We start from the raw sequence: 115343 nt of genomic DNA, 5'->3' as shown, positions 1-115343 counted from the left end.
TCAGCTTCTAGGATTGAGACTCTTTCTTCAATGGTTATCGACATTAGAGTTAGAACTTACTCATGTTGTAGAAATGATTATAACAATGGATTCATTTTGTTAACACAACCGCACCATCAATACCCAAAATTGCAACCGCTATTTCACCAAAATCAAATAGCGGTTGCCCCCTCAACACCTCAAAATATCACGGATCGCCCCAACATAAATCAAGTAGCACTCAATTAGTCATTATCTAAAAATATGAACTAATCAATATCTTTTGAATGTTCAAAACCTACATCCCTTCCATCAAATCCAGCTCGCTACTTAATCGATCATATTCTTGCTCTAATTTGTCAAAATCTGCTGAGAACTCTCCTAGAGAATTACGGACATCAATTAGATCGATTTCAGCTAATGAAATCTCATTGTTAGAATTGGAGAAAATTCTTGCAGGTGAGACACCCTCAATATTTTTAGCAGCTTGATTGATCACAAGTTTATTGATTGCAGAATCTAAAATGTTAAGTAGTCTTTGCATCTTTGTAATTGCTCTTTTACCTTCGTGAATGTTAGCTACATCTTCTTGCTTTTCCCATATGGCAATAATTTCTTTGCCAATTTTTTCTTTACCTCGGAGAGATTTAATATTTGTTCTATATTGATTAAAACTTAGATTTTCAAAAACTAGTAAGTTCTGAAGAGAGTTTTGCCAGCGAATCATTGCAATTTCCCATTTTTTTACAATATACTTCCTCTTTTCTATAGTGCGAGTTGCTATAGCTTTATCAATAAAAGATATCTGTTTACTAAGGTCTTTAATTGATATTTGTTGAGACATATCTATTCTTATCTCAGTCATTTCTGACAATGATGTATCTATCCGCTGAAGTCTATTTTCAATAGATTTTTCATTCTTAGATAAAGAATCACGTTTATCAGATTTTAATTCTACCTTATGAGCAATTTCAGAAAGGAGAAAAATGATAATTTTATGCAAGCAATAAGGTGAGTAAGCTGAAACAATTCCACCTACAACAGTGTATCCAAAAAATATAATTATACCTATAATTACCTGAAAGAAGGAGGGATTGTTGATACCTGTAAAAACCCCAAAAATGAATCCGCCTATTATCCAAATAAGTGAGGATAGAAATATCCAAATGGGTCCTAACCATGGATTATCTGTAACATCCTGTTTTGCAAAGCTTTTTATTGTATTTATATTCTTGTAATATAACTTTATTCCTCTCTCCCAAGGTTTAATGGTTCCACAGTTAGGACATTGCTTGTCATCCTTTGTGACGTAGAAATTACATCTATGGCAGGTAACGTAATTTTTCATATATAGAGCTAAAGTTTCAACAAAATTTTACACACTCTCAACAGGCTCAGGTTTCCAAGTTTCGCCGTACTTGGCTTTGAGCGCAGCCCATGCTTCGACCTGACCTTCAGCATATTCCCCTGGTTTACCCCATTGCAAGAAAGCACTCATTTGGGGCTTGTCATCAGCATCAAGGAAACGGATGGCGTAGGTGGTGAAATTGCCGCGTTTGGCTTCGGCGGTTTCAAAGCGGACATCGGAGATTTTGTCCATGTTTAGGTGAAACTCGATATGCTCGGAATGCATATTCGCATACTTGCCCTTGGGGAGTTCCGCGTAAAAAAGCTTCTCGATATTTACCCTTGCTTCCAGCACACCCGCATCACTGGTGACGATCAGACGCACTAAGCCGAGAGTGTGACATTCTTCTAAAAAATCTTTTAAAGTAGCAGCCATAGGAGTTTATTTAATATTAATTAATAAGTTTGTGATGATGTTGTGAAAAATTCTTGCGATCGCAATATCCCTATTAAAGCCGAAAAAGGTTAGTGTGTGTAGCTTTTGGGAGATAAAAGCAGCGATCGCTTCATTGCACCAAGAAATTCCAAAGACCTCAAAAATGCTCTAAAGTTGACTACAAGCTCATTTACCCGCAATCATTTAAGCTTTTATCTATGAAAATCGCCAATAACATTACTGAATTAGTCGGTCGTACACCCCTAGTCGAATTGCAGCGTATTCCCAAGGCTGAAGGCTGTGTAGCCCGAATTATCGTCAAACTAGAGGGCATGAATCCCGCCGCCTCAGTTAAGGATCGCATCGGCGTGAACATGATCCAAGAAGCCGAAGAACAGGGCTTAATTTCGCCTAATAAGACAATTTTGGTCGAGCCAACTTCAGGCAATACAGGGATTGCGCTTGCGATGGTAGCAGCCGCTAAGGGATATAAATTAATTCTGACCATGCCCGAAACTATGAGTATGGAACGGCGATCAATGTTACGCGCCTATGGAGCTACCCTCGAACTCACCCCTGGGACTGAGGGCATGGGCGGCGCAATCCGTCGTGCCAAGGAAATTAGTGAAAGTACTCCCGATGCCTACATGTTGCAACAGTTCCGTAATCCTTCTAATCCTGCGATCCATCGTAAGACTACTGCCGAAGAGATTTGGGAAGATACAGAAGGACAGATTGATTTTCTGATTTCTGGAGTTGGAACTGGTGGCACGATTACAGGGGTTGCGGAAGTGATTAAATCACGCAAGCCAGAATTTAAAGCGATCGCAGTTGAGCCAGCCAATAGCCAAGTCTTAGCAGGAAATCGCCCAGGTCCTCACAAAATTCAAGGTATTGGTGCAGGTTTTATTCCTGAAGTTTTGAAAACAGAACTGATTGATGAGATTATTCCTGTATCTGATGATCAAGCGATCGCCTATGGTCGTAGACTCGCTCGTGAAGAAGGACTTCTCTCAGGAATTTCCAGTGGAGCGGCGCTCTATGCCGCTGTGCAAATTGCGAAGCGTCCTGAGAATGCAGGCAAAATGGTAGTAATGATTCAGCCTAGCTTTGGCGAACGTTACTTAAGTACGCCTCTATTCCAAGATCCTGAATTGATGGCTCTAAGTTAGAACCCTCCCTAGCCCTCTCCTTGCAAAGAGACTAAGGTGTACACATAAGTTATCTATAGCGTGAGTTACTAATATCCCCCCCAGCCCCCCTTAAAAAGGGGGGAGAATTTTCTTCTTCCCCCTTTTTAAGGGGGATTGAGGGGGATCTAAACCATCAAACGTAGACAGAGAGACATTTTTGTGTACACATTAGTTGCAAAGGGCAGGGAATTAGATTTTCTTGTCTTCCCCCTTTGCAAGGGGGAATTAAAGGGGGTTAACTAGCAGACTTCGCAATTACGCTCTTAACTGTTCCATCTAGAACTGATAAAGCTGCAATATATTGAGGATCTTCCTTAGTACCTAGTTGTTTGCGAGTAATTGGCTCTGTCAGAGCGACTTCTACATCAGGAATAATGCCGCGCTTATGAATATTGTGATGTAATGGAGTCTCATATTTAGCGATCGTTACCGCTAAGCCTGCTCCATCTTCCAATTCATACAGCGATTGAATTAAACCTTTGCCATAGGTCTTTGTGCCAACGAGTTGAGCGCGATCGTTCTCTTGCAATGCACCAGCGAGGATTTCACTAGCGCTAGCACTGCCGCCATCGGTGAGAACTACTAAAGGGTCAGTGGTAATCGCTTCACCTTTCGCTTCAAAACTTTCTTGGATGCCATGACGGTCAACTGTATAAACAACAGTTCCTTCAGGAATCCACATCCTCGCAATCTGTAACCCCGCATCAAAGAGTCCCCCAGGGTTACCGCGTAAATCGAGAACATAGCGATCGGCTCCTTCGGCTTTAAACTTTTTGATCGTCTTTTCCATGTCTGCGGAAGCATTACCGTTGAACTGATTTAAACGGATATAGCCGACTTTGTGATTCTCTTCTTGATTGAGTTTGGCAATGATTGGTGTAACTGCAATGCGATCGCGTTTTATCACCACATCAAGCTTCTCAAAACCTTTGCTATCAGCCAGTGGACGCTCTAGGCTCAGCTTAACTTCAGAACCGATCGCACCACGCATTCTCGTCGCACATTCATCAAGGCTCAAGCCTTTAGTGGGAATATTATCAATGCCCACAATGCGATCGCGCGATCGCACACCCGCCACATCCGCAGGCGAACCCTCAATCGGGGCAATCACGGTGACATTATTATCAGGCTCATCAACGGCAATTTGCAGCCCCACACCTGTTAATGCTCCCGATGTGCTGGTTTGCATACTTTTAAACTTGTCAGGTTCTAGCAAGCGCGTAAAAGGATCGTCTAGAGTGGCAAGCATTTCCCGAATCGCTTGATAGGTATCTTCACGGCTATTAAATTTGCGATTGACAAATTGGCGGCGTACTTTGTACCAGTTTTGATGATTAAAATCAGCGTCCACATAGGAACGGTTCACAATTTGCCAAACATTAGTGAGGAATTTTTGTTCTTGTAAATAGTCGGTCACCGCCGCACTTGCACCCCCAATCCAGAAAAACTGCAAGGCAATCGCGACTAAACTAATTACAAGCCAAGACCAAATACGACGCTGTTTTATCATGCTTTGTATAAATTTTTTTTATAAAAAAATATTCTCTCTATCCTAACTAATCTAGCTTTCATCACACCTAATTTCCAAATTTTCACTACCTAAGACACCAAAAACCCATAAATTTAGAAAGGGCGCGAAGCGCCCTTTCTAAATTTATGGGTTTTCTCAAATGCAGCATTGGCGAAAATTTCAAGCGGCGCTAATTTTTTATACTTGTTTACCTTTGCGTCCGCAGGGAACACTTGATTTTCGCGGAATTGCCCTCTATGCGCCACTAATCGGTATTTTCATTGGTGGGACGATCGCCTCTTTTGACCTTTGCTTAGGACTAATTAAACCTGCCCCAGAGTTTATCAACCTGCGATCGCTACTCACGATTTTATTAGGGCTATTGATTACAGGCGGATTACATCTTGATGGCGCGATGGATACTGCTGATGGGCTAGCCGTCACCGATCCTCATCGTCGCCTTGAGGTGATGGCAGACAGTAACACTGGTGCTTTTGGAGCGATCGCGGGAATCGCAATTTTGTTGTTAAAAGTTATTGCCCTTGCCACGATTAAAGATCAGCGCTTGTGGGTTTTATCTAGTGTTTGGGCATGGGCAAGGTGGGGGCAGCTTCGCGCCATTATGGCTTATCCCTATCTCAAAGCAATCGGTAAAGGCAAATTTCATCAAGAGGATTTGCATCACTGGCAAGTGTGGCTAGTGGCGATTTTATTAACGATTAGTAATTTAGCGATCGGTTGGTTTTCTCAATCAATTTATTTAGCGATCGGGTTAACAGTAATTGGCTTGAGTTTTACTTGGCTAATCGGTGCATGGCTAAATCGTCAACTGGGCGGACAGACTGGCGATACCTATGGGGCGATTGTCGAGTGGACTGAAGCACTAAGTTTATGTGCGATCGCTCTTTTATGAAATCTCATTATGAAACCGATTTTAGTATTTTCAGCGCCTTCGGCGCTGAAAATACTAAAATCGGTTTTTTGAAAGCCATCCAACGGATGGCTTTCAAAAAACCGATTTTTATAATGAGAATTGCTGGTGCTTTGCAACGATGTATAGCTATAGACACCTGTATCAGGTCAAATGTGAGGCGGCGCTTTGCGCCGCCTCACATTATTTAGGTTTTATGTCCTAACAAGCATGGCGACAGCTATAGATAGAAATTTATCTATTTAACAGCCTTCTGGTCCACAGAAACTACTTCCATATAGCACCTCTGCGTCACTGATATAAGCAATACCCGCAAAATCAAGAAAATAGGTCACGGCAACCTTATCAGCAATCTTCTGAGCTATAAGACGATCAGCTGTGAGCACCTCAAACTTTATATTTGTACTCATGTCATGATGACCAGGCTCTTGTGAAGAGCGCACGTTGCGGCTGCCTTTACCGCCAGTTTCGATCACTGTGTAACCAGTTGCTTCCGAATCTTCGATGATATGGGCAATCTTTTTCAGGAGAATCTTTTCTGTGATAATGACAAGCTTTTTGGCTGGCTTAGCCATGTTCTTTACCTCTTTTGTTTACTAGTCTAATGAGTATGTTAGGTCGGGGTATCAACGATAACATCCGACCCATCTGGAATTACTTGCCAGCGATCGATAGCGCCTGCGCCAACCCAATGAAGAACGGAATACACAAACCGATCGCAACTGGCGTACCGATGGCTGTGGAAGCGCCAATATAGGCGGAAGGATTAGCCGACGGGATACCAGCTCGCAATGTGGGAGGACCTGAAATATCTGAGCTGGAGGAGGCGATAACTGCCAAGACCACAACACCACCCCAGCTAAAACCAGTGGTATAGTGAGCGATCGCGCCTAAACCGAAGGCGATCAGCCCATGTATAAACGGGGCAATCACACTATAAAAGACATACCATTGAGCGACCTTACGCAGTTCGCCAATTCTTGACCAAGCCTCCATGCCCATTACCAGCATCAAGATTGATAGCAAGCCACGGAATGCTGGGTCGTAGAAGCTTTTATAGACGCTTTCTGGCTGGGTCAGTATGCCAAGAGCCAAGCCCAGCAACATTGCTGATAGAGCAGATCCTTGGAGGCTTTCCTTGATGATCGGCCAAATCTTGACCCGATTAACTGTATTGCTCTGTTGGTTGAGATACTCCTGACGAGTGTTGGGTAACTCTTTTTGATCGGGTTGCTCACTTAATGAAGTCTGATCAGTAGAAAGAGCTGCTGCTTTAAGTCTCTTATTATTGAGATAAATATTGGCTACAACGATTGCAGTTACGAGCGCGGGGATATCCATGAAGGGATAGAGTGCGCCAGCCCATGCCTCGTATGGGACTTTTTGTTCTTCAAGTAGTGTCAGGGCGGCTGCCATGGTAGAGCCACTCACTGCACCAAACAATCCACCTGTCGCGATCGCATCTACAGTTTTGACCTTCGGCAGCTTAGCTAATGTATAGCGAGCAATGAATACAACAAGAATGCCCACTATTACAGCAAACACCACGGGCAAAATCATCTCCGTCAAATTAGAATTGCGGATTGCAATACCACCAGTCAGACCGATTTTGATGAGCAACATGAAGACGATGATGGTAACAACCGACTCAGGAATTACCAACTCGCTACCAAGAGCGGCAATAATCATGCCACCAATCAAAAAACCGAGTGTTGGGGATTGCAACTGCTTAACGAAGTCCATTACAAATAAGGACCAAAAATCCACGAATGCCTCCTTGTGTTTCCTCTTACGAGGAATACTGAACTAAATGAACTTTAAAGAGTTAAAAAAATTAATAGTGAAAAGCTTGACACTTTGACCAAAGGCATTACATTAGAACCTTTAGAAATGACTTAAGGACATTCTTATTTCAAACTTTGAAATATAAACTACTTTTATTTTTTTACTTCTATTTTTTCTAACTGTACGCTACTGTGAGTGCCAGTACATATTGAATACTGAATAGAATACTTATTGTTTACATATGATTTTCTCTATGCTTTTTGGGCTACTTAAGCAACGTTTTTAGGTCGAGATCGCTGCAAATAAATTGGCAGTTTGCAGCGATCTCTTTCCCAATATCCAAAATTTATCTATCTAAACTTTAACTAACTGCTGATTATCCTTATATCGTTTATCAGTCTCGTTAAGTGCGGGTTTGTTTCCCTGCCGAAGGCAGGGAAACAAACCTTTGTACTTTGAATTTCTTGTAATCGACAATTTAGATATTAAATGGGCGATTTTCTGTTTCTATCCACTCAAAACAAATACGCTACTTATCATTATTTCGCAGAAATTCACCTTTGATCGGAATACAGCAAAACATCCAATTGATCGGTGATCGCCTAGAAATCAAGACTCATGATAACAGCGATCGCAGCATATATCATAGAAAATAAACTATGATATGCCCATAAATAATCGATATATGTCAATGCATTTCATCCTGTAGAGTTTATGGTAGAGATATAAAAAATTCTATTACTCTTTAAAAAACTCATTCATAATTCAGGTTAATCTACTTACCAATGGCGATAACTAGCAAAATCACGTTTGATAACCTCCGTAGCAATATGGTTTGCGGTTTAACAGCCGCGATCGGCTCTTTACCCCTAGCGCGTGCCTTCAGTGTTGCCTCAGGCACAGGAACGATCGCAGGGCTGTATGGCGCAAGTTCGCGATCAATATTCATTAATGCCTAATTAATGCGTTACGTTGCACTAACGCATCCAACAAATAAATTTTTACCTTCTTGAAAATGTAACTAGTCGTACTAGAGACAGATAACCGAAACCGTAATAATGTGAAGTCTAGGTTTCTTGGATCACCCCTATATAAAGGAAAATAGCCTATGTTCTCGATCGCAGCGATCGCCAATCATTTATCTGGATTGCACATACCGCAGCCTCTACTTGCCACCGCCGAGTCAGAAAATGCTCCAGTTATTTTGTCAGGTGTATTACTCACCCTCATTTTCATTTACATCGCCAGTAAAGTTGGTAGTGAAATTGCTAAGCGGTTAGATTTACCTCCTGTTTTGGGAGAATTAGTCGCTGGTGTAATTATTGGTGTATCTGCATTGCGCTTAGTCATCTTTCCTGAAGGGGGTTTTGTTGCTTCGGACTCTTTGATCATGTCGGGCTTGCAGTTGCTCAACAACCTATCCCCTGAAGCCGTTAACAACGTATTTACCCAGCAAAGTGAAGTAATTTCGGTAATAGCTGAATTGGGTGTAATTGTCCTTCTGTTTGAGATTGGTTTAGAGTCAGATTTGCGCCAACTTAAGGAAGTTGGTATCCAAGCTTTTGTAGTTGCCTTTATCGGAGTGACTGCTCCCTTTGCGGCTGGGACACTCGGACTAATGTACTTCTTCCATGTTGCCGCGATTCCCGCCATTTTTGCAGGAGCTGCCCTCACAGCAACCAGTATTGGGATTACTTCTAAGGTCTTGGCAGAAATTGGTCAGCTAAAATCCAAGGAAGGACAAATCATCGTTGGTGCAGCCGTCATTGATGACGTATTAGGAATCATCGTTCTTGCCGTAGTTGCCAGTTTGGCAAAAACAGGTGAAGTAGATATTACTAACGTTGCAATTCTATTAGTTAGCGCGATCGCCTTTCTGTTTGGTGCGATTCTCTTAGGTGGCTTTTTTAACAAAACCTTCGTGGCAATAGTTGATAAACTCCAAACTCGCGGCAATATCGTCATTCCTGCTTTTATCTTTGCCTACATCATGGCTTTTATCGGTAATGCGATTCATTTAGAAGCAATTTTGGGAGCCTTTGCCGCAGGATTGGTACTTGATGAAACCGATGCTCGAAAAGAATTAGATGAACTAGTTAAACCCATTGCAGATTTGCTCGTACCCGTTTTCTTTGTGACTGTAGGAGCAAGAGCCGATCTCAGTGTTCTCAATCCGATGATCCCTGAAAATCGCAGTGGCTTATTAATTGCGGTATTTATGCTCGCAGTTGCGATCATCGGCAAAGTCATCACAGGTTGGGTAGTTTTCGGAATACCCGATATCAATCGCCTAGCGATCGGTGTGGGTATGGTTCCCCGTGGTGAAGTTGGTCTTGTATTTGCAGGGATTGGTACGGCTAGCGGTGCGATCGACAAACCTCTAGAAGTTGCCATTATCATCATGGTGATCATGACTACTTTTCTCGCTCCTCCATTTTTGAGAATTGCCTTTGGCAAGACTGAAGAACCACCAGCTAATGCAGAATTAGCTTAAAAGAAAAGCGGCTCCTTGAGCCGCTTTTCTTTTTATCTGACCCTAGTTGTACTTCGTAATAACTGACGATCGCATATTTCTACACTCATCGCAGGTTCTAAACAAGCAAAACCCTGACAAACCATCGCGATCGCATCAGGATTTGGTAAATGTTTATCGACTCGTAACATGACTACAGGTAAATATTGACGATTGAGATAGGCATAATGATCAGGATTGGTGCGAACCAGCGTATGGTTGCGGAACCAGTCAAAGGCAACCAATAGACTAGGACAAGCGACAGGGCTGTTCGTAATTACATGCCCAAAGCGCTTGAGAGCTAGCTCGGCGCGATCTAGATATTCTAATTTCTCAGTTACACTTGCCAAACGCACTAAATTAGCGATCGCCACTCCATTGGCTGAAGGCGTAGCATTATCTTGATAGTTGCGCTCCCGCAATAGTAAATGTTGACTAGACTCGCTCGTAGTATTGAAATAGCCACCTGATAGAGCATCCCAAAAATCGCGATCAAATTCAGCTTGGATAGCGATCGCCTGTTGTAGATAAAAGTCTGCTTCTTCAGGAATCGCTTGATGTAGATCGAGAAGCGCCTTAATTAATAAAGCATAGTCTTCAGATTGTGCTGCTACCGCCGCTTGTCCTTCATAATTAATCCGTTGTAACCTGCCTTCAATCCATTGATTTTCTAGAATAAACTTAGCAGCATTAACCGCAAGTTGTTTATAAATCGGCTGCTGAAATGCACGATAGGCATTGGCTAAACCTGAAATCATCAGAGCATTCCAAGCCGTAATCGCCTTAGTGTCAGTCACAGGTGGTACGCGCCCTTCCCAATCAATTTCGCGAATATCATCTTGACTACGGGCTACAGGAAAAGCATCAGTGGGACGCGAATGTTCGCCATAGCGACGACGGAATAGCTTGGTTAAACAAGCTTCTATTTCTGGGGATAGTTCCCCCGTCTGTTTACGTTGCAAGACATTAGTTTCTTCAAAGTTGCCAGCTAGAGAAATCGTGAATTCTTGAGTTAATAAATCAAGCTCTGTGGGACTAAAAATCTTTTTCAGTTCTGCGTAGCTCCATACCCAAAACTTTCCTTCTCTTCCTTCACTATCCGCATCTTGCGAAGCATAGAAGCAACCTTCTTCGGCTAACATTTCGCGCTGGAGCCATGTGGCAGTTAGTTCACAACTACGGGCGATCGCAGGTTCATGCAAACCCGACAGCCAGAGATTAGCCAGATATTCCATGATTAAGCCATTGTCATAGAGCATCTTCTCAAAGTGTGGGACTGTCCAAGTATGATCAACAGTGTAGCGATGCCATCCCCCTGCAACATGATCAAAAATACCACCCAAAGCCAGAGCCAAACCACGCTCTTGAGCTTTATTTTTGAGTTCTGTACTGTTATCTTCAAAGCGACTAGCCCTCAGCAAAAAATTTGCATAGGGAATCATCGGGAAACAAGTTCCATAATCACGATTAGTAACGACTTCAGCGCATTTAGCGATTCCATTAGCTAACACTTCATCGCTAATAATCGGTACGGGGATCAGTTTATTAACTTGGTGCAGGTTCCGAATAATCTGATCTTTATAATCTTGAATATCTTGATTGCGATCGTGATAGATTTCCAGAATTGATTGGAGCACTCGCAAGAATCCTGGTCTGCCATAGCGTGGCTCGATGGGGAAATAGGTTCCCCCATAAAAAGGAACTAAATCATCGGGAGCAAGAAATAAATTTAAAGGCCAGCCGCCACTTTCGCCCATGATCTGCACGGCTTGCATATAGATGCTGTCTAAGTCTGGACGTTCTTCGCGATCCACTTTAATCGCCACGAAGCGATCGTTCATATAGTCCGCAATTACCGTATCCGAGAAAGCTTCATGCTCCATCACCGTACACCAATGGCAACTGGAGTAACCGATCGACAGAAAGATCGGCTTGTTTTCGTTTCTCGCTTTTTCTAAAGCTTCATTGCCCCAAGGATACCAATCAATCGGGTTATCAGCGTGTTTACGAAGATAGAGACTTTGCGATTGGGCGAGACGATTGGGCATAGGGCAAAATTTGGCTTAAATATTTAGATTTATTAGGATATTGCTGTCTTTAAAGTTTAACTGTTTCTTGGGAGTAGAACTAAGAGTTATTTGTAGCAGATTGCCTAAAAAGAGGCGGCGTTACTAGCCGCCTCTTTTTAGAGTGCAGCTAGTAATGCTTCTCCCATAGCTATGCATCCTAATTTTTCGCATCCATCCGCCATGATGTCACCAGTCCGCTTGCCCGAATCGAGAACTTTGTTTACTGCGGCTTCGATCGCCTCAGCAGCATCTCCTTCATTAAAGGCATAGCGCAACATCATCGCTGCACTCAACACTTGAGCGAGAGGATTAGCCAAATCCTTACCAGCAATATCAGGAGCCGAACCATGAACAGGCTCAAACACACCAGGTTTTCCTGCTTCTCCGAGGCTAGCCGATGGCAACATGCCAATGCTACCTGTTAACATTGCTGCTGCGTCGGAAAGAATGTCACCAAAGAGATTGCTAGTGAGAATCACATCAAACTGTTTCGGATTGCGAATAATTTGCATGGCGGCATTATCGACATACATATGAGACAGTTTCACATCAGGATATTCACTAGAAATAGTCGTCACGCGATCGCGCCATAGTTGTGACACTTCCAAGACATTGGACTTGTCAACGGAGCAAACCGATCCATGACGTTTTTGAGCAGCCTCAAACCCTACTCTGGCAATGCGATCGATTTCTGGCTCGGTATAGACCATCGTGTTAAAGCCACGCCGCACACCATTTTCGTCAGTAACAATGCCTTTGGGCTTACCAAAATAAATTCCGCCCGTGAGTTCTCGTACTACCAAAATATCCACGCCTTCCACAACTTCGCGCTTTAAGGTCGAAGCATCAATTAATTGGGGCAAAATCTGAGCAGGACGTAAATTTGCAAATAAGCCCATGCCACCACGTAAGCCAAGCAATGCCTGTTCAGGACGTAAATTTGAGGGCATCGTGTCCCACTTTTCACCGCCAACAGCCGCCAGTAATACAGCATCACTATTCTTGCAAAGCTGCAAAGTTTCTTCAGGCAAAGGATGCCCCGTCGCATCGATCGCTGCACCACCAACTAAAGCCGTTTCAAAAGCAAAGGTAATATCAAATTTTGGGGCGATCGCCTGTAGTACCGCCACCGCTACTTTCATAATTTCGGGACCAATCCCATCACCAGGGAGAAGGGTAATCTTATAGTTTTTAGACATTACAACAAGTATAAAGACAGATTTTCTAACATAACATTACCTGAGTTCGATAACTTCCTTTTAAGTTCAAGTTTATTAACATTTTTTATCTCTTTTGTTTTGCTTCAATTCGGAATGGTAGATTTTGGTGTCAATTTAAAGAGAAAGATATGCCTTGATAATCTCCATCTGCTTTTCTTCGATTAGTTTTTGATCGGGATATTTGGGAAGCTTAGTATTTTCCATTGCGATCGCCAGTTTGGCAGTTAGCTTATCAACTTCTGTAATCAAAATTTTGTGTGCCAATGAAATAAGGAAGTGTGGGAATGCAAATTCCCTTGTAATCATAATCACTATCTTCGTTATGAACTCGATAAAGTCTAGAGCCAGTCAAAGCCAATAGAATTGTTCTTGTCTCAACTTCAATTCTCTTCATAATTACCTCTTTCTATGAAAATATTTCTGGGCAAAGAAAGTCAAGTTTAACTCCATGTTCGGTAAGGGCTTGTTTGTGATTGTACCAATCAGAGTCAACAGCATTAGCGATTGCGGGTTTAGCATGATGAGTTAGCGCAACCGCCACAAATTTGCGATCGGATGGATCAAATTTGTCAAGAGATGGGGATTTTGGAAACTCAGCAAAATCGTTTTCGGCAATTTGCGTAATAGCAACTTTTTCGCAGCGTTTAGTAGCTTGATGTGTCAAAACCCATTTGAGAAATGCGTCACCAGCATGAGGTTGTCCAGTCTGAGAATTTTTGTTCATATAGTTCATATATTCTTTGATAATTAGCCATTGATTATCAATTACCAATATTCCTGCGTTCATAAGATTTTGAAGATATTTCTCACAGGCAAGTTCACAGGTTTCGGAGGCTTGAGGTGCTTTTTTACTGGCGACAAGTAGGACATTTGTATCGACAATTTGATACATTTTCACACTCCAACATTCATCTGGCGATTGATTGCTGCTTCGGTCATCGCAACAAGATCACCCATTTCGTCACCAAAAAATCCTTCGGGATAATTACAAATATTGCCATAGTCATCAATATCAAGAGTAACTAATTCTGAATCCCCTTGATCGTTCATTTTGCAAAAATAAAGGGCAGCATCATCATTAGTAAATCCATCTTTTTCTTCAGCCATGCGGCGTTGCAATCTTCTTAATAAATGTTCGCTATGACTTTCAATGATGATTTGGATATTGCGGGTTTTGATGACTTCGATAAATATATCGGCGAGTCCTGCTTGGACTGAGGGATGCAAATGGATTTCGGGTTGTTCAAATATGAGGGTTGCGCCTTTGGGTGCGTAGTAACATAACACTAAGATCGGTAAGACTTGCGAGACTCCAAATCCAACATCAGTAATTAATACTTCTGCTGAATTAGGAGACTTCTGCACTAATATTTCATAATCACCACGATTAGGTGTAATTCTATTCAATCTAAATCCATGAATTAAGCCCAAATCTTTCAATGCTTTTGCGACAGAAATCTCAACTTTTGTATCTTTTTTGTGGGAAGCAAGAAGTGCAGCAACTGTTAATTCTCCGTATTTTCCAACATCTTGAGGACTTTCCCCAGACCAAAGGTAAGTTCTTTTTGGGTATTCTCTTAACGGTGCGAGATAATAAGTATTTTGGAAGAGATCTTCATAGGCTTTTATCATCTCCATAAAATCTTCAATCCCTTTAAATGGAGTTATAAGTTGAAAATTATAGTTCTTAAAAAGTTCAACACCATAGAAAAGTGGCAAGATTGGAAATTGAAATCCATAGGATTTGGCTAGTTTATCAGACCAATTTTTCTGCCATGACTCAACAAGATTCCCTTCTGTAGATAATGTGTAAATCGCTTCTTGGTTATCGTATTTCATAATGCGAACGTGATTCCACTGTTGATTATCTGCCTCAAAAGAAAACTCAAAAAAATCGACATTTACCTGATCTCTATCAATATCAATTTCTGATTCAAATTTTAGCAATGAAGCATAGGAATTAGTTTCGTGAACAACTGTTCCCTCATTATATACAACTATTTTTGAAAGAATTTCTAAAACTTCCTGAGAAATTAGCTTTGGGTTCCACATTAGCGAGAATTTTATTTTTTCTGGCAGTTGATGTCTGTGGCTAATATCGTAATTAGTTCCTAAATCAACATAACTATATCGATCGCCACCTAAATGCAAAATACGATTGCGATCGCTTGATTCAACAGTTTGCTTCAGCATTAACAAAAATTGCAAAATCGCCGTTTTCCCAGAACTATTTGTCCCAAAAAATCCAGTCAAAGGAGCCATCCGAAACTCCCCTGTATCTGCCCAAGACTTAAAATTTTGAATGCGTAGTTGTGTAAACATAGCGATTTAACCTTATTTCAAGTTTACGACTTTTTAAGAAAGGCGATCGCCTCAACATGAGAGGTTTGTGGGAAGAAATCGATGGGTTGAATGCGGGTGAGTTGATAGCGATCGCCTTCACATAATAATTTTAAATCTCTGGCTTGGGTGGCGGGATTACAACTGACATAGACAAGGCGATCGGGAGGATTTTCTCGCAGAAAGTTAATTACTTCTGGTTCACAACCTTTGCGGGGAGGATCGAGGATGACGATATCGGGTTGGAGATTGAGCGTACTGATTAATTCTTCGACTTTGCCAGTATGGAAAACCACATTGTCAATACCATTGAGTTCAGCATTGAGTTTGCCCTGTGCAGTAGCTTGGGGTTGAATTTCGATTGCGATCGCCTGTTTGACTTGTTCGGCTAGAGGCAGAGCGATCGTGCCAATGCCTGCATAGGCATCTAAGAGAATTTCCGTTCCTTCGAGATTAAGTTCCTCTTCAATAATTTTCAGCATCCTTTCGGCTTGCTCAGTATAGACTTGAAAGAAAGTATCACCACGCAAACGGAAGGTTAAACCTGCAAACTTCTCTAATAGATAATCTTTGCCAGCTATGCAACGGCTTTCTTTGCCAAAAATAGCATTGGTTTTATCGGGATTGCAATTGAGAATTACACCAACTACTTTGTCATAGCGTTCTAGCCATGTTTGAGCAAATACTCCCAAGTTCGGAACATCCCAATCTCTTGTTACCAGAGTAATCAGAATCTCACCTGTAGATCTGCCAATGCGAAGTCCTAAATGGCGGAGTAGTCCTGTATGGGTTTTCTCATCATAGATTTCCCAACATTGGTTGTGAATATCCATTTTCAATTCGGCAAGCATCGGATCAAGCCTTTCATCTTGGGCAGGACATTGATTGAGATTGACAATTTTGTGGCTTCCCTTTTGATAGTAGCCTGCTTTCAGATTGCCATCTCGACCAGTGGCGAGGGGATAGGTCACTTTGTTGCGATAATGCAAACTATCGACTGCACCGACAATGGGCGAAAGCAATTCTTCAAGAACTTCGGGATTAAATCCACCGATTCTCTGTAATGCTTGCTGGACAATATTTTGTTTGGTTCTTAATTGTGCAGGATAACTAACTGCTTGCCATTGACAACCACCACATTTATCGGCAACGATGCAACTCGGACGGACGCGATCGCTTGAGGGCGTAAGAATTTTCTCAATACTCCCATGAGCAAAATTCTTTTTTACAAATTCTAGTTTTGCCGTAAGGCGATCGCCAGGAACACTATTGGGGACAAAAATCGCGATATTTTCAAAACGTCCCACTCCATCGCCACTGTCAGCGAGATCGTCGATAGTGAGCGTAATTTTTTGTCCCTGTAGTAGCATGGTTTCCTAAATTAATCTGTGGCTTGGAGATGTTTGATTATAGCTTGTCGCAAAGCCTGAAAATTAAAGGTTCCGCTACGCGGAACCTTTAATTTTCAGGCTTTGTTTTTGAAAAGCTGGAATTTGGTATTATTTAATTCTTTATGTTAGAACAAAAAATTAGCCAGAAGATAAGCTTTTATCTTGATGACCTTGCTACACCAATTGGCAAACTAATCAACATCGCGATCGCACTTCTTGTGTTTGCCTCTGCGATAAGTTTTGTTGCCCAAACCTACGAAATATCCGAGATTACCCGTCACCGACTCAATTTATTAGATGACATTATCCTTGGTATATTTGTTTTTGAATATTTTTTAAGGCTAATTTGTGCTGAACAGAAACTCAAACATCTATTTAGTCTCTATGCAATTATCGATCTAGTGGCGATTTTGCCATTCTTTTTTGGGGCGAGTGATGTAGCCTTTATTCGTTTATTACGCTGGTTTCGGATTTTGCGCTTGATTCGGTTAGTAGAATCAAAGTCTTTGTTTGAGAACAAGAATGAAGATATAGCGATCTTATTTAAGATACTTTTTACATTATTTGCGATCGTGTTTGTTTTCTCAGGGTTGGTCTACCAAATCGAACATCCCAGCAATCCCAAGTTTCATAATTTTCTTGATGCTTTTTACTTTTCTATTTTCACCATGACTACCGTTGGCTATAGCGATGTCATGCCCAAATCTGACGCAGGTAAACTAACTACTGTGTTAATGGTACTCACTGGTATTGCACTGATACCTGTGCAGTTGGGAGAATTATTTAAGCGCTTAGTCCAAACAGCCAATCAAGGCGATCGCATCAATGATAGGACTAGGGATTTTGTCTGCTCAGGTTGCGGATTATCTTTACATGATGCTGACGCACAATTTTGCAAGGTATGTGGCACTAAGCTGGAAAACCATTAATTATTTGAATAAAACATTAGTAATATGCCCTGCAAACAAATCTATGCCTAAAGCTGACTTAATAAGATAAAGAATTAAAATTGTGACCGCGCTAACAAGTAGACTCATCGCAATAATTAATAAAATTGCCGCAATTACATTAGCTACTTTGGCAATACCGCTAACTTGGCGCGATCTTTGTTGTCTACGCATATCTTTGCCAATCATTAGTACCACAAAGTAGCGAGTGAAAATAAGATCGATCGCAAATCTAAGATCAATTAACTTAGGAGATGGTCGAGGTATGGCTGTGTGAATAACTGATTTTAGATTCTCTCTTTCATCTGTATCTAATTTTTTTAAAATTTGCACAGGAATTTGATGCATGTAGTAATCTGCATCTCTCTCGGTGTAATTCTTACTAAATTGATTCATTTTTTTGTTCTAAGACTGTTAATTATTTGCCCATTGATATATCAGCCAACCAAGTGTCATAGCCCCCCAAGTAAGTATTGTTAATCCGTAAATAGATTTGTGTTTATTGAGTCCTAACTTATACATGCTTTCTTTAGCAAAAGCCAATAAAAAAATTATACCAGTTGCGAGTATCCAGCAAAACAGCAGTAAAAAAGCAATAGTTTGAGCATTGCTATCTCCCAATTTCAAAGGTTTTGCCCATACAAATACCGCCCCCCAGATCCACATAGAAAGCCATGCGATCGCTAAACTAATTGAGGAACTTCCTGTTTGAGCTAATCTCAAAGTAATTAGATAATTCCCGATTAAGATCAATGGATTGACATTGTAAGCAGCAAGTAGACCGCCTCCAACTAAGTAACCTAAAAACAAAGCTATGAGATAACTAATTGCACCATAAGGCATAGATTGCAGCTTCATGAATTGTAATAAATACAGACCTTAAGTTTACCGCTTTTATTGAGTCGAATATGTAGCTGTATAACCAAATTCAGTAAGGGTTTCTCAAACATAAAGTGGAGTAACCATTTTGGATTAGTCCAGAGAAACTTTTGGAAACGGCGCGGAGCGCCGTTTCCAAAAGTTTCTCTGGGATTTAATTAAGCGCAAAGCGCTGTACTTGCATTCAGACATTTTATGATAGCCATTGCTTTTCATAATCGATTCATTTTTTGCTTGCATGTGCTATATTCTAGAAAATGAAACGATTATGAAAGTAATCATGAAGCCTTATCAACTCATTAGACATAGAAGTTTTACCTTAAGGAAAAGCCATCACGCTATTCTGACTAGTCTTGTGTTTGCCCTAGGGCTGAGTGGATGCAACTTGCCGACGACAAATCCAGTTAGCCCCATCCCTAATTCCACCAATGCATTAGAAGAGAGTAAAGACAAAAAAGATCAGAAAGTGATTCTGACTACGTTTACGGTGCTTGCCGACATGGCGCAAAACGTGGCGGGAGATAAAGCGATCGTTGAGTCCATTACCAAAGCGGGGGCTGAAATTCATGGTTATGAGCCAACACCAAGTGACCTGCGGCGCGGACAATCAGCCGATTTAATTTTAGATAATGGCTTGAACTTAGAACGTTGGGCCGAGCGCTTTTACAACAGCTTTCCTAAAGTCGATCGCTTGACCTTAAGTGATGGTATTCAGCCAATCAATATCACTGAAGATTCGTATCAGGGTAAACCTAATCCTCACGCTTGGATGTCGCCCCAAAATGCATTGATCTATGTTGAAAATATTCGCAAAGCGTTAGGAAAAATCGATCCTGCAAATGCCGCCACCTATGATGCGAATGCTCAAGCCTATAGTCAGCAAATTCAAGCTCTTGATGCAAAACTCAAACAAGCGATCGCTGTAATCCCCCCTGACAAGCGCTACATCGTCAGTTGCGAAGGTGCATTTTCTTATATTGCTCGCGATTATGGATTGAAGGAGGTTTACATTTGGTCAGTGAATGCGGAACAGCAAGCTACTCCTAAACAAATCGAAAAAGTGATTGAAGTAGTGAAAGCTAATAAAATACCGACTGTATTTTGTGAGAGTACCGTTAGTGATAAAGCGATGCAACAGGTGGTGAAAGAAACTGGTGCAAAGTATGGTGGTGTTTTTTATGTTGATTCTCTCTCTCCTCCCGATGGACTAACTCCGACCTATCTCAAGCTACTGGAATATAACATCAATACTTTAATCAAAGGCTTACAGGGCTAATAGAACATCAAAGAATAGAATATCCAAAAATTTAAAATAAATAGAGAACAATTATGAATACACCTAGCATTGATATTGAGAATGTAACTGTTGCCTATCATGGCAAGGTTGCTCTACATAAAGCCTCTCTCCAACTCAAAGCAGGAACAATCTGTGGCTTAGTCGGGATGAATGGCGCAGGAAAGTCAACCCTATTTAAAGCCGTGATGGGCTTTGTGAAGCCTGTCAGTGGGAGAGTTTTGATTAATGGGTTACCAATCCGCCTTGTCCAGAAAAATAATCTCGTTGCCTATGTACCACAAACGGAAGAAGTAGATTGGAACTTTCCTGTGAGTGTGCATGATGTGGTGATGATGGGACGCTATGGCTATATGAATTTCCTGCGGATTCCCCGATCGCTAGATAAACAAGCAGTGCGTGATAGCTTAGAGCGTGTGGAAATGTGGGAAATGCGCGATCGCCAAATTGGAGAGCTATCAGGAGGTCAAAAGAAACGCACATTTTTTGCCCGTGCTTTAGCGCAACAGGCTAATGTTTTACTTCTAGATGAGCCATTTGCGGGAGTTGATATCAAGACTGAGAAGATGATGATTAATCTGTTAATGGAACTGCGTGATGCAGGTTATACGATTCTCATTTCTACCCATGATCTTGACTCAATTACGACATTTTGCGATCAAGTAGTACTAATCAATCGCACCATTCTTGCCTATGGTGAGACTTCAGAAGTATTTACCGAAGAGAATCTTTCGCGTACTTTTGGCGGTTCGGTCATCGATTTATCGCGTTCAAAAAGTCAGTTATAGATGTTTTCATATGAGCATATGCTCATATGAAAACATCTATAACTAATCAAAACAAGGGTTTTGCGTTTTTTATTTTGCCGTAGGCAAAATAAAAAACGCTATACACCAAGACTAAAAATGGCATAGCCATTTTTAGTCTTGAGAATTTTTAGGAATAAAATTAATGGAATTAGTAAATTGGTTTACAGCACCCTTGCAATACGGGTTTATGGTCAAGGCGATTTGGGTTAGTGCCTTGGTTGGTATTGTCTGCTCGGCACTATCTTGCTTCATGATCTTGAAGGGTTGGGCGCTAATGGGAGATGCAGTTTCCCACGCAGTATTACCAGGGGTAGTACTTGCCTATGTGATCAATATTCCCTTTGCGATCGGAGCCTTTGTGTTTGGTGTAGGTTCGGTCATGGCGATCGGATTTATTAAGTCCAATACGCGCATTAAAGAAGATACGGTCATTGGATTGGTATTTACAGGAGTATTTGCCTTCGGGATTGTGCTGGTTTCCAAAGTCAAAAGTACTGTCGATCTAGGGCATATTCTCTTTGGCAATGTCCTTGGAATCGCGGATGGCGATATTGTCCAGACTGTGATTATTAGTGTCATCACTTTGCTAACCCTAGCGCTATTACGCAAAGATTTAATTCTGTTTTGTTTTGATGCTACCCATGCGCGATCGATTGGATTAAATACAACTTTCCTCTACTACGTTTTACTGTCTTTGCTTTCTCTAACAGCGGTTGCGGGACTCCAGACCGTAGGGATTATTTTAGTGGTGGCGATGCTGATTACCCCAGGAGCTACTGCTTATTTATTAAGCGATCGCTTTGACCACATGATGCTGATTGCCATGGCTTCGGGGATGTTCTCTAGTGTGATGGGAACCTATATTAGCTATCACATTGATGGCTCCACGGGTGGCTGTATTGTAGTTTTGCAAACCTTGCTATTTCTAGCGGCGATGATTTTTGCGCCTAAGCATGGAATGTTAGTGCGATCGCGTCAACAAATTGCTGAGTCCTAAAATTGAATCTAGAGCAGTATGAATAAGCATCTTGCGATCGCCATAGGCAACACCAGAATTAAGGCGGTTGTTTTGAGTAGCGATCGCCAAATTCTTGAAGAATATGCCTATACCCATGACCAATTACCAATCTTAGAAGCGCAGCTTGCTGAACGAGATTTTGAGCATATTGAGATCGCTTCAGTAGTGCCTGATTTACTAACCATTTGGCATCATCTTCCACAAACCCAATTTATTAAAACTGTTGATGTGCCTTTGCGAGGTTTGTACGCAACTATGGGATGCGATCGCGCTTTGGCGGCGTATGGAGCAGGGGAGATTTATGGCTATCCAGTTTTAGTGATTGATGCGGGGACAGCGATTACTTTAACGGGAATTGATGCGGATAAAGCTTTAGTTGGTGGTTCAATTGTGGCGGGTTTGCGATCGCAGTTTTCTATTTTGCATCAAAATACGGCGGCGCTACCCGAACTCAATATTCCAGAGACCTTGCCAAGTCGGTGGGGCTTGGATACTCCTATCTCAATACAAGCGGGAATTGCTCACATATTTTTAGCGGGTTTGCAAGCTTATATCGATGATTGGCGATCACAATTTCTTGATAGCAAGGTGATAATTACTGGGGGAGATGGCGAACATTTAGTGAAATGGGGACTAAAAGTAGATATAATTGATAAGAATCTAATTTTTTGGGGATTATGGCACTGCTGTGAGTTTCAATCCAAAGCTTTGTCGCAATGAGAGCGAAGTCGAACTCCGAAGCAATCAGTTGATATTACGCCGCCACAATCTCTACAAACTACAACTGCTATTCCTAACCCAAAAGTAAGAATCATGAAAACGATCGCGATCTATCACAATAAAGGTGGTGTAGGTAAAACCACGACTACCATTAATCTCGCTGCTGCCATTAGTCGTAAGGGGTTAAAAGTTCTCATTATTGACCTCGACAGTCAGGCGAATACTACCTATGCCGCAGGGCTAATGAAGTTTGATACTGAAGAAGAAGATACGCTCAAAGATAGCAATATTTATAATGTTGTCTTCTATCCTAAATCTAACTATATTCCTGAAATTGCACTCAAGAGTACCTTTACTTATCCCCCAGTCGATGTCATTCCCGCGCATATTAATTTGATTTGGCAAGAGGCAAGATTAGTTGATAAGGATAGTTCTAAAACGCATCTAGTCAAGAAATTGGAACTGGTGAAGGATGACTATGATGTAGTTCTGATTGATACGCCGCCATCTCTAAATCTCTATGCCAAGATTGCGCTAATTGCCTGTGATTATTTAATCATTCCCTCTGACCTCAAACCTTTTGCCAATGAAGGTTTACGCAATGTCAAAAACTTTGTCGAGGAAATTGATGAGTTTCGGACTTTCATCAATAAACCTGCTATCGCGATTTTAGGTGTATTACCTTCCAAAATCTTGACCAATGCTAATTATATTAAAGCAACTTTGCCTAAACAAGAAAAGGTAGTTGAAGAGCGTTATGGATTTCCTGTATTGGAGACCAGAATTTTTCAGCGTGAAGACTTATCAAGGGCTATTGATAATTTTATATTTGAAGGCGATCGCCAAATTCCTGATCCTAAGTCGATTTTTGACTTTAAGCCCGACTCGATATCTGCTGCCGAGTTTGAAGAGTTAGCTAATGAAGTTCTTGAAAAAGTAGGATTAAGTGCATGAGTCTATTAACTTCTTCCATCGATCTCGATACAATCACGCCGCCCGCAGTATCCAGTTCTCAATTTCCAGACCATCAAGTTGAGAATCTTGCTAATTTATTTTTAAAGGCTGGTGATACCGTTAGTCCGATCCTTGTCCGCAAAGTTTCACCGATCGCCTTTGAAGTTTTGAAAGGTCATTTTGAATATTACGCAGCAATTAAAGCGCAGGAAATAGATGAGCAGTTTACAGCAATCCGCGCCTATGTCGTGCCACCTGATTTAGAGTCAACGATTCTTGAGCAATATAACTTTTTGAGATCGCATTCTGCGCCAACACCTATTTCCGATACTCCACCAGTGAATCATGAAACCTCTCCAGATTTAGCAAAAATCGAAGAAGCGATCGCGAAGCGATTAGAGCAAAAACTAACTGCGGCGATCGAGAAAACCATTGAAGAACGAATCAGTGCTAGTTTGCAAACAATTGTAAGTCAAGTAACCAAACAACTGGATGCTCATTTAACCGATTTTCGTCAGTCATTATCCCTTGTTCCTATTCATACAGTCCTTGGCACTAATAATCAACCTAGTAATCTAGCTCCAGAACCGTTACCAGAAAAGATTAGTAAATCAAAGCCCGCTTCAAAATCTAAGACTACTCCTAAAACTAATAAACCCAAGACCGAGACCTCTAAAAAAACAGCAAAAGCTAAAAATATTGACAATACCGATCCAAAAGTCTTGCAGGTACTTGATGACTTGAATAGACTTAATTTTGCTGAGTTGCAGAATAAGTTAGCAAAATCAGCGAAAACTAATATCAAGTTTGCTCGTCTTATTGATGAACTAAGATTACAGCAACCAAATCAGAAATTTCTATCAATTCAAGATGTAATTATTAATGTTCAGGGACTTGCTGAAAAGACTATGCAGAAAATTATTGATGCATGGTAACTAAATCACAAAGAGAGACTACTGTGCTTCGCACAGTAGTCTCTCTTTGTGATTTGAAAATATTGCGAAGCAATACTCTTGGTTTACTTGCAAATCGATCTTATGAAGTGGGGGTAAAGGGACTTGAACCCTTACGACCTTACGATCAACGGATTTTAAGTCCGTAGCGTCTACCATTCCGCCATACCCCCAAAGGGCTTTGATATTCTAACGCGAAATGGATCAATTTATGATCATAATTTTAAAATTATTGCGATCGCTCAAAAAACTTACAGCCAGCAACTAGTTGCTGGCTGTAGTTTTTTGAGCAATTACTATGAGCGCAAAGCGCCATAAGATTTACTCGGTTTCCTCGTCATCCCATTTTTCAGGGGTATAGCCAAGCTCTGTGGCGGCTGCTTGTTCTTCACTGGTCAGATCTTCCCAGAGCTTTTCGGCTGATTCAGGAATGTCATCTTCTCCTTCCCAGCTAGCCTGACTCCAACCGAGGATACCCCACAATTTTTTATCTTCGCTAGACAAGTCATCCCATTCAGGAAAATCCTCCTCCTCATCCCAGCTTTCCTCAGTCCAGCCTAATTGAGTCCAGACCGCTTGCTCGTCACTGGTGAGATCAGCCCAGCTTAGCTCACTCCAAAATTCATTTGGGTCACCTGTTACTTCACGAATATCAGCCATGGAAATTTTCTCGCAAATTAGAACTTATATAGATTTCATCATAGGTTTGTCTAGGTTTGAGAAGCAACAGCTAAAATTTAACCTTTCACAAGCCCAATAAAATCAGTGCATTGCACCGCTTTTATTTGATTAAGTCTATACCGCCTTTCAAATAAGCGAGGTACAAAGGTTTGTTCTTCGTCTTCGGCGGAGAAACAAACCTTTGTACCTCATTTCATATTTATTCTTAAGAGAATTTTTTGCCTATTATTGAGAATCCGCGTCTTATTTCTAGACGCAACAAAAGACAGCATGTCTCACTACTAGACTAGTTTTTCTGTCAGTACAGACAAAGAATCTTGTTTTTAAGCTTGATGAAATCCCACAGTGTTTAAGTTGAGTCAAAGCTTACGAATTTGCTCAAAATGCTTGCTGAGCCACTATGTTTGCGATAATGGTTATTTACACAAGCTATTTAATTTCGTAATCTTGTCTTGCAACAATGTAACGCTGTAACAAAATAAGCTCTAATTTTTCTAGCCAATAAAAAAGCACCAGTCCCAATTCGTGGGTTTGGTGCTGAAGCTAATTTAAGGAGATTTTGAAAAACTTTTAGATGTTTGGTTTAGAGTATGACATTTGTTCTGCTCCTTAATCATCTTTCTCCCGAATCTTGATACCCTTGTGCTGCTAGTCTTAAAGAATATACTGCTGTTTTTCTTTATATAGCGTTTTCAAACAAACCTTTGTACCTTGCTTGCTTGAAAGCGCTATATTACGAGCAGCTAGCGAGAATAGGAATTTTAAATATGGCTTTTGAGCAAATCGAAGCATTTTTAAAGAAAATGCAGTCTGAACCTGAACTTAAAAACGAGGTGGTCGCAGCATCAACCGCAGATGATGTTGCGCGAATAGCACTAAAGCTTGGTTTTGAATTTTCAGGTGATGAATTATTGAGAATGTCAGGTCAGAAGGTTGACAGGGTTACTGTTAGAAAAACTGATATTCCTGGAGAGTACAACTAAATGCTTTGCGAGAATCATAATGCATTAAATAAAGATTTGATACTGCGGAGCCTTAAATTTATAAACTCTAGAAAACAGGCGATCGCCTGTTTCTAACTACTCCGTAAAATTATCAGATTCAATTTTTCCTTTCCCGTGGCAAAACGAGCAATTTTCTTCTCGTTGAATTTCTCCAGAACAGTCTCGTAGTTCTATGTAGCCTTTACCTTCGCAGTGATGACAAGGTTTCGATTTTTGTGCAGCAGATGATAAGCGATCGCTTTCTAATTTCTGGAGATGATTGTGCATAGTTTTAACGTCATAGTTCCAAGAGTTGATAAATCAACGAAAATAATCATACTGTGCTGGCAATGGTCTTACAGAAATCTCATCACTCCATTTAACAGGATGTTTTCTATCTCTACAAGCAAACCAATACACATTATAAATTTCTAGCCAATCATCGCGATCGCGTACCCAAGCTTGTAATAATACATCATCAAGATAATCACCAGAGAAGTGCGATCGCATTTTTACATAGGCTTCATCATCAGCAATGGCTATAGATTGGTCATCCTGCCAATTATAAAGTCTTGCTTCCTTTTCATCTAGCCACAAAATTCCTGACACAAAAAACACCTCGTCAGTCTTCATGTTAGACTTTTTACGATTAGCAAAGTCTCCTACAGAGAGCGTTATCGTCATGGTAATTTACTTTCTGATGTAGCATCTTTTTAATTAGCGGAGTTTTGGGTTTCAGTTTTTGGCGAATAAGTAAATCTCTCTCCAATCAAAGTAATTAAGTACATCAAACCAATTACTCCTGCCCCAAAAATCAAACATTTTGAAATCAGTGAGTTAAAAGTATATAGGGGATGATTTTCGAGAGCTTTATGTAATCCTGCATGAATAATCAAAAACAAGCTAAAGATAATTCTTGCCCACTTCTTAACTTTCAGATTTTCGTTAAATCCCAACCCAAAAATAATCGTAAATAATGGAACGTGAAGAACTACAAAAGTGTCTGCTGCAATTGTTTCTGGGAGGTTGTTCAAAATATAGAGAAGATGCCACTCTGACTGAGTAACAGCATCTAATTCATGGGTAGAGAGTGTTGCTAAGCCTAGATTAAAAAGTGCATTTTGTATTCTAGTTGTCATCGATAAGAGATTACGAATAATCGGCGAAGTAGAACTTGACTATCATTAAAGTTTCGTTGTTTTGCTTTTAAGCATTGACTGGCTCACGAACGGACTGGAGAAACTTGATTAGTTCTTGTATAGTTGGAAAATCGCGCAGATTATTAATATTTTCATTGGCTAATAAATCAAGAATTTCATTAAGACTATGTACCTTCTCAGATTGAGTCAACAATTTTTCCAACACCTTACGTGGTTGTACAACAGCTAAATTAAGATCAGCTTGAGATGGACTATAACCTAATAATCTTGTAAGCAAATGAAGATCTTGGAACAAGATCACTTCTATCTCAGGAACAAAAAGCATTACCTTTACAGGAGTATTTACAGAAACGCTTTCAACTATCTCGGTAATTTCTCTAATCCTCATCTGCACTAATTCTGGCACTATTGAATCAGAATCAACAACTATCACAACAGGCGTTTGCCTACGAACAACCAGAGAACGTGCAATTGATTTGACAGAAGATATGCCACCACCAACAACAATTTCTACTTGATTTAGAGATGCTGCTGGTAGAACAGTCTTAAGTAGTTGTTTGTCAGCAGTTCCTTCACAGATAATATATGCAATCATGGAATATTCCTTGTTGTAACGTTGTAATCAGGTAGTCCATCTTCTATACATACACGGTATTTTAGGATTAGTAATTCACAGATCTTTTGATTGTCTAATGCATACTCTATCTCGTTGCCATCCCATAACAGGATAGCGTGTGGCGATAAAAAGCGGGAAAGGGTACGGGCTGGATCTGTAAAACCAGTTCTACTAAACACTAATCCAACTGTAGCTGTCGGACGACGTAAAAGCTGATTACGAAGTTTAGCTATAGGAGCAATATCAACTTTTTTGTCTGCAAAGTCTTTACTCTCAACTAGACAAGAAAATTCAGAGATGTGGATTGCTCCATCAATTTGCTCTATTTCTTCTTCAAATAGACGCACGTTGTAAGGGTATCTTACCTCCGCTCCATCAAGTTCAAATGCTCGTATTATTAAATATTCAAAAGCCTTACCCGATTCCCAATCAGGAGTATTACGTTTTTCAATATTGTCCCATAGAGAGCGTAATGCATCCCATTGCAGAGATTTAATTATACTTTCGTATTCTGCTGCCGTCGCCAATTTTAGCCCTCTTTTAATATTTATATTAGTGGTTAGATATATTTATTCCAAATCAACTAAACTCAATCTTGAGGTTTGTTCTTTTCTGCCTAGAGAGACTTCTAACTTTTTCAAAAGCTCAACTGTGACTTCAGCAAAAGCTTTTGCGCCGCCTGAATTAGGATTAGATAGAGAAGCAGGGATGAAATTATCTACAGCTTTAGCAATATTTACATCATTGGGAATTTTGGTTTTAAAAATCTTGGCGGTGCTAAAGTCCGCCGCTACTCGATCCATTACTTTTTGGTAATATCTGCTCAGCGTAAAGCCAGCCGACATACTGAATACAATACCTAAAAGTTGAATATTAACCGAATTGTCTTCTCGATAGACTTCACGTAGTCGCTCAATACGTCTTTCTAATAGCTGAATACCGACTACAGACAGAGGCTCAGGTCTTGCAGGCATTAGGTAAAAATCACTTGCGACAATACTGCTGCGCGTAATTAAGTTATAACCAGGAGCGCAATCGAGAATGATGAAGTCATAACTTTTCAGCGCAGGAGCAAGGATTCCTTTAATTAAAGTTTGCTCAAACTTACTCCAAGTCTGCTGAAAGGTTTGCTTTTCTTCATATAGGAGCGATCGGTTATAGAGCATTTCTGATACGAGAAACTCATCGTATAAATCGATATCGCCCACTAACAGATCTAAGCCTTGAACTTTGCAGACATGGGGAATTACGAGATCTTTGATTTGGTAGACTTTTTCTTCTGGATCATTAATCTGGACACCGTAACGCGCGATCGCCTGACTAACTAGATTTCTCAAGGTACGATTTTCTTTGCGGCATTTAGCAAACTCGGCTGGTGAAATCATGCTGAGCGTGGCGCTGATTTGGGTATCTAAATCGACGACTAAAACCTTTTTGCGGTGGATTTTCGCCAAGCAGGTGGCAATATTGACAGTTAAGGTGGTTTTACCGACCCCACCTTTCATATTTACTGTTGCTATTACTTTTCCCATTACTTTGAATATCCGCAAAAATATAGTTTTAAAGAGTTTTAAAGTGAGGCTGTCTGAGCCTAAAACCTGAGCTGAGACTATGTGAGCCTTTACTCTTCAATCATTTTAAGTGAATTAACAATACACCATTAGAACGCCAAGTCATCGGTAAAAAATCATCACTATATCTAGATTTATTCCCAGAGATACCTCTATTTGTTTTCTAGTAGTTCTAGTTTAAATTTGGGTTAACCACTTGTCCTCTGGTAGGGTCAGGAATAAATAAGCCCAACCGTAGCGATCGCAATACGACATCCCATACTTGGCTCATTTGTTCTTCGCCTTCCGTCCAATAGTCAAAGGTGAAGAGGACTTGGACATTTCCACCAATACCAATCAGGATGCGAGAGGTAGCTTCACGCTTCTCAGTGGCATCAATGTAGCGCAGATCTGTCCATACGAGCTTCATGCCATCTCGGTTAGCGCTAGTGATTTTACCTTTGGCTAGAATTTCGCGATCGTCATCATCAAGGATTTGTTGTAGAGCTTTTTTGAGGGGAAATGTATTCCAATCGTGAGGAGGTAAGCGATTAAAGGACATTTCTAATGCGCCAGTATCGTCGGTTGGCTCAAAGTCATGGAAGCTAACGGACTTTTCTTTAAACTTAACAATCCAATCTTTGGGAAAATCAAATCTTACCGCTCCACGATCAGCAACAAAGATTTTGTAGCCTTCTTCTGACTCCCAGTTATGATCGCTGCGTAAAGTTAAGTCTTTTTTTCTCATGTTTTTGCATAAAAGTAGAGGAGGTCGCTTTGCGACCTCCTCTACTTTATTTTATTTTTGGGAGAATGCGGGTAAAACAAAGGCGATCGCAATACCACCGATAACAAGTATTTCAAAAATTAATAGAATCGTGCTAGAAGGTTTGATTTGAAATCCTTTAAACCAAGAATTTGGCATGTCTTCAGCACGTACTTTCCAATTGTAGATAGATAGCAATAGTGGAAATCCGCCTACCTTAGCGCTCATCAATAGATGCATTGCTATACCAACAATCATTAATACCCATGAAATCAAATGTCCGATATACCAAGCATGGTTCAATTCTTCACTAGGTAGCCAGATCTCTTGCATCATTCGACCTGTAATCACTGCAAAGGTCGCAGATAGAAGAATAAGAGTATTGGTGAGACGCTGTAGAGATATCCACCAAACTGGTTTACCCACTTCTGCAAGCTGTTTAAGTGATTGCTCCTGAACTAAGCGTCGTGAGCCTAGATGGAAGCAATATATAGCAAAAATTGGTAAGAGAATTAAGAATGTTAAAGCGATCGTACCGTGAATCCCTTGGGTATTGGGAACTATCGGTAAGTTAAGAGTTCCAAACCGCTTGTCAAATCGGTCATAGACCATAAAACCTGTAATTAGAGAAGCAAAGACTAAGATGGCGATCGCACTATGCAATAACCGCAAAAGAATGGGCTGGTATGGGGCAGTACGCGACATAAACTTTTTGTTATGATTATGTGTGAATTACAGATAAAGTAGGAATGAATAAAAACCTAATTAGCAAAATTTTAGCCATTGGTTTTACTCATCTTGTATTCAATATTACGATGAGTTTTGCTAGAGGTGCTACTGGCAGTGGTTCATCCATTGCTCAATCTCTAAAATGGCTAAGTTTTGGTAGTGGTGAGCAATATGGGGTAATCACACTGATCTGTATTGCATTTGTAGCGGACACATTTTTAAAGAGAATTCTCTAGGAAAGAATAAATGACAAAGATCGTGATGTATTTTGTGATGTTTGTTGGGGCGATTGTAATTGCGGCATGGGTATCCCGTGAAGCTAGTTACTTTTTTAATAATTTGCTTTACTGGATTCGCTATAACTGGTTGCCCTTCGTTGGGTTAGTGATTTTAGGGGCGATCGCTTACAAAGTTTTTAGCAGTAAATCATGAAGCGTAATGACTAATGACCTTGCAGAGCGAATTCTCATGGCTTGCGATCGCCACACATTAGCAGGTCAACGCGATTATGCAATTTTGCAATTATTGATAGAGAATTCGCTAAAGCGGCAACAGGTAGCGGCAATTAGCATTGGCGATTTGGATTGTCGGGGGCGATCGCTTCAGGTGCAACGGCGCTATAAACGTCAGGGGCAACAAAATCAAGCAGAAATTATTAGTCTTAGTTTAGACACAGCCAACGCATTACAAGACTGGCTAAATTTGATTCATATTGAAGCTGAGAACGAGGAAGATTCTCAAGCACCACTATTTATATCTCTGGATCGTGCGAGTTATGGTCATAGACTGACGGGAACTGCCATCTATGGCATTGTCAAACGCGCCGCAGCTAATGCAGGGCTTAGCGACGCGATCGCCCCCGAACAATTGAGATTTAGCCAAGCAAAACATGCCTTAAATCAAGATTTTGAGACACTCAACAAGACTATAGTTGCGACACGTGAGACTCAGTTGAGACCAAGTGACGTATCAAATTTAGAGTGTGAGAATCAAAATAGGACTTATTTAGATACTAGTGAGACTCAAATAAGCAAGGTTCCTTATGCTCTAACAGAATTTAATCCAGACATTCTCACTTCTCTCCTAGCCGACAAACGGAGTCTTAACACTAGACGCGCCTATGAGAAGGATTTGCGCTACTTTTTTCTTGCAGCCTATGGACAAAAGCCTACGGAGCCAGTGATAGCTCAGTTTTTGCAGTTAAATCGATTTGAGGCGATCGCGATCGTGTTGCGATACAAATCCGACTTAATAGCTCAAAGCTTAAAGGAATCGACAATTAACCGTCGCTTGTCGGCTCTCAAATCCTTGGTAAACTTCGCCGCTAAGTTAGGGAAATGCAGTTGGAATCTCGATGATGTCCAAACCGAGACTGTCCAAACCTATCGCGATACAACGGGGATTAAACCCGATGGTATTCGCACAATGCTGTTACAAATAGATAGAACTACCCTCAAGGGTAAGCGTGATTTTGCGATTTTGAGACTACTTTGGGACAATGCCCTACGTCGTAATGAAGTTGTTAGTGCGAATATCGGTGATTTTGATTTTGAAGGGCGATCGCTCCAGATTTTAGGTAAGGGACGTGGCTCTCAAAAGAGTCTCATCAGTCTTAGCATGGGAACAACTAACGCAATTCAAGACTGGCTATCTCAACTTAAGACAAAAAATAGCGATCGCCCCTTATTTCAATCTCTCGATCCAGTTAATCAGGGGCATCGACTGACTGGCACAGCGATTTACCAAATTGTCGATCAACTAGCACGAGACTCAGGCATTACCAAAAAAATGTCTCCCCACCGTATCCGCCATTCTGCGATTACAGCCGCCCTTGATGCAACTAACGGCAATGTTCGCAAAGTCCAGAAACTATCACGACACAAAAAATTGGATACCCTCATGCTCTACGACGACAATCGAACCAATATGCAAGGCGAAGTATCCAGCTTATTAGGTGATTTGATCTAGACCAAGTTACTAGGCGCAATTAAATATAAAACCCAGAAACCTGTGGCGCACGCGCAGCGTGCGCCACAGGTTTTGAATCTGGTTTTTAATCCAGCTACTTAGAGTTTGTATTAAGGCTATCTGTATCAACTCCCAAAAACAAAGTAATATTACTTACGGTCTTCGTCTAGAGATGTATAAATATGATGCGAATACTGGCCTTGGTTCCTGGTGGAACTGGCGATCAGTTACTATTTTTCCCGACACTGGATACACTCAAGCAACAGTATCCCAATGCCGAGATTGATGTGGTAGTCGAGCCACGCGCAATGGCAGCTTATCGCGTTTGCCAATCTGTGAACCGAGTCCTCAAGTTTGATTTCAAAGATCGCAATTCTTTGGCTGATTTTGGTAACTTGCTTGGGACAATTCGCGATCGCGAATATGATGCAGCGATCATTAGTCAGCCTAGTTTGTCAGTTAACATCTTGTTATGGTTAAGCGGTATTCCTAAGCGAATATCGTTTGCTGGACAGGGTGACTTTTTGCTAACGGATATTATTACTACCGATCCTGAAGAATATGCCGCAGTCCAAAAGCATAACTTGCTAATGGCAATCAATATCCAGAAGCTCTGTCCACCCATTAAGGTCACTCTGCCAAAAATTGATTTGGATTGGGCAGCTAGCGAGCAAAAGCGTCTTGGCATTCAAAAAAGTGGTTTTATTTTGCTGAATTGTGGCGCTTATGCCAATTATCCTGCGGATAGTTGGGCAACGATCGCGCTGGATATGCAGACAAAACTACCTAACTTACCGATTGTGGCGATCGATAGCGTTAATAATGCCGATTTACTGAAGAATTTAACCGCTAAAGTTCCTAATCTCTTAATTACTAGTCCGACCGACATCGGCAAGCTAACCGCTTTTATTGCTTCGGCTAATCTATTTATTTGTGCCGAAGGTGATGCTATGCAACTGGGAGTTGCAGTTGGCACGGCACTAGTGGCAATTTTAGGAGCAAATGCGACTGCTGGCGCGTTACTGCCGATCGCTGAAAAGCGGATCAAATATGTGCAGGCGATCGCAGGACAGCCCCTCAATGAAATCTCACCACAAACAGTCATAGCCAAAATTTGGGAAGGATAATTCATCAAAAAGGCTCGCGTTGCGAGCCTTTTTGATGTTTGCCCAAAAGCTTTAAATTAAGCCTGAAAAAAGTTTGCTCTAGTCATGACAATTCACAGCATATAGTGGTATATCTCAACTATTGAAGACAAATTGGTGGGCAAAAAGGTGATCAAGATGTTCAAAATGGTCGCTCTAAAGACAATAGGTTTAACAACATGAAACCGTTAAGACTTCCTAGCAGATCTGCATGGGCGATCGCCGCCAATTATGTCGCTAGCACTATTTTTATAACTGGGCTGGGCTTGACCGATAGTCTCGGGCTCTCATCAACCGCGATCGCTCAGACAGTAAATCCTGCACTCACTTGCCCCCAGATCACAAATCGACGCTATGTCGTCATGTTGGATCGTCCTGCCAACTTACTACCCCAGTTACCAGAATTTCTCGCGATCGCCGCCGTACCTTGTAATTATCTCAATGCATCCATGACCTTTTTTGGAGGTTTTGACAATGCCCAAGCTTCGACATTTCGCGCCAATCAATTACGAGCGTTAGGGCTAGACGCAGTTGTGCATTCTTTCTCTGCAAAAGTGAATGACATTCCTGCAAACTTACAAGCATCGGTGATTTTGGTGGAACTGAACAAAGAACCAAATATGGCAATTCAACAGGTGCAATTCCTATCTGGAAAGAGTGCAGTTCTTGCCACGTTTAGTAATCGCTCCGTAATTTTGGCAGCCCCACTAGCAAGTCAACAAAGTGCTAATGCGATCGCCTCAAAGTTACGAGGTCAAGGGCTAGCAGCTCAAGTAATTGGTGCATCATTGATTGCTCCTCCCATTGCGTCATCAAATATTTCTCTTCCCACAAATTCTGGCAGAACTTCCAATAAGCCCAGTTCTACTACCACGATTTATCGGGTGCTAGTTCCCAATACAAATGCTAATACCTTAAGACAAGTCCGTGAACTAGCACCCGATGCTTTTGTGACTATTTTTAAGGGGAAATCCTATATTCAAGTGCGGACTTATAGCAATCGTAGCAATGCCCATCGTGAGCGCGATCGCTTGAATGCTCGCTTTGCAGGCACAATTTTAATTCAAGATTAAACCTATGGCATCTGGCTCCAAATCTTCAATTAACGGTGATTTGCCAGCTTACACTGTGCGGGTAAGCGATCGCGCTAAGTCTGTGCGCCTTTCACTTTCCGTAGAAGCGGGTTTAGAAGTGGTTATCCCTGTGGATTATGACCATCAAAAGGTTCCTGAACTGATTCAAAAAAAGCGTGATTGGATTATTCGCAATCAACTCAAACTTGATCAGCGTGAAGCTTTTTTTCAGTCACAAGCTCCCCATGAGTTGCCTGATCACATCAATTTGCGATCGCTGGACGAAGAATGGCAGATTGAGTATCAAGAGGTTTTGACAAAATCAAGGGCGATCGCTATCCAAGAAAAAAAATCTGAACTAAAGCTAGTCGTAAAAGGCAATATTACCGATATCGAAGCTTGCAAATTTTTTCTGAAGCAATGGCTAATGCAAAAGGCGGAAAAACATTTATTCAGTTGGTTACGCAAAGTCAGCATCAGAGCCAAGCTGCCCTATCGTACTACCACCGTGCGTAGTCAAAAGACTTTATGGGGTAGCTGCTCTGGCAATCGAAATATTAGTCTCAATTACAAGCTGCTTTTTCTCGAAGCTAATGTTGTTGAATATGTCCTAATTCATGAGCTATGCCATACAGTTCACATGAATCATTCGGATAAGTTTTGGAAATTAGTCAGTAAGTTTGAGCCAAATTACAAGGTATTAGACAAATCTCTTAATCAAGCATGGCAAGTTATTCCAGCATGGCTAGATTTTTAACCAGAAAAAACTCGCGAAGCGAGTTTTTTCTGGTTAAAGTTTGATTGCATACCCCCCGATAATTACTGAAGTTACGCCTGTCATGCTAATCCTTTAGGGAGATTTTTTAAGTGATGTGAGCGATCTCACAAGACCTAGGTGAATCGCGTCTATGGGTATTTCTAAGTTAAGCACTATACTGTCATATTGAAATTAACAAGTGTGAGGTATGCATTTATGACAGAAACAAAACCAAATTTACTACCAATTATTGGTGGCGCGGCTGTAGTAGTGGCTGGGGGCATAGGTGCTTATTTTTTCTTAAATAAGCCGTCAATTCTGCCCACGGCGAGCAGTACCGCAGGAACATTGTCGATTGTGCCGAAGCAGTCATTGATGGCGATGTCCATCTCCACCGACGAAGCAGCCTTGTCCAAAATAGAGCAGTTCCTGTCTCCAGAAACCAAAAAACTTTACGATCAAGCGATCGCCGAAGTCAGGAAAAATCTCTCCTCAGGTGACGTTGACTACGACAAAGATATTAAGCCTTGGGTTGGTAAAAGTATAACTTTCGCAATTTTACCTTCAGGGAAAACAGCCAGCCTTGTACCAAGCAAATCGCAAGCGGCTATTCAAAATCGCTATGTACCGATGAGCGATACAGGTTCGATTCAGTTTGTACAGGACAAAGCGGCTCCTGCAACCCCTGAAGCAAAAACTATTCCTAATATTTTGATTGTGGTTGAGGTTAAAGACAAAGCTGGTGCTGAGAAGTTTTTGACCGAGAAAATCAAAACTAAGGCAGGTGGTAAAGAAAAGCAGTCTGACTATAAAGGTGTGAAGATCACCCAATATGGCGAAGGTAGTCAGGGCAGTGTAACTGCAATGGTTGGAGATTACTTGATTGTTACTCCTCAAGAACAAACAACGCAGAAAGCGATCGATACTTTTAAAGGTGAAGCTTCGTTAGCAAGTGCAGCAAGTGCTGATGACCTCAAGATTCAAAACCCTGTTGCTCAAGTTTACATCCCTAACTTCGGCACATCAATTGTGGAGCTAGCAGCACTAAATCCTGAAGCTCAGACCATTCCCCCAGAGTCTTTGGAACAATTGAAGCAGATCAAATCTTTGAATATGGGATTTGGTATTGATGATGCAGGTATTCGCTTTAAAGCCCTTGGTAAGTTTGATCCTGCGGCAATTGCTGCCCTCAAAAACTCACCTAACAAGGTTATGAGTCAGATTCCTTCCCAAGCGTTTATGGTAACCACGGGCTTTAATATCAAGAGTTCATGGGAGCAATTTGTAAAGTCGGCAGATAAAAATCCTGAAATCAAGAAAGGGATTGATGAAGTCAGAGCGCAACTGAAGTCCTCACCATTGGCTCTTGATCTTGACAAAGATATCTTTGGATGGATGGATGGCGAATTTGCATTAGCTTCTGTAGCTGGTAAAACAGAAGGAATTTTGGCGCAAACTCAAGGACTTGCACCTTTACTAATGCTACAAACCACAAACCGTGCTGCTGCTGAATCTTTGTTCAAGAAACTAGATGATTTTGCGTCTAAGAATGGTGCAACGGTAGCTAAAAAAGATGTCGGTGGAGTCTCTGTTACTGAATGGTCGGCGGCTGGTGCTGGCGCGATCGTGGCTCATGGCTGGAGTCAACCAGATACACTCTTCATCACCGCATCTCCAATTGTGTCTCTGTTCGTACCAAAACCTGCAACTGCACTGGATGCTGATGCTACCTATAAGTCAGTAATTAGTACTTTACCTACTAACAATGTTGGCTATTTCTATATTGATGCCGATCGCACATGGAGTATCGTTCAAAGCTTCATGCCTGCTGCTGAGAAAGAAAAGACTCCTCCTGAGGCAAAAGCTTTGATTGAGTCTATCCGTGGTATCGCGGCAACTGCGGCTTATCCAAATCCAGAAACTGCTGAAGTCGAAGTAATCTTGGCTCTCAAGAAAGGCGGTAAGTAAATAAAGCCCTTTGTGCTTTCTAAGCAATAAAAAAGACGCACAAAGTGCGTCTTTTTTATTGTTGTTCTAAATATTTTTTGCCCCACAAATGCATTGCATCTAGTACAGGTTGCAAGGTTTTGCCTAAATCCGTGAGCGAATATTCAACCTTGGGCGGAACTTGCATATATACTTCGCGATGAATTAAACCATCATGCTCCATTTCTCGCAGTTGTTGAGTCAGCATTTTTTGAGTAATGCCACGCAAGCTGCGATGTAATTCACCAAAGCGACGTGTGCCATTAAATAATTCGTGCAAAATTAAAACCTTCCAGCGTCCACCGATCGCATCAAGGGTAGCCTCTACTGGGCAACTAGGGCGATCGCTCTGGTAAGTAGCGATACAATCCACTTCAGATAAGGAATTTAGGGTAAATGTATCAGAATAATTTTCCATAGTATCTTTTTGGTATGTACCTTACAAAAAAGTGCATACTTTACTTAAAGAGTGTGAGTCAATTATATTTGATTTGTCGGTAACCAACGCATTTGGACAGAATTCATGAGTGAACCTAAGATTGTTGATAAGAAGCCTGTTGTATTGGAACTAGAGCCTAAAACATATTACTGGTGTACCTGTGGCGAATCTACCAACCAACCCTACTGTAATGGCGCACATAAAGGAACAGAATTTACACCTCTTGCCTTTGAAGTGACCGAAACCAAGAAAGTTGCACTTTGTTTATGCAAGCACACAGGTAATGCTCCATTCTGTGACGGAGCGCATACAAAACTTTAATTCAATTCATAACTGATGTTATGTGGAACCCTCATCCCCCAACCCCTTCTCCCGCAGGAGAAGGGGAGCAAAACCCACATTATTGTCTTGTTCCCCTCTCCTACGGGAGAGGGGCTAGGGGTGAGGGCAAATTATCAAAAACAACTACCAGAGATAAAAATTATGTTGACTATTCGTAAATCAGAAGAAAGAGGACATGCCAACCACGGTTGGCTCGACAGTTATCACACCTTCTCCTTTGCTAACTATTACGATCCGCAGCATATGGCTTTTCGCTCATTGCGGGTGATTAATCAAGATCAGATCGCAGGTGGTAAAGGCTTTGGAACCCATCCCCATCGCGATATGGAAATTATTACCTATATGCTCGATGGAGCTTTAGAGCATAAGGACAGCATGGGCAATGGCTCAGTCATTCGTGTGGGTGATGTGCAGAGAATGAGCGCAGGTACTGGAATTACCCATAGTGAGTTTAATCCTTCAGCAACGGAATCTGCTCATCTATTGCAAATATGGATTTTACCAAATCAAGAAAGTGTCAAGCCCAGCTATGAACAAGTTTTTTTCTCAAGGGAAGAAAAGCTCAATCAGTTAAGGTTAATCGTCTCACCTGATGGACGCGATCGCTCAGTCAAAATCTATCAAGATGCCTATGTTTATGCTTCCATTCTCGAAGATGGTGCAGAAGTAAGCCATACAGTTAGCCCAAATCGCTATGCATGGATACAAGTAGCAAAGGGCAGTGTGTTAGTAGGCGATCGCTTGCTAAATGCTGGTGATGCCATTTCAAGCGATCGGGTTGGCGATTTGAAATTGATTGGTAAAGGTGATGCTGAAATTCTAGTTTTTGATTTGGCTTAATCCAACTCCATAAGACAAAAAACGGCGCATCGCGCCGCTTTTTGTCTTATGACTTTATGCAGGGCTGATAATGGCTAACAGCCTCATAATTACGTTGCCATGTAGATGATGGCTCTAATTCATTTTTGACATAGCGGGAAGTTTTAACAGTCCAACCTGATAGATACTGTGGATTTGGTGGATGTAATTGCTTAAGGATTTGAGACTCCACCTTGATCTGCCAAGGTTTTGGGGTAGAACCCCAAAGACTGGACGCAACTTTACCTTCATTCTCTAATACTTGACATCTCAGTTGTAAAGGGATTTGACTATGATTACGAACGATGAGATCCTTGTATCCATGTGCGACTGCGGCATCTTGACCTAATTCATAAAACCTTGATTCTCCGTAGGCATCAATACTATGGCAATGCCGTTCTAAAATCTCACAGCCTGCATACAGAAAAGTATTGAAAACATTAGTAGCAATCAAACACAATCCTCCCCCCACATCGGTTAGCACCTGACCACGTACAAATACAGGAGCTTCCCTAAACCCATTGGCTCTGGTCGGCGCACCAATGCGATCGCTAAAACTAAAAATCTTTTGAGGAGCAATATGGAGACAATGAATCCTTTGAGCCGCAAGTCGTAAGTTCCAAATTCGATTAGCCCGAATTTCTGATGTGCCGCGATCGGGAATAGGTGTAATAGACTCTATCCATTTATACAAGTATCGATCAGTATCATCAGGAGTTTGTCGATTGGCATAATGGAATGGATATCCTTTGACTAAAGCTTTGGCATATTTGAGACTATTGCGAATTGGCTTTTTAAAATTTTGCCAGACTTGGTTCATGTCCTAAACTCTTTAGATTTGAGTTTTATTTGTCCTAAACAATTTTTACATAAAATCTATAGGAGTTACGCAAAAATCACTTGAAACCCTGTAGGGACAATTCATGAATTTCCCCTACACCTCGTTCATTTGTTTAATTCCTAATCCATTCAACGTCCCGCGCAAAGCGCGGGACGTTTAGTAACAGCTTATTGGAAAATTGCCATGAAATCGCTACAATACTTGAAGCTAAAAATCCAATATTCTCAATAACTAGAGACAAATAATAACTGTGGGCGCAAATAATCAGACCAAAGATCAGTCGAACTTACCATCAGACCATCAACAATTAGCAAAGAAACCAAAAATTGTCTTGACAGGTGGCGGTACTGCTGGTCATGTTAGCCCTAATCTTGCATTGCTTTCGAGTTTGAAAGCTGATGGCTGGGAAGTTATATATATTGGTTCTAATCATGGGATTGAGAAACAACTTGTTGCCGAAGTTGGTATTCCCTACCATGGTATTTCTTCGGGTAAATTGCGCCGCTACTTTTCTTGGCAGAACTTCATCGATCCTTTTAAAGTAATTAAGGGCATATTTGATGCTTATTTTGCGATCGCCAAAATCAAGCCTCAAGTTGTATTTTCTAAAGGGGGCTTTGTCACTGTTCCTGTCATTTTTGCCAGTTGGCTACAGCGGGTTCCTGTAATTATCCATGAATCAGATTTTTCTTCTGGTTTAGCCAATCGCCTATCAATTCCCTTTGCAACTAAAGTCTGTGTCACTTTTCCTGAAACTGCTAAACATTTAGCAAAATATGCTCCCAAGGTTACACATACAGGCTTGCCAATTCGTCCTGATATTCTTCAAGGAAATGGAGAAAGAGGAAGAGCATTTTGTGGATTTAATGCTGATGATCCAGTTCTATTTGTGGTCGGTGGCAGTACGGGTTCAGCAAAAATCAATCAATCTATCCGTGCTGTTTTAGCTGAGCTTACGTCAAAATATCAAGTTGTTCATGCCTGTGGTAAAGGCAATCTTGATGTCAATCTCAATGTAAATCCACGCTATCAACAATTTGAGTATTTAGGAGCAGAACTTGCCGATATTTTAGCGATCGCTGATTTAGTCGTGTCGCGTTCAGGAGCAAATGCTGTGTTTGAGTTTCTGACTTTACGCAAGCCTAATTTACTAATTCCCCTATCAAAATTATCTAGTCGTGGCGATCAGATCCTCAATGCCAAGTCTTTTCAAGCCCGTGGTTATAGTGCTGTTCTCATGGAAGAAGATTTAACTAGTGAGAGTTTATTAAAAGCGATCGCTGATCTTGATCAGCGTCGTGATGAGTATATCCAGAATATGCATCAAAGCGAAGATGCGAATGCGATCGCTCAAATTGTAAAGATTATTAAAAGTGTGGCGAAGCCACACTTTTAATAATCTTTATTCGCGACGTGTTGGTAACTGACCTTTTTTGAGAATATCGATCACCGCAGTATGGCGCTTAAGATCATTGTGGACTTGTTCATAAATTTGGCGATCGCAACCTTTGAGACCGATCACACCATATAACCGTACATTCCCAACTCGACCCTTGAGTGCATGTTCTCCAAAATCAACAACATCGATTTCGTCCTTGACAATTTCGTAAAGCGCACCCGTAATGACGATATCTGTTTCCAATTCCTTGGTCATACCTTCAACACGACTTGCTACGTTGACCGTATCGCCAATAACGGCATATTCAAGACGGCGAGAGGAGCCAATATTACCGACAGTTACTTCCCCATAGTTAATACCAATACCGTTTGAGAATGGGATCATATTTTCAGTTTGCCAGACCTTACGCAGTTCCATTAGAGCAAATCGCATATTTAGAGCAGCATTAATCGCATTCATCGCATCGGCTTTCTCTCCTCGCGAAACAGGTGAGCCAAACTCCGCCATGATCGCATCACCAATGAACTTATCAATTGTGCCTTGATACTCCAAAATCGCATCTACCATTCCAGCTAAATAGGTATTCAGTTGTTTGATTAGTACTTTTGCAGGTAGGCGACTCGAAAGAGTCGTAAAACCTCGAATATCAGAAAAGAGAACCGCCGCTTTGAGTGTGTGACCTTCTAATAAATCACGAAACCCTTCAGGCTGATTGATAATTTCTTCAACAATTGGTGCAGCAACATAACGCTCTAGAGTACGGCGCAGCAAAATCTTATCAATTTGGGCAGCAATGGAACCCGTAGTTAAAAGGGCTATTCCATTTAAACCGATCGCGATCGTAGGAATCGCTACTGGCAAAATCGTACTGGTGTAAATGAAGCTAATATACCCAATTCCAAACCAAGCGATCGCAGTGCCAAAAGACGTTAATATCTGCGTAGGTGGATGCTTAAATCGGCAGAGAATACCCCCTGAGATTCCCACAAGTAGAAAGATGAAAATACCTTTTTGGATAGGATGAGCGAATAGATCAGCCATGCTTTTGTTTTGCATGAGTGTGGCGATCGCATTGGCATGAATCTCAATTCCCGGCATTCGCCCCATCGCTGAGTTTTGGATATCCTGTTTGGAAGCCGCCGTTGCTCCAATCAAAACAATTTTGTCTTTAAAGAATTTACCGCCCTGAAGTTGTTCACTATTCCAATTATACGGATCAACCACATAATAAAATGGAATCTGTTGTTGAGCATTTGTCCATGTATCTGAACCACCAAAGAAATAAATTCCATCGCCTTTAGGTTGGGGATAACTAATTTTGGCGACATTCAAAATCGCAGCCGCAAAAGTTGGCACAATCGGCAAACCACTATCTGCTGGTGGTTGCACGCCCAAACGGTGAATATTGCCTGTAATTTCAGGTTGAAAATTAATTAGTCCTAAGGTATTCGGTTTTATTTGGAAAATTCTATCGGGTGAGGCAAGTTGCATAATATTTGCATCACCAATCTGTGTAAATTCATAACTAGCTGCAAATACGGCGCGTTCTCCATACTTAGCGATCGCTGCTTGAAATTTATCATCATCCGCAGTTCCATGATCTCCAGGGGTCACGAATAAAATATCAAAGGCAACTACTTTTGCGCCAGCTTTAACCAGTTTCTCTAGGACTTGGGCATAGACTACTCGCTTCCATGTAGTTGTGCGAAATGGCTCTAAAAAAGGACGAGTTTTTGGGTCATAAAATTCACCTTGGCTCAAGGAAAGATCATCGATCGCCAGAATCACAATATCTTTGGGAGGAGCGATCGTGCCACGCCAGTTAAAAAAGGCTGATTGGGTTTGACGTTCAAGGTTCTGCACTTCGTTTAGTTCTAAACCCGTAGCGATCGCGCTTAATAATGCGATCGCCCCCACTAATGCATAGCCAATAAACTTGGGGCTTGATAATGCTTTGAACTTCTTTTTGATATTGGCTTTCATTACATTTTTTCGATTTACTCAATCAAAATCTTAATACTAATTTTCAAAAACACTAAAATATTTATCAAACCCCAACTACTGTAATTTAGCGATCATTCATAGCATGTATTTGCACAGCGCAAAAATCGCGATGATTAGGAGAAAGGAATGAAAATAACTTAACTTTCATATTTTTCGGGCTGACTGCAACAAATAAATAACTACACCGTTAGCCCGCTTGTTCGATACAAATTGGGAACTTTTCAGCAACACTCTGCCGTCTTTACTTCAGATCAAGATCAATAGCAGAGATTTGCTAGTTTAGGATCGCTATTTTTACAACTTATTCGATGATTATGCTGAAGAAAAATAAATTGCTCCCTGTCCTATTTGGTATGTTATGCCTATACTTACTCGGCTATGCTTACGCTAGAATCTTTGTCTTTCATGCTGTGGAACGTTATGCAGGTGCGGAAGGCAAAGGCGGTCCAAGGCAAGACTACATTGCTAAAAAGGATCAGCCTGCTGGAGAAGGATGGGAGTACCAGTTATTTTTGCCTGTCATTAAAGCTGAAGAGAGCATAGTCAATTACTTTAACAATCTATAAATCAAACAGGTAATGGGCGCTGCAAAGCAGCGCCCATTACCTGTTTAATTGTTTGGCACAAAGCGATAAGTGATTGGCAGCATTTAAGAATATCTAAGGGTTTCGATTAGATTTCTCTGTCATTAAGTCCTAATCGAATCGTGAATATACTGCCTTTGCCGAGTTGACTTTTGACTTGGATATTGCCCTGATGAGACTTAGCGATCGCCATAGCAATGGCAAGCCCTAAACCAGTTCCACCCGTTTGCCGAGAGCGATCGCTATGGGCGCGATAGAATCGATCAAAAATATGTAGTAAATCAGCTTCATCAATACCGATACCATTGTCCTCAATACGGATCGTTGCCATGTGATCGCTCGGTTCCAAAAACATTTGAACTTTGCCACCCTCTGGAGTGTAATGGATAGCATTGATCAAAATATTGAAAATTAAGCGATAGATTTGTTCTTCATTACCCGCAACATAGATCGGAATCTTGTTAACAAGTTGCAAATGTAGCGTAATTTGTGACTGCATCGCGATCGCGGCTACTTCTTCGATTAAGTCACTCACAATGTCATTGAGACAACAGGATTGGCTGGGTGATTGCTTGGAAACCTTTCCTTCCATTCGTGAGAGCATTAGCAAATCCTGCACTAATTGCGAGAGGCGAATCGTCTGGCGATCGATAGTCTGTAGAGTTTCTCGTGATTCTTGTTCTGAAACTTTCTCACTCATTAGCACCGATTCTACTGTCGCTCGAATTGAAGCTAGCGGTGTGCGGATTTCATGGGCAGCATCGGCGGTGAATTGCTGAATTTGTTGATAGGAGGCATAGACTGGACGCATCGCTTTTTCTGATAAGTACCAGCTTGCCATGCTGACCAACAAAAAGGCGATCGGTAATCCTGTCAATAAGGCAAATTTGGACTCGTTTAGATGTTGGTCATAGTCTTGTAGCGATCGCCCAATTTGCAGATAGCCCCAAGGCTGTCCAGTATTATTTTTTAAGAGTAATGCAACTTGATGGTAGCGATTTCCTTGAGAGTCTTCTAAAGTATGCCAACTTATTGCTTTTTTGCTAAATGGAACAGATTCTATTTGTTGTCCAACTGTAGCTAGAAGCTGCCCCGAAAGATCGAGCAGTCTGACATAATAACCCTCTTGCTTAGTAATTCCTAACACATGGCGATCGCGATCGGGTTCGCATGATTCGCCAATAATGCAGAGCTTAGGCAAGATTCGCTGCACATTGGCACTAATTTTTCCAGTTTGTTCCAAATTTGGCTCTAAAGCATCGTGAAGATTGCCAGAGACTGCAATTAGCTCTTGATCAACGCCTTGCCAGTGAGCATGAGCCATCACCTGATAAGCACCAAGTCCAGACAATCCCAAGATGACTCCCATCACTCCTGCATACCAGAGAGCTAAGGATACTTTTGCTTTGAAAAAGACACTATCGTGATTCATGGATGTTACAGCGCTTTGCGCTTAGTTAAAACCCAGTTGTGCATCGCGGCGGAGCCGCGATGCACAACTTTCCTTTCAGGATATGCGACAGCTTTAATTAACATTAAACCGATAACCCAGACCATAAACAGTTTCAATTAGTTTTTCCTGTCCATATTCCGATAGTCGTCGTCTTAACAGCCTGATTTGGGCAGCAACCACGTTACTTTCTGGTTCTGCTTGCATTTCCCATAGCCGACTGAGAATCTGATCGCGGGTCAAAATTTGATGAGGATGCTGCATAAAATATTCTAAGAGCTGAAACTCTTTAGCCGTCAATTGAATACTCTGATATTTTCCATTAATGTCAGGAGCAGCAATGGTGGAAGTATTGTAATCAAGAACGAGATTGGCAACTTTTAACTGTGTGGCTTGAATTTGTGGCGATCGCCTTTGCAAAGCCCTCAATCTTGCCAATAACTCTAACATCCCAAATGGTTTCACTAGATAGTCATCGGCTCCTGCATCCAGTCCTTGAACACGATCTTCAATCCGATCCTTTGCTGTGAGGAGGATGACAGGAAGAGGATTTTGATTTTTGCGTAATCGTTTACATAATTCTAATCCTGAAAGCTGCGGTAACATCCAGTCCAAAATTGCCACACTATATTCTGTAGGTTGGCGATCAAGGTAGTCCCATGCTTCTTTGCCATTTTGCACCCAATCAACCACATATTTTTCTTGTTTGAGACTACGTTGAATTGCAGTCCCTAAGTCAACTTCATCTTCAACGAGTAAAACTCTCATGTCTTTTTTTCGTTAGTTAAGTTGTCCTCAATCTTTAAACTTAGGTGCAATTTATAAATTACATTTACTGAATTATTGCTTTGATTTTGAGGTTCTAAATTGACACAAACTATCTTTATGAATTTTATAGTGTTTCAGACTATAAAAATAGATTTATTGTTTTAAGTTGTCAACCTATTAAGAACCTTTTATTTTTAGAACTAATTTAATTAGATATAGATGATAGTTGTATGTAAAAATAAATAGGCTGTATATCTTCTCAAAAAAATTTGACTAGTAGTACAATTATCTTAGATACTAATGTATAAATATTAAATATTAAACTGTTAAGAACAAATGGCAAAAATCAAACAACCAGTGCAACTTTCTGGCGATGCATTATTACAGAAAGTCAAAGAACTTGAACATCTGTCAAAAGAAGAAAAAGCTAAGGCTTGTGGATATGCTACTGTTACCAAAAACAATCAAGCTCGTGTTAACTTGATGAAGTTTTATAATGCCTTGATGGAGGCTGATGGGGTTGAACTAGAAGCAAAAGGTAGTGGCAAAGGTGGACGCAGTGCCAGCTATAGAGTTAGCGTACAGAAAAATGGCAACCTACTAATTGGCTCAGCTTATACACAATTGATGGGTCTACAGGCTGGTGATGAGTTGGAAATTCGCCTTGGACGTAAGCATATTCATTTGCGTCAAGTTGGTGCAGACGACGACGAATAAAAAACACAAAACAAGCTTGCTAAGCAAGCTTGTTTTGTGTTTTTTAAGATAAAATTTTGCCATTTTCTACTTGAAAAATTCGGGCAGAATTTAGCCATTGAGCATCAAATGAGCCAAGATGTGTAGTCGTAATAATTGTCTGGACACGATCGCCAATCGCATTCAGCAGATGATCTTGCCTTTGGAGATCAAGTTCAGCAAGGACATCATCTAATAATAATAATGGTGGTTCTCCAACTACCGATTCTAGCAATTCTAACTCAGCAAGTTTTAGTGCTAGTACTAAAGTTCGCTGTTGACCTTGAGAGCCATATTCTCGCGCAGGGGTCGTATTAATTGTCAGAGAAACTTCATCACGATGGGGACCAACTAAGCTTGAGCCTTGATGTTGCTCAATGGTGGCTTTATGCAAAATCGCCTCAAAAAAAGCTTGGTGAATATGCTCCACTGTATCCATTGGTGCAAAAGTAAATTTGGGAACATAAGTAATCTCTAAATACTCACTACCACCGCTAATTGCTTGATGCCAAGTCCTTGCGATCGGGGTTAATCTCTCTAATAGCCGCGATCGCCTCCGAATCAAACGTGTTCCCGCAGTTACTAATTGGGCATCCCACAACGCCATTTGTTGAGGTTCATAGGTGATTTGTCCCTGCTTGATTGACTTTAATAATGCATTTCGTTGTCGCAAAACTTGATTATATTGTTGCAAAAGATTGATATAAATCGGCTCTAGTTGAATCAAAACTGTATCCAACCAATTGCGCCGACTTTCAGGACTCCCTCGCACCAAGTCCAAATCTAAACTCGAAAACATGACCGCATTCAAATTTCCCAAAAAATCTAGAGATCTGGCTTGATTGACTCCATTCACATTGAGAGTCCGTTTGCCACTAGCTCGCAGCCGCATCAATAATTCTATGGGGTAGCCCTCAGGTATGCGCGATCGCTGACAAGTTGCGGTGATTTCCCCCATCACTTCGCCATTACGCACTAAGTCACGATCCTTGCTAACTCGATGCGATCGCAGAGTTGCCAATAGCAAAACTGCTTCGAGTAAGTTAGATTTCCCTTGAGCATTATTACCCACGATTACCGTTTTGGGTGCTGTAAAGTTAACTTCCTGATCGATGTAATTGCGAAACTGCTTGATATGTAGAGATTTAAGGTACATTACAGGGTATTTTTCTTAATTTTGCAAAATATAGCTATACTTCGCAGAATTGGGATTAGAAGCGATCGCAAAATTTGTAACAACTCTCTAAAGCTTGTTTAAAATCTGCAATAGGCAGTTCTAAGCTTAGTTCAGTTTCTGTGTACTCACTCCAAATATTTGCAGTTTTTGGGGTAAGTCTTAACCCATAGGCATTACCGATCCCTTCAGCATGAATGCGATCGCCGATCTCAATCTCTTGGATTATTGCTAAAATTTCCGCACATACAGCCGCAACACCTTGGATTTCTGATTGCAAGTATTGACCGAGTAATTGATATTCAGGTTCGGTATCAGCTTGAAAGTAGCCTTCTTCATCTCGATAGAATTTGATATTGATCATTATGCTCTAGTGAAAATGCTGTAAATAGGAATGTGATGGTTTGTACATTCCGCTTACCTACGGTAAATGGGATAAGCCGTGGTAATTGTATTTGTCACTTTATTATAATAACCTTCAATTCTTAACCCACTGGTTGAAGTACCTTGCCAAGGTTCTTTAGATTTGTTTGCTGAGTTAAAAGCACTTTTAATTTCTGACAAAACTTGAGCCTGAGACCAGCGATCAGGGAAAAAAGAAGAACTAGAAATTTTGCTAACCCATTGACCATTGGCAGGATTACGAATCTCAACACGACCGATGTAAACCCCTTGCTGATTTGGCAGTCCTGTAATTTTGACCATTTTTGCATTATTGGCATCTTTGCCATTAAGACGATGATGATAACCAACTGCTAAGCCTCGGCGATTAATTTCTCCAAGAAAAATGTGAGTTTTATTAATTGTCAACGCCTTAGCAATAGGAGCTTTAGCGATCGTGGTGGGGCTAAAGTTCTGGACTATTGGGACAGAAAGTTGAGTTTGAGGAGTAGTTGCCTGTGGACTAAGAAAAACAGTGCTAAATATCGCACCCAGTGAAGTTAAACCAACTACTAATTTAGAGATCATTGTACTTGTCATAGTTTTATTTAAAACTGCTCTAAAAAATTGGGGTGAAAAATTGAGATAATCTATGTCGCAATCTGGTTATGTTTTATGGTCACAAATTAATCGTAAAACATGATTATTATACAAAGAAGGAAAATTTTAAACTGTGGCGATCGCAAACCAATACGGCTATTACACCGAAGATTATCGGGAATTTGTGATTACAAATCCGCGCACCCCGCGCCCTTGGTTTAACTATATGTGGAATAGCCAGTATGCAGGGCTGATTTCCCATACAGGTGGTGGCTTTAGCTTCTTGGATTCGCCCCGCGATAACCGCATTAGTCGGATGCGTTATAACTGCCTTCCTTGGGATCGTCCTGGTCGCTATGTGATGATCAAAGATACTGCTACAGATAAGTATTGGTCACTGAGTTGGTCGCCGACAATTCATCTTAACTATGACTTCTATGAATGTCGGCATGGACAGGGCTATACCAAAATCACGACCGAAATTAATGGAATTCGAGGGGAAATTACTTACTTCGTTCCCACTGATACTAATGCTGAAGTTTGGCGCGTAAAATTAACGGAACTGTCAGGACAGACGCGAGATTTAGAAGTTTATTCCTTTTTGGAATTGCTGATGGGGAATGCTCTCAATGATCAAATTAATCAACCGAATGACAAGCATTTCACGGACATTCATTTTGATCAAGATTTGCAAGCCTTGGTAGCCACTCGCCGCTATTGGGTGTTGAATAAGGGCGTTTCCGTAAAGCAGCCAAATATTGACTGGAAGTATCAGATTTATTTTTCTCAGAGTTTACCGATTTCTGGTTTTGATAGTAGTCTCGATACTTTCATCGGCAGATGGCGATCGGAATCAAACCCTGTAGCTGTAGAAACAGGGGTAATGAAAAACACAGAAATCACGGCTGGTGATCCTGTGGTAGCTTTGCAATCAAAGATCTCATTGGCGGCGAATAGTTCTGTTGATTTCGCGGTTGTTTTGGAGATTGCGCCGAAAGAGATCCCCCCTACCCCCCTTGTAAAGGGGGGCAAGATTATGGAAGTTGTTGATCGCCAGTTTGAGCAGCTTAAACAGAAATGGGATGCTCATTTATCCTGTGTGCAGGTGCAAACGCCAGATGCAGCATTTAACGCCATGATTAATGTCTGGAATCAGTATCAGGCAGCAGTTACCTTTGATATGGCGCGAAATTCGGGCTACTATCACGGCGGATTACTGTTTGGTACGGGAATGCGCGATCGCTTCCAAGATATTCTCGGTGTAGTGATGGTTGATCCTGCAAAAGTGCGCGAAAGATTGATTAAAGCACTCAACTTCCAATTTAAGGATGGATCCACTCTACATAATTATTTTGTACTAACCAATACAGGCGAACGCACCAATCATTCCGACACACCGCTTTGGATTCCCTTTGGCATTGTCGAATATCTCAAGGAAACTGGTGATTTCTCGATTTTAGAAGAAGTAGTTCCTTACCATGATGATACTTCAGGGACAGTTTATGAGCATTTGGTAAGAGCGCTAGACTTTGCGATCGCCAACACAGGCGAACGAGGAATGCCCCGCATCTTTACAGGTGATTGGAATGATACGCTCGACCATGTTGGCTCTCAAGGCAAGGGCGAAACTACTTGGGGTGCTTTCTTCTTGGGCTATGTGTTGAATAAGTCACTGCCTGTCTGTGAACATCAAGGAGATAGTGATGCGATTAATAGATTCCAAAAATTCTATGAGCATCTGCGTCAAGTAACTAATGACATTTGTTGGGATGGAGAATGGTATTTACGTGCTTTTCGTGACAATGGCGAACCAATTGGCGTATCAAATGCAAGTCAAGGCAAAATATTTGTCAATGCCCAATCATGGGCAGTAATTTCGGAACTTGCCCCGAAGGATCGCGCCGATCGCTGTATGGCAAGCAGTCGTGAATATCTGGCGACACCATTCGGGATGCAGATTGTTGCTCCTTCATTTACGGAAATTGATGATACGGTTGGGTTAATTAGTCGTTGTGTGCCAGGGAAGAAAGAGAATGGCGCAGTGTTTAACCATGCCTCATCTTGGTTTGTCCTCGCTTCGCTTCTCAATGGTGACACCGAATTTGCATGGGAAATCTATCGTCGGATGATGCCGATTAATTCCTCACAGGCAACTGATGATAAATGCGATCGCTTTGAAACAGAACCCTATGTCTATCCTGAATATGTGACTAGTCCAGATCACGAAACCCAAGGACAGGCAAGTCATTCATGGCTGACAGGTACAGCAGTATGGATGCTACGCATTGGCATCGATTACATTTTAGGATTTCAACCTACTTTCACAGGCATGATTATCGATCCTAAAATTCCAAATGAATGGTCGGGCTTTACTGCACAACGCAAGTTTCGCGGTAAGACGCTCTCGCTGACAGTAGTTAATCATAGCGATGTCAAACAAATGCTAGTCAATGGTGAAGTTGTAGAAAGTAACTTCATCGATATGGCTCTCTATGAGGACGATGAAATAGCGATCGCCGTTCATCTTTAAGATCTAGCTAGAGATCGCAAAGCGACCTCTACCTGACTGGAATTATTCACCATCAAAAAATGAGATGCAGAGATAAACGCCGCATCTCATTTTTTGTCAGCATGACGGGATAATTTAACGAATAAAGCAATACCCGATTAAATTAGTCGGGTATATTTGACGACAATTAATGCCTGTGTTAATGTTCATTTCAATAAGTAAATCAAAACAAACACCTTTATTGATTCAAAGGGCAACCAAGAACATGACTGCAACGATTGTTTCTCCTTACACCAGCGATCGCGTTGATACATTTAGTAATCTCAAGTGCAAAGAGTGCGGTGCAGAATATGAAGCCAAAGCGATGCATGTTTGTGAACTATGCTTTGGTCCCCTAGAGGTTGCCTATAACTATGATGCGATCGCCGCTAGAGTCAGCCGTGAAACAATTCAAGCTGGTCCCCTCTCAATCTGGCGCTATCGCGATTTCCTCCCAGTCAAGACTGACGACTATATCGATGTATCCACTGGCATGACTCCTTTGATCAAAGCAAATCGCCTTGCAAAGCGTCTCGGCATCAAAAATCTCTACATCAAAAATGATGCTGTCAACATGCCCACCTTGAGCTTCAAGGATCGCGTAGTTTCTGTAGCGCTTAGCCGCGCCCGTGAATTAGGTTTCACCACCGTTGCTTGTGCTAGTACTGGCAACCTTGCTAACTCCACCGCCGCGATCGCAGCCCATGCAGGTCTAGAATGTTGCGTGTTCATTCCCTCTGACCTCGAAGCAGGTAAAGTTCTCGGTACAACCATTTACAATCCCAAGGTTTTCTCAGTACATGGTAACTACGACCAAGTAAATCGTCTTTGTTCAGAAGTAGCCAACACTCATGGTTGGGGATTTGTCAATATCAACCTGCGTCCTTATTACTCTGAAGGTTCCAAGACCCTTGCCTATGAGGTTGTCGAACAACTCGGCTGGAAGTTGCCCGATCACATCGTTGCACCTCTGGCTTCTGGCTCTCTATTCACAAAGATTTACAAAGGCTTCAATGAATTTGTGAAGGTTGGCTTAGTCGATGACAAAGCTGTTCGATTCAGTGGCGCACAGGCTGAAGGTTGTTCACCGATCGCTGCTGCTTACAAAGAAGGTCGCGACTTTATCACTCCTGTTAAGCCTAAGACAATTGCCAAGAGCTTGGCGATCGGCAACCCTGCTGATGGTATCTACGCGATCGACATTGCTCACAAGACCAATGGCAACATCGAATCTGTTAATGATGATGAAATCATCCAAGCCATGAAGTTGCTTGCGGAAACTGAAGGTATCTTCACCGAGACTGCTGGCGGTACGACGATCGCAGTTCTCAAAAAGCTAGTTGAAGCTGGCAAAATCGACCCTGAAGAAACCACTGTTGTCTATATCACAGGCAATGGTTTGAAGACTCAAGAAGCTATTCAAGGCTATGTTGGCGAACCATTCTTGATTGAGCCAAAACTCGATAGTTTCGAGCGTGCGCTAGAGCGTTCACACACTTTAGATAAACTCGAATGGCAAACTGTATCCGTCTAGTGTTATTCACGTCCTAAAAATAAGAGCAGTGCAATGTACTGCTCTTATTTTTAGGACGTAATACCAAAACACAAAATGGCTACGCCATTTTGTGTTTTTAAAACCCTTACTGGGTTTTATACCAATTCACAAAAGTGCTGCCACACTTTCGTGAATTGGTATAAAACCCAAAAAGCAAGTGGCGGCGCTTTGCGCCGCCACTTGCTTTTTGGGTTTTGGTATAACTCTTTTTTTGCTATATGATCGAAGTTATGGAACCTGAATTTAATCCCCTTACTACTGCTCATATCGATCTCCAATTAGCAGAAGAATTCCCAGAGATTCGGTTGGAAGCAGAGAAGTTTGAGTTATGGTTCCAACCAGTCTATGAGTTGGCTACAGGCAAGATATTACACAATGAAGTGCTAGTACGTTGGCGAGACGAACAAGGTAGTTTACGACAACCGCAAGAATTATTAATTGCTCTCCAAGATACTCAATTACTCAACCAGTTAGATCGGATTGTTGTAGAAAAATCCATTGCTGTATTATCTCAGCAAGCTAATATAAAAGTCTCGATTAATTTATCTGACGAAATTTTTGTAGATCAGGAATTTCTAGCTCAACTTTATGCATGGTTCAATCAATATAAAGTTGCTGCAAAAAGAATTAGTTTTGAAATAGAAGAAGAAATCCTTTTTCAAAAACAATCACTGGTGCTTCCATTTATTACAGAACTACAGATGATGGGCTGTGATATCGTGATTGACAATTTTACGGGTAGATTTTTTTCCTTACTAGAACTACAACAGTTACCCATAGCTATAATTAAACTAGATCGCAGGTTTGCTCGACAACCTCTATCTTTAGCCCAAAAACAGCTAGTAACCGCGATCGCCTATACGAGTAAAATTTACCAAAAGCAATGCGTTCTTAAGGGGATTGATGATAAATTTGCTTTAAACTTTGCCAACAATCTAGGAATAAAAGGAGTACAGGGATATTCCCTTTGTAGACCTCAAGAAAAGCCTAAAACCTTTGGGCTAATTGGTTTAATGCTGATCCGAATTATTGCTGTTGTAGTTTTATTATATATTATCAAAAGTTTCATGGGTATAGATATCTTCCCAAATATCCATGCGTGGGAAGTCATAAGTGATTTTATGCAATCTATCTTTGAAGGAAAATGATTACAAATAACAAATCGGTAGTGCTAAAGAAGTAAGTAGCTCACCATAATTAAAACCTAACCCAGATTATCGAGTCGCCCGCATAGCGGGCGACTCGGCAATCTGGTAAGTTTACTTATGCTTAACTACTTATGTTTCTGTCAACCAACAGAACTGATAACCATTAAGAACAATGCGTTCATCATGTTGAGATGGCTTTTTACCAGTATATAAATCGATAAATCGACTATAAGCACTAAAACCCTTATTACTTAACGCTGACAAGTCTAAATATTGCGGATTTACATCAAAATTGGCAAGTACCAACACTTTCTCGGATGGACGCTGATGATCGAACCGAATAAAACCGAGCAAATGTTCATTGTCTAATTGCAGCAATTCACGATTATTAAAATCGGCAAAGGCTGAGATCTCTTTGCGAATAGCAATCATTTTTTTCATGGCAGTGAAGATCGCATATTGTTCAGTGCCTTGTTTTTTGCGGAGTTCGGCTTTTTCCCAATCAATTTTCGGACGATGAACCCAACGATTATCACTGCTTTTGCTAGGATCGTCGGTAAAGCTGTAATCATTGAGCACACCGATCGCATCACCGTTATAAATTAAAGGAATTCCACCAAAGGATAGAATGATTCCATGCAATAAGAGAATTCTATTAATAGCAGTAGAAATCAAGTTTTTGTCTTCCGACTCCAGAGCTGATTCTAGCCCGACCAGAGAAGCTAATGACCCACAGATTCGTCCATCTCCTGTTGCTTCATTATGCATGAATTCTAGTCCCCTAGCAGAGCCGTCAAACTTACCGCTAAAGTAATCAATTAAAAAGCGTCTGTGAGAATAGGGTTCGTAACCCGCTAAGCGAATATCGTTATCGTCAAAACCAAACCCAATATCATCATGACAGCGGACATAATTTAGCCAAGTCGCCCGTTCCAGTTTATTGGGCAGGTTTTTAATCCCTTGACTGAGAAGTTTCGTGTTTTTAGTTGCCACGCTATCCCAGAGCAGAGCCATTAAAGTAGCGTTATAGGCAATTTCACATTCTTTAGCAACGATCGCATCTTCTCCAAAATATTTAATCACTTCCACAGGTGCAACGATCGCTTCAGCAATAAATAACACTCCTGGAGCAGTTACTTGGCAACAGTCCTTCATTAACTGCAAAATCAAATGCGCTTTGCGTTCATTTTGACAGGAAGTTCCGATCTTCTTCCATAAAAAAGCCACCGCATCAAGCCGCAAAATATCCACACCTTGATTTGCCCAAAACAGAATAATGTCCAGCATCTCAATAAATACATTAGGATTGCTGTAGTTCAAATCCCATTGATAATCATGGAAAACTGTCATTACCCATTTCTGCATTTCAGGATTCCAAGTAAAATTTCCGGGAGAAGTTTCAGGAAATATCTCTGGCATACTCTGCTCGAACATATCAGGAATTTCTCGACTTTCAAAAATATAGTAATAGTCCTGAAAGCGGCGATCGCCATTAATCGCTTTCTTAGCCCATTCATGTTCATCAGAAGTATGATTGAGAACAATATCGAGAACTAATAAAATATCGCGTTTGCGGAAGTCGGCGGCAATGTGGCGTATATCTTCTAGATCCCCAACACGTTCATCAATTTGCCGAAAATCACTGATGGCATAGCCTCCATCACTTTTACCTTCAGGACATTTCAAAATGGGCATAATATGCACTAAATTAATACCTAATTCTTGGAAATAGCTGGATTTGCTGGCCAGATCCTTGAGATTATCAGCAAATCCATTGGAATAAAGCGCCATTCCCACCCACTTTTGAGACAAAAACCAGTTGTGATCCTGTTCGCGTAGAATATCCAATCGCTCCAATTCCGCAGAGCGATCAATATATCCCTTCGCCATTGTTTCCACTAGGCGCAACATTTGCAACTTAAAATCATTACGATGTCCGTATAGCGTATAAAATAGCGAATGGATTGCATAAAAATTTGCTCCCAACCTCGTATAAAAATGTCGCAAGTCTTGACGGCGAATTTCAGGCTTTAAATCGTCAAGGATAGAATTTAAAAGGGAATGAGAGATTTGTTCGTACATGGATTTTCCTAAAGTATGTTTGCTTATAGAATGTGTGTCACGCTTTTAGCGACACATCATTCTATCCATCTTTGATTGTCTAGATAATAATGGACAATTCCCACCAAAATTCCTGCGCTATAGTTTCCATTCATGGCAAAAAATGCCACGAGCTAAATATAAACTGTGGATATTCCCTTGTTCCTTTGGTTGTTGTTGAGATTAAGTAACTATAGCAATGTAAGTTTTGCTTAGGACATTAAACCCAAAAGATGAGTGGCGGCGCGAAGCGCCGCCACTCATCTTTTGGGTTTTGATTTTTGTCCGAGCTATCTCTTACATTGCTGTATATCAACATAGACACGGGCGACCAAAATCGAAGGCATAGGACTAATACCAAAACACAAAAAGGCGTAGCTATTTTGTGTTTTTAAAACCCTTACGGGATTTGGCTTTTAATTCACGAAAGTGTAGTCACACTTTCGTGAATTGGTATTATAGCTGCCGTCGATTGTGTTAGGACAAAAGCAAAACCCAAGAAGAGAATGGCGGCGCTTCGCGCCTCCATTCTCTTCTTGGGTTTTATGTCCTCATACACTTGGCGACAGCTAAATCAGTAAATTTCCCAAACAAGGTTCTAAAATCAAGTTTTGTAACAAAATCAAACAACTTGGAGATCCCATATATCAAGTCAATCGTTGGGTTGGGAAGTTAGTTATAGAAACCTTGAGGAAAGAATCCATGACTACACTCACAACTATGCCTGATGAGATCAACAAGGCTCATGGTCACACTGTCGATAACGAAGGCTTGCTAAATAACTATGCGATCGAGCCAGAAATGTATGAAGAAGATGGCAACTCTTTATCTAAAATGACTGAAAGAGTGACTGTAGTTGATATCTTTGATTCTGAAGAAGAAGCTAAAAGTGCTGTGTTGGAAATGGAACAAAAAGGTTTGCGATCGACGAATATTTCGATTGTTGCTAAAAACTATCAAGGGTCTGGCAACATGATCACTTGGAAGACCCTTATGGCGGAAGGTGGATTGGCTGGGGCTTTAATCAAATTGGGAATTAGCGATTATGCAGTTTCAAAATTTGTAGAAGCCTGTGAGAATGGCAAATTTTTGGTGATCGAGATTGGCGATGATCGCGAAGCTAGTCAAGCACAGCATGTTTTAGAAAAAGCTGGGCATTCCCTTCAAGAGAACTGAAACTGTATAGTCGGGGCTTTGCGCTGCCCCATCCTGTAACTAAGTAGGTTATCAAAAGAAAACTATAAATACATAGATCCCCGACTTTTTTTGTGAATTTGCAAATTGCCTTACTTTAAGGCTTTATGCAAAAGAACGCAAAGTAAGAGCAATTCACGAATTGCTCTTACTTTGCAATATGGGTTTCAAGTCATTTTTACGCTGGAAAGTGAATATCTCAATCTTAATGTTTTTGGAGAGAACTGATAATGATGCGAACTGAGTACAAAATTGTTAATTCTGAGGATGCCAGCCATGTGGAATCTGATGCATCACGATTTGAACAGTCTGTCAATAATGGCAGATTTTTAGTAGCTGCAATTGTTGGCGATCGCTCCGCCAGTCAAGCTCAATATCTCCTGGAAAATATTGGACGCAAAGTGATTTCTGTTTATTAAGTATCTGGGCGGCGCAAAGCGCCGCTCAGATACCTTGGAGCACCTCATTTTGATGGAGTTAACATGCTTTCAGACGCACCTAAAACACAAGCAAAAGATAAAACGGGAATGAGTGTATTTTTATCAGAATCAGATCCGTTACTGAGTAATTGCCAAAACTCAATAATTCCAGCAAACTTGGTAGAAAGATCATTTCAACAAACGCTGCACAAAGATTGGATAAATACCTCATCCAGTTCTTTTCTGCTAGATGAGGTCATTGCTGAAGCTCTTTCGATGATTGCCAAAATTGCCGCTCCGAAGGGAGTACAGATCGTTTTTGAGCAAAATCTTGATGCGATCGTCTATGCTGATCAAGATATGGTTTATGCAATGGCTCACAATTTGGTGACGAATGCAATAAGTTTTTCCTACGAACATGAAATAGTCAGGATTGCCTCTAAGGTTACTCCCAACATGGTGGTAGTATCTATCTCTAGCTCAGGAGTTGGCATTAGTAAAGAGAAGCTACATCAACTTTTCAAAATTGACGCTAAACCAATCACATTATTTACAATAGACGAGATGATTGCGGGAGTTGAATTATTACTATGCCATCGATTTGCAGAAAAAAATCGCGGTGAATTATTGGTTACATCTGGAGATGATCAGGGCATCCTGTTTACTTTTACTTTGCCCAGAGTATCCTAATCAAAACCTATGGCACACGCTGCGCGTGTGCCACAGGTTTTGATGTTAGAAACTAAACTGAGTGCGTAGATTGCCTACAAATACAGTTGGGTTAGTTGAGAAACTATTGGGATTGAAAATTGCGTAGAACGCAGGAACGATCGCAATATTTTTGCTGATTGGATAGTAGTAAGAAAGCTCCAAATCGTATTGAGTAGCGCCATCACCACCACCAGAGAGCAAGAAATTACGTCCGCTGCTGTAGCTATGAGGCACAACAAAAGAAAGTACAGCCAGCGCACTTTCTTTAAATAGATCAGGGAAAGCTAGACCAAATTGAAATGCGTTAACATTAATGCTCCCACCTTGTACCCCAATAGTGGTTGGCGAAATATTGGTACTACCGTATGAGTAGCGACCAAAGATCCCAAAGCCTTTAGTAACCAACCAGTCAAAATTCAAGATGATTGTATCGGCTGTAGCATTGTTGATTGGACCACCCAGACCATCATCAGCAAAACCGTATGGCAGAGGTTCAGCAATTGCGCCACTGATGCGACCGCCATTAGCTTGAATATTGGATCGGGTATACAAGAACCGAATGTTAGCATCGCGACTTGGTGAATAGACTAACTCGGCACTTAGAGTATTGGTTCCACCAAATAGTCCTTTTTGCGGATCGCTGGAGGTATTGTTAGGAGCACTAAGAAACTCTGTGTTTTCACCAAGATAGCCTGCTGTAAATCTAAACTGCGGATTAATCGTCCAAGTTACAACAGCGCCTGATCCGCGATCAACGGCATTCGATAAAGTGCTTCCATTTGAGTTAAAACTGGTTGCACCTGTTAAGAAACTAGTAAAACGATTGCCGTCAAAATAGCGATAGAAATTCAAACGAGGACCGATCGCGACATTGACATTACTTGCCACAGGGAAACTGTAAAACAATTCACGGATATTGAAGGTGTTTGCTCCAGGAAGCCCAGGTGCTGTTGGCACACCTGTCTGATCAAGAAATGGAGTTCCCCAAGAGTTTGTAAAGCCAGCCGAAGCAAAGTTATTTGCAGGGGAGTTACCATTACCTGTTACCAATTGGGTAACTAAGGCATCTTTGCCTGTGAAAGAAGTCGTTAAATTAAGGAATAAATAATATCCAAAGGTTACGTTTGGATTACTTCTCAATGATATGCTTGGAACATCACCAGTGCGAGTTGGTGCAGCATTGATATTATTGGGAGCCGTTGAACTACGCTCAGCTCTGACAGGTGCAGATGCTGTAGCTCCAGTGAGGTTAAAGAATGCTAACCCACTGAGTTTAGTTGTTGTTGAGAACTGCTGTGCTTCGAGCTTTGCTGTTTTCGCATCAAGGGCATCCACACGACCACGGAGAGTCGCCAATTCCGCAGCAAATTCTTCTTGAAGTTTCTGTAAAGTGGCAAGATCTTCCTTAGAAACTTTATCGGCTAGCCCTGCGGAAATGATTTCATTGATCTTATCCAAACATGCATTTAGCCCAGCCGCAAACTCGTATCTTGCTAGAGATTTACCACCTCTAAAGGTGCTGTCTGGATAACCTGCAATACATCCATAACGCTCTACTAAGGATTGAAGAGCGGTAAAAGCCCAATCAGTTGGACGTACATCAGATAGCTGTGAAACAGATGTTACTTGAGAAACATCTGTAGTTTCTGCCAGTTTATCCACTTCTAAATTACTAGCTGATGAACCCGTGGACAAACTGGGTTGAAGACTGACAGCATTTTCTTGGCGATCAATTAAATTACTAATCGATGTGTTAGCCTCTGGGGAGGTACTTGCTGATAAATTTGCTGTCGATAAATTAGTTGATGAATCTTTAGGTAAATTATCTGAAGCTTGAGGCGCAGCTTTTGCAGGAGCCTCGTACAAACTAGATAGCGCGACAAACATCGCTAGACATGAAAGCGAACTATTGAAAGCCTTTGACATAACTCCTCAAACCAATTACATGAGCGACGAAACGGAAAATCGCAGTAATTTGGATACTGTATACAGTATCCAAATTACTGCGATTAAACTTTAGATTTGCGATCGCTTTCTGTATTGCAGATTACAAAGAATTCACCCATTAACAAAGCTCAAATTTTTCTGTGGTAGCTTCGCCACTCCACAAAAGAACTAACTACCACGATAAGTGCTATAAGCCCAAGGTGAGACTAGCAGAGGCACATGGTAGCGATCGCTTGCATCAGCAATACCAAATCGCACAGGAACAACTGTCAAAAAACTAGGCTGAGGTAGAGATAGAGCATAGCCTTTAAAGTAGTCGCTAACGTAAAAACAAATTTCGTATATACCAACTTTAATCTCATTTTCATTTAACAAAAGTTCATCTGTTCTACCATCATTGTTGGTATATAAAGTTTTGACTAATTGTTTTTGACCAATGCTAGCGATCGCCCATAGTTCAATCTCCATATTTCTGGCGGGACATCCATGCACTGTATCAAGGACGTGAGTTGAAAGTTTCCCAGACATAATTTCACAAATCACTATTTTAATAAGTGGCGCTTCGCGCCACTTATTAAAATATTCTACTTCACAAGCGTATACTGTATACACTAGACTTGTATAGCAAGCCCAAATGATTTGAGAGAGTTCGCCCCGACGGGGCGAACTCTCTCAAATCATTTGGGACTAAAATTAATCTACAAATTCATCAGCTCTATTTATGACAGTATCCAACGGGACAAGACGAGTATTTATTTGTGGTTCGGCTCTACGCGGACAGCCTGATCATGGGAATTTGCAAGGCGCAAAGTTTATCCGTCCAGCAAACACCCAAACTCGCTATCGACTTCATTCGGCTGGCGACGGCTGGCATCCTGCGATTTATGAAGTAGAAACAGGTGGAATTTCAATCCCTGGAGAAGTCTATGAGATGCAAGCTGATGAATTTGACTATCTCGCCAGTAATGAACCGCCAAATATGTACCCTGCGGATGTTTATTTAGAAGATGGAGAGGTTTTAACGGCTTTTCTCTATCCTCAAGAATTAATTGAGAAGTTTAATTGGAAAGATATCTCTCATCTTGGTGGATGGGCTGCTTATAAAAATGCATAGATTAAGAAAAGGGTTCGCGAAGCGAACCCTTTTCTTAATCTATGCGAGCGATCGCGGCAACTGGCCCCCCACCTGAAGGTCCTTGATGTTCAGCACCTCCTGAAACATAAACCATCGGATCTTGCACGATAGAAGCCACTACTGCGCCAACTACAGCCCTTGCCATGCGCGTATGGTTGATATCGGAGTCATCCATCATTGTGTGTCTTCTGCCCAAAAGCTCTCCCGATGGATCAGCTTCAGCTTTGGCGAATATATTTACGATCCGATCGCTTGTTTGCCCTGTGGAGGCGATCGCCTTGACAACTGCTTGAGCATCTAGAGCATGTTGCATCACACTATGACCAATCACAAAATTGCTAGTGGATGTTGGGGCATTCCCTAATACCAAAATCTCACAATTGCGTAACTCCACCCCTGCGGATGTGGAAGCAACTGTGGAATATAAAGCATAATTTTGGCAAATATCTGCTGCTGTGAGATCTTCTAGCTGAACTTCACCTAAAGCCACTGCTACGCCTAGCGCTGAGGCTCCACGAGAGTAACCCATTGACTGATAGCTAGTTATCGATTTACTGACTGATTTTGCATCGTGATCTTCATCGAGTAAGCGATCGCGACTGGTGACAAGGGGACATTTAATTTGGATAAAATGCACATCATCTTTGGCAATTCCTGCGGCAGCGATCGCTTGATTCACGGCTAGGGCAACTTCTTTGACCATTGTTAACGAGCCAATTTCCGCAGGGGTAAAATCACGGGTATGAATCACTCCCAAGGTTAAAGCCATACGGGTTGGGGTGTCTGGCGATGAAGGTTGACTTGTAAAAATTGTTAAATGAGGGCTTAAGGCTCCCTCAGTTCCCCCAGACATGACGTAAACAATTGCTGCCGATTTTTCCTGCCCTACAAAATTCGCAAGATAGTTCTTTAAAGTTTGCACTGCAAAACCGCGTGTAAAATCGTTAACACAGCCGTTTCCTTCGGTTTTCCCCATAATCGCCACAATTTGCTGGGGATTAATTTTACCTGAAGCGATCGCCGCTTCTAGAGCCGTGAGATCATCAGGACTATTTTGCGGAAGCTTATATACATCAACTTTCATTGTTTTTTATTTGAGATAGGGTTTCGTCAGCGGCGGCGCTTTGCGCCGCCGATTCTTAGGCTGGTTTATGGTGCTTGTGCCAATGATGAGCAATATCAATGCGCCGACAGAGCCAAACGCGATCATGACTCTGCACATAGTCCAAAAATTTCGCCAGTGCTGCTGCTCTCCCTGGTCGTCCGACTAATCGGCAATGCAAACCGATGCTCATCATTTTTGGTGATGCGTCGCCTTCAGCGTAGAGAACATCAAAGGCATCACGCAAATAGGCAAAGAACTGATCCCCTGAATTAAAGCCTTGGGGCGTAGCAAAGCGCATATCGTTATTGTCGAGGGTATAGGGAATAACTAGATGCGGTTTACCATATTCATAATTCCAATAGGGAAGATCATCGGCATAGCTATCGGAATCATAGAGAAATCCACCTTCTTCCACAACTAAACGACGTGTATGCTCACTAGTGCGCCCCGTATACCAACCGAGGGGGCGTTCTCCTGTTACTTGTGTATGAATAGCGATCGCCTTTTGTAAATGTTCGCGCTCTTGTTCAGGCGAAAAATATTTGTAATCAATCCAACGATAGCCATGACTAGCAATTTCCCAATCTGCCTCCAGCATGGCGGCGACGGCTTCAGGATTACGAGCGAGAGCCATCGCAATACCGTAAATAGTTACAGGAATATTGCGATCGCAAAACATCCGATACAATCGCCAAAATCCTGCACGACTACCATATTCATAGCAAGACTCCATATTCATATGGCGCAATCCATTAAAGGGAACTGCACCCACAATTTCTGACAGAAAAGTTTCAGATGCACTGTCTCCATGCAGGATACAAGTTTCGCCTCCTTCTTCATAATTAATCACAAACTGGACAGCAACACGAGCGTTATCTTTCCATTTCGCATCGGGAACAAATCGCCCGTAGCCAATCATGTCTCTTGGGTATGTCATAGGATTTGTAAAGGATTAATAGAGTTACTAAGCAGTTAAAAATTAGTAGGGGCAATTCATGAATTGCCCCTACTAATTTTTAACTGCCAAAACTAACCGCCATCTGGCAATTTCGATAATTTCCGCGATCGCTTGTTGTTTTTCTACTTCTAAATTGTTCTGAAGTCTTTGTTCAAAAGCTGCAAGAATACTATCTTTGGTATTGTTGCGAACAGCAATAATAAAAGGGAATGAGAACTTCTCTTTATAGGCTTGATTAAGATTTTGAAAGCGATCGTATTCTGCGGCGGAGAGTTGATCAAGTCCGACGGTGGACTGCTCCTGTACAGAAGCTTCTGCCATTTTGAACTTACTGCCCAGATCGGGGTGAGCGCAAATCAACTTTAATTTCTCAGCATCACTCATTTTCAAAACGATCGCTGCCATGATTTGATGCAAATTCTGGACATCATCAAAAGGACGCGATCGCCATGCTTCGGCGGCTATTTCTGGGGTATGTTCAAAGATCGAACCGATCGCTTCGGTAAATTCTGATTGGCTCATCTGATTGAGCATCGCGATCGTATAACTTGAATTACTCAATGTAAGGGTCCTCCACTAATAATTTTGGCGATCGCTTTGGTGACATCTAAAGGATTTTCTTGGGCGAGTTGGTCATACCACTTTTGGGTAACTTCAGGATCTTTACCGTGAATTGTTTCCGCCCGATTACGTGCTTTGTTCACAATTTCAGTGGTGCGAACCTTGCGTTCTATTTCATAGCGTCTTAGGGCATCGGGAACACTCAAATTTGTGGAGGACAAATAATTAGCTAACACCCAACCATCTTCGATCGCTTGGCATCCACCCTGACCAAGATCGGGACAAGTCGCATGAGCTGCATCACCCAGTAGTGCCACTCGACCTTTGACGATCTTGGAGATTGGTCCTACATCATGAATTTCTAAACGAGCCACGGATTCAGGTTCAAGACGATCAATTAGTAGCTGTACTGGTTTTGCCCAACCTTGGAAATGTTCTTTTAATTCATTTCTATAGTTAGCAATATTATTCACTGTTCCCTTGGGTAATGGCACATCAAAAAAGAAATAGAAGCGATTGCCAGCTAATGGCATCAGCGAAGCGCGTTTATTTTCTCCCACATAAATTGACCAAGTATCTGCTGCGGCAAGATCTGTACTAATGGGAACTAAGCCATTCCAATTGACATAGCCAGCGTATTTTGGTTCAACAGTTTCGCCGAGAATATACTGACGGAGGAGAGAGCGCACTCCGTCGGCTGCTACCAGTAGATCGCCTTTGGCAGTGCTGCCATCTTCAAATTTTGCTGTGACATCACGAAATCCATCGAGAATTCCGATACATTTAGTGCCAAGGGTTAACTTACCACCCGCAGACTCAAAGGCTTCTAACAAAACATTTTGCAAGTCTCGCCTTGCCACAGGATAGGGACGCTGCCCAACTTCTTCGACTAACGGTTGCAAGGAAATATGATTGAGGACATTTCCCGAAAGATTACGGTATTCCATGTAATGCATTTGTCCGCCAATTGCTGCTAGCTGTTGACTTAAGCCAAGACGATTGAGGACTTTGACTCCGTTAGACCAGAGCGAGATCCCTGCCCCAATTGGACGCAGATCCCTTACCCGATCGTAGATTTCTACTTCATACCCAGCTTGTCGCAAGGCGAGTCCTGTGGTGAGACCACCAATACCCGCACCGATGACAATTGCTTTTAAGCCATACATCGCAACAAACCCATATATTTTGTATACAGTATACATGCACATTTTTTGATGCACATCAAAATTTCAAAGGAAAATGAGAGACAGTGCTTTGCACTGTCTCTCATTTAATACACAAAGAGCCACCTCTACTTAGAGATATGGCAATGTAAGAGATAGCTCGGACAAAAATCAAAACCCAAAAGATGAGTGGCGGCGCTTCGCGCCGCCACTCATCTTTTGGGTTTAATGTCCTAAGCAAAACTTACATTGCTGTAGGTTATCAAACCGCAATATTGTTGTGTTCAATGCGATCGCGGATACAGATAAGATTGTGAAGTTCTCTAGCGATCGACGATGGTCAAATATTCTATGGACTTTAAAAGCATTATTCGCGATATACCTGATTTTCCACAGCAAGGTATCATTTTTCGAGATATTACGCCATTGTTAGCTCATCGTGATGGCTTAACCGCAATTATCCAAGACTTTAAAACAAAATTTGCAGAATTGAATATTGGGGAGATTGATTGCATTGTCGGGATTGAGTCGAGGGGATTCATCCTTGGCGCAGCGCTTGCAATGTCTTTGGGTTGTAGCTTTGTGCCAGTCCGTAAACCGAAAAAGTTACCATCAGCAGTATTTCGGGTTGAATATTCTTTGGAATATGGAACTGATACATTAGAGATGCATCAAGATGCGATCGCCGCAGGTGAGAGAGTAATCATTATTGATGACGTAATTGCTACAGGTGGGACTGCGGCGGCAACTGCAAAGTTGATTCAGCAAGCGGGTGCAGAATTGATCGGGTATGGATTTTTGATCGAGCTAGATTTTCTCAATGGTAGGAAAGCTTTACCAGAAGTTCCCATTGTTTCGCTAGTCAATTATTAGTGTCATAAATTAAGCGATCGCGCCAAGGCGCGATCGCTTAATTTATGACACTCAAGAAAATATCTAGCCTAAATCTTGGTGTGGCGGTAGCATGGTATATCTAAGCTAAATCTAAGATTTAGTCCATACGATATTGGGATTAAAAAATGTCTGAACCTTTGCAAGATTTTGTTAACTTCCATTCCACTTTAAAGGGTGATGAAAAATCAGAATCACAGATATTTTTAGACCGCTTTTTTCAAGCTTTTCACCATAAGGGCGCGATTGAGGCGGGGGCGGTGTATGAGCAAAGGGTTAAAAAGGGTAGTGCTAAGGGTAAGACGGGCTTTGCGGATTTAGTCTGGAAACGTCCTGAGAGTAATGGTAAGGGCGGCGTTTTGATTGAGATGAAAAAGCGGGGTGAGGATCTTAATAAGCATTATTCGCAAGCTTTTCAATATTGGACTTATCTTGTACCCGATCGCCCCAGATATGTAGTCCTTTGCAATTTTGATGAGTTTTGGATTTATGACTTTAATCTGCAAGTCGATACACCTGTAGATACTGTTGCGATCGCTGATCTACCAAATAGAGCCAGTGCATTTCGCTTCATGGAAATTGCAGTTAATACGACACCTGTATTTAGAAATAACCAAGTAGAGGTGACGATCAACACGGCTAAGCGGTTAGGTGAGCTTTATAGGTTACTTAAGGCTAGAGCCGCTAAGGATGGGTTTACAGAGCTAATTGCTCAAAAGTTTATTTTGCAATGCGTTTTAGCGATGTTTGCAGAGGATCGGGGACTATTGCCTGATGATCTGTTTGTTGCTTGTGTGCAAGATTGCCTTAATGGGGCAAGTACTTACGATCTGATTGGTGGTTTATTTCAGGAGATGAATCGTAAGGGAATTACACCCGCAGGACGTTATAGGGGTGTTGACTATTTTAATGGGGGCTTATTCACGGAGATTCATGCGATCGAGCTTGAGAGGAAGGAGTTAGAGATTTTAGATACGGCGGCTAGGGAAAATTGGGGCAAAATCCGACCTGCTATTTTTGGCAGTATTTTTGAAGCGACTTCAGACTCTAAGGAGCGTCATGCAAGGGGGATGCATTTCACGTCTGAGGTGGATATCATGAAGATTGTTGTACCGACAATCACAAGGTATTGGGAGGAGAAGATCGAGGCTGCGAATACGATCGCTGATCTCAATGCTTTGCAGTTGGAGTTACAGGCTTATCGAGTTTTAGATCCTGCCTGTGGGTCTGGAAATTTTCTATATCTTGCTTACCAAGAGCTAAAGCGGATCGAGGTGATGTTGCTTGCTAAGTTGGCTTCTAGACAAAAATCGCAGCAAGTGCAAATGGGTTTGGTTACGCCTAATCAGTTTTTTGGAATGGATATAAATCCGTTTGCGGTTGAGTTGGCTAGGGTGACTTTGATGATCGCTCGTAAAGTGGCGATCGATAAGCATGGTCTATCTGAACCTGCTTTACCTTTGGATACGTTAGATCAAAATATTGTTTGTCAGGATGCTTTATTTTCTGATTGGTTTGAGGCTGATGCGATTATTGGCAATCCCCCATTTTTGGGCGGTTATCGTATTCGCACCGAATTAAGTAATGAGTATGCAGAAAGAGTCTTTGCAAAATTTGGTGATATTCAGGCTCAGGTTGATTTTGCAAGCTATTGGTTTAGGTTAGCTCATGAGAATCTTAATAAAAATGGTAGAGCTGGATTAGTTGCAACTAATTCAATTAGTCAGGGAAAAAGTAGGTCTGTATCTCTAGACTATATTATTCATAATGATGGATATATCTATGATGCAATCTCTACTCAGAAATGGTCTGGAGAAGCAAAAGTTCATGTCAGTATTGTTAACTGGAATTATAAGAAGCCAGAAATTTGCTATCTAGACAATCAACAAACTCCCAGTATTAATTCATCACTTCAAGCCACAATAGATGTTTCACAAGCTGTGAAGCTTAAAGCGAATTTCAATCTCTCATTTATAGGATGTCAACTGAATGGAAATGGCTTCGTAATTTCCAAAGAAAAAGTTATTCAGTGGATTAATGATGATCCGTTAAATGAAAAAGTGCTTCGACCTTTTTCAGTGGCTAGAGATTTAACTCAGAACCCTCATGGTAAACCAGAACAATGGATTATTGATTTTAATGATTTGAGCTTTGAAGATGCTAGCGCTTATACTTCACCCTTTAAGCACGTTAAGACAACGGTTAAGCCAGAAAGAGATATTAATAGGCGTGAAACAAGAAAACTTAATTGGTGGAAATATGGAGAGAATTGTCAAAAAATGAGGCGTTTCATTGCGCCACTTTCTTTGTATTTCACTATTCCAAGACACTCCAAATGGTTTATCTTTACGCCTGCGGAAAGTTCTTGGTTACCTAATTGTTCAAATGTCGTTATAGCTTCTGAAGATTTTTATATTCTTGGAGTCCTAACATCAAATGTCCATAGAACTTGGGTTGCAGCTCAAAGCTCTACTCTAAAAGGAGATACCCGTTATACTCCAAACACTTGTTTCGAGACATTCCCATTTCCTGCCCTCACCCCCCAGCCCCCTCTCCCTAGGGGAGAGGGGGAGCAAGACTCAGAACCCCTCTCCCCTAGGGAGAGGGGCAGGGGTGAGGGCAATAAACTTGCAAGTGAAGGCTCCCAGATTTCTAGGGGTGAGGGCAACAAACTTGCAGGTAGAGAACGACAAATTCCTCAAGTTCTTTTGCAGAGAGCGCGGGAACTTCGCCAAAAGCAGACACCTGCGGAAAAAGTATTGTGGGAATGTTTACGCGATCGCCGTTTATTTGAAGCAAAATTTCGCCGCCAGCACAATATTGGGCAATACATCGCAGATTTCTACTGCCATGAAGCCAAACTAGTCATCGAACTCGATGGCGACATCCATCAAAATCAGCAAGAACGTGATAGCGATCGCGATCAATGGATGAAATCCCACGGATTTAACGTAATTCGTTTCTCCAATCAAGCTATTCTCGACCATCCAGAAGAAACCCTTACTCAAATATCCTCTTTGCTCCCCTCTCCCCTAGAGAAAGGGGCTGGGGGTGAGGGTCTTGTCCAACAAATCCGCGCCGCCATGCAAGAGCTACATCAATATCGCACTGAGCAAATGGAGAGCAAACAATGGGGCATCACCAAACTTTATAACGAATACTTTCACGAACCCGCTAGCCAACTTTATAAACTCCATGCCAAGCTCGACAAACTCGTAATGCAACTTTACGGCTTTAGCGACAGTGACGACCTACTAGAAAAACTACTACATCTTAATCAAGCGATCGCTGCACAAGAAAAAGATTCTAACCAATAGAAGCGGATTGGAGTACCGCTTCTATTACCGATATTTAAACTAGGTGATCGCGCCAAGGCGCGATCGCATTACCAGTCAAAAGCTGTGAGCAAAGACTTAGTAACCAAGACACCTAAAAAGCCGACAGGCACAAGCCATCGCAGATAGCTGACCAGTTCGGCAACAATGAACCGATCCATCCGCTTAGCTACATCTGGGTTCAACAGGGTTATCGACAGAATCACTGAGAGCATCTGATAGGCATGACCTGCGGTAAATATCTGTGACACAAGGCTGTTGCTACCGAGCCAAGGGTATCGCACCGAAAACGTGAAGGTAAGTGCCACCAAAGCTAAGATCGAGCCACTCCAAGCGACCAAACGGGGTGCTAAGTCTACATTTGCAAAGAACGTAAAGATCGTCGGCACAATCAAAGTTAACAGGAAAGGCGTGAAGATCGAGCCTAGAATCGCATTTGGTATGCGCTTCATCCCTACGCGAGCCTCAATCTGGCGGAGAAATGCACCATTCCAAGCGCGGAGCTGCGATGTTTTAAAGGTAATACCCTGCGGATTCCATCCATTAACCTTGAGTTCTGGATTAAGTCCTGATGCGTTGAGATCGTCCTGATCCTGAGACAGAGCAATCTGGTTGGAGTTGTACTTCGACGAAAGCATTGCTACTAGCAGTGACTGGTTGTCAAAGGGGAAGGCATCTAAATTTAATTTGCTCTCGAAGGTAGCCTTGACACGTTGAATCAGTTCTACTTTGCCATCGTAGTGGATAAATAATCCTGGTGAAATCTGAGCATCCTTCTCGATGATGTTGGTGATTTTGATCTGAGGATTCCAGATCGTTGCTAACTTTGCCACTGCCGCTTCTTGCCCAAACTCTAAACGATTCGTTCCCATTTCGCCAGTATCGAAGGCTAAGCGAGGATCGTTCCAAACATATCTAATATCAAACTGACTCTCGAAGGTATTAGTAGCTTCGTTGATTTTGTTGATGCTGTTCACGAATAAAGCGACACCAACCCGCATTGGTAAAGCTACATTGGATGGGAAAGGTACAAGATTATTCTCCAGAGGGTTTGCGTCTGTGGGAGTGCTTTTTTTGACGCTATCCTTTGCGATCGCCTTGCTGGCTGGGGGCTTGATTGCATCAGCAACAGTTTTATTGGCAATGCTGGACATCTTAGATGCAGAGGCTGAAGCACTTGGCGCATTAACTGCTGTCTCAGGCTCAGTTTGGGCAAAAGTGGCTGTCGCTGTTCTTGAACCCATACCCATAATGGAAATGAAAAAGCATAGTAGAAAGGCGATGAGGATGTGGGGTACTGCAATTTTCCAAGGTCTACGTCTACGCATTTTGGGACTCCTTGGCAGTAATCTTTGTGTCACCTTTAGCAGTACCCTTATTCGCCAATGTTTGTAGCGATCGCGCCATGTCGCCAATTTCATCTTTGCGGTTTGCTAAGTCGTCTAGGTCGGTGGCTGGGTTGCCATCGGCAAGCTGGTCACTAGCAAGGGCGATCGCCTCAAACGGTTTAAGCAACATAGCATTAACTACGATTAACAATGCGCCTGTCAGCAACACAATCTGTAGTCCCGCCATCGCAACTGTGCCTGTGAGCGCCCACCTCTGCTGAGTCTGAAATTCGCTAAAGTCTCGAACTGCCACCACTGCACCAATGCGTTCGCCCTTGTAGTCAAGTACAGGTACTAATACCAGTCCGTAGTCAATGCCATTGACCGTGAGTAGGTCAAGGGAAACATCACGAGCCTTAGCAAACATCGCAGGAGATAGCAACGGCTTAAGTGTCGCCCAATCAGTAACTTCAACGGCTTGATAGCCGCCCACGATGCGCTCGTTGTCGGGACGAGGAATCAATTTAGCGACATCAGTCATCAACTTATCATCGATGAATACACCCGAATCGAAGCCAGTATTTGTCTTGGTTTGCGCGAGTATTGAGGAGAAACTCATACCGATCTCAAAGGAGCCAATCAGTCCATCATCATCTTTGACTGGATAGACTGCGCGAATACTGAGTCCACGCCGACCGATTTCGATACCGCGTTGGGGTTCTCCAGTGCGATTGGCAATGAGAATCATTTGGCGAAATCCACTCAAATCTTCACCATGTCCGTCCTTAAGGGCATAGATGCGGAGAAAAGAGATCGCAGGAGGCAAAATAAACTGTCCTTCTCTCACGCCAAACTGGTCGCGTTGGACAATCATCGCAGGCAATAGACGTGTGGCGATCGCATCGCGATCTTTTGCCCGAAAAGCCTGTTTAATCGAGGGCAATGAGGACACCATTGAAGCACGGGCGGCAGCTTTGTTGATCTGCTCGTTGATATTGCTTTGGATCAATGTGGCTGTAACATTTAGTTCACGTTTCTTTGCACTTTCGATCATGGCATTGCTTGCCCCAAACCCCGAATACGCTGACACGATCGAAGTGGTGATAGCCACCATAAACAGCAATAATTGAGACTTCCATTTAATATTCATAGTTTGCTTACAGCTAACCTACAGAAAGCTGATTACATTTTTTAGTTGTAATTTTTGAACATTTCTAATAGCAATTCACGAAAGTGTGACAACACTTTTGAGAATTAAAAACCAAACCCAGTAAGGTTTTTCAAAAATGGCTACGCCATTTTGAGTTTTGCTATAAAACATCGTTGATAGATGCTAGATGCGGTGCAAAGCGCCGCATCTATTGTTTAAACTAAGCGATCGCTATAGGCGATCGCAAAAGTCGAAATAGTGATGATCAAAATCAATGGATAGACAATCCAAGAAGCGATATTTAAGTATTTAAACGCTTTTTTATGCCCATCTTTTTCCAGTTTTGTGCCGATTACTGTGACCAGAATCGGTAGTAAACATAAACAGAAATAGACATAAAACACATATTCCATCGCTACGGTGTAGCCAACTTCAGGAAGTTGATTGTTAAAGGAAAGCAACAACACAATTCCTGATAGTAATGCCGAGGCAGGAGCCATCGTGCGTGGCACAAACATCGAATAGGGGAAGAACAGGCAGCAATAGGTTAAAAGCGAAAGCAAAATCAACGGCAACACATTCTTAGATAGAAATACTAAGGTTTTGCGTTGAAAAGTCATGCGAATGCTTAACCCAGGGTATTCCACCTGAGCATTGGACTGGAACAAATCAGGATCGCCTTGAGTGGAAGTACTGCGTGATGAGTCTTGGAAATAGGTAATATTTTTAAAATTCCAAAGCTGAAGCCCTTGGAATGGTTTGCGTTCCTCGGCTTCAGGTCTTGGTAATCTTAATCCAACTTTATCGATCGCATAGATCAATCTCTCAGTCGATAGATTAGGATTATCAAAACGCAAGTTTAATCTTTGCGAATCAAAGGGATAATCGCGGAAATCAAAGGCATTCCGAAATTCACCACGTACCCGATAGAGCCGATAGTTTAAGCCATTGACAACTTGGGCTTTGATTGGGGCTTTACCATCAAATACAGGTGCAGTGGGATTAACACTATTACTGACCGCATCAGGAAACTGAATCTCTGTAGGTTCATCATTGCCGTTATAGCGGAACCACACATAAAAATCTGCGGTAAAAGTTGCCTTATCAATGCGATTCAGCTTATTGATATCCATTCCCGCATAAACTACACGCTGCCGCCAAAAATATTGTTCACCCGATTGAACAATGCTTCCAGCTTGGATTTCTTTTGGTAAATTCAAGCGCTCAGGATTAGCGATCGGTGTAAATTGTTGGGATGCAGAAATCAATTTTTGGTTTTGGAATTGAGCAAGGCGAACGGGCTGATCGCTATTGCGATCGCTGTTGAAATAAAGTAACCCCGTTAAGCCTCTGATGCCCACCTTACGATTATTTAGTTTCGCGAGCGCATCACGCACCTGTTCGCGATCGCCTTCTACATTTGTGCCTTTAGGATTAGCCTTACGAATTGCATCCACTGCGGCGATCGCTGCCTCATAAAACTTTGCTCCTAAATAGGAAGGAGTCTTGTTGTAGGCTTTTTGATACGCCGCTAGAAAGTCTTGGGCATCGGCTCCTGCACTATCAAACAGGATCGGCAATGGTACATACATGCCATCAGTGAAAAATCCCGCCGTTTTCTTCTCTTCATCATATTTCTCAAATCGCTTCGCAAAGGATTCCCTTCCCAATGCTTGCTCCCCTAAAACAGGATTTTTTAGCCCTTTCTGCTTGAGCGCCACCAAAAAGTCTTCGGCAACATCCTCCTTGGACATGGTTAAAAATAAAATTCCTGCTTCAGGCTCAGCAGCTAATTCATTGACGATTTGCTGCACTGAGGCTTTGCGATTAGCTGGATCAGAATCGATCGCCCAAGTCTTTTGAATTATGCCATTACCATTGGCTTCAAAGGCTGACTTAATTACTTCCGATTGAGTCTGTTCATTTTTACTAGCTTTGTCATAAATTACACTAGCCGTCTTGAACTGAAGTACCTGCTGTGCATAGATTGACAAGGTTTTAGCTAGATCGGGATTGGTATAAATAATCCGAAAATAGTACGGGCGATCGCTGGTAACTTTAGGATTATTCGCCGTACCCGTAATTGCTGGTAATTTTTTATCTTGGTAAATGTTACCAGCAGCGATCGAGGCATCGGAAGAGCGATGTCCTAACACCACTAGTGCATCACTTTTAGCAATGTCGTTAGCAACTTGAGCTGCCCCATCCGCATTGCCCTTATCATCAAAAACATTTAATTTAAGTTGACGACCATTGATCCCCCCGTCTCGATTGGTCGCATCAATATATAGCTTGATGCTATCGACGATTTCTTGACCGCCACTGGCTGCATCTCCGCTCAGAGATGCAGCTACTGCGATCGAGATCGTATTTCCTTCAGCCCTCAATCCTTGCGGATATAAGCCGCCGAGCGATACCACGATTAAGAGGGTGGTCAGTGCGATCGCACAGAACCTCACAACTGTCTTACCCATGAAATTGCAGCCGTCCTATTTGAAAATTGCTAAGGCGTAAATTAAACTGTCTCGCAATTTTATGGCTTTGAGCTACCGTCAAAACACCCAAAACGAAAAGAGGTCATTTTTTGACCTCTTTTCGTCTGTGATTTTGAATTTTGAGGGCGAATGATGGGAATTGAACCCACGAATGGTGGTACCACAAACCACTGCCTTAACCACTTGGCTACACTCGCCATTTAACCGTTATTGATAATACTACTGACTTGTACATTTACACAAGCCCTTTTTTGAAATTTCTAGAAATTTAGCAAGAATCGGCACTTTGTCTAGACTTAAGTCTCAAAAACGCCCTTTAATTCCCCCTTGCAAAGGGGAAAAACTAGAAATCTTGTTCCCTCCCCTTTGCAAGGGCTACGGTGTACACACAAGTCATAAAACCCAGTCAAGTCAACAATTAATCGCCCCCTAGCCCCCAATTCTGGGGGAACAAGAAAATAGAATTCTTTCAAAGTCCCCCAGAATTGGGGGATTTAGGGGGCTTAGATCCATCGAAACGAAGACAGTTAGACTTGTGTGTACACGGTAGTTTGCAAGGGAGGGGCTAGGGTGGGGTAAATTTTAAATGGGAAATCACCTTAATGAGCCTAGACATCAATGGATGTAGACCACATTCTCAGCAATCGTTATCGCATAAGTCAAACCATTGGCACTAAACAAGTTGGCGCGATCGCCTTGTCAGTTTATCTAGCAGAAAATTTAGAGATACCGATCGCACCTAAACCTTTTTGTGTAGTTTATTTCTGGCAAGTGTCAGGAGAAAGCACCCTAGATCATGAAGCGATCGCCACAAAGCTCTATGAAATTGGACAAAGCTACACACTAGCCCCTAAAGTCCAAGCTTTTTTTACGGAAGAGGATGATTGCTATTTGGTGCGTGAATATCTGGAAGGTTATGAATATCTGGAAGAATTTAGCCGAATAGTTAATGATTTTGCCGATCCTGAAGTAAATGATTCAGAAATTAAAAAAAACTCAGAAGTTTCTACGGTTAAAGCTTTAGCAATCGGGCAAGTCTGGGCGAAATCTCTTGTCAAAATACCGATTACGATTAATCGTCGTCAGCTAATGATTAGTGCTGGTTCGGCGATCACAGGTTTCAGCTTAGCAATGCTGCTCGAAAAGCTCAAACCACAACCAGCCCCAATCATTATTGCTGAACCGCGACCAGTGCATGAGCCGCCCAAAGATCCGATCAAGAGAGGAGACAAAGCCTTTCGTGATGATTTGGGTAATGGTATCTATATGGAAATGGTGCGAATTCCTTCAGGTCGATTTGCGCTGGGTTCGCCACCCAATGAAATTGGTAGACGCGAAAATGAATCCCCCATATCTGAGGTACAGGTTCCTGCTTTTTACATGGCAAAATTCGCAGTTACCCAAGAGCAATGGGTAGCGATGATGGGGATTAACCCCGCCATATTTCGCGAAAATCTCCAAGCGCCTGTGGAAAATATCTCTTGGCTCGAGGCTCAGGATTTCTGCCGTAAATTAGCAGAGCGATCGCAACATCTTTACCGCTTACCTAGTGAATCGGAATGGGAATATGCCTGTCGGGCTGGCACAAATATGGCATACCATTTTGGTGATAGTCCTGCCCAGCTCGCAGATTATGCATGGTTTGCCAACAATGCCAACAAGCGATCGCATCCTGTCGGGCAGAAAGTTCCAAATTCTTGGGGTCTATACGAGATGCATGGCGGTGTTTGGGAATGGTGCGAGGATGTGTGGCACGATAATTTTAATGGTGCACCTGCCGATGGATCGGCATGGGTACGCGACGGCTATAGTAGTCGGCGCGTGCGTAAAGGCGGCTCATGGAGTAACGAAGCGCGGTTATGTCGCGCTGCAAGTCGTGAATGGCATTGGCAAAGCGATCGCTACAACGATATCGGCTTTCGCGTGGTTATTTCCGCATAATTACGGTGCGTTACCATTAACAGTAATGTAGCGTATGTTAGCAGAGCATAACGCACAAACATTTGTTAGAGCAAAGGTTGTAAAGGGTTCATCTGATTGTTATTAAAAGGGTGCGTTACATTTGATGAATGCACCCTACTCGATTGGCGATCGCACTTTCAAAAGTGAAAAATGATATGATTTACTGAAATTATTGCTACTTCTTCCTATGAAAGGCATTGAATATATCATAGATGATCAAGGAGAGAAGACTGCCGTTGTCATTAATTTGGATCAATGGGGTAAGGAATGGGAAGCTTTTTACAATCTTCTATTGAAGTAATCATTTCCTTCTGAAAGTTGGTTACATGAAGATTCTTTCTCGAAAAAATTGGATAAAGCTCTACAGTGGAATCATGAACATCCCTCTCAGGTATCGAATCTAGACTTATTAGAATCTCAACTATTGAAAAATGAATAGAATTTTACTTGATTCATGATTCAGCCTATTGAACAATTAGCGATCGCACTACAAAATTGGCGATCGCACTAAATTTCATAACACTCTGCAAGATTGGCGTTCGCACTTTCAAATTAGTTTATAATCAGGTTATTGAGTACATTTTTACTTTGCAGAGGTATTTTATATGAGGCAATGGGAAAGTCTAGATGCCATCGAAAGGGAACCTCATAAAGTGAGTGGTGCTTGGGTATTTCGGAAGACACGAGTTCCAGTTTCGGCATTATTTGAAAATTTGCGCGATGGTGCTACGGTGGATGATTTTTTGGAATGGTTTCCGCCTGTACAGCGATCGCAGGTCGAGGCTGTATTAAACTATGAGCTTGATATGTTAGCTATTGCGGCTTAAATTATGAGGATTCTTTTCGATCAGGGAACGCCTGTACCTTTGCGACAATATTTGATAGAACATGTTGTGACAACAGCCTATGAAGAGGGGTGGTCTAATCTGTCGAATGGGGATCTGCTTAAATCTGCTGAGGATAAGGGATATCAAATATTGGTGACAACGGATCGAAATTTGCGCTATCAACAGAATTTAAGCGATCGCCAGATTGCAATTGTTGTTTTGCTTTCTACCTCATGGCCAAAAATTCGGATACAGACTGATAAAGTTTGTGGTGTCATCAATGTCATTAAACTTGGTGATTATGTTGAAATTTCTATCTAATTTGCATTGAGATAATTACAAGTTTTTTTAAATTGCATTAACGTATCTACCAAAAGCGGCGATCGCACTACAAAATTGGCGATCGCACTCATCCTAAATCTTTTAGCTACTCAGAATGGGATAGACATTATTTGATTAACCCATTCTTCAGCAGTAGAGGCTTCCCAAATGAGGATGATTGCATCAATTGCTTCACTAACTGACAATTTCTGGGAGAGAATCAAAACTCCCGAACTGTTTTTTGTAAGTATAAATTTTCCAAATTCAGCAGGCATCGTTTTCCGATCATGGGTTACAAGTACTCTCCCATCTTGTGCTGCTATTGCTAACACTTCTGGGTCTTTCTTGCCTTCCAGCCTTGCTGTATAAGCTGATTGAAAACTTAGATTTGGCTGTCTGCGTAACGCACCAGTAACAATTGCTTGATTAAGGTCAGCATCTGCTTGAAAGTGAACTGCCGTCATGATTTGATTAGCTTCTGGGTTTGAGCAGTTGTTAACTTCTGATATAGAAGTGGATTCTTTTGTCTACAGGAGTTTTGAAGTTTCTCAAATTCTTCTTCACCTTCCTTGAGATATGCGTCAATTAATTCGCGGCTTCCAAGATAAAAGGCGATCGCTCCATAAACCTGTTCTAGTGAGAGTAATGGAAAGTCTTGGGCAATGCTTTCAGGTGATTTACCATTCAAAAAGGCATAAACAACGGAATCAAGAGAAATACGGGTTCCTTCAATCCAGTATCCTCGATCGCGTTGTTCGATATATTGTTTTGCTAAGGTTGGTGCTGCGGTCATAAAGCTGCTGACTATGTTGAGCGTTTTGATAGAGACCCGATTTCTAACTTTTTATCTCTTTTTTTAGCAGAAGATAAACTTCTGTAGCCATCTCATATCGAGATTGAAGTAAATTGATAATGTTATCTATCAATGCGACTGTTAATGCTTGCTTAATTTTAGTGATATCGTTTGTTTTTAAGACATTTTGTCTTGTCTTGTCAAAAATGAACTCAGGAAACCAAGCAGCAATTTTGTATTCACCAGAGAAGTGAATAATATCTGCCATTTCTGATTTGTCTTCTTTATTCACTATCAGCGGTCTATCATCAATCAATAGATAATTTTTATTGCGATTGTCCTTAAATATCTTCCTGATTTTTGATAAGTCTTCTTTGCTCATTTCATTTACAAATTCAAGACCTTTTAATAAACTTGTTCTTGGTGCATTATCAATTAACCTTGCTCCGCCGTTGTTGAAAAAATGCTGTTCTGGGATTATAAAGTATCTAATGGTATTTGTTGAATACTGTCTCAGCAATTTCTCTAAATAATTTTTCTCACTCTTTGATGGCAAGGAATTTATGACAGAATACCCTAAATCATCACTACTTAAGACAACCGTCCGAGATTTTTCTTCAGTGTCTGTTAGATGTTTTGACATTAATTTTACTTTACCGCGCACTCCCTTTGTTAAGAAGTGATCTTTTCTAATATCGTTTGCAAGTTCTAATATAAATTCACTCGAAAAGTCAGATAGAGTTTTGTCTCGATAACTGTTGAATGATTCAAGATAGTCTTTGTGTAGTTGTTCAAAAGAATCCTGTAACGGTTGTATAAATTCTTCGAAGAATGATTTTTTTTTATCCTTTTTATATTTATAGATTTGCAACAACCTATCCAAAACTTTATCAATTAGTTCAATCATAATGTCTCCTAATTGGCTGTGCGAAAATGAATTAATTGCAGGAAAGCACCTAATATTATGTATTAGACGGAAAAGTTTAGTCTTCTAATACGACTATAAGGCATATAGGCTGAATGTCAAGATTCTGTCTAATCACCCTATACGGCGTGTTATACGGAAAGATTCTAGCTATTCACACTATCTGGGTGATTAGTATCCCTCTCGGTAGGGTGTGTTAGCGTAGCGTAACGCACAAACATTTGTTATGGCAAAGGTTGTAAAAGGTTCATCTAATTGATATTAAAAGGGTGCGTTACATTTCATGAACGCACCCTATGCGATCGGCTAATTTTTGGGAATACCTAGTTTCTGATAAAAAAGTTCATCATATTTTGCTTTATCCCAATTTAGAGCTGATTTAATTTGCTCAGGATTTAGACCCCGAGAGCCGCTAAACTCAGCCCCCTCAATGTTTGCCCCTGCTAAATTTGCTCCTTCTAAATTTGCTCCATCAAAACTTACTTTAAAAAGATCTGTTCTACTCAAATCTGCATCTCTTAGATCAGAGCCACTAAAATTAGCACCACTTAATTTAGCTCCTTCAAATTGAGATTCACTTAGATCAGATCCTGAGAAGAAAGCTTCTACAAGCGTTGCTGACTTGAAAATAGCTTTTGTTAAGTCAGTTCTACTAAAGTTAGCCTTATATAAATTACATGCATAAAAATCAGCTCTAGAAAGCTTGGACTTTGTTAAATCAGCTTCCCTAAGATTTGCTTCTTTAAAGATAGCTTCTCGAAAATCACACTTGGATAAATCAGAGAGATATAAATCAGCTTTAATTAACTTTGCACCTCTTAAATCTGAGCCGCTTAAGTTAGATTCACTAAGAACAGCTCTAATTAAATCCGCATTCCTCAAGTTGATACAACATAGATATGCTTTATTTGCAACTAAGCCAGCAAGACTAATTCCGTCCTGATTCAAATCTTGAATTGCTTGAATTCTTCCTGAACTGCCAGTTTGTCCTTGAGCAGAATTGATAACTTGCCATGCTTCATAGTGAGATCGCTTTCTTTGTTGAGGAATTTCTAGTATGAATACTATCAAACCTGCCAAAATACTCAGGGACTCAACTTTGTCAAAAAGTTTAGAGTCAAGTTTCTCAAGTATCTGCTGTTCAGTCTTGCTGTTGCGAAAAAGATCTATAACAACAACAGTCGAAGAAAGTAGAAAAAATACAATGAACCATCGAAAAAGCAGTTGGCTAACAATCTTAGCTTGGAAAAGGATCTTATTCATTGAAGGTAGTCTTTAGTATGTTCTGATCAAGCTAAGGCTCTGTGCTGCGGTCTCGATTCCATTCCATAGTAATTTCAAAATTTGCTGCATTAATCCCCTTTGTTACAACAGCCTCTACACGTCCAGAATCAATCCTTAACTGGATACCAAATTTAATAGTTGCTTTATCTGGTTGAACTCTCTGCAAGGGCACAAGCATTGCCTTTACAATATTCTCTAACTCTTTCGTTACTCCTGAAAAAGATTTAGGACCAAACGATACATCTTCTCGACCTGTTTGATTGACCTCAACATTAATGAGTTCACCATTAGGAAGTTCAATTGAAGTAACTTCTGTTCGTGGCTCTTGGAATATTCCCATAAGTAATGATGCTTAACCAATTTGCTATCTACATTAATTCTAAAGCAATTAAGTTACTGTGTGATCGCTACCATCCAAAACAAAAAGATACAAAAAGATATTTTTATTTACATATATAATAAATTTTTAAAGATGCCACCAGCAAAATCATCACACCCAACTTAAATACTTACCATGTCTCTAAGTACTCAAAATGAAAGCGCACCCCATCATGTTGTTATTATTGGCGGTGGCTTTGGGGGACTCTATGCCGCCCAAAAGCTAGGCAAATCAAAGGTTCCCGTTAAAGTTACCCTCATCGACAAACGTAACTTTCACCTCTTTCAGCCCCTACTTTACCAAGTCGCCACAGGCAGCCTCTCCCCCGCCGATATAGCCTCACCATTGCGGGCTGTCCTCGCCGAAAATAAAAATACCAGCGTCGTCATGGGCGAAGTGCTAGATATTGATCCCCAAGCGCAAGTAGTTAAATTAAAAAATCACTTAGACATAAGCTATGACTCGCTAATCGTTGCCACGGGAGTCAGTCACCATTACTTTGGTAACGACCAATGGTCAGAGCAAGCCCCTGGGTTAAAAACCATTGAAGATGCGATTAATATGCGTCGCCGCATCCTGAGCGCTTTTGAGGCAGCCGAAAAGACCCATGATCCTAAGTTTAAAGAAGCATTAATGAACTTCGTGGTCATCGGTGGAGGTCCAACTGGCGTGGAACTCGCAGGAACCTTAGCCGAACTAGCCCATCGCACCCTCAGTGATGAATTCACGAATATTGATACCAAGAAAGCGCGAATCATCTTGATTGAAGGAACCGATCGCGTATTGCCTCCATACCATGCCGATCTCTCTGCGGCGGCGAAACAATCCCTGCTGAAGTTAGGCGTGGAAGTCAAAACTAATGCGATGGTGACGAATATTGAAAATAATGTCGTTACCTTTAAATTGGGTGAGCAAGTTGAGCAAATCCAAGCCCAAACAATTCTCTGGGCGGCGGGTGTCAAGGCTTCACCGATGGGTAAAGTATTGGGCGATCGCCTGAATGCGGAACTAGATCGCGTTGGTCGTGTGGTTGTCCAGCCTGATATGTCGATCGCGAATTTTTCTAATGTCTATGTGATTGGCGACTTAGCAAACTATCCCCACCAAGGCGATCGCCCACTTCCGGGGGTTGCGCCTGTGGCGATGCAGCAGGGTGAATATGTCGCGCATCATATCGAAGCGAAGGTACAAGAAAAGGAACCCTCAAAATTCAAGTATTGGGATTTTGGAAGTCTCGCCGTAATTGGTCGTCATGAAGCGGTTGTGGACTTCAAGTTTATCCGTCTCAAAGGTTGGTTAGCGTGGTTTATTTGGACATTTGTGCATGTTTATTATCTGATTGAATTTGATAATAAGCTTCTTGTGATGGTTCAATGGGGATGGAACTATTTCACCCATCGTCGTGGCGCGAGAATTATTACTGGTAGATACTTGCAAGTTTTAGAGGAAATGGAAGGAATTCGATCAGGTGGGCTTTCATTAGAAACAAGGGAACCAGCCGAGGTTGCCTAACAAATATGCCCTCATCCCCCAACCCCTTCTCCCGCAGGAGAAGGGGAGAAAATTTCTCTTGTTCCCCTCTCCTGCGGGAGAGGGGCTAGGGGTGATGGCTTTACCAAACTCCAGCTACCTACATACAAAAAAAGGAGTCGCTAAGCGACTCCTTTTTTTAGACTTCACCCATTGCTACCATTTGGATCGCACGGGGCATAGCGGGGTCGAAACCTCCCATATCCCAAGAATTAGGATCTTTAGGATCGACTAGCGAGAGCTTGTAGGGAGCCAAGGTCACATAGATTGCCTTTGCATTAGCATTCACCTTGCGGCGATATTCAGCCAAGGCTTCGCTAGGATGACGACGACCTGCCCAAGATTCAGAATCAGTCCAGAAGCAGAACACATCCGCATAGAACTTATTCTTAATCGCCCAGTCGTAAGCCACCGATGCATCCGTACCACCGAAGTTTTGGCTCGATGCCTTTTGCATTGCCGATGTGAAGGAATCATTTTTCGTGATTCCCAAATCGCGGAAGTCGGTGGCAAATCCACGAATTGCATAGTTGGTTTCCGCCTTCACCGTCGCCAAAGCCATCGTTGCCGCGATTTCGCAGCAGGTCAAGCCGATGGAACTTACGGTGTAGGAAGTCATTGAACCTGACACATCGATCGCATGGAGGAAAGTCGCACCAGTGGGCGCGATCGCATCGAAGGACATTTCCAGAGCAGTTTCCAGAATATCGACAATGCGCGGAATTGGTTGCCAAGTCTTTTGGCTGCGTCCGAGCGCACCACCCGACTGATAGGTCTTGAGAGCTTTCAAAACATCAATGGGGTGAATGCGTCCCTTCTTGAGGCGATCGCGATTGTTCAACACATTGGCGACATGCTTCAAGTTATCCTTGTTCTTCGCTGTCAAGACACCAAGTTCGGTCAAGGAACCAAGGTTCCGCAATAGCGCACCGATGGGCATTTCGTTAAAGAGCAACTGCCATGCACGCACATCCATCTGTCCGATGGGAGCCGCCATTTCATGGGTGAGTTTACCATTAGCGATCGCTTCATGGGTCTTGTCAGGGTGGCGCTTTAGCCATTCATACCACCAGATTTGCGCTAGCGCATTCGATGGAATCTGCGAAGGAAGTTCATCCCAACCCTTGACCACCCATTGATAGAGCGCTTGTTGATCGTCAGTTTCAGGCTTAACGTGAAACAAACGCAACGCATCACGGTGCGAGAAGCCTTGCCGTTGTTGGTACTTCAGCAACTGATAGGCGAGCGCCTTGGTGTCGGGATTGGAGAGCCATGCCTTACCGCTTTCACGAATGACTTTACCGAAGCCACGCATGGATTTGGTGTAGTTCATCCATTCATAGAAGTGGCTACCTGTGCGGACAACTTGCGGAAAGATTTCCATGAAGTTCCGTTTCGCCGCTTGGCTGTCGCCCATCGATAGCAAGACTAATGCCAGAATCGGAGCGCTGTTATTCACCGCCCGACCATCGCTAGCATAGAGAATTTCGCTCTTCACGCGATCGGGATTTTCGGCAATACATTTCTGCACCGTATCAATGAAATCGGCGGACAGTTCGTGCTTGCCAGCGTAGTAGGTGCTTTGAGCCGTACCAATCAGCAAGCAACGACGCAACATGCGCCAGATACCCGCATCAAAGGCAAAGCCACCAGATCGCCCTTGAATCATTTCAGCTTCACGACCTGCGATCGCTTGAGTTTGAGGAGTACCTTTGGGTTTCTGGAATAAAAATTTATAAGACATGACATTCTCCGTCCCGTAAGGGAAAAGTTAAAGAGAACTTCCTTCGCCTCGACCAAAGAGAAGGATATTTTTAGAAAATTTTGATTGCACTTGCAGTGCAATCAAAATTTTCTAAAACCTAAAAGCCATTAGCTTTTAGAAGGGGGTGGAATGGGACTTGAACCCACATCTCGCGACATAAAGGGGGGGATCGTTAAAAGCGATAACCTTAAAGTCTGCGTCCCTTGCGGGCTAAAGTGCGTTCTACCAGTTGAACTATCCACCCCAAGATTGGAACTTTGATTTTTTGCTTTGTTAAGGAGAGATGGCAACCAGCAGGCAAAACCTCTAGTTTAGGAAGGGATTTTGGGAATTGAACCCAGTCACCTCATGGAGGTGATGCATCCTAAGCGATAACCCTCACCAATTCGTCCCTTTAATTACTACATGGCGCTTTGCACCATGTAGTAATCTAGGGCAAAGAGAAGTTTCGATTGCGATCGCATAACTATCTCTCCAAAACATTACTCAAAATCAAACTCCCAATTGACGGAGAGGGACTCGAACCCCCGACACTTGGCGTTTCAGGCGATAACCCTAAATCTGCGACCTTTGCAGGTAAGTGACGAAAAAGGATGTTTTCAATGCTCTACCACTGAGCTACCCGTCAATATTTAGCGAATTTAAATTTTGCCATAGGCAAAATTTAAATTGAGAGTTTTGGTTTGGTGATAGATGCCACTTGCGAACAAGCAGCACCTATCTGGTAGCAATAACCCTGAATGCTTCAGCCCAGATAGGCAAGTCATTGCATAAAGGAATTCAGCAGTTTGCGAGGCTGTATCTCCTTTCCCAATTGCTACACAACTACTTGAGTAGTACTTGTAGTATCAATCAGGTTAGGCGTTCTACGCGCTTGAACTACGCTGCACTACATTTATACTACACGTACTACAAGAATGCAATAGCGATCGCAAATTTATTTAGTTTTTTATACCAATTCACAAAATTTTTGTCACACTTTTGTGAATTGAAAACCAAACCCAATAAGGGTTTTAAAACACAAAATGGCTAAGCCATTTTGTGTTTCGGTATGTGTTTCGTTCACAAACCAAAGAAATTTTTGAAAGCGTTGCAAAGCAACGCTTTCAAAAATTTCTTTGTGGTTCGTTTACTCTGTAATTGCTACAAAAGTCTGTGGTAGCACTGTAGTATAGACAAGGACTATATGCGATCGCCTAAGCGAATGAATCGTAAATTTTGGATTATTGCTCTCATTTCTTTTATTAACTCTCTGAGTTTTACGATTCTGATCCCTGTTTTGTATCTCTATGGCAGACAGTTTAAATTAGATGATTTTCAGACCAGTTTGCTATTTGCGATTTATGCGATCGCCCAATTTTTTGCTACACCAATTATCGGTAAACTATCAGACCGATTTGGTCGTAAGCCTCTATTAATACTAAGTTTAGCAGGGACGGTGATTGCCAATCTGATGGCAGGGACAGCAGGAAGTGCCGCAGTCCTATTCTTGGCGAGATTTCTTGACGGAATCACAGGTGGAAATGCTTCAGTAGCCCAAGCTGTTATTTCCGATGTTACTAATCCTGAAGACCGCGCTAAAGCCTTTGGAATTAATGGAGCAGCCTTTGGATTAGGATTTATTCTTGGACCCGCAATCAGTTTACTTGCTCAAAAAGCTGCCCTAAATACACCTTTGGGCAAGTCCTTTGGTGCTTCTTTTTTAGTTGCGGGAACGATTGCTGCGATCGCCTTATTCCTCACAATTTTCCTTCTACCAGAAACTCTCAAAACTAAAGCTCAGAAGGCTCAAAACATCTTTGACATTGGTTTGGAGAAACTGATTACAGGATTGTTTATGCCGAAAATCGGTATTTTATTGATTATCAATTTCCTCACAGGAATGACATTCACTCTATTTACGTTTGCTTTCCAACCCTATTTTTTGCAGGTTCTCAAACAGAATAGCGATGCACTTACCCTAATGTTTGTTTTATTTGGAGTATTAGGTGTAGTGATGCAGACTCTAGGTATTGCTCAAATGACCAAACATCTGCAACTAGTCCAAATTCTCTTTTTAGGATTATTTATACGTAGTCTGTCTTTCGTTTTAATGCCTATTTGGGAGAATGCATATTATTTTGTTGCTGTTTGCGTTCTCTTTTCGCTACTGAACTCAGTTGTACAGCCAATGATTAGTGCGCTAATTTCTCTAAATACTAGTCCTGAGCAACAGGGTACAATTTTAGGGCTAAACTCCTCCTATCTCAGTGTATCCAACGCTTTTGGCCCCGTAATCGCAGGATTAGTTGTTAATCAAAATAATCCTAGTTCCTATGGTTATCCACTTTATTTAGCGGGAATATGTACATTTCTAGTGCTAATTTTTGCATTTATAAAACGTAAAAGCTATGCAGTGAAAGTAACCCAGTAATACCAAAGCACAAAATGGCTACGCCATTTTGTGCTTTGGTATTACTGGGTTTGATTTTTAAATCCTCTTTTATGCTAGTGACAACTCACCAACTGCTTCGAGACGGCTATATTTACCAACGGAAAGAAATGATTCTTCGAGACTTTGAGCAACTGACGGATTAATCCATCCTAATTGTTTTAACAAATGGATAGAAACCGCATTTTTTGCTCTTTTAGAGCCATCCATCACCTTAATGGCTAACCCCAATCCTTCGCCAATCCTTCCAATACATTGCACTCCTTCTGCACCAGACTTACTGATAACTTCACCATTACTGAGGCGCATTAGCTCTGTATCAAATTGTCCATTTCCAGACACCATGTCAGGATGTCTAGTCATCGCACGGGTAATACGTTCTAGATGCAATTGATCATGAGCTGATAGTAAAGCGTAGAGTCGCGCTAGTTGACCAATCTCTAATAAATAGGTCGGAACACCACAATCATCATGGGCGCAAATAAATTCGGCAGCAGGCATATGTAAGAGATCTGCCATTGTATTAAGCGCGAGTTGCTGTACAGGATGATGGCGATCCATATACGAAGAAATCTGCCACCCTTGTTGTTTGCAAATAGCAATCATGCCTGCGTGCTTGCCAGAACAATTATGCTGGAGCGGGCTTTTTTGACATTCGGGGACTGGGCATTGTAAAGCGCTTGGCTCTACATCACATCGCCACAGAATACTAAAAACTTGTCGAGCTTGGGCGATCGTCCCTTGGTGCGAGCCGCAAATAATGGCAAGGTCGGTTTCTGAAAGGTTAAACCGCTCCTGTGCACCAGTAATCGAGACGGGTAGAGCTTGAATTGGCTTAAGGCTAGAACGGGCAAAGGTAGTTGTCTGGGGATCACCTGCTGCTGAGAGGATTCGACCTCTAGTATCAACGACAGCTGCTTGGCAAGAGTGGATTGACTCGACAATGCCCTCACGTAGCAATTGGACGGTAATTTTGTTAGCGGAGAAACGATTACGCTTGCCAAGATTCATATATTAATGCTTTAGGATAGCCACCAACATCTTACGGTAATTCAAAACCGAAAAACTAGAAGCAGTGAAAAGCACTGCTTCTAGTTTTTCGGTTTTATCGCAATTTGCGTGCGCCGTGTAACCCGAAAGAGGAGAAGCAGTGCTCAGCACTACCTATCCTCTTTCGGGTTTTAGTAACAATTGCTGATTTAGAGTTTTTTTAGGAAAAGTTTCTGAAAAAATGTTAGTTTTTGGTAGAGCGATTTTTTCAATCAGAAATACATGTCGATGGAGCCAGTCCGATCTCTGATCAAAAATAGTAGCAATGTGGTCACACCCTTGCTAGAACTGCGTGATATTCATAAAAGTTTTGGATCTAATGCTGTACTAAATGGTGTCGATCTCACTGTGCATACAGGTGAAGCGATCGCTATCATTGGACCCTCTGGTACTGGCAAATCGACAATCTTACGCATTATTTGCGGACTACTTGCCCCTGACCAAGGTGAGTTATACATCAATGGCAACCTTGTTTCTTCGGAAGATGATATCCAAGAAGGAGGTTACGGCTTAAGTATTGGGATGGTATTCCAAAATGCCGCCCTCTTTGACTCACTCACGGTTGCCGAAAATGTGGGATTCTCGTTATTTGAGCATTCCCGCCTGTCACGCCGCGAGATTTATCGACTGGTCGAACATAAGCTTGCCATGGTGGGTTTAGATAACATTAGCGATCGCTATCCTAGCCAACTGTCAGGCGGGATGCGGAAACGGGTGAGTTTTGCCCGTGCGATTATGGATGACCCCACCGCCAAAACGCAAACCAAAAAAGTGCTGCTCTATGATGAACCCACCGCAGGACTTGACCCTGTGGCTTCGACCATTATCGAAGACTTGATGCGATCGCTCCGAGAACAACAGGTCTGTGATAGCTATATTGTCGTTACTCACCAAGACAGCACGATCCGCCGTACAGCCGATCGCTTGATCGTTCTTTATCGCGGATCGGTGCGCTATGCAGGAAACGTGAGTACAATTGATACTGCCGACAATCCGTATGTCAGACAATTTTTTAGTGGCAGTACTGAAGGTCCAATTCAACTTTTGACTAGGGAGGTATAAGGCTCGTGCAGCGAAAAACATTACGCGACGGTGCGCTTGGCTTATTTATCATTGGTGGAGTAGTGGCGCTTGGGGGCGCATTGCTATGGCTGCGCGGGTTACAACTGAGTAGTTCTAAGTTTACGTTTACGATCAAAATAGCTGATGCAAGTGGACTAAATACTGGCTCAGTGGTTCGGTTTCGTGGTGTAGAAGTGGGACGAGTAACTGCCATGACCGCCCAAACCGAAGGCGTTGATGTGCAAGTAAGTATTGAAAATCCTAAGCTGATTATTCCAAAACAATCGATTGCCGAAACTAATCAAAGCGGTTTTTTAGGCAATACCAACATTGATATTTTCCCGCCGCAAGATAAATTAGCCATTGATCCGCAAATGAATCCGATCGCTAAGGATTGCAATGCTGATTTGATTATTTGTCAGGGTGGGCAGATTGACGGTGTGCGTGGTGTGAGCTTCATTGCCTTACTCAAGGATTCGAGTGCTGCATTACGCAAAATCAACGATCAAAATTTAATCGATAACCTCAACGAAACCTTAGTTGCTGCCAAATCAACGGCTAAAAGTATCCAAAAGCTTACGGATTCAGCCAATCGAGTGGTTGGAACTTTTGAAAGTCAGCTTGCGAAATTTGGTGATACTGCTGATGCAATTAGTGGTGCAGCGACGAAAGTTGGCAATGTGGCAAATAGCGCCCAAGACTTGATTGAGGTCAATCGCGAAAAACTAGCCCAAACCCTTGATGGGATCGCGGCTACTTCCAGAGAAGCGCGATCGCTGCTAGCTAGCGCTAAACCTTTGTTAAATGATGGCAAGTTGATTGCTAACTTGCAGCAACTCGCGGAAAATGCTGCCGAAACCTCGGCAAACCTTCGCAAAGTATCTGGTGAACTCAATGATCCAGCTACCATCTCCGCATTACGCGAAACTCTGGACTCGGCTAGGGCAACTTTTGCCAATGCGAAGAAAATTACCGCCGATCTCGATGAACTGACAGGAGATCCAAAGCTGCGTAACAATATTCGCAATTTAATTAATGGTTTAGGTGGTTTGTTATCCAATGCGCCAGATTTGGACTCAATTGCACCAACTGCAACTAATTCACGCCCTAGCGAGCCGACAGCAGGCGATCGCCCTAAATTACCAGAAACTGTAGAAGTCGCTCGCAATAAGGTTATTAAATCAACCACTGAGGATGATCGCTCTAGACGGGAAAAAGCTCTGGATTCCCAAAAAATCAAAATCAATAGCCCCAAACCCAGTAGCACAATTGTCAAATCAGAAGTAGTCCCTGCGACAGAGGCTACAGGCAAGAATTAGTAGTGTGTGGTGAAGCTACGTATTACTAATTCCTGTGGTAGCAAGAAAGTAAAATAAAGAACAGTTTTTGTAGCGCAACTTCGTTGCGCTACAAAAACTGTGTTTTGGGATAATTCTGATAAATCAGGTGTGCAATGAATTTACTACCTAGTCAAGTCTGGCTACTGATCGGTATTGCCCTTTGCATTATTGAGTTGCTAGTGCCATTGCCAACCTTTTTGATTGCTGGAGCAATGGGCTTAGCTGCATTGCTAGTAGGTTTGATCGCGCTGATTTTGCCGATTCCTGCCTTACAAATCTTGGCTTGGATGGTGATCTCGGCGATGTTAGCAGTGGCTTCACGACGATTTATTCCCAAGGATTCACATCAACTAAAAGAATCGAGTGAAGGGGTTACGCTTACGGAAATCCCCGCAGGAGAGTCGGGAAGAGTCCACTATGAGGGTAGTTCATGGAAAGCAAAATGTGATAACCCTCAAATTGCGATCGCGGCTCAACAAAAAGTCATTATTCTGAGGCGGCAAGGCACAACATTAATCGTTGTTCCCGAAAATTGGCTGAGTCATTAACAGCAAAAAACGTAAATTAACGTAAAGTGTCGTTTTTTGTTGATTTAGAAATCACCATAAATATTAAGAAAAAAATAATTTTCAAATTAGATCTTCAAAAGTTTTCCACAGACTTTTCCACAGATATTGGGACTTTTTCCACAGATAACTGTTAGTTTTCCACAGGTGCTTTTGGAGGTAAAGATACTGCCGCCTTACTGGTTAAGGATTCGTTAATAGAATGAGCATTTCATTTGGGAAAACTTTTAAGCCCCTTTGATTATTAAGATACGTAAATCAAATCGCTCTAAAATACTGATTCTATCAAGTTGGTTTCATTTATTTATCATCAATACTTAACACTTCGTTACGTTGACAAGAACAGCTAGTTGCACGCACAATTAAAGCCCGACCTCTGAAAAATGGTTGCGTCATTTCTATCAAACTTGTTTAATAGTTGAGGTTTCAGCATGAGTACGACCGTCAGTATATTGGCAGAGATTCCTGAAGAATTGCACGAAACCCTCAAAAGTTACCTAGAGTCACATCCTGACTGGGATCAGGATCGTGTATTTGCCGCCGCCTTGTCTTTGTTTTTGTTGCAAAACGGTGGTAGCGATCGCCACGGCACATCCCACAACGCATCCCATAGCTATCGCAGTACAGCCAAAGTGTATTTGAACGCTTTATTTCAGCACTCAGTATAAACAAGCCGCCTATGGCGGCTGCACAAATCTAAATAAAGCTTGTACTGAGCTATAGGATCTTTGTTGTACTAGACTGAAAATTGCTCATTGCCTTTAAGTCCTTTTAGCTATGTCCCTAACACCCTCCTCTGCAACCAATCAACCCTTAGATGTTCTTGTCGTTGGCGCAGGGATATCAGGCTTAACGATCGCCCATGAACTAGCGATCGCCAAAAAATATCGCGTCTTGGTTGCGGAAGCACAGGATCGGTTAGGTGGTGCGATCACCAGCGCTAAAAATGACGAAGGTTATCAATGGGAAGAGGGACCAAATAGTTTTCAGCCTGCGCCTGAGTTATTGCGTTTAGCAGTTCAGGTGGGACTAAAGGACGAATTGGTATTAGCTGATGGCAAATTGCCCCGTTTTGTCTTTCTCAATGGCAAGTTAAACGCCTTACCCATGAGTCCACCGACAGCGATCGCCTCCAAAATTTTGACTTGGGGCGGCAAAATTCGTCTGGCTTTAGGGGCGATCGGCTTTGCGCGTCCCGCAATGGCTGGCGAAGAATCCGTTGATCAATTCTTTTCACGCCTACTAGGTAAACAAGCGGTTGAAAGATTAGTTGCACCGTTTATTTCAGGTGTATACGCAGGTGATCCGAAACGACTTAGTGCCAAGGCAGCCTTTTCTAAGATTTTTCGCTTAGAAGATAGCTATAACGGTTTGCTTGCAGGCGCAATCCTTTCGGCAAAAGAACGTAAAGCCCAAAAGCTGAATGATCCCAATCTTCCCAAAGTTAAAGCTGGTGAACTGGGTTCATTTCGGCAAGGGATTAAGATGTTGCCTGAGGCGATCGCTACGAAGTTACGAGAGCAGGGTACAGCCGTCAAGCAGCAATGGACTTTGATCTCGCTAGAAAAGCAAGGCGAAATCTATATTTCTAAGTTTGATACGCCCATAGGTGAAGAAACGGTGCGATCGCGATCGGTAGTACTCAGTACCCCCGCCTATGTCACCGCCAAACTGTTGCAAGACTATCTACCAGCAGCTAGCCAAGCCTTAAACGAGATTTTTTATCCGACTGTAGCTTGTGTGGTGATGGCATATCCTAAGAGCGAATTTGCCTATGACATGAAAGGATTTGGCAATTTGATACCGCGCACTCAAGGCGTGAGAACCCTAGGCACAATCTGGTCATCCAGTCTATTTGCTGGACGTGCCCCTGAAGGTTGGCAACTGTTATTAAACTTTATCGGTGGCACGCTCGATCCTGCTTTAGCTAAGCTTTCAGAGCCTGAAATCATTGCCGCCGTTCATCAAGATCTCAAGAAAACCATCCTGCGTCCTGACACAAAAGCCGAACCGAAGGCGATCGCTGTCCATGTTTGGGATAAGGCTATCCCTCAATATGAGATTGGACATTTAGATCGGCTTGCGACGGTAGAAAAAGAATTACAAAAATCTCAAGGCTTGTATGTGAGTGCCAACTTTATTGGTGGTGTCGCTTTAGGCGATTGCATCAAGCGGAGTTTGCAAGAAGCAACCAAAATTGAGGCATTCTTAAAGTAAAGGCTGCACCGTAAAATAAAGAGCAGTTTTTTTGTGGTTCGGCGAAGCTGAACCACAAAAAACTGCTCTTTATTTTAGTTTTTCAGCATGACCATTTTTGAAGTTTCCGTTCCCGCAACCACTGCTAATATTGGTCCTGGGTTTGACTGCCTTGGCGCAGCCCTATCGCTCTATAACCGTTTTGAATTTTCCCTCGCCGATCGCTTAACCATCACTGCATCGGGGGAAGGCGCAGACAAGGTGGAACGAGACGAAACCAACCTTGTATATCAAAGCATAGCTAAGTTTTATCAGCTTATTGATCGCCCCATTCCAGCGATCGCCTTTCATACAGACACAGCCATCCCACTATCGCGAGGTTTGGGCAGTTCTGCAACAGCAATTGTGGGCGGTATTTTTGGCGCAAATCTGTTAGCAGGATCGCCCCTCGATCGCATTGCTTTATTAGATCTTGCGATCGAGATGGAGGGACATCCTGATAATGTGGCTCCTGCAATGTTGGGCGGATGTCAACTGATGGCTTCCAATCAAGCGGGAGGATGGGAATTTTGTGATTTGCAATGGCATGAAGATATTGCGATCGCGTTAGCAATTCCCGCCTTTGAGTTATCGACCGCAGCAGCACGCAAGGTTTTACCAAAACAATTTTCCATGCATGACGCAGTTTTTAACGCTTCGCATTTGGCATTGTTAACGCACGGGATTCAGACAGGAAATGCTAGTTGGATTAAGGCGGGACTACAGGATCAATTACATCAACCCTATCGCCAAAGTTTGATAACAGGTATGGCTGATGTGCAGGGAGCCGCGATCGCGGCGGGAGCCTATGGCACGGTGATCAGTGGCGCGGGACCAACACTACTTTCTTTAGCCCCAATGGGTACAATAGAGTCAGTTGCCCAAGCTATGCAGCAAGCATGGCAATCAATCGGTGTTACAGCTATAACTAAATGTCTCGCGATCGCTAAAGATGGTACAACTTTTAAAACTCGTTAGAATTAGCAATTAGCTGTTAGCAATTAGCAGTTAGCTGTTAGCTGTTAGCTCAGAACCCATTTAAGAATCACACGATACTTTCTCGTTTAAAGCTCTAGGTGTCTAGCCCCCTAAATCCCCCAATTCTGGGGGACTTAAATATGGTTCCCCCCAGAATTGGGGGGGTAGGGGGGCAAAAACTACAATTCTTAAATGGTTTCTCAAGTACATTTAAAAGCTAAAAGCCAAAAGCTAAAAGCCAATCCCCAATAAACGCATAATTCAGGAAATATATGTCTAAATTTCAATTTTTACTGATCTCTGCACTGATTTCCGCAGTTGTGCTGCTATTTGTGGGTAGCCGCGATGGAAATCCCTTTGACTCAGTATTCCCGATCGCTGTCGTCATTGGTTTAGCGATCGTTGCTCAGAAATATTTATCTGAAAAAGTGTGGAGTCGCTTTGCCCGTTGGGTGAATGAGACGACAGGACGCAAAATCTTTTATGTGCGATCGCCAAGGCAAAAAGTTGCCCCAGAGCGCAAACTATTGCCACCGTCTAAATTGCATCGCCTCAAGTAAAAAAAGGCGGCGCAATACGCCGCTCTTTTTTATAAAGTGAAAAAATAAAAGCGGTGCATCGCGCCGCCTTTATTATGTATTTACATAATTAGAGAACTTCCAAATCATGACTAGTTACGCGATCTCTCATCAACCTTTGCGAGTTGGTATTGTTGGGTCTGGCTTTGTTGCCAAATTACGCGCTGAAATATTCAGTCAAGATCCACGTATTACGCTGGTGGCGATCGCAGGTAATCCCGAAAAAACACAGGCGATCGCCCAAGAATTTGCGATTCCCCATGTGCATCAATATTGGTCAGAACTAGTTGTGCGTCCTGATATTGACCTAGTAGTGATCTGTAATGTCAATCGCGATCATGGGGCTGTAGTGGGACAAGCCCTGCGATCGGGTAAGCATGTGATTGTCGAATATCCACTCTCTTTTAATCTGGCTGAAGCCGAGGAATTGGTCAAACTTGCCCAGCAACAGAACTTAATGCTCCATGTCGAACATATTGAACTATTAGGTGGTGTGCATCAACTAGTAATGGAGCATTTATCTAAGGTTGGCAATCCTTTTTATGCTCGATATTCCACTAAAAGTCCACAGCGTCCTGTCCAAGATAAATGGACATACAAACCAGATTTGTTTGGATTTCCCTTAACCGCAGCAGTTTCACGGCTGAATCGAATAATTGTTCTGTTTGGGAAAGTAAAGGCTGTATCTTGTCAGTTGCGCTATAGGGGTGATCATCTACCACGTCATTTTACTTCCTGTGTCTGCAATGCTCAACTTCAGTTTGAGAATGGAGTTCTCGCTGATGTTAGCTATAGTAAAGGTGAAGACTTTTGGCATCCAGAGCGAGTTATGGAGTTACAGGGTAGTCAAGGAGCGCTAATTTTTTCTGGTGATAAGGGGAAATTAGTTACAGCAGATGGAGAAATGGAACTTGATGCAGGAACAACGCGAGGTTTATTTAAGAAGGATACCGAAAATGTTCTCTCGCATCTGTTTACAGGTACGCCGCTCTACACTAACCATGAGAGTATTTTGCATTCTCTTGCGGTTGCTAATGCTGCCGAAAAGTCAGCAGCCACCAATCAAATAGTCACTCTCTAAACATCAATTTTTACTTTATACTGACATTACTTGGTAGTTTCTAAAGTAGGGGCAATCCCCCCGTGGTTGCCCTTCTCGGCTATCCCAATTTTTTCCTTGTTTCCTATCGCCTTTTATGGCGGAAATGGCAGAAGATTTTGCAAATAACAAATAAATCATAGATAATTACTTACAAGCCCAGATCCCCGACTTTTTTTGTAAATTTGCAAATCCCTTTTGCTTGAGTAGAAAAAGTCGGGGATCTCAACCTCCCAAACCCAACCCAGTTTTTGCCTTTTACCTTTTTACTTTTTCCTTGAAATCATGTTGCCATCAGAATTAGAAGAACTTATCGAACAGGCTGCGCGAGAGGAGTGGGAAGAACTCAACTTGGCTGGGCAAGGTATTGAGGTATTACCAGCAGCGATTGGTAACTGTAAAAGCCTAAAAAAATTGGTTTTAGGTAAAATTACGGAATATAGAATTTTAAAAAATCGTCTCCAAACTTTACCAATTGAGTTAGCAAAGCTGCCCAATTTACAATCTCTTGATCTAAGCTCTAATGATATCGACAAAATACCAGAAGTAATAGGACAGTTGTGCAATCTCCAATTCCTTGATCTAAGTAATAACCGCATTAGCCATTTCCCTGAAGCAATCATAAATCTTATTCATCTTCAATCTCTTGACTTAAGGAACAACTCTATCGATGAGATACCAGAATCAATTACTCAATTGAGTAATCTTCAATCTCTTTATTTAAGTTCCAATAAGCTAAGCGAATTCTCTATAATAACAAGGCTGTTTAATCTTCAATTGCTTGATTTAAGTGACAACTGTCTTAGTGATATTCCTAATACAATCATGAAACTGATTAACCTCCAATCTCTCGATCTAAGAAGCAACTATATCAGTCAGATTGCTAACGGAATCACAAAACTATCCAACCTTCAATTTCTTGACCTAAGTTCTAATAAGATAGAGTATTTCCCTAATTCAATCATAGGATTAAAAAGGCTTCAATCCCTTAACTTAAACAACAACAATATCAACAAATTCCCAGAGTCAATTACAAAATTATCAAATCTTAAATCTCTCGACCTAAGGAATAATGGTATCCTCGAATTTCCAGAATCAATCACAAAACTATCAAAACTCCAAGCTCTTGATCTAAGAAGTAATTATATCAGTGAGATCCCAGAATCGATCACACAATTAAATAGTCTTCAATCTCTCCACCTAAGTGACAACCGTCTAAACCGATTTCCTGAATCGATAGCAAGATTAAAGAATCTCCAATCTCTCTACTTAAGCGACAACAATCTCAGTCAAATTCCAGACGTGATTAGTGATCTAGCCAACCTTAAGATCCTTCATCTCAACTCCAATAATCTAAGCTATTTCCCTAGAGCGATCACAGGGTTGGTCAATCTCCAATTTCTTGATCTAGGTGGAGATCAGACTAGACACAACTCTATAAAAGAGATTCCAGAAGAGATATCGAGATTGACAAACCTCCAATTTCTCAATCTCGGCTTTAATAGAATCAGTAATATTCCAGAAGCACTTGCTCAGCTAATCAATCTACAATTCCTTGATCTAAAAAACAATAAAATTATCGAACATTTCCCAGAGGTAATAACAAAGTTACCTGCTCTTGAATCTCTTGAATTACAGGAGAATAAAATAGAGATATTGCCACCATCAATAGCCAAGTTGCTAAAGCTTTCGTATCTAGGTTTAAGTAAAAATCCAATTCAAATCCCACCTTTAGAATTGACAAAAAAAGGCATCACAGCTATTCGAGAGTACTTCCAACAGCTAGAAACTGAAGGCGTAGATTATCTCTATGAAGCAAAACTACTGATTGTGGGAGAAGGCGGTGCTGGCAAAACTTCTCTAGCCAATAAAATCATTAATCCTAATTACCAACTATGCAAAGAAGATACGACCAAAGGAATAGAAGTTTTAAGATGGTCATTCGTTAGAGAGGATGAAAATCGTTTCTTCGTAAATATTTGGGACTTTGGAGGGCAAGAAATTTATCATACGACCCATCAGTTTTTTCTCAGCAAACGTTCTTTATACATCCTTGTTGCCGATAATCGTAAGGAAGATACGGATTTTTACTATTGGCTCAGTATTATAGAATTACTTGGTGAGAATAGTCCAATTTTGATTGTCAAAAATGAAAAGGAAAATCGCAAAAGAGAACTCCCTAGTAATCTACGCAGTGACTTTCGGAGTCTAAAAGAGGACATTCCAACCAACCTTGCAGACAACTACAATTTAGAGAAAATTATTGATGCATGTAAATATCAAATGAACCAACTCCCCCATATTGGTGACCTTCTACCAAAAACATGGGTTAAAGTCCGCACTGCTTTAGAGCAAGATTCGCGAAATTACATTAGCTATATGGACTATATACAAATTTGCGAAGAGAATGGATATAAAGAGGGTACATATAAATTTAAACTAAGTGAATATTTCCATGATCTTGGTATTTGCCTTCATTTTCAAGACGATAAAACTTCACCTCTCTATAAAACTGTCATCCTCAAACCCAAATGGGCAACTGATGCGGCTTATGCTATTCTAGATAGTACAGAGGTAATTGCTAACTTTGGGCGCTTCACTTATAAAGATCTATCTCAAATCTGGAGCAACGAAGAATACAGGGAAATGTATGCTGAACTCTTGGAACTAATGCAAAAATTCCAATTATGCTACAAAATACCTCAAACATTAGACAGTTATATTGCTCCTCAACTCCTTACGAAAACTCAGCCGAACTATCTTTGGGACGAACGAAATAACCTAATTCTTCTCTATACTTATGACTTCATGCCCAAAGGGATTGTTTGCCAGTTCATCGTCTCCATGCACGAGTATATTGAGAAAGATACTGAAAACAAACAAATTGTCTGGCGTAGCGGCGTAATCATCCATAAGCGTGAATATGCTATCACCCGAGCCGAAGTTATTGAAAACTACGGCAAACGTGAAATCAAGATCCGAGTCTCTGGCAAAAACAAGCGCGACTTACTAACAGTCGTTACCCACGAACTCGACAAAATCCACAGTTCTTACACACGCCTCGCCGACAAATTCAAAAAGCTAATCCCCTGCAACTGCAACACCTGTGGAGGCAGTCAAAATCCCCATTTCTACGACTTCGCCAACCTCAAACGCCGCTACGAAAACCGCAAATACACGGTTGAATGTGACATTAGTTATGAATCTGTCAATGTAATAAGCTTAATTGATGATGCTGGCGCAAGGTCAATGCTTTACAAATCTTTTGAAGATGAAAATAAACGATTGGATAACCAACTATCAAATTCAGCATCTGTTAACATTTACGTTAATCAAAATCAAGAGGAAACCGTGAGCAATTCTGAAACCACTTTAAACTTCCACAACTCAGTCGGACAAGTTAACACTGGTAATATAACAGTTGCAGGAGACAACATCGGCACACAGAACAACTATTCTTCCAATCTTTCCCAAGCTGCCAAAGAAATCAAAGAGCTACTCGATCAACTTTCTGAAGAATATAATCCCAACACCGAAAAGGGACAAAATTCTATAAAAAATGAAGCTCTCAAAGTCATCAAAAATGATTCCACACTTCAACAAAAAATAGTTAACGCTCTTAAAGAAGGTAGCGTTACTGCACTAGAAGAAGCCATCAATCATCCAGTTGCAAAAACTGTAATTGCAGCAACCAAAGGCTTTCTAGAAGGTTAGAGATTAAGCTCCCCGACTTTTTTATGAATTTATAGTCCTTTACGATCGCCAAGAAAAAGTTGGAGATCTGGATATTTACTGGTTTGTTGAGCGATCGCCTCTCCGAGAAAAAATTTATCGAATTAATTAAACTTGTTATTGCCCAACTTCCATTAATCGCCAATAGGAGTAGCTAACTCAAGGATGGTTATAGCTAGGTATAGGCACAGAGGATTCAATATTTAATTTTTAAGAATCTCAACGTTTTGCAGCGATCGCCTTGTAATTAAGCTTTACTCAAGATATAGCAAATTTTTAAAGATCTAAGATTATGTTCCAACAAGTTTTATTGGCTGTCGATGGTTCGGGGCGATCGCGCGAAATGATGAACATGCTACTAGCCCTGCCTAGTATGCAAAATTTGCAAGTTAATGTACTGCATGTCATCCCCAATTCAACCAACTCCGAAGCGATTACAGAATATCGTCTTGCGGGTGAAAAGATTGTCGAAAGAGAAGTAAAAAATTTGCGCTTGGCTTCAGGTAATACCACCGTAGCAATGCTCAAAGAAGGTGAGCCTAAAGATGTAGTCTGCAAAATTGCTGAAGATCTAAAGCCAGACCTAATGATCATGGGATCTCGTGGCATGGGGCGCTTGCAAGCTATTTTGGCAAACTCGGTCAGTCAGTATGTTTTCCAATTATCTGACGCACCCATGCTGCTGATCAAGGATGACGTTTACATCAAGACGATTCGGAGTGTGATGGTTTCCGTAGATGGTTCAGCCTCCGCCAATAATTGCCTTGATCTCGCCATTAAACTTGTCAGTGGCGCAAAGGATGTAGAGATTTTCTTAGCAAGGGTAGTCAAGCGCAAAGAGGATGCCAATGCTAACACCGATCCAGTTTTAGTTGAAGCGAGCGCTAAACTGAAGCGGATGAATATTCCAACTCGCACCTTCATCAGTTCTGGTGATGTGGGCAAAGAAATCTGTAAACTCGCCGATGATTCCAATGCTAGTCTCTTGATGATTGGTTCACCCGATCGCCGCCCCTCGATCGCCCGTAGTTTGCCCGACCTCGATCGCTTGTTGGGTTCCTCAGTATCTGACTATGTGCGTGTTAATGCCACAGTTCCCGTACTGCTAACACGCACCATAGAAGCATAAAAAATATTGAAATATGCTGAGAAGAGCAACGCTAAGCGTTGCTCTTCTTTATTTAAGTGCATAATTAAATTTGAGAGCATAATCGGAAACCACGCCCTCAAATTTAGCGTCCTAGCTACCTATGAAATCGTCACAATCGCCACAGCCACCATCACAGCCTAAGTCCCCGAAACCACCTCAGTCCAAGTTGATGACCCAGATCCATCAGCTTACTCAGGTGGTTAATGGTGTTTTAAAAATTAATCCCAAAGAGCGTGTCCCCAAACTAGAAGTACGCCGATCGCAAAAAGATAAACCCGAAATTTATGACTTAGTGGGCGATCGCTACATATTAGGACGCAGTACTGGCAAATGCGATATCGTCGTGCAAACTCCGCTTGTGAGCCAAGTTCATGCACAATTAGTTCGCGATCGCACCCAAAAGAAAGCCCAATTTATTCTGCAAGACCAAGACTCGACTAATGGCATTTATCGTCAAAAGCAGCGCCTTAAGTCCGTGCCACTGCGTCACAAAATGACAATTACTTTAGGACCTCCTGAACTTGCCGAAGCCGCCACAATTCGCTATATTGACCCGCCGCCTTGGTATATTCGCACAGTGCAATATACGGGAATCGGCATTGGCGCGATCGCAGGGATGCTGGTTTTAGCGATCGGCTATGAGCTTAGCCGTGTTCCTGATCTCAAGCCTTTACCCGTGACTCAACAGGGTCCCGTAGAAGTTTTTGCTGGCGACAGTATCAAGCGCCTTGATCCCACGGATATTGCTAATCATACGGAATATGCCAGTCTGGGTGAGTTTGGGAAATTCATTCCGCAAGCGGTAATCGCCTCTGAAGATACCTCCTTCTATTGGAATATTGGTGTTGATCCTGTAGGTGTGGCGAGGGCGATCGTCACCAATGTCCGTAGTCGGGGTGAGCGCTTAGAAGGCGCTAGCACCATCACCCAGCAGTTAGCGAGAAACTTGTTGGGCAAAACCTATGTGGGGACAGATGACTCCGCAGGACGCAAATGGCGTGAGGCGGCGGCGGCGATTAAACTCACATTTACCTATAACAAAGAAGAAATCCTGCGGCTATATCTCAATCGAGCCTATACGGGTTATGGCGTTTATGGCTTTAAGGATGCCGCTAAACTTTATTTTGGCAAAGAAGCTTCAGAATTATCGCTCTCGGAAGCTGCAACCCTAGTCGGGCTGTTACCTTCTCCTGAAACGATTAATCCTTTTAAAAACAAAAACTTAGCGATCGAATATCGCGATCGCATTCTCAATCGCATGGCGGAATTGGGGATGATTACCGATAAAGATGCTGAGCGGGCAAGGCGATCGGTACTAATTCTCAATGAAGCGGCCAAAACTAAGCTGCAAGGCTCGGTTGCGCCTTATTACTACAGCTATGTGTTTGAAGAATTACAAGATATTCTCGGCGATAACTTTGCGCGGGAAGGAAATCTGATTGTAGAGACTAATCTCGATCTCGCCATGCAAAAGGCTTCCGATGATGCTTTACGTGATGCTGTTGCTCGTGATGGCGGCAGCTACGGATTTAGTCAAGGGGCGATCGTGACGGTGAATAGCAGTGACGGTTCGCTCCTAACGATGACAGGTGGTGTTGACTACAGAGCAAGCCAGTTTAACCGTGCTTCCCAAGCCCTACGCCAACCAGGTTCAACTTTTAAATTATTTAGTTATGCTGCGGCGATCGATCGCGGCATTTCCCCTAGCACTACATTTTCCTGTAGCGCCCTCTCAGGGCTTATCGGCTGTCACAATGGCGGTAGCGGTGCGATCGACATGTATCGAGGCTTTGCCCTATCAGAAAACGTCGTCGCAGTGAGGGTTGCCGATAGCGCAGGCTTGGATAATGTGGTGAAAATGGCAAAGAACCTAGGGATAACTGCCAAACTTGATGAATCAAGCAATATGGTTTTAGGGGGTAATGAAGTCAAAATCTTAGAAATGGCTGGAGCCTATGCCACCGTCGTCAATGAAGGTAAGTACATCAAACCCCACGCCATCAAACGTATTCTCGATAGTGCTGACTGTCAAAATCCAAAAGATCGTAGTACCTGTCGCGTTATTTTTGATGCAAATACCTTTATAAAGCCACGTCAGGCGATCGATACTGGTGTCGCTAGCACAATGGTAGATATGATGCGTGGTGTTGTCCAATTTGGTACGGGGCGATCGGCGGCGATTCCTCAAGGTACTGTGGTCGGAAAAACAGGAACCACCGACGAAGGAAGAGATCTTTGGTTTATTGGTGCTGTGCCAAGGCGAAACCTCGTTACAGCCGTTTGGCTTGGTAATGATGAGGGGGTGACCAATGGCTCAAGTGCAGTTGCTGCACAGGTTTGGGGTGAGTATATGCGACAAGCTGTACGCTAAACCAGTAGAGATTATGCTTCGCATAATCTCTACTGGTATAAAAACTTTTGCGAAACTTTTGTCAAAAGCGCTTGACGACTGCCATAGGTGCTGTAGTATTGATTCCGTCTTATGGATTGTACAGAGGCGTTTCGCACCACTGCAATCCTGATACCAATCCAGAAAAATTACGTCTTAATCTCAAGCGACATAGGAGCTATATCTGTGAATAAAGGTGAATTAGTAGATGCGATCGCCGAAAAGGTATCCGTATCCAAGAAAAATATTGAAGTGATCGTTACTGCGGCCCTCGAATCAATTGTTGATGCCGTGGCTGAAGGCGATCGCGTTACTTTAGTTGGCTTTGGTTCATTCGAGCCACGCGATCGCCAAGAGCGCGAAGGTCGCAACCCTCGCACTGGCGAAAAAATGGTGATTGCTGCTACCCGCGTTCCTGCTTTTTCGGCTGGTAAGCAATTCAAAGAAAAAGTTGTTGAGTAATGCGTTTTCACGCAATCATCTAAAAATGAGAGGCAGCGCGATGCGCTGCCTCTCATTTTTAGAATTCAAAATCTAGAAATGGCGCTTTGCGTCATCTTTAGATTTTGGATTGTTTGTATTTCCAAATGATGCCTGAAAGTGAATTTGTAAGGATATGAGCAATGATGGCTGATAACAGATTACCTGTATACATTGTGACTGCACCAAGCATCATACCAACTGCGATCGCCCAAACCGTATAGGACAAATGCTTAGTACTCGCCATATGTAAGGCTCCAAACACAACACTAGTAATAATCAAAGCAATTCCATTCATCCCAAGTGCTGGTAAAGCCACCCCCCGAAATAGCATTTCTTCGCTTAATCCAGGTAATAAGCCCAGCCAAATTAGATCGATTGGTTCTAAGGGTTTAAGTACCATTTCTAGATATTCTTGAGCCGCAATACGGTAACTTTCCCATATTTCATAAATTAAACTGCTAAGTAGAGCTACACCTATCCCTATTCCTGCACCGATCGCGGCATGTTCGGGCTGCCAATTTAACGGAATCATAGGAATACCCGTTAAGTAAACCCAACCCTTGGAGATTCCCAAAAAGATGATCGCCGTTACTGCCATCGCAATGAGTACCTGCGATCGCGAAAGAGTTTGATCTTTTTTGTCGGGAGTTGGTTGAGGTGCTTGTGAAAATAGAGACATGGTAGAGACTTGGTGGATTTAACTAAAGGTTGGGAAGTTGATAATTCTTGTTGTTTTAGAGAGAAGAATTTAGGGAAGAGAATTTTAATCAATAGCTGCAAAGACTGAAATCAAACGTTCTATATCAGCAATAGAAGTCAAGTAATGAACTGAAGCCCTTAAACAATCAGGATCGGGAAGCGCACGGATCAAGATTTGATGTTCTGATTCCAAATGTTTGGCAATTAATGCATGGGACTTTTGGGCGATCGCACTCTGAGATGTGCTTGGGATTAATTCCTGATTAACTTTAAAGGAAATGAGTCCCGACTCTGGAGGTAGTTGCCTTATACAATCAATATGGGGCAAAGCATTCAGTCGTTCCCATACAATTTTACTCAGTTGACAAATGCGCTGATAGCGTTGCAGTTGTGTTCCCCAACCATTTGCATGGACAATCGCAATTCGCATTGACTCATAGAGTGCATAGGTCGAGCTAGCCACCTCAAACTTTGCCCCATCTTGTCGCCACTGAGGAATAGGAAGCTTGCCTGTGAGTCCGCGCCAACCCACAAATACTGGTTCGATCACCTCAAAAACCTCTGGGCGAATATACAAAGCACCCAAACCTAGGGGCGCACACCACCATTTATGGGTAGTAAAAGCATAAAAATCCGCCGCAATATCCGCCAGATTTAAGGGCAATACACCCACTGACTGCGCGGCATCAACGGCAACCAACACATTTTGAGCATGGCAAGCCTTAGTGATCGCCTTTAATGGCAAAACTTGTCCTGTATTCCAGCAAATATGACTGAGCATCACCATCCGCGTTTGGGGTTGCAAATGCTGAACTAATAATTCCACGACTGTTTCACTATCTTTCCCTTCAGCGCTAGCATTGCGAGTATTAGTCAAGGGGAAATAGTCAATTTCGATACCAAAGCGTTTCTGAATTTGGATAGCCGCCGCAATAATTCCAGGGTGTTCGCAGTCTGAGAGCAATAAGTGATCGCCTTGCTGCCAATCCACCGCCCAAAGAGCAATATTGCAGCCAATAGTTGTATTTTCGGTGAGGGTAATCGTGGTGGGGCTGACTTGAAATTCTTGGGCGATCGCGTTTTTTGTAGCATTATATTCAGATACCATCCAATCCCCAGCCGCATTAGAAAAGCTACCCAGTGACTCGATATGACGAAAGTTTTTGTTGATCGCATCTAGGGCTGCCCCACACATAACCCCCTGTCCGCCATAGTTAAAGTAAGTACGATTTTCAACTCCTAAAGCAGGAAAATGCGATCGATGCGCTAATAGGTCTTCTTCGCGATCGCGCTCCAAAGTGTCAGAATCCAAACTATCAGAAAGTCCTGCTGAAGAAATCAAAACCAACTCCTACAAAATATTCAGCTATTTCCTATTCTATAGCTACTTGCAGCCAAGTAAAAATAAGGCAAGTTATGCAAAAAAAACAAAATGGCTATGCCATTTTGTTTTTAAAACCCTTACGGGGTTTGCTTTTTTAATTCATGTTCAGAGATGACGCTAGAATATCAATGTTGTCTTTCAGTTACAACTCCATGATTGCCACCATTCAGCGCCATTACAGTCTCGATGAATATCGCGCGATCGCCGATACCGCTGAAGAAAAATGTGAATACCACGATGGAGAAATTATTGCAATGACTGGTGGAACTGTTAAACATAGCCGTATTGGTGGAAATGTTTTTGCTCTCCTCAAATTTTTGCTGCGAGACACGAACTTTGAAGCAATTAACAATGATTTACGGCTGTGGATTCCTGATTATCGGCGTGGCGTATATCCTGATGCGATGGTTTTTGATGGGGCTTTACAATTTAATGGTGATCGCGAGGATGAAGTTTTAAATCCTGTTCTAATTGTAGAAGTGCTTTCGCCATCGACGGAGGAATACGATCGCACAGATAAGTTTCGGATGTATCGGTCTATTCCCAGTTTCTGTGAATATCTCTTAATTCGCCAAAACAAAATTTTTGTGGAACGCTATAGTAAGCAAGCACAAGTCTGGACATACAGCGATTTTGATAGTTTAGATCAGTCGATTTTGTTAGAGTCCCTAAATACTGAATTAGCGATCGCAGAAATCTATCGAAACATTGAGTTTTCAATGTAAATAGGGCATTATTTTAGAGATCGCTCTTACAGAGAAAAAGTTATGGCATCTGATTTTAAACATTTGAGCGTGAAACCCTTAGTCAAAAACTTGAGATTTCTACCCTTGGCTCTCGTCGGGCTAGCTGCGTTTGTCCTTAACACCAATCCCGATATGCATCCTTATCTGCAAATTTCCATAGTATTACTAGAGGCAAAATTGGGAATCCTCATAGTATATTTACTAGCTAAGAAGATTTCCAAGCCTGTAAGATAAGCCTGTAGTTATACATTAACCAAGTTTTAAGAGGGAGATAGTAATGAAGACCAGAACTAATGCAATTCTTTGGTGTTTCTTTCTAGGAGCATTTGGAGCGCACAAATTTTATCTAGGGCAATCTGGTTGGGGAATCGTTTACCTACTGTTTTGCTGGACAGGCATCCCTTCTCTTGCTGCTTTTATTGAGTTTATTATGCTGTTGTTAATGGCTGATGCTGAATTTAACCGTAGATTTAACGGTGGGGCAAATACAGCTACAGCATCCGTCAAAGATTCGACTTCAGCCCTTGGGGATCTGAAAAAACTTTATGATGACGGTATAATCACGGCTGAAGAGTACGAAGAAAAACGAAAAAAGCTACTTAAGAATATTTAGCTTTCAGAATTGGGGATTAGCGATTAGCTTTTGTTAGTCATAAGCTAATCGCTAATCGCTAAGAGCTAGTCAATACATAAACAGTAATCACTTTAATTGCTATGTCTCAACCTTCATGGTTTGATCAAACACCATCTTGGGTTTGGTGGTCTTTTGTACCAGCATTGGGTGGTGGCGCGATCGCCTACGCTGGCGTAAAGTCTGGCTCTAATATTTGGATTGGGATCGGTGCATGTTTCGTCACGGCTGGAATTATTTTCTACTCATCCCCATATCTTTCTGGCTTTGCGACAATTGTTTGGTTTGCTCAAATTGCGACAGCCTTTGCGCTCAAACGTGAATACTTAACCAAGACTTATCCAAAACATTTAGCATTACCTGAAGATGAAAAACTATTTAAGGCGATCGCTGCTACCCGTCCCAAAATTGAGTTTAATGGCTGCTCTAAGAATGACTTAGTTAACGTTTTAGGATTACCGATCGTTTACGCCAATGATATTGACTCATTAAGGGCAGAAGGGCATATCTTCACTAGTCTCGAAGAACTCCACGACATTCTCGAAATCCCTAACTCAACTCTGCAAAAAATCGCGCCAATGGTAACCTTTGGCTATGACTACCGCCAAGAGACAAGTTATTCATGGAAGCGAGTTAACTCCATGACTGCGGATGATTTGATAGCGATTGGGATAGAACCCAACGTAGCGATCGCGATCGCCCAAGAGCGACAACGACGAGGTGAATTCAAATCGATTATGGATGTCAAAAAGCGTACTGGCATTCCCTTTAGTGCATATCGCCAACTCACTTAAAACTTACTTAAATAGATTAGGAGCGGTGCTTTGCGCCGCTCCTAATTATTAGAGGCTTATCTATGTTAATTTTTAGAGCATCTTTGAAAGAGAATTTAGCCAAGCATCAACTATGGTTAGAGAGTCATGGCGAGAAAGGACAAAGATTTAGTGCGGCTGGAGCTAATTTAGAGAAAGCGGATCTCAGTGGAGCTAATCTGCGTAAAGCTAATCTCAGTGGCTCTAACCTCAGTGAAGTCAATCTCAGCAATGCTAATCTCACTGAAGCAACTTTATTTGGCACAAAGTTGAGCGGTGCAAATCTCAATGCAGCGAATCTGAGCGGTGCATCCTTGAGTGGTGCTGAACTTCAAAATGCAACGCTCCAGAATGCCGATTTGACTGATGTACTTCTTTGTGAGGCGGATCTGAGTAATGCCAATTTAAGCAATGCTAATTTACACAAAGCTAATCTCAGCCTCGGTATACCAGAATTTGTCAAAGCAAAAAATATTCAGGCGATCTTGTCAGGAAACGCCATTCCTTTTGTGAATGCCAACCAAACCAATCTCAAAGAAGCAAATCTCAGTGGTGCGAATCTCAGTGAAGCAAATCTGGATTTTGCAAATCTTTTTGAAGCAAATCTTAGTGGTGCGAATTTGCAGCAGGCAAAATTATTTGCCGTAAATCTCAGTAAGGCGAATCTCTCTAAGGCAAATCTTGAGGGTGCTGATCTCTTCCGATCGCTAGCTTTAGGAACTGACTTTAGTTCCGCAAATCTCACGGGGGCATGTATTGAGGAATGGATTATTGATGGCGATACCAAGTTGGATGATGTGATCTGTGATTCTATCTATTTAAAGCATCTCCTGAGAAGCTTGCCTGATTACATTCTCAGAAAATATAGCGATCGCCGTCCATTTAATCCTAAGGCGAAATTTGCTCAAGGTGATTTTGTTAAATTAGTGAGCAAAGTCAATCAAGGTTCAGAATTAGAGAAGCATGGTTCTGTGGTTTTACAAGAACATATTCTCTTTGAAGAATTACATCAAATTTTTGAACAGCTTTCTGAGCAATATTTACAACGCTATGTTGATGCATCGGAAAGCGATCGCCTAACCATCCTCAAATTAGAAATTCGCTATCAAGCTAAAAATAATCTTGCTTTTAGTGAACGTTTATTAGAGGCGATTAATTTACCAAGTCAATCATTAATGGATCTGTTACAAAATAATTCTTTTGTAACCGTGTCTCCTCAAGTCATCGCAACTTTCTTGTAGCATAACCAGAAAGTGCAGTGTTTTGCGCTTTCTTGAAACCCAGAGAAATCTTAAAAAAGCTTGCGAAGCAAGCTTTTTTAAGATTTCTCTGGAATACATAGAACCTAGAAAGTAAAGGCGGCGTATATCGCTGCCTTTACTTTCTAGGTTCTATGACCTAACTTTACTGACAGCTATATACAGATTTAATAAATAGAATGGCAACTTGGCAAGCAATAGTGTCGTTGATTACCTTTATCAGCGTGATCGTTCTACTGATTACTGAATGGCTACATTTTACGATCGCCGCTTTTTTGGGCGCTCTCATTCTGATAGTCATGAATGTGATGACCATGCCCGAAGCCCTTGGATATATTGGTAAAAGTCATGGGACTTTGGGGCTTTTCTTTGGAGTGATGGTGATGGTACGCGCCTTTCAACCCACTAAAGTTTTTGAGTATCTTGCCACGCAGATGGTGATCTTGGCTAAAGGAAGAGGCGATCGCTTGTTATTGGGCATAGTTGCCATTACTACTCCAATCTGTGCAGTTCTTCCTAATGCCACAACTGTAATGTTACTAGCACCACTCATTCCGCCAATGGCTGAAGAAATTGGGGTGGATTTTGTACCATTGTTAATTTTGATGGTGTTTGTGGCAAATAGCTCAGGCTTATTAACTATTGTGGGTGATCCCGCAACTTATATTGTCGGTGATGCGATCAATATGAGTTTTGTCGATTATTTACTCAAACTCAGTCTCGGTGGGGCGCTTGCTGTTGGCGTGATTGTTGCCATACTGCCATTTCTATTTCGCAAAATTTGGAACAAAAAGTTAGAAAACCTTGAGCGTCTTCCTCATCCTACAATCAATCACCCTCGTACTCTGATCGTTGGTGCAATCATCACTGCTTTTGTGCTGCTATTTTTTGTAATTGGTGAATCATTACCAATTCCTGTACCTCCAGCAACCATAGCCTTACTAGGCTCAGCCCTTGCATTGATGTTAGCGCACCATAGCAAAATTGACACTGTGCAGCATATTTTGAGGGATGTGGATTGGAGTACTTTAATTTTCTTTATGTGTATTTTTGTGCTGATTGGAGGACTAGAAAAAACAGGTGTAATCAGCAGTATGTCAGGGTTCTTGGGAGTGCTTTTAGGAAAAAATATTGCCCTTGGTTCGATTATTCTGATCTTTTTTGTAGGATTAATTTCCAGCGTTGTCCCGAATATTCCTCTCGTGGTGGCGATGGTTCCCTTACTCAAGCAATATGTGGTTAATGTCGGTTTAGCTGGTTCAGAGATTATCTCTCCAGATTTTGCAGGACAATTACCAGCGATCGTTTTACCTCTGTTTTACGCGATGATGTACGGTGCAACCCTTGGCGGAAATGGAACTTTAGTAGGAGCCTCGGCAAATATTGTTGCCGCAGGTGTTGCTGAGCAGCATGGGCGGAGAATATCATTTAAGACATTTTTGCGTTATGGCATCCCTGTAATGATTCTGCAACTTGTAGTTGCGGCGCTCTATGTCACCTTGCGATTTTTGATTTTTTGATGACCAATATAAATGAAGGCTGCGCGAAGCGCAGCCTTCATTTATATTGCTATAAAGGATAGATTTTAATTGGGAGTAATCGCATGAGAGCTTGTCCAAGGCGATAAGCCTGCGTATCGTACATTGGTAACTCGATCGCCGCAGGGAGACTTTGCATAAAGCGCCGCGCTATCTCCAGATCGCAACCTGAAATATTTTTAAGCTTATTGCCCGCATCCAGCAAGACACTGGAATTGAGGGGTGGTTTAGCGCGTAACTGCCAACGCTTTGGTAAATGGAGATTACCTAATTCAATACGTCTCAGCCCTGAAATTGAAGCTAATAACGTCAGGCGATCGCCTACTTTCATTACTTCATCATCGGATGGCATATAGAACTCACTATGTCCATCAGCTTTAGGGGCGCTAGTTTTGAGATAAACTGGCACAACGATATAGCCATAGGCAATTTGCGAAAGATTTTTGCCGATTAATGTGTCATTCTCGGAAATGATATATTCCGCAACTAAAACTGTGCGCTGATTGAGGCGAAATAGACTTAGCATGTTTTCGCCAAATGCTGCTCCCGCAAAAGCTTCAGCAGAGAGGGCATAGGCACAAAAAGATTGAGAACTGGGCAGAAGTTCTGCTAGGTTTTCACTGAAATAGCGATCGTAGGTACGAATAGCGAGATTCATTTGGCGATTAATTCTTTTGGCTGCATCACGGGCTAGCAAAGCAGTTTCGAGATTGAGCATCTGATCGTCGGTGACCGAGAGAATACTCTTGGCTGTAGCCAAATTTGTTTTTGATAACTCTTCGATAATATTGCCAGTGAACCAAGGTACTTTGTCCGCCAGATCACAGTCGTGGGGATTTTCACTAACGATCACAAAGGGAAGTTGTAACTTGAATAGAATATCCGCAATTCTCTGACCCAGCCGACCAAATCCAATCAGAATAATATGATCGCGTCTGGGAATAGGTAGCGATCGCTTAAAAAACTCAAATTTGGAACTGAGAATGCTATCGGCAATCAATCCGACTACACCTAAAACAAATAGTAGACTGATCAAGGTAATGGATAAGCAAAATATCACCACCCACAAAGGTACTTGGTCTTCGCTCAGTCCTCCAAATACATCCCCAAATCCTCCTAACAACAAGATCATGCTTGCCGAAACAGCCTTTTGCCATGAAATATTCGGCACATTAAAGAATAAAACTACTGAGCTAATTCCCCATAGGGTAATTGCAGTTATCACGCCCCATAGAATGAGACGACGCGATCGCACCGCTTGAAACCAAGAGCTAATCTGATGCCATTTCGATTTCCAAAATGCGGAACCTGTAATTTTGAGCAACAGTTGATCAATTCTTTGCAAAGCTGAAGAACTGGGCTGAATAGAAGGAAAATCAGTTAGTTGAGCAAGTCGGCTAGGCGTGGAGAAATCATTTTCCACAAATTCAATGAAGGCAACTCGATCGTCAACATGGATAATCGTATCAGGTTCCCATTGAAAGAAGAGGCGATCGGAGTTATGGTCAGTGACACTCAACAGGCGAGAATATTTTTTATGTAGGAGATAGGCAGGTGTTCTCAAAAAACGATAATCATTTGGTTCTACTAAACGTTCCACTACCCTTAATTTGCGATCGCCAAGTTGAAATAAGCCTAATGTGCCTCCGCCTAAACCTGCCACCGCAAAGGAAGCCGCAGGGAGATCTACAGGATCAAGGGCGACAAAGTTTCCTAATTGATCTTTTAGTAACTGATTGAGATTTTGACGGGAGGAGCGAACGACAATATGCACATTGGGATTAAGGCGACGGGCGGCGATCGCGGTTTCGATGTTCACATTCTCGTTACTGGTGACTAGCAAAATCGCTCGACAGTTATGGATTCCTGCTTTGGTCAAGATTTCAGAGCGCCGACAATCTCCTAAAATTATGGATTGATCAAGGAATTCTGAGAAGTTATCAAACTCCATAATTTCTGGCTGGACTTTATCGATCGCACAAATTTTTACTTCATATTCGCGATAGGCAAATTTCTTTAAGTTAAAGACTGAATGCTGTCCTAGACTTCCTAAGCCACAAACGATGAAGCGATCGCATACACTTTCACTCTCTGCGTTTAGATTAGTTCCTGAATTGGTAGTTGGCTTTGTATTTTCTTTTTCTTTGTTGTTTATGGCTAGATGATCTTGATCAAATTCTATAGTTTCGATCCATTGTGGTAAGGGCTGCCCAAACCAGAATGCATAAATTCGTGCAGTCTTGAAATTATGATGGTCAAAGCCATGACAACATGTGGCGATCGCTTCTACTAGCACTTGGCGATCGCCAAAATAAGTAGACTCTAATAGAATATGTAACTCTTGAGGCTTTTGTCTGACTGTGACATTTACTTTGATTTCTAGGTCAAGTAAGCAATTTTTAATTTGTACAGCAAGCGATCGCATTCTTTATTCACGTTCTCAAACTAGTAAATTTGCAAAACTTTAATCTTAAACCATGAACATTAATAGCAGGTTATCTTAGCTCTTTACGTTACTAGAGTTTCAAACGAGAATTTTGGATCTGATGATTCTTAGATGGGATTGTTTTGTTTTCTGCGGTGGCAACTTCTAGCCATGCGGTTTTAGCTAGAATTACTTCATGGAGTGCTTGATGTGGAGTTTGGGCGATCGCTGAGCAATATTTCAAGTCAGGAATATCGGCAATATAGGCTTCGTCTTCTTCGCTGTAGAAAATATCGATGTGATAATCTTTCATAGTTACAGTCCTAGCTCTTGAGCGTTTACCCATTCACTTCTAGAGCTGCTCATGACCTCTTTGAGTGAGTCGATATATCCATGGATGGAGTTTAGATAAATAGTCTCTTCGATCGCTGTCCAGTCTTCTTTTGAAATCACAACCACGTCATTTTCTGAGCCTTTAATCATGACGGGTTTATGGTTTGTGCTGACTTGATTAATCAAGTTATTAAAGTTTTCCGTAGCTTCTTGAAGTAGTAGGTAATCCATTGTATTCCTCAATTTAATTAATTTGATTGCGAATCATGCGATTGACAAAGCTGAGATAGTCATCGATCGCTGCAAAATCATCTAGTTCTTGTTCTTCCGTTTCAGTGAGTGGGGTTTCTTCTCGTTTGTCGAGTAGGTTCTCGATACGTTCTTGGATGTTTTGTGATGCGCGAAAGATCATTACTCCGTCCTGTAGTGTTATAGCGATCGCGCCATCAAGGGGGAGATTTTTGGGTAATGTGGTAAGTGGTGTAATTAACGATGTTGTCATTGTATTTTCCTTGTAGTTTATGACTGGTTATGACGCTTTTTCACGGCTTCATAGATGCTGCGTGACATTTCAATAGGGATTCCAGCAAGCGGAAATAGAGCTTTTACCCATTCAATGCCACCCGCAAGAATTACTTTAATCAAGTCAGGTGTGGATTCAATCCGTTCTAGAAATTTGTGAATGAAGTCCTGTTTTTGTATTTCAGTAGTAGTGGGATAGGTTTGGGCAAGCTGATTTAAAATGGCTTGAATCTTTTGAGCAGCTATGGCAAGGTCTTGTTCGGTTATATTTATATTTTGCTGAAATTTGATATTGCTATTTTCAGCAGCATAGTTAACTCCAATGGTTGCATTGTTTTGGTTGAAGTTGATGATTGGTTGTTTGTCAGTCATGATGGTTAGTCCTTGTTTTGGTTCACATTTTGTTGAAATTGAATGTTGCTATTTTCAGCAGCATAGTTGACACCGATGGTTGAGTGGCTTTGGTCAATATAGTTATTGACTACGGTTGTTCCTTGTCTGGATAAGCGAAGATTTTCAGCCTTTTGTATTTCTGAATCAGAATGACAGGCGATTTCATAGTTGTAAAACTGACAACGAAACTGAATGGAAGCGATTGCCCATGATGCTTGTTCACCTACTTCGGTTGGAAGCAGTTTAACTAAATCAGGAAGATAACAAACCATATCATTATGTTCAATTTTCGCAAGGACTATTGCTACCCTATTACGAAAACATTCATCTGTATGATCATAGTTATTGATATTCTGCAAAATTGAAATTAGTTCTGAAGCTATCGTCAAATTCCCTAAAGAAGCAAAAGAAATGAGATCATCCATAACCTTTGCTTGTAATGGTTCTTTTAGTAATTCAAGTAAAGATGGAACTGCATCTTGCTTTCCAAAACTCACTAATGGAATAGCTGCAAATTTGTTCCCTTTGCCTAATAATTTATACAATGATTTCACAACATATTCATTATTAAATTTGCTAAGAGCTTCTGCTATAGGTATTAGGTAAAGAATCAGGTAAGAAATTGACAAAAGAGTCAAAGTGGTTAAAGTAAAGGGATGAAAGAACCACCACAATATGAACGAGAAGCACTAGAAAACATGCC

General features: G+C 41.8%; 113 protein-coding genes and 4 tRNA genes (1 of these 117 running past the window's edge). 55 read left to right on the top strand and 62 right to left on the bottom strand.

Annotation, left to right across the window (positions count from 1 at the left end; translation table 11 throughout):
* The 3 genes from H6G05_RS00585 to H6G05_RS00575 form a co-directional block, all read right to left on the bottom strand.
* On the bottom strand, positions 1-44 hold the 5' portion of the coding sequence (locus H6G05_RS00585; RefSeq protein ID WP_190575353.1) for a hypothetical protein. Its footprint begins 172 nt before the window's first position; 44 of the gene's 216 nt are visible here — the first part of the coding sequence; its start codon is at positions 42-44; its stop codon lies beyond the left edge, outside the window.
* A 233-nt stretch (positions 45-277) separates the two neighbouring features.
* Complete coding sequence (locus H6G05_RS00580) at positions 278-1327, bottom strand: zinc ribbon domain-containing protein (RefSeq protein WP_190575351.1); 1050 nt, start codon at positions 1325-1327, stop codon at positions 278-280.
* A gap of 27 nt (positions 1328-1354) precedes the next feature.
* Entirely contained in the window at positions 1355-1762 is a 408-nt protein-coding gene (locus tag H6G05_RS00575) for a ChuX/HutX family heme-like substrate-binding protein (protein WP_190575349.1), read from the bottom strand.
* Between the two features lie 218 nt (positions 1763-1980).
* Between H6G05_RS00575 and cysK the strand changes: the two genes are divergently transcribed.
* Positions 1981-2934, top strand: a complete 954-nt coding sequence (gene cysK, locus H6G05_RS00570; RefSeq protein ID WP_190575347.1) for a cysteine synthase A — start codon at positions 1981-1983, stop codon at positions 2932-2934.
* A 256-nt stretch (positions 2935-3190) separates the two neighbouring features.
* On the opposite strand, the gene H6G05_RS00565 is transcribed toward cysK, so the two are convergent.
* On the bottom strand, positions 3191-4465 hold the full coding sequence (locus tag H6G05_RS00565) for a S41 family peptidase (RefSeq protein WP_190575345.1): 1275 nt from the start codon (positions 4463-4465) through the stop codon (positions 3191-3193).
* Between the two features lie 160 nt (positions 4466-4625).
* Between H6G05_RS00565 and cobS the strand changes: the two genes are divergently transcribed.
* Positions 4626-5378 carry an adenosylcobinamide-GDP ribazoletransferase gene (gene cobS / locus H6G05_RS00560; RefSeq protein WP_190575343.1) on the top strand — a complete coding sequence of 251 codons (753 nt, stop codon included), beginning with the start codon at positions 4626-4628 and terminating at the stop codon, positions 5376-5378.
* 260 nt (positions 5379-5638) lie between these two features.
* Here the strand turns inward: cobS and H6G05_RS00555 are convergent, their stop codons facing one another.
* From H6G05_RS00555 to H6G05_RS00545, 3 genes are all read right to left on the bottom strand, one after another.
* A complete protein-coding gene (locus tag H6G05_RS00555) occupies positions 5639-5971 on the bottom strand; it encodes a P-II family nitrogen regulator (protein ID WP_094536034.1) in 333 nt (110 codons plus the stop codon).
* A gap of 79 nt (positions 5972-6050) precedes the next feature.
* Positions 6051-7163: a sodium-dependent bicarbonate transport family permease gene (locus H6G05_RS00550; RefSeq protein ID WP_190575341.1), complete on the bottom strand. Its 1113-nt coding sequence runs from the start codon at positions 7161-7163 to the stop codon at positions 6051-6053.
* 793 nt (positions 7164-7956) lie between these two features.
* On the bottom strand, positions 7957-8130 hold the full coding sequence (locus H6G05_RS00545; RefSeq protein WP_190575338.1) for a hypothetical protein: 174 nt from the start codon (positions 8128-8130) through the stop codon (positions 7957-7959).
* 159 nt (positions 8131-8289) lie between these two features.
* On the opposite strand from H6G05_RS00545, the gene H6G05_RS00540 reads away from it, so the two are divergent.
* Positions 8290-9675 (top strand): cation:proton antiporter, encoded by a 1386-nt coding sequence (locus tag H6G05_RS00540; protein ID WP_190575337.1) that lies wholly within the window; start codon positions 8290-8292, stop codon positions 9673-9675.
* Between the two features lie 32 nt (positions 9676-9707).
* On the opposite strand, the gene H6G05_RS00535 is transcribed toward H6G05_RS00540, so the two are convergent.
* The 7 genes from H6G05_RS00535 to rlmD all read right to left on the bottom strand — a co-directional run bounded on the left by H6G05_RS00535 (position 9708) and on the right by rlmD (position 16692).
* On the bottom strand, positions 9708-11741 hold the full coding sequence (locus tag H6G05_RS00535) for a thioredoxin domain-containing protein (protein ID WP_190575335.1): 2034 nt from the start codon (positions 11739-11741) through the stop codon (positions 9708-9710).
* A 137-nt stretch (positions 11742-11878) separates the two neighbouring features.
* Positions 11879-12961, bottom strand: a complete 1083-nt coding sequence (gene leuB / locus H6G05_RS00530; protein WP_190575332.1) for a 3-isopropylmalate dehydrogenase — start codon at positions 12959-12961, stop codon at positions 11879-11881.
* A gap of 135 nt (positions 12962-13096) precedes the next feature.
* Entirely contained in the window at positions 13097-13288 is a 192-nt protein-coding gene (locus H6G05_RS00525) for a hypothetical protein (RefSeq protein ID WP_190575704.1), read from the bottom strand.
* Positions 13215-13376 carry a DNA polymerase beta superfamily protein gene (locus H6G05_RS25760; protein WP_190575330.1) on the bottom strand — a complete coding sequence of 54 codons (162 nt, stop codon included), beginning with the start codon at positions 13374-13376 and terminating at the stop codon, positions 13215-13217. Before H6G05_RS25760 ends, H6G05_RS00525 begins: the two co-directional genes overlap by 74 nt.
* Positions 13377-13388: 12 nt before the next feature.
* Complete coding sequence (locus H6G05_RS00515; RefSeq protein WP_190575328.1) at positions 13389-13874, bottom strand: hypothetical protein; 486 nt, start codon at positions 13872-13874, stop codon at positions 13389-13391.
* 2 nt (positions 13875-13876) lie between these two features.
* On the bottom strand, positions 13877-15304 hold the full coding sequence (locus H6G05_RS00510) for an AAA family ATPase (RefSeq protein ID WP_190575326.1): 1428 nt from the start codon (positions 15302-15304) through the stop codon (positions 13877-13879).
* A gap of 23 nt (positions 15305-15327) precedes the next feature.
* Positions 15328-16692 (bottom strand): 23S rRNA (uracil(1939)-C(5))-methyltransferase RlmD, encoded by a 1365-nt coding sequence (rlmD, locus tag H6G05_RS00505; protein WP_190575324.1) that lies wholly within the window; start codon positions 16690-16692, stop codon positions 15328-15330.
* Between the two features lie 143 nt (positions 16693-16835).
* On the opposite strand from rlmD, the gene H6G05_RS00500 reads away from it, so the two are divergent.
* On the top strand, positions 16836-17642 hold the full coding sequence (locus H6G05_RS00500; RefSeq protein WP_190575322.1) for an ion transporter: 807 nt from the start codon (positions 16836-16838) through the stop codon (positions 17640-17642).
* Here H6G05_RS00500 and H6G05_RS00495 read toward each other — a convergent pair whose 3' ends face one another.
* Positions 17643-18056 carry a hypothetical protein gene (locus H6G05_RS00495; RefSeq protein WP_190575320.1) on the bottom strand — a complete coding sequence of 138 codons (414 nt, stop codon included), beginning with the start codon at positions 18054-18056 and terminating at the stop codon, positions 17643-17645. It lies immediately after the preceding gene.
* Positions 18057-18074: 18 nt separating this feature from the next.
* Positions 18075-18503, bottom strand: coding sequence for a hypothetical protein (locus H6G05_RS00490; RefSeq protein WP_190575318.1), 429 nt, complete (start codon positions 18501-18503; stop codon positions 18075-18077).
* Positions 18504-18807: 304 nt separating this feature from the next.
* On the opposite strand from H6G05_RS00490, the gene H6G05_RS00485 reads away from it, so the two are divergent.
* The 6 genes from H6G05_RS00485 (at position 18808) to H6G05_RS00460 (ending at position 24269) form a co-directional block, all read left to right on the top strand.
* Entirely contained in the window at positions 18808-19815 is a 1008-nt protein-coding gene (locus H6G05_RS00485) for a metal ABC transporter substrate-binding protein (protein WP_242025168.1), read from the top strand.
* 53 nt (positions 19816-19868) lie between these two features.
* The gene (locus tag H6G05_RS00480; RefSeq protein WP_190575316.1) at positions 19869-20621 is read left to right on the top strand and encodes a metal ABC transporter ATP-binding protein; all 753 of its coding nucleotides are present in this window, start codon (positions 19869-19871) and stop codon (positions 20619-20621) included.
* A 163-nt stretch (positions 20622-20784) separates the two neighbouring features.
* The gene (locus H6G05_RS00475; protein WP_190575315.1) at positions 20785-21639 is read left to right on the top strand and encodes a metal ABC transporter permease; all 855 of its coding nucleotides are present in this window, start codon (positions 20785-20787) and stop codon (positions 21637-21639) included.
* Between the two features lie 18 nt (positions 21640-21657).
* Complete coding sequence (locus H6G05_RS00470) at positions 21658-22380, top strand: type III pantothenate kinase (protein WP_190575314.1); 723 nt, start codon at positions 21658-21660, stop codon at positions 22378-22380.
* 93 nt (positions 22381-22473) lie between these two features.
* Complete coding sequence (locus tag H6G05_RS00465; protein ID WP_242025167.1) at positions 22474-23334, top strand: ParA family protein; 861 nt, start codon at positions 22474-22476, stop codon at positions 23332-23334.
* Positions 23331-24269 (top strand): hypothetical protein, encoded by a 939-nt coding sequence (locus H6G05_RS00460; RefSeq protein ID WP_190575313.1) that lies wholly within the window; start codon positions 23331-23333, stop codon positions 24267-24269. The genes H6G05_RS00465 and H6G05_RS00460 overlap by 4 nt, the downstream gene beginning before the upstream one ends.
* 108 nt (positions 24270-24377) lie before the next feature.
* On the opposite strand, the gene H6G05_RS00455 is transcribed toward H6G05_RS00460, so the two are convergent.
* Positions 24378-24460: transfer RNA gene (locus tag H6G05_RS00455), tRNA-Leu, on the bottom strand.
* A gap of 148 nt (positions 24461-24608) precedes the next feature.
* Entirely contained in the window at positions 24609-24947 is a 339-nt protein-coding gene (locus H6G05_RS00450) for a hypothetical protein (protein WP_190575312.1), read from the bottom strand.
* A gap of 788 nt (positions 24948-25735) precedes the next feature.
* Here H6G05_RS00450 and H6G05_RS00445 point away from each other — a divergent pair.
* Positions 25736-25951, top strand: coding sequence for a Nif11-like leader peptide family natural product precursor (locus H6G05_RS00445; protein ID WP_009624972.1), 216 nt, complete (start codon positions 25736-25738; stop codon positions 25949-25951).
* Between the two features lie 96 nt (positions 25952-26047).
* Here H6G05_RS00445 and H6G05_RS00440 read toward each other — a convergent pair whose 3' ends face one another.
* From H6G05_RS00440 to H6G05_RS00405, 8 genes are all read right to left on the bottom strand, one after another.
* Complete coding sequence (locus H6G05_RS00440) at positions 26048-26239, bottom strand: hypothetical protein (RefSeq protein WP_190575311.1); 192 nt, start codon at positions 26237-26239, stop codon at positions 26048-26050.
* Positions 26240-26272: 33 nt separating this feature from the next.
* Positions 26273-26635 carry a hypothetical protein gene (locus tag H6G05_RS00435; protein ID WP_190575310.1) on the bottom strand — a complete coding sequence of 121 codons (363 nt, stop codon included), beginning with the start codon at positions 26633-26635 and terminating at the stop codon, positions 26273-26275.
* A 29-nt stretch (positions 26636-26664) separates the two neighbouring features.
* Complete coding sequence (locus H6G05_RS00430) at positions 26665-27090, bottom strand: DUF6713 family protein (RefSeq protein WP_199310226.1); 426 nt, start codon at positions 27088-27090, stop codon at positions 26665-26667.
* Positions 27091-27157: 67 nt separating this feature from the next.
* Positions 27158-27706: a hypothetical protein gene (locus tag H6G05_RS00425; RefSeq protein WP_190575309.1), complete on the bottom strand. Its 549-nt coding sequence runs from the start codon at positions 27704-27706 to the stop codon at positions 27158-27160.
* Positions 27703-28254: a restriction endonuclease gene (locus tag H6G05_RS00420; protein WP_190575307.1), complete on the bottom strand. Its 552-nt coding sequence runs from the start codon at positions 28252-28254 to the stop codon at positions 27703-27705. The genes H6G05_RS00425 and H6G05_RS00420 overlap by 4 nt, the downstream gene beginning before the upstream one ends.
* 42 nt (positions 28255-28296) lie before the next feature.
* The gene (locus H6G05_RS00415; protein WP_190575305.1) at positions 28297-29259 is read right to left on the bottom strand and encodes a ParA family protein; all 963 of its coding nucleotides are present in this window, start codon (positions 29257-29259) and stop codon (positions 28297-28299) included.
* Between the two features lie 211 nt (positions 29260-29470).
* Entirely contained in the window at positions 29471-30025 is a 555-nt protein-coding gene (locus tag H6G05_RS00410) for a hypothetical protein (protein ID WP_190575303.1), read from the bottom strand.
* Positions 30026-30076: 51 nt separating this feature from the next.
* Entirely contained in the window at positions 30077-30748 is a 672-nt protein-coding gene (locus H6G05_RS00405) for a cytochrome b/b6 domain-containing protein (RefSeq protein WP_190575301.1), read from the bottom strand.
* A gap of 44 nt (positions 30749-30792) precedes the next feature.
* Here H6G05_RS00405 and H6G05_RS00400 point away from each other — a divergent pair, with 44 nt between their 5' ends.
* The 7 genes from H6G05_RS00400 (at position 30793) to H6G05_RS00370 (ending at position 37683) form a co-directional block, all read left to right on the top strand.
* The gene (locus tag H6G05_RS00400; protein WP_190575299.1) at positions 30793-31008 is read left to right on the top strand and encodes a hypothetical protein; all 216 of its coding nucleotides are present in this window, start codon (positions 30793-30795) and stop codon (positions 31006-31008) included.
* A gap of 10 nt (positions 31009-31018) precedes the next feature.
* Positions 31019-31204 carry a hypothetical protein gene (locus tag H6G05_RS00395; RefSeq protein WP_190575297.1) on the top strand — a complete coding sequence of 62 codons (186 nt, stop codon included), beginning with the start codon at positions 31019-31021 and terminating at the stop codon, positions 31202-31204.
* Positions 31205-31210: 6 nt separating this feature from the next.
* A complete protein-coding gene (locus H6G05_RS00390) occupies positions 31211-32740 on the top strand; it encodes a tyrosine-type recombinase/integrase (RefSeq protein ID WP_190575295.1) in 1530 nt (509 codons plus the stop codon).
* Between the two features lie 182 nt (positions 32741-32922).
* Positions 32923-33867 carry a glycosyltransferase family 9 protein gene (locus tag H6G05_RS00385; protein ID WP_190575293.1) on the top strand — a complete coding sequence of 315 codons (945 nt, stop codon included), beginning with the start codon at positions 32923-32925 and terminating at the stop codon, positions 33865-33867.
* Positions 33868-34064: 197 nt separating this feature from the next.
* Positions 34065-34958 (top strand): hypothetical protein, encoded by an 894-nt coding sequence (locus H6G05_RS00380; RefSeq protein ID WP_190575292.1) that lies wholly within the window; start codon positions 34065-34067, stop codon positions 34956-34958.
* Positions 34959-34962: 4 nt separating this feature from the next.
* Complete coding sequence (locus H6G05_RS00375; protein WP_190575290.1) at positions 34963-35715, top strand: M48 family metallopeptidase; 753 nt, start codon at positions 34963-34965, stop codon at positions 35713-35715.
* A gap of 216 nt (positions 35716-35931) precedes the next feature.
* Entirely contained in the window at positions 35932-37683 is a 1752-nt protein-coding gene (locus H6G05_RS00370; RefSeq protein ID WP_190575289.1) for a DUF3352 domain-containing protein, read from the top strand.
* 55 nt (positions 37684-37738) lie between these two features.
* On the opposite strand, the gene H6G05_RS00365 is transcribed toward H6G05_RS00370, so the two are convergent.
* Positions 37739-38119, bottom strand: coding sequence for a winged helix-turn-helix transcriptional regulator (locus H6G05_RS00365; RefSeq protein WP_190575287.1), 381 nt, complete (start codon positions 38117-38119; stop codon positions 37739-37741).
* A 105-nt stretch (positions 38120-38224) separates the two neighbouring features.
* Here H6G05_RS00365 and H6G05_RS00360 point away from each other — a divergent pair, with 105 nt between their 5' ends.
* Both H6G05_RS00360 and H6G05_RS00355 read left to right on the top strand, forming a co-directional pair.
* Positions 38225-38461 carry a CDGSH iron-sulfur domain-containing protein gene (locus H6G05_RS00360; protein WP_103668946.1) on the top strand — a complete coding sequence of 79 codons (237 nt, stop codon included), beginning with the start codon at positions 38225-38227 and terminating at the stop codon, positions 38459-38461.
* Between the two features lie 162 nt (positions 38462-38623).
* On the top strand, positions 38624-39322 hold the full coding sequence (locus tag H6G05_RS00355) for a pirin family protein (protein WP_190575285.1): 699 nt from the start codon (positions 38624-38626) through the stop codon (positions 39320-39322).
* A 46-nt stretch (positions 39323-39368) separates the two neighbouring features.
* Here the strand turns inward: H6G05_RS00355 and H6G05_RS00350 are convergent, their stop codons facing one another.
* Positions 39369-40160 (bottom strand): VanW family protein, encoded by a 792-nt coding sequence (locus H6G05_RS00350; RefSeq protein WP_190575283.1) that lies wholly within the window; start codon positions 40158-40160, stop codon positions 39369-39371.
* A gap of 271 nt (positions 40161-40431) precedes the next feature.
* On the opposite strand from H6G05_RS00350, the gene H6G05_RS00345 reads away from it, so the two are divergent.
* Positions 40432-41577: an undecaprenyldiphospho-muramoylpentapeptide beta-N-acetylglucosaminyltransferase gene (locus H6G05_RS00345; RefSeq protein WP_190575281.1), complete on the top strand. Its 1146-nt coding sequence runs from the start codon at positions 40432-40434 to the stop codon at positions 41575-41577.
* A 6-nt stretch (positions 41578-41583) separates the two neighbouring features.
* Here H6G05_RS00345 and H6G05_RS00340 read toward each other — a convergent pair whose 3' ends face one another.
* Complete coding sequence (locus H6G05_RS00340) at positions 41584-43563, bottom strand: CHASE2 domain-containing protein (RefSeq protein WP_190575279.1); 1980 nt, start codon at positions 43561-43563, stop codon at positions 41584-41586.
* Positions 43564-43937: 374 nt separating this feature from the next.
* On the opposite strand from H6G05_RS00340, the gene H6G05_RS00335 reads away from it, so the two are divergent.
* Positions 43938-44150 (top strand): hypothetical protein, encoded by a 213-nt coding sequence (locus H6G05_RS00335; protein WP_242025166.1) that lies wholly within the window; start codon positions 43938-43940, stop codon positions 44148-44150.
* A gap of 106 nt (positions 44151-44256) precedes the next feature.
* On the opposite strand, the gene rppB is transcribed toward H6G05_RS00335, so the two are convergent.
* A complete protein-coding gene (rppB, locus tag H6G05_RS00330; protein ID WP_190575277.1) occupies positions 44257-45600 on the bottom strand; it encodes a two-component system sensor histidine kinase RppB in 1344 nt (447 codons plus the stop codon).
* 93 nt (positions 45601-45693) lie between these two features.
* Complete coding sequence (gene rppA / locus H6G05_RS00325; RefSeq protein ID WP_190575275.1) at positions 45694-46386, bottom strand: two-component system response regulator RppA; 693 nt, start codon at positions 46384-46386, stop codon at positions 45694-45696.
* A gap of 336 nt (positions 46387-46722) precedes the next feature.
* On the opposite strand from rppA, the gene H6G05_RS00320 reads away from it, so the two are divergent.
* A complete protein-coding gene (locus tag H6G05_RS00320; protein WP_094529391.1) occupies positions 46723-47103 on the top strand; it encodes an AbrB family transcriptional regulator in 381 nt (126 codons plus the stop codon).
* Positions 47104-47146: 43 nt separating this feature from the next.
* On the opposite strand, the gene recF is transcribed toward H6G05_RS00320, so the two are convergent.
* Genes recF through H6G05_RS00305 form a run of 3 tightly spaced genes read right to left on the bottom strand, consistent with a single transcriptional unit; the run spans position 47147 to position 49276 of the window.
* A complete protein-coding gene (gene recF / locus H6G05_RS00315; protein ID WP_190575273.1) occupies positions 47147-48277 on the bottom strand; it encodes a DNA replication/repair protein RecF in 1131 nt (376 codons plus the stop codon).
* 55 nt (positions 48278-48332) lie between these two features.
* Positions 48333-48659 (bottom strand): YacL family protein, encoded by a 327-nt coding sequence (locus H6G05_RS00310; RefSeq protein WP_190575271.1) that lies wholly within the window; start codon positions 48657-48659, stop codon positions 48333-48335.
* A 53-nt stretch (positions 48660-48712) separates the two neighbouring features.
* Entirely contained in the window at positions 48713-49276 is a 564-nt protein-coding gene (locus tag H6G05_RS00305) for an EndoU domain-containing protein (protein WP_190575269.1), read from the bottom strand.
* 133 nt (positions 49277-49409) lie between these two features.
* Between H6G05_RS00305 and H6G05_RS25755 the strand changes: the two genes are divergently transcribed.
* The 3 genes from H6G05_RS25755 to H6G05_RS00290 all read left to right on the top strand — a co-directional run bounded on the left by H6G05_RS25755 (position 49410) and on the right by H6G05_RS00290 (position 54527).
* Positions 49410-51806 carry a GH36-type glycosyl hydrolase domain-containing protein gene (locus tag H6G05_RS25755; RefSeq protein WP_190575267.1) on the top strand — a complete coding sequence of 799 codons (2397 nt, stop codon included), beginning with the start codon at positions 49410-49412 and terminating at the stop codon, positions 51804-51806.
* 244 nt (positions 51807-52050) lie between these two features.
* The gene (thrC, locus tag H6G05_RS00295; protein ID WP_094536083.1) at positions 52051-53358 is read left to right on the top strand and encodes a threonine synthase; all 1308 of its coding nucleotides are present in this window, start codon (positions 52051-52053) and stop codon (positions 53356-53358) included.
* 239 nt (positions 53359-53597) lie between these two features.
* Positions 53598-54527 carry an EAL domain-containing protein gene (locus tag H6G05_RS00290; RefSeq protein ID WP_190575265.1) on the top strand — a complete coding sequence of 310 codons (930 nt, stop codon included), beginning with the start codon at positions 53598-53600 and terminating at the stop codon, positions 54525-54527.
* 129 nt (positions 54528-54656) lie between these two features.
* On the opposite strand, the gene H6G05_RS00285 is transcribed toward H6G05_RS00290, so the two are convergent.
* Positions 54657-56609, bottom strand: coding sequence for an alpha-amylase family glycosyl hydrolase (locus H6G05_RS00285; RefSeq protein ID WP_190575263.1), 1953 nt, complete (start codon positions 56607-56609; stop codon positions 54657-54659).
* 720 nt (positions 56610-57329) lie between these two features.
* Here H6G05_RS00285 and H6G05_RS00280 point away from each other — a divergent pair.
* From H6G05_RS00280 to H6G05_RS00270, 3 genes are all read left to right on the top strand, one after another.
* A complete protein-coding gene (locus tag H6G05_RS00280; RefSeq protein ID WP_190575261.1) occupies positions 57330-57803 on the top strand; it encodes a hypothetical protein in 474 nt (157 codons plus the stop codon).
* Between the two features lie 248 nt (positions 57804-58051).
* A complete protein-coding gene (locus tag H6G05_RS00275) occupies positions 58052-58240 on the top strand; it encodes a hypothetical protein (protein ID WP_190575259.1) in 189 nt (62 codons plus the stop codon).
* Positions 58241-58303: 63 nt separating this feature from the next.
* On the top strand, positions 58304-58930 hold the full coding sequence (locus H6G05_RS00270) for an ATP-binding protein (RefSeq protein ID WP_190575257.1): 627 nt from the start codon (positions 58304-58306) through the stop codon (positions 58928-58930).
* Positions 58931-58975: 45 nt separating this feature from the next.
* Here the strand turns inward: H6G05_RS00270 and H6G05_RS00265 are convergent, their stop codons facing one another.
* Positions 58976-60877: an iron uptake porin gene (locus H6G05_RS00265; protein ID WP_242025165.1), complete on the bottom strand. Its 1902-nt coding sequence runs from the start codon at positions 60875-60877 to the stop codon at positions 58976-58978.
* Between the two features lie 189 nt (positions 60878-61066).
* Positions 61067-61426 carry a hydroxyisourate hydrolase gene (gene uraH, locus H6G05_RS00260; protein ID WP_094534406.1) on the bottom strand — a complete coding sequence of 120 codons (360 nt, stop codon included), beginning with the start codon at positions 61424-61426 and terminating at the stop codon, positions 61067-61069.
* 193 nt (positions 61427-61619) lie between these two features.
* Here uraH and H6G05_RS00255 point away from each other — a divergent pair, with 193 nt between their 5' ends.
* Entirely contained in the window at positions 61620-62012 is a 393-nt protein-coding gene (locus H6G05_RS00255; protein ID WP_190575255.1) for a gamma-glutamylcyclotransferase family protein, read from the top strand.
* Positions 62013-62046: 34 nt separating this feature from the next.
* On the opposite strand, the gene atzD is transcribed toward H6G05_RS00255, so the two are convergent.
* The 4 genes from atzD to hpxO all read right to left on the bottom strand — a co-directional run bounded on the left by atzD (position 62047) and on the right by hpxO (position 65859).
* The gene (atzD, locus tag H6G05_RS00250) at positions 62047-63117 is read right to left on the bottom strand and encodes a cyanuric acid amidohydrolase (RefSeq protein WP_190575253.1); all 1071 of its coding nucleotides are present in this window, start codon (positions 63115-63117) and stop codon (positions 62047-62049) included.
* A 55-nt stretch (positions 63118-63172) separates the two neighbouring features.
* Positions 63173-64075, bottom strand: coding sequence for an allantoinase PuuE (gene puuE / locus H6G05_RS00245; protein ID WP_190575251.1), 903 nt, complete (start codon positions 64073-64075; stop codon positions 63173-63175).
* A gap of 72 nt (positions 64076-64147) precedes the next feature.
* Entirely contained in the window at positions 64148-64657 is a 510-nt protein-coding gene (gene uraD, locus H6G05_RS00240; RefSeq protein WP_242025164.1) for a 2-oxo-4-hydroxy-4-carboxy-5-ureidoimidazoline decarboxylase, read from the bottom strand.
* Positions 64654-65859, bottom strand: coding sequence for an FAD-dependent urate hydroxylase HpxO (hpxO, locus tag H6G05_RS00235; protein ID WP_322096300.1), 1206 nt, complete (start codon positions 65857-65859; stop codon positions 64654-64656). The genes uraD and hpxO overlap by 4 nt, the downstream gene beginning before the upstream one ends.
* A gap of 312 nt (positions 65860-66171) precedes the next feature.
* Between hpxO and H6G05_RS00230 the strand changes: the two genes are divergently transcribed.
* Together H6G05_RS00230 and H6G05_RS00225 are read left to right on the top strand one after the other, a co-directional pair.
* A complete protein-coding gene (locus H6G05_RS00230; protein WP_190575249.1) occupies positions 66172-66693 on the top strand; it encodes an adenine phosphoribosyltransferase in 522 nt (173 codons plus the stop codon).
* 146 nt (positions 66694-66839) lie between these two features.
* Entirely contained in the window at positions 66840-70028 is a 3189-nt protein-coding gene (locus H6G05_RS00225; RefSeq protein WP_190575247.1) for a DNA methyltransferase, read from the top strand.
* Between the two features lie 68 nt (positions 70029-70096).
* On the opposite strand, the gene H6G05_RS00220 is transcribed toward H6G05_RS00225, so the two are convergent.
* The 4 genes from H6G05_RS00220 to H6G05_RS00205 all read right to left on the bottom strand — a co-directional run bounded on the left by H6G05_RS00220 (position 70097) and on the right by H6G05_RS00205 (position 75216).
* Positions 70097-71374 (bottom strand): ligand-gated ion channel, encoded by a 1278-nt coding sequence (locus tag H6G05_RS00220; RefSeq protein ID WP_190575245.1) that lies wholly within the window; start codon positions 71372-71374, stop codon positions 70097-70099.
* Positions 71367-72524 (bottom strand): HAMP domain-containing protein, encoded by a 1158-nt coding sequence (locus tag H6G05_RS00215; RefSeq protein ID WP_190575243.1) that lies wholly within the window; start codon positions 72522-72524, stop codon positions 71367-71369. Before H6G05_RS00215 ends, H6G05_RS00220 begins: the two co-directional genes overlap by 8 nt.
* A 215-nt stretch (positions 72525-72739) precedes the next feature.
* Entirely contained in the window at positions 72740-74998 is a 2259-nt protein-coding gene (locus tag H6G05_RS00210; protein WP_190575242.1) for an ABC transporter substrate-binding protein, read from the bottom strand.
* Between the two features lie 145 nt (positions 74999-75143).
* A tRNA-His gene (locus H6G05_RS00205) sits at positions 75144-75216 on the bottom strand.
* A 421-nt stretch (positions 75217-75637) separates the two neighbouring features.
* Between H6G05_RS00205 and H6G05_RS00200 the strand changes: the two genes are divergently transcribed.
* The 3 genes from H6G05_RS00200 to H6G05_RS00190 all read left to right on the top strand — a co-directional run bounded on the left by H6G05_RS00200 (position 75638) and on the right by H6G05_RS00190 (position 78129).
* Positions 75638-76960, top strand: a complete 1323-nt coding sequence (locus H6G05_RS00200) for a formylglycine-generating enzyme family protein (protein ID WP_190575241.1) — start codon at positions 75638-75640, stop codon at positions 76958-76960.
* Positions 76961-77586: 626 nt separating this feature from the next.
* Positions 77587-77808, top strand: a complete 222-nt coding sequence (locus H6G05_RS00195; RefSeq protein ID WP_190575240.1) for a DUF433 domain-containing protein — start codon at positions 77587-77589, stop codon at positions 77806-77808.
* A 3-nt stretch (positions 77809-77811) separates the two neighbouring features.
* Entirely contained in the window at positions 77812-78129 is a 318-nt protein-coding gene (locus H6G05_RS00190) for a hypothetical protein (protein ID WP_190575239.1), read from the top strand.
* A 110-nt stretch (positions 78130-78239) separates the two neighbouring features.
* Here H6G05_RS00190 and H6G05_RS00185 read toward each other — a convergent pair whose 3' ends face one another.
* From H6G05_RS00185 to H6G05_RS00165, 5 genes are all read right to left on the bottom strand, one after another.
* On the bottom strand, positions 78240-78593 hold the full coding sequence (locus H6G05_RS00185; protein WP_190575238.1) for a DUF5615 family PIN-like protein: 354 nt from the start codon (positions 78591-78593) through the stop codon (positions 78240-78242).
* A complete protein-coding gene (locus tag H6G05_RS00180; protein WP_190575237.1) occupies positions 78590-78922 on the bottom strand; it encodes a DUF433 domain-containing protein in 333 nt (110 codons plus the stop codon). The genes H6G05_RS00185 and H6G05_RS00180 overlap by 4 nt, the downstream gene beginning before the upstream one ends.
* A gap of 43 nt (positions 78923-78965) precedes the next feature.
* The gene (locus H6G05_RS00175; protein WP_190575236.1) at positions 78966-79829 is read right to left on the bottom strand and encodes a hypothetical protein; all 864 of its coding nucleotides are present in this window, start codon (positions 79827-79829) and stop codon (positions 78966-78968) included.
* Positions 79830-80153: 324 nt separating this feature from the next.
* Complete coding sequence (locus H6G05_RS00170; protein WP_190575235.1) at positions 80154-81110, bottom strand: pentapeptide repeat-containing protein; 957 nt, start codon at positions 81108-81110, stop codon at positions 80154-80156.
* 31 nt (positions 81111-81141) lie between these two features.
* A complete protein-coding gene (locus tag H6G05_RS00165) occupies positions 81142-81471 on the bottom strand; it encodes a CU044_2847 family protein (RefSeq protein ID WP_190575234.1) in 330 nt (109 codons plus the stop codon).
* Positions 81472-81645: 174 nt separating this feature from the next.
* Here H6G05_RS00165 and H6G05_RS00160 point away from each other — a divergent pair, with 174 nt between their 5' ends.
* On the top strand, positions 81646-83022 hold the full coding sequence (locus tag H6G05_RS00160) for an NAD(P)/FAD-dependent oxidoreductase (protein ID WP_190575232.1): 1377 nt from the start codon (positions 81646-81648) through the stop codon (positions 83020-83022).
* Positions 83023-83179: 157 nt separating this feature from the next.
* Here the strand turns inward: H6G05_RS00160 and H6G05_RS00155 are convergent, their stop codons facing one another.
* The 3 genes from H6G05_RS00155 to H6G05_RS00145 form a co-directional block, all read right to left on the bottom strand.
* Entirely contained in the window at positions 83180-84784 is a 1605-nt protein-coding gene (locus H6G05_RS00155) for a TROVE domain-containing protein (RefSeq protein WP_190575230.1), read from the bottom strand.
* A gap of 142 nt (positions 84785-84926) precedes the next feature.
* Positions 84927-85049 (bottom strand) — tRNA-OTHER (locus H6G05_RS00150).
* A 260-nt stretch (positions 85050-85309) separates the two neighbouring features.
* Positions 85310-85433 (bottom strand) — tRNA-OTHER (locus H6G05_RS00145).
* 576 nt (positions 85434-86009) lie between these two features.
* On the opposite strand from H6G05_RS00145, the gene H6G05_RS00140 reads away from it, so the two are divergent.
* The gene (locus H6G05_RS00140) at positions 86010-87218 is read left to right on the top strand and encodes an MFS transporter (protein ID WP_190575228.1); all 1209 of its coding nucleotides are present in this window, start codon (positions 86010-86012) and stop codon (positions 87216-87218) included.
* Positions 87219-87287: 69 nt separating this feature from the next.
* Here the strand turns inward: H6G05_RS00140 and H6G05_RS00135 are convergent, their stop codons facing one another.
* On the bottom strand, positions 87288-88247 hold the full coding sequence (locus H6G05_RS00135) for an asparaginase (protein WP_190575227.1): 960 nt from the start codon (positions 88245-88247) through the stop codon (positions 87288-87290).
* A gap of 306 nt (positions 88248-88553) precedes the next feature.
* Here H6G05_RS00135 and H6G05_RS00130 point away from each other — a divergent pair, with 306 nt between their 5' ends.
* From H6G05_RS00130 to H6G05_RS00075, 12 genes are all read left to right on the top strand, one after another.
* On the top strand, positions 88554-89348 hold the full coding sequence (locus H6G05_RS00130; RefSeq protein ID WP_094530734.1) for an ABC transporter ATP-binding protein: 795 nt from the start codon (positions 88554-88556) through the stop codon (positions 89346-89348).
* A gap of 5 nt (positions 89349-89353) precedes the next feature.
* Positions 89354-90667 (top strand): MlaD family protein, encoded by a 1314-nt coding sequence (locus H6G05_RS00125; RefSeq protein ID WP_190575226.1) that lies wholly within the window; start codon positions 89354-89356, stop codon positions 90665-90667.
* A gap of 134 nt (positions 90668-90801) precedes the next feature.
* Positions 90802-91236 carry an NfeD family protein gene (locus H6G05_RS00120; RefSeq protein WP_190575225.1) on the top strand — a complete coding sequence of 145 codons (435 nt, stop codon included), beginning with the start codon at positions 90802-90804 and terminating at the stop codon, positions 91234-91236.
* Between the two features lie 449 nt (positions 91237-91685).
* On the top strand, positions 91686-91922 hold the full coding sequence (locus tag H6G05_RS00115; protein ID WP_094530675.1) for a DUF2811 domain-containing protein: 237 nt from the start codon (positions 91686-91688) through the stop codon (positions 91920-91922).
* A 109-nt stretch (positions 91923-92031) separates the two neighbouring features.
* On the top strand, positions 92032-93471 hold the full coding sequence (gene hemG / locus H6G05_RS00110) for a protoporphyrinogen oxidase (protein WP_190575224.1): 1440 nt from the start codon (positions 92032-92034) through the stop codon (positions 93469-93471).
* Positions 93472-93558: 87 nt separating this feature from the next.
* Positions 93559-94467 carry a homoserine kinase gene (thrB, locus tag H6G05_RS00105; RefSeq protein WP_190575223.1) on the top strand — a complete coding sequence of 303 codons (909 nt, stop codon included), beginning with the start codon at positions 93559-93561 and terminating at the stop codon, positions 94465-94467.
* Positions 94468-94739: 272 nt separating this feature from the next.
* Positions 94740-95027: a hypothetical protein gene (locus H6G05_RS00100; RefSeq protein ID WP_190575222.1), complete on the top strand. Its 288-nt coding sequence runs from the start codon at positions 94740-94742 to the stop codon at positions 95025-95027.
* A gap of 106 nt (positions 95028-95133) precedes the next feature.
* Positions 95134-96126 carry a Gfo/Idh/MocA family protein gene (locus tag H6G05_RS00095; protein WP_190575221.1) on the top strand — a complete coding sequence of 331 codons (993 nt, stop codon included), beginning with the start codon at positions 95134-95136 and terminating at the stop codon, positions 96124-96126.
* A 303-nt stretch (positions 96127-96429) separates the two neighbouring features.
* Positions 96430-99858, top strand: coding sequence for a leucine-rich repeat domain-containing protein (locus H6G05_RS00090; protein WP_190575220.1), 3429 nt, complete (start codon positions 96430-96432; stop codon positions 99856-99858).
* Between the two features lie 310 nt (positions 99859-100168).
* The gene (locus H6G05_RS00085; RefSeq protein ID WP_190575218.1) at positions 100169-101005 is read left to right on the top strand and encodes a universal stress protein; all 837 of its coding nucleotides are present in this window, start codon (positions 100169-100171) and stop codon (positions 101003-101005) included.
* A 121-nt stretch (positions 101006-101126) separates the two neighbouring features.
* Positions 101127-103397, top strand: a complete 2271-nt coding sequence (locus H6G05_RS00080) for a transglycosylase domain-containing protein (RefSeq protein WP_190575216.1) — start codon at positions 101127-101129, stop codon at positions 103395-103397.
* A 204-nt stretch (positions 103398-103601) separates the two neighbouring features.
* Complete coding sequence (locus H6G05_RS00075) at positions 103602-103877, top strand: HU family DNA-binding protein (RefSeq protein WP_094531843.1); 276 nt, start codon at positions 103602-103604, stop codon at positions 103875-103877.
* Positions 103878-103974: 97 nt separating this feature from the next.
* On the opposite strand, the gene H6G05_RS00070 is transcribed toward H6G05_RS00075, so the two are convergent.
* Together H6G05_RS00070 and H6G05_RS00065 are read right to left on the bottom strand one after the other, a co-directional pair.
* A complete protein-coding gene (locus H6G05_RS00070; RefSeq protein ID WP_190575214.1) occupies positions 103975-104577 on the bottom strand; it encodes a CPBP family intramembrane glutamic endopeptidase in 603 nt (200 codons plus the stop codon).
* Positions 104578-104661: 84 nt separating this feature from the next.
* Positions 104662-105939, bottom strand: coding sequence for an aminotransferase class V-fold PLP-dependent enzyme (locus tag H6G05_RS00065; RefSeq protein ID WP_190575212.1), 1278 nt, complete (start codon positions 105937-105939; stop codon positions 104662-104664).
* Positions 105940-106133: 194 nt separating this feature from the next.
* Here H6G05_RS00065 and H6G05_RS00060 point away from each other — a divergent pair, with 194 nt between their 5' ends.
* The 6 genes from H6G05_RS00060 to H6G05_RS00035 all read left to right on the top strand — a co-directional run bounded on the left by H6G05_RS00060 (position 106134) and on the right by H6G05_RS00035 (position 110949).
* The gene (locus H6G05_RS00060; RefSeq protein ID WP_190575210.1) at positions 106134-106706 is read left to right on the top strand and encodes a Uma2 family endonuclease; all 573 of its coding nucleotides are present in this window, start codon (positions 106134-106136) and stop codon (positions 106704-106706) included.
* A gap of 42 nt (positions 106707-106748) precedes the next feature.
* Positions 106749-106961, top strand: a complete 213-nt coding sequence (locus H6G05_RS00055; RefSeq protein ID WP_190575208.1) for a hypothetical protein — start codon at positions 106749-106751, stop codon at positions 106959-106961.
* A 43-nt stretch (positions 106962-107004) separates the two neighbouring features.
* Positions 107005-107340, top strand: a complete 336-nt coding sequence (locus tag H6G05_RS00050) for an NINE protein (protein ID WP_190575206.1) — start codon at positions 107005-107007, stop codon at positions 107338-107340.
* Between the two features lie 101 nt (positions 107341-107441).
* Positions 107442-108152 (top strand): helix-hairpin-helix domain-containing protein, encoded by a 711-nt coding sequence (locus tag H6G05_RS00045; RefSeq protein ID WP_190575204.1) that lies wholly within the window; start codon positions 107442-107444, stop codon positions 108150-108152.
* Between the two features lie 62 nt (positions 108153-108214).
* A complete protein-coding gene (locus tag H6G05_RS00040) occupies positions 108215-109411 on the top strand; it encodes a pentapeptide repeat-containing protein (protein WP_190575202.1) in 1197 nt (398 codons plus the stop codon).
* Between the two features lie 197 nt (positions 109412-109608).
* Complete coding sequence (locus H6G05_RS00035) at positions 109609-110949, top strand: ArsB/NhaD family transporter (protein WP_190575201.1); 1341 nt, start codon at positions 109609-109611, stop codon at positions 110947-110949.
* Positions 110950-110998: 49 nt separating this feature from the next.
* On the opposite strand, the gene H6G05_RS00030 is transcribed toward H6G05_RS00035, so the two are convergent.
* From H6G05_RS00030 to H6G05_RS00005, 6 genes are all read right to left on the bottom strand, one after another.
* Positions 110999-113392, bottom strand: a complete 2394-nt coding sequence (locus H6G05_RS00030) for an NAD-binding protein (protein ID WP_190575200.1) — start codon at positions 113390-113392, stop codon at positions 110999-111001.
* A gap of 91 nt (positions 113393-113483) precedes the next feature.
* On the bottom strand, positions 113484-113705 hold the full coding sequence (locus H6G05_RS00025; RefSeq protein ID WP_190575198.1) for a type II toxin-antitoxin system HicB family antitoxin: 222 nt from the start codon (positions 113703-113705) through the stop codon (positions 113484-113486).
* A gap of 2 nt (positions 113706-113707) precedes the next feature.
* On the bottom strand, positions 113708-113956 hold the full coding sequence (locus H6G05_RS00020; protein WP_190575196.1) for a type II toxin-antitoxin system Phd/YefM family antitoxin: 249 nt from the start codon (positions 113954-113956) through the stop codon (positions 113708-113710).
* Positions 113957-113969: 13 nt separating this feature from the next.
* Positions 113970-114227 carry a hypothetical protein gene (locus H6G05_RS00015; RefSeq protein ID WP_190575194.1) on the bottom strand — a complete coding sequence of 86 codons (258 nt, stop codon included), beginning with the start codon at positions 114225-114227 and terminating at the stop codon, positions 113970-113972.
* A gap of 17 nt (positions 114228-114244) precedes the next feature.
* The gene (locus tag H6G05_RS00010; RefSeq protein WP_190575193.1) at positions 114245-114619 is read right to left on the bottom strand and encodes a hypothetical protein; all 375 of its coding nucleotides are present in this window, start codon (positions 114617-114619) and stop codon (positions 114245-114247) included.
* 5 nt (positions 114620-114624) lie between these two features.
* On the bottom strand, positions 114625-115269 hold the full coding sequence (locus tag H6G05_RS00005; protein WP_190575192.1) for a hypothetical protein: 645 nt from the start codon (positions 115267-115269) through the stop codon (positions 114625-114627).
* Positions 115270-115343: the final 74 nt, after the last annotated feature.

Source organism: Phormidium tenue FACHB-1050, from assembly GCF_014696925.1.
GTDB lineage: Bacteria > Cyanobacteriota > Cyanobacteriia > Pseudanabaenales > Pseudanabaenaceae > Pseudanabaena.
This window is presented reverse-complemented; position numbering and strand designations above follow the sequence as displayed.

Excerpts from the sequence above, each read along its gene's own strand:
- H6G05_RS00580 (WP_190575351.1), bottom strand. The coding sequence starts at position 1,327 with ATGAAAAATTACGTTACCTGCCATAGATGTAATTTCTACGTCACAAAG.
- H6G05_RS00575 (WP_190575349.1), bottom strand. The coding sequence starts at position 1,762 with ATGGCTGCTACTTTAAAAGATTTTTTAGAAGAATGTCACACTCTCGGC.
- cysK (WP_190575347.1), top strand. The coding sequence starts at position 1,981 with ATGAAAATCGCCAATAACATTACTGAATTAGTCGGTCGTACACCCCTA.
- H6G05_RS00565 (WP_190575345.1), bottom strand. The coding sequence starts at position 4,465 with ATGATAAAACAGCGTCGTATTTGGTCTTGGCTTGTAATTAGTTTAGTC.
- cobS (WP_190575343.1), top strand. The coding sequence starts at position 4,626 with ATGCAGCATTGGCGAAAATTTCAAGCGGCGCTAATTTTTTATACTTGT.
- H6G05_RS00555 (WP_094536034.1), bottom strand. The coding sequence starts at position 5,971 with ATGGCTAAGCCAGCCAAAAAGCTTGTCATTATCACAGAAAAGATTCTC.
- H6G05_RS00545 (WP_190575338.1), bottom strand. The coding sequence starts at position 8,130 with ATGAATATTGATCGCGAACTTGCGCCATACAGCCCTGCGATCGTTCCT.
- H6G05_RS00540 (WP_190575337.1), top strand. The coding sequence starts at position 8,290 with ATGTTCTCGATCGCAGCGATCGCCAATCATTTATCTGGATTGCACATA.
- H6G05_RS00535 (WP_190575335.1), bottom strand. The coding sequence starts at position 11,741 with ATGCCCAATCGTCTCGCCCAATCGCAAAGTCTCTATCTTCGTAAACAC.
- leuB (WP_190575332.1), bottom strand. The coding sequence starts at position 12,961 with ATGTCTAAAAACTATAAGATTACCCTTCTCCCTGGTGATGGGATTGGT.
- H6G05_RS00525 (WP_190575704.1), bottom strand. The coding sequence starts at position 13,288 with ATGATTACAAGGGAATTTGCATTCCCACACTTCCTTATTTCATTGGCA.
- H6G05_RS25760 (WP_190575330.1), bottom strand. The coding sequence starts at position 13,376 with ATGAAGAGAATTGAAGTTGAGACAAGAACAATTCTATTGGCTTTGACT.
- H6G05_RS00515 (WP_190575328.1), bottom strand. The coding sequence starts at position 13,874 with ATGTATCAAATTGTCGATACAAATGTCCTACTTGTCGCCAGTAAAAAA.
- H6G05_RS00510 (WP_190575326.1), bottom strand. The coding sequence starts at position 15,304 with ATGTTTACACAACTACGCATTCAAAATTTTAAGTCTTGGGCAGATACA.
- rlmD (WP_190575324.1), bottom strand. The coding sequence starts at position 16,692 with ATGCTACTACAGGGACAAAAAATTACGCTCACTATCGACGATCTCGCT.
- H6G05_RS00500 (WP_190575322.1), top strand. The coding sequence starts at position 16,836 with ATGTTAGAACAAAAAATTAGCCAGAAGATAAGCTTTTATCTTGATGAC.
- H6G05_RS00495 (WP_190575320.1), bottom strand. The coding sequence starts at position 18,056 with ATGAATCAATTTAGTAAGAATTACACCGAGAGAGATGCAGATTACTAC.
- H6G05_RS00490 (WP_190575318.1), bottom strand. The coding sequence starts at position 18,503 with ATGCCTTATGGTGCAATTAGTTATCTCATAGCTTTGTTTTTAGGTTAC.
- H6G05_RS00485 (WP_242025168.1), top strand. The coding sequence starts at position 18,808 with ATGAAAGTAATCATGAAGCCTTATCAACTCATTAGACATAGAAGTTTT.
- H6G05_RS00480 (WP_190575316.1), top strand. The coding sequence starts at position 19,869 with ATGAATACACCTAGCATTGATATTGAGAATGTAACTGTTGCCTATCAT.
- H6G05_RS00475 (WP_190575315.1), top strand. The coding sequence starts at position 20,785 with ATGGAATTAGTAAATTGGTTTACAGCACCCTTGCAATACGGGTTTATG.
- H6G05_RS00470 (WP_190575314.1), top strand. The coding sequence starts at position 21,658 with ATGAATAAGCATCTTGCGATCGCCATAGGCAACACCAGAATTAAGGCG.
- H6G05_RS00465 (WP_242025167.1), top strand. The coding sequence starts at position 22,474 with ATGAAAACGATCGCGATCTATCACAATAAAGGTGGTGTAGGTAAAACC.
- H6G05_RS00460 (WP_190575313.1), top strand. The coding sequence starts at position 23,331 with ATGAGTCTATTAACTTCTTCCATCGATCTCGATACAATCACGCCGCCC.
- H6G05_RS00450 (WP_190575312.1), bottom strand. The coding sequence starts at position 24,947 with ATGGCTGATATTCGTGAAGTAACAGGTGACCCAAATGAATTTTGGAGT.
- H6G05_RS00445 (WP_009624972.1), top strand. The coding sequence starts at position 25,736 with ATGGCTTTTGAGCAAATCGAAGCATTTTTAAAGAAAATGCAGTCTGAA.
- H6G05_RS00440 (WP_190575311.1), bottom strand. The coding sequence starts at position 26,239 with ATGCACAATCATCTCCAGAAATTAGAAAGCGATCGCTTATCATCTGCT.
- H6G05_RS00435 (WP_190575310.1), bottom strand. The coding sequence starts at position 26,635 with ATGACGATAACGCTCTCTGTAGGAGACTTTGCTAATCGTAAAAAGTCT.
- H6G05_RS00430 (WP_199310226.1), bottom strand. The coding sequence starts at position 27,090 with ATGACAACTAGAATACAAAATGCACTTTTTAATCTAGGCTTAGCAACA.
- H6G05_RS00425 (WP_190575309.1), bottom strand. The coding sequence starts at position 27,706 with ATGATTGCATATATTATCTGTGAAGGAACTGCTGACAAACAACTACTT.
- H6G05_RS00415 (WP_190575305.1), bottom strand. The coding sequence starts at position 29,259 with ATGGGAAAAGTAATAGCAACAGTAAATATGAAAGGTGGGGTCGGTAAA.
- H6G05_RS00410 (WP_190575303.1), bottom strand. The coding sequence starts at position 30,025 with ATGAGAAAAAAAGACTTAACTTTACGCAGCGATCATAACTGGGAGTCA.
- H6G05_RS00405 (WP_190575301.1), bottom strand. The coding sequence starts at position 30,748 with ATGTCGCGTACTGCCCCATACCAGCCCATTCTTTTGCGGTTATTGCAT.
- H6G05_RS00400 (WP_190575299.1), top strand. The coding sequence starts at position 30,793 with ATGAATAAAAACCTAATTAGCAAAATTTTAGCCATTGGTTTTACTCAT.
- H6G05_RS00395 (WP_190575297.1), top strand. The coding sequence starts at position 31,019 with ATGACAAAGATCGTGATGTATTTTGTGATGTTTGTTGGGGCGATTGTA.
- H6G05_RS00390 (WP_190575295.1), top strand. The coding sequence starts at position 31,211 with ATGACTAATGACCTTGCAGAGCGAATTCTCATGGCTTGCGATCGCCAC.
- H6G05_RS00385 (WP_190575293.1), top strand. The coding sequence starts at position 32,923 with ATGATGCGAATACTGGCCTTGGTTCCTGGTGGAACTGGCGATCAGTTA.
- H6G05_RS00380 (WP_190575292.1), top strand. The coding sequence starts at position 34,065 with ATGAAACCGTTAAGACTTCCTAGCAGATCTGCATGGGCGATCGCCGCC.
- H6G05_RS00375 (WP_190575290.1), top strand. The coding sequence starts at position 34,963 with ATGGCATCTGGCTCCAAATCTTCAATTAACGGTGATTTGCCAGCTTAC.
- H6G05_RS00370 (WP_190575289.1), top strand. The coding sequence starts at position 35,932 with ATGACAGAAACAAAACCAAATTTACTACCAATTATTGGTGGCGCGGCT.
- H6G05_RS00365 (WP_190575287.1), bottom strand. The coding sequence starts at position 38,119 with ATGGAAAATTATTCTGATACATTTACCCTAAATTCCTTATCTGAAGTG.
- H6G05_RS00360 (WP_103668946.1), top strand. The coding sequence starts at position 38,225 with ATGAGTGAACCTAAGATTGTTGATAAGAAGCCTGTTGTATTGGAACTA.
- H6G05_RS00355 (WP_190575285.1), top strand. The coding sequence starts at position 38,624 with ATGTTGACTATTCGTAAATCAGAAGAAAGAGGACATGCCAACCACGGT.
- H6G05_RS00350 (WP_190575283.1), bottom strand. The coding sequence starts at position 40,160 with ATGAACCAAGTCTGGCAAAATTTTAAAAAGCCAATTCGCAATAGTCTC.
- H6G05_RS00340 (WP_190575279.1), bottom strand. The coding sequence starts at position 43,563 with ATGAAAGCCAATATCAAAAAGAAGTTCAAAGCATTATCAAGCCCCAAG.
- H6G05_RS00335 (WP_242025166.1), top strand. The coding sequence starts at position 43,938 with ATGTTATGCCTATACTTACTCGGCTATGCTTACGCTAGAATCTTTGTC.
- rppB (WP_190575277.1), bottom strand. The coding sequence starts at position 45,600 with ATGAATCACGATAGTGTCTTTTTCAAAGCAAAAGTATCCTTAGCTCTC.
- rppA (WP_190575275.1), bottom strand. The coding sequence starts at position 46,386 with ATGAGAGTTTTACTCGTTGAAGATGAAGTTGACTTAGGGACTGCAATT.
- H6G05_RS00320 (WP_094529391.1), top strand. The coding sequence starts at position 46,723 with ATGGCAAAAATCAAACAACCAGTGCAACTTTCTGGCGATGCATTATTA.
- recF (WP_190575273.1), bottom strand. The coding sequence starts at position 48,277 with ATGTACCTTAAATCTCTACATATCAAGCAGTTTCGCAATTACATCGAT.
- H6G05_RS00310 (WP_190575271.1), bottom strand. The coding sequence starts at position 48,659 with ATGATCAATATCAAATTCTATCGAGATGAAGAAGGCTACTTTCAAGCT.
- H6G05_RS00305 (WP_190575269.1), bottom strand. The coding sequence starts at position 49,276 with ATGACAAGTACAATGATCTCTAAATTAGTAGTTGGTTTAACTTCACTG.
- thrC (WP_094536083.1), top strand. The coding sequence starts at position 52,051 with ATGACTGCAACGATTGTTTCTCCTTACACCAGCGATCGCGTTGATACA.
- H6G05_RS00290 (WP_190575265.1), top strand. The coding sequence starts at position 53,598 with ATGATCGAAGTTATGGAACCTGAATTTAATCCCCTTACTACTGCTCAT.
- H6G05_RS00285 (WP_190575263.1), bottom strand. The coding sequence starts at position 56,609 with ATGTACGAACAAATCTCTCATTCCCTTTTAAATTCTATCCTTGACGAT.
- H6G05_RS00280 (WP_190575261.1), top strand. The coding sequence starts at position 57,330 with ATGACTACACTCACAACTATGCCTGATGAGATCAACAAGGCTCATGGT.
- H6G05_RS00275 (WP_190575259.1), top strand. The coding sequence starts at position 58,052 with ATGATGCGAACTGAGTACAAAATTGTTAATTCTGAGGATGCCAGCCAT.
- H6G05_RS00270 (WP_190575257.1), top strand. The coding sequence starts at position 58,304 with ATGCTTTCAGACGCACCTAAAACACAAGCAAAAGATAAAACGGGAATG.
- H6G05_RS00265 (WP_242025165.1), bottom strand. The coding sequence starts at position 60,877 with ATGTCAAAGGCTTTCAATAGTTCGCTTTCATGTCTAGCGATGTTTGTC.
- uraH (WP_094534406.1), bottom strand. The coding sequence starts at position 61,426 with ATGTCTGGGAAACTTTCAACTCACGTCCTTGATACAGTGCATGGATGT.
- H6G05_RS00255 (WP_190575255.1), top strand. The coding sequence starts at position 61,620 with ATGACAGTATCCAACGGGACAAGACGAGTATTTATTTGTGGTTCGGCT.
- atzD (WP_190575253.1), bottom strand. The coding sequence starts at position 63,117 with ATGAAAGTTGATGTATATAAGCTTCCGCAAAATAGTCCTGATGATCTC.
- puuE (WP_190575251.1), bottom strand. The coding sequence starts at position 64,075 with ATGACATACCCAAGAGACATGATTGGCTACGGGCGATTTGTTCCCGAT.
- hpxO (WP_322096300.1), bottom strand. The coding sequence starts at position 65,859 with ATGTATACTGTATACAAAATATATGGGTTTGTTGCGATGTATGGCTTA.
- H6G05_RS00230 (WP_190575249.1), top strand. The coding sequence starts at position 66,172 with ATGGACTTTAAAAGCATTATTCGCGATATACCTGATTTTCCACAGCAA.
- H6G05_RS00225 (WP_190575247.1), top strand. The coding sequence starts at position 66,840 with ATGTCTGAACCTTTGCAAGATTTTGTTAACTTCCATTCCACTTTAAAG.
- H6G05_RS00220 (WP_190575245.1), bottom strand. The coding sequence starts at position 71,374 with ATGCGTAGACGTAGACCTTGGAAAATTGCAGTACCCCACATCCTCATC.
- H6G05_RS00215 (WP_190575243.1), bottom strand. The coding sequence starts at position 72,524 with ATGAATATTAAATGGAAGTCTCAATTATTGCTGTTTATGGTGGCTATC.
- H6G05_RS00210 (WP_190575242.1), bottom strand. The coding sequence starts at position 74,998 with ATGGGTAAGACAGTTGTGAGGTTCTGTGCGATCGCACTGACCACCCTC.
- H6G05_RS00200 (WP_190575241.1), top strand. The coding sequence starts at position 75,638 with ATGGATGTAGACCACATTCTCAGCAATCGTTATCGCATAAGTCAAACC.
- H6G05_RS00195 (WP_190575240.1), top strand. The coding sequence starts at position 77,587 with ATGAGGCAATGGGAAAGTCTAGATGCCATCGAAAGGGAACCTCATAAA.
- H6G05_RS00190 (WP_190575239.1), top strand. The coding sequence starts at position 77,812 with ATGAGGATTCTTTTCGATCAGGGAACGCCTGTACCTTTGCGACAATAT.
- H6G05_RS00185 (WP_190575238.1), bottom strand. The coding sequence starts at position 78,593 with ATGACGGCAGTTCACTTTCAAGCAGATGCTGACCTTAATCAAGCAATT.
- H6G05_RS00180 (WP_190575237.1), bottom strand. The coding sequence starts at position 78,922 with ATGACCGCAGCACCAACCTTAGCAAAACAATATATCGAACAACGCGAT.
- H6G05_RS00175 (WP_190575236.1), bottom strand. The coding sequence starts at position 79,829 with ATGATTGAACTAATTGATAAAGTTTTGGATAGGTTGTTGCAAATCTAT.
- H6G05_RS00170 (WP_190575235.1), bottom strand. The coding sequence starts at position 81,110 with ATGAATAAGATCCTTTTCCAAGCTAAGATTGTTAGCCAACTGCTTTTT.
- H6G05_RS00165 (WP_190575234.1), bottom strand. The coding sequence starts at position 81,471 with ATGGGAATATTCCAAGAGCCACGAACAGAAGTTACTTCAATTGAACTT.
- H6G05_RS00160 (WP_190575232.1), top strand. The coding sequence starts at position 81,646 with ATGTCTCTAAGTACTCAAAATGAAAGCGCACCCCATCATGTTGTTATT.
- H6G05_RS00155 (WP_190575230.1), bottom strand. The coding sequence starts at position 84,784 with ATGTCTTATAAATTTTTATTCCAGAAACCCAAAGGTACTCCTCAAACT.
- H6G05_RS00140 (WP_190575228.1), top strand. The coding sequence starts at position 86,010 with ATGAATCGTAAATTTTGGATTATTGCTCTCATTTCTTTTATTAACTCT.
- H6G05_RS00135 (WP_190575227.1), bottom strand. The coding sequence starts at position 88,247 with ATGAATCTTGGCAAGCGTAATCGTTTCTCCGCTAACAAAATTACCGTC.
- H6G05_RS00120 (WP_190575225.1), top strand. The coding sequence starts at position 90,802 with ATGAATTTACTACCTAGTCAAGTCTGGCTACTGATCGGTATTGCCCTT.
- H6G05_RS00115 (WP_094530675.1), top strand. The coding sequence starts at position 91,686 with ATGAGTACGACCGTCAGTATATTGGCAGAGATTCCTGAAGAATTGCAC.
- hemG (WP_190575224.1), top strand. The coding sequence starts at position 92,032 with ATGTCCCTAACACCCTCCTCTGCAACCAATCAACCCTTAGATGTTCTT.
- thrB (WP_190575223.1), top strand. The coding sequence starts at position 93,559 with ATGACCATTTTTGAAGTTTCCGTTCCCGCAACCACTGCTAATATTGGT.
- H6G05_RS00100 (WP_190575222.1), top strand. The coding sequence starts at position 94,740 with ATGTCTAAATTTCAATTTTTACTGATCTCTGCACTGATTTCCGCAGTT.
- H6G05_RS00095 (WP_190575221.1), top strand. The coding sequence starts at position 95,134 with ATGACTAGTTACGCGATCTCTCATCAACCTTTGCGAGTTGGTATTGTT.
- H6G05_RS00090 (WP_190575220.1), top strand. The coding sequence starts at position 96,430 with ATGTTGCCATCAGAATTAGAAGAACTTATCGAACAGGCTGCGCGAGAG.
- H6G05_RS00085 (WP_190575218.1), top strand. The coding sequence starts at position 100,169 with ATGTTCCAACAAGTTTTATTGGCTGTCGATGGTTCGGGGCGATCGCGC.
- H6G05_RS00080 (WP_190575216.1), top strand. The coding sequence starts at position 101,127 with ATGAAATCGTCACAATCGCCACAGCCACCATCACAGCCTAAGTCCCCG.
- H6G05_RS00070 (WP_190575214.1), bottom strand. The coding sequence starts at position 104,577 with ATGTCTCTATTTTCACAAGCACCTCAACCAACTCCCGACAAAAAAGAT.
- H6G05_RS00060 (WP_190575210.1), top strand. The coding sequence starts at position 106,134 with ATGATTGCCACCATTCAGCGCCATTACAGTCTCGATGAATATCGCGCG.
- H6G05_RS00055 (WP_190575208.1), top strand. The coding sequence starts at position 106,749 with ATGGCATCTGATTTTAAACATTTGAGCGTGAAACCCTTAGTCAAAAAC.
- H6G05_RS00050 (WP_190575206.1), top strand. The coding sequence starts at position 107,005 with ATGAAGACCAGAACTAATGCAATTCTTTGGTGTTTCTTTCTAGGAGCA.
- H6G05_RS00045 (WP_190575204.1), top strand. The coding sequence starts at position 107,442 with ATGTCTCAACCTTCATGGTTTGATCAAACACCATCTTGGGTTTGGTGG.
- H6G05_RS00040 (WP_190575202.1), top strand. The coding sequence starts at position 108,215 with ATGTTAATTTTTAGAGCATCTTTGAAAGAGAATTTAGCCAAGCATCAA.
- H6G05_RS00035 (WP_190575201.1), top strand. The coding sequence starts at position 109,609 with ATGGCAACTTGGCAAGCAATAGTGTCGTTGATTACCTTTATCAGCGTG.
- H6G05_RS00030 (WP_190575200.1), bottom strand. The coding sequence starts at position 113,392 with ATGCGATCGCTTGCTGTACAAATTAAAAATTGCTTACTTGACCTAGAA.
- H6G05_RS00025 (WP_190575198.1), bottom strand. The coding sequence starts at position 113,705 with ATGAAAGATTATCACATCGATATTTTCTACAGCGAAGAAGACGAAGCC.
- H6G05_RS00020 (WP_190575196.1), bottom strand. The coding sequence starts at position 113,956 with ATGGATTACCTACTACTTCAAGAAGCTACGGAAAACTTTAATAACTTG.
- H6G05_RS00015 (WP_190575194.1), bottom strand. The coding sequence starts at position 114,227 with ATGACAACATCGTTAATTACACCACTTACCACATTACCCAAAAATCTC.
- H6G05_RS00010 (WP_190575193.1), bottom strand. The coding sequence starts at position 114,619 with ATGACTGACAAACAACCAATCATCAACTTCAACCAAAACAATGCAACC.